Source organism: Paenibacillus sp. Leaf72 (genome assembly GCF_001422685.1).
Lineage (GTDB): Bacteria > Bacillota > Bacilli > Paenibacillales > Paenibacillaceae > Pristimantibacillus.
In genome coordinates this window covers 1-98,722 of the sequence record NZ_LMLV01000009.1, presented here as the reverse complement: position 1 = coordinate 98,722, position 98,722 = coordinate 1, and the positions used below count along the sequence as shown (strand labels likewise).

Sequence of the window (98,722 nt, the reverse complement as noted above, 5' to 3'; positions counted from 1 at the left end):
TGTATCGTTGCCGTTGTTCTCCCACTCGCGGACACCTCTTCTTTTTCGTTACGTCTATTATTAGGCGTTCCTTAACGCTGTGTCCACTTTTTATTCTAGCTACATCCTGTCCGCCTGCGGCCTGAAAATGGATCAAAAGCTAAAATTGCGGAACCTCAGTCCGCCAAAAAAGGAGCGAGCGTCTCAGGCTGCTCCGCCTCTTATGGAAGATCGCTGGGATGTCTGCGTTTCAGGCTCCTTTATATGCTCGCCTCTCCTCTGTCCGGATCCTCAATCCGCTGAATATACCCCTTTTAAATATCTTTTTGTGTGGAAGGCACCACCTTCTTCAGCCCGTAAGGCAGCATGTGCTTCTCGAGCTAATATTCTAACCGTATGACCTGATCAGTGCACTTTTATAATGATGAACGCCGCCTAGCGGCACAGCAAAAAGGACGACATTTCCCCGTCATCCACTCGCAGCGGGTTATCGCCCTTTTTCGATAAAATCCAACATAAGGCTGACCTCACGGATGTGAGGCCAACCTTCCAGTTGTTTTTCCAATTACTTACTTATTTATGACTACGCATTTCCTATTCGTTGTTTTCCATCCATTGGAAATGGAAGCTGCCTTGTTGATCGAGACGCTCAAACGTATGCGCTCCGAAATAATCACGCTGTGCTTGCAGCAGGTTAGCCGGCAGTCTTTCTGTACGGTAGCTGTCATAATAAGCTAGTGCCGATGCGAAAGCAGGAACTGGAATCCCTCTTGTTACGGCAATGGCAATCACTTTTCTCCAAGCCTCTTGGTAGTTATCTACGATGCCGCCGAAATAATCATCAAGGAACAAGTTTTTCAGTTCCGGATCACGGTCATACGCATCTTTAATGTTTTGCAGGAAGCCGGCACGAATAATGCAGCCGCCACGGAAAATCATTGCAATACTGCCGTAGTTCAGGTTCCAGTTGTACTGGTCAGAAGCAGCGCGCATTTGCGCGAAGCCTTGGGCGTACGAAGCGATTTTGCTCGCGAATAGCGCTTTGCGGACCGCTTCAATAAACTCTTGCGAATCGCCGTCATAGCTCGATACCGCAGGGCCGTTCAGCTTCTTGCTTGCCGCTATGCGCTCCTCTTTCATCGCAGAAATAAAGCGCGAGAATACGGACTCGGTAATGATCGACAATGGAACGCCGAGATCAAGAGCGCTTTGGCTCGTCCATTTGCCAGTTCCTTTTTGGCCTGCGGAATCGAGAATTACATCGACCATCGGCTTGCCTGTAGCCGGGTCTGTTTTCGAGAAAATGTCAGCTGTAATTTCGATCAAATAGCTGTCCAGCTCGCCATTATTCCACTCGGTGAAAATGTTATGCAGCTCGGACGTGTTTACACCGAGTACATCTTTCAACAAATGGTATGCTTCGCCAATCAGCTGCATGTCGCCATACTCGATGCCGTTGTGCACCATTTTCACATAGTGTCCAGCGCCGCCTTCACCAATGTAAGTAGAGCAAGCATCGCCATTCACTTTCGCCGAAATAGCTGTCAAGATCGGCTCAACGAGCTCATAAGCGTCTTTTTGACCGCCTGGCATAATTGCCGGACCTTTAAGCGCGCCCTCTTCGCCGCCGGAAACGCCCGCACCGATAAAGCGGAAGCCTTTAGCTGAAAGCTCTTCATTTCTTCTTTGCGTATCAGGGAAATAAGCGTTGCCGCCGTCAATCAAAATGTCCCCTTGGTCTAGAAAAGGTACAAGCTGATTAATCGTATCGTCAGTTGGCGCGCCTGCTTTGACCATTATTAAAATTCTGCGCGGCGTTTCAAGCGAGTTTACAAATTCTTCGACGCTGTATGCACCTACAAAATTTTTGCCTTTTGCTTCTTCCAGAAGCTCATTTGTTTTTTCTGGGGAACGGTTGTATAGCGCAACCGAGAACCCTCTGCTTTCAATGTTTAAAGCGAGGTTTTTGCCCATAACGGCAAGACCAACGACACCAATTTGCTGTTTGCTCACGGAAATCTGCCTCCCAATCCTATTCAAGCTCTTTTTATATAAGCGTAAATGGCTGTCGCCATTTTCAAAATAAATGCCATATTACATATTACTTATCGCTTCAAACTCCCCTTCTTACAGGGAAGTTTTTTTCCAGTCAGCAGCAAATTTCTCCATGCCTTGATCGGTAAGCGGGTGCTTCGAAATTTGCTCGATAACCGCGAATGGCACAGTTGCAATATGCGCGCCAGCCATCGCTACGCGAGTAACGTGATCCGGGTGGCGAACCGAAGCTGCAATAATTTGCGCATCCAGCTGGTGCGTGCGGAACAATTCAGCAATTTTAGAAACCAATAGAACGCCATCTTCGGAAATATCGTCCAGACGACCAAGGAACGGGGAAACATAGGTTGCGCCAGCACGAGCAGCCAACAGCGCTTGGTTCACTGTGAAAATAAGCGTTACGTTCGTTTTTACGCCTTTTTTCGTCAGGTAACGGCAAGTTTCTAGTCCAGCAAGGTTCATCGGAAGCTTGATTGTAATGTTTTTATCGTTGTTGTTGATTTTGATTAGCTCGTCCGCTTCAGCGATCATTTCTTCAGCTGTAATCGCGTTAGGCGTTACTTCTGCAGAAACGGATTCAACCTCAGGCACGATTTGCAAAATTTCAGCAATACGGTCTTCAAATTTCACGCCTTCTTTAGCAACTAAAGACGGGTTAGTGGTAACACCGGACAAAACGCCAATTTTATAAGCTTTCTTAATATCTTCCACATTAGCCGTATCGATAAAAAATTTCATAGTCAATTACCTCCGTTTTTTGGGTTCATTTTTGATTTACATTTTAATTTTAAATTTGATTGCCCTGCATTTCAATTATTTCAATAATTCTTTTGCCAGGCTAACGACATTTTCCGTTGAGAAGCCAAAGTATTCCATCACCTGGTTGCCCGGGCCTGACGCCCCAAACGTATCAATGGACAACACTTTGCCGCTTGGCCCTGCATAACGCTCCCAGCCGAGCGAAATACCCGCTTCAATGGCGATACGGTTCGATACGGCATCAGGGAGAACGCTTTGCTTGTAAGCTGCTGGCTGACGCTCAAACAGCTCTCTGCTCGGCATAGCCACGACGCGAACGGATACGTTATCGTTCTCCAGCTCGGTTTTAGCACTTACGGCAAGCGATACCTCAGAACCTGTAGCGATCAAAATGACGTCTGGCTTCTCATTCGTTTCTGTCAGCACATAAGCGCCTTTAGCTACTTCTGCAACGTTAGCTTTCGTCGCTTCATAGATCGGCAGATTTTGTCTGCTCAGCACGAGCGCAACCGGGCCATCATTTTGCTGCAAAGCATAAGCCCAAGCACTTGCCGTTTCATTGGCATCCGTTGGACGAATGACAGTGAGCCCTGGAATGGTGCGAAGCGCAGCCAAATGCTCAACTGGCTCATGCGTAGGACCATCTTCGCCGACTGCGATGGAATCATGCGTGAATACATACGTAACAGGCAGCTTCTGCAAGGCAGCCAGACGAATCGACGGGCGCAAATAATCGCTGAATACGAAGAAGGTACTCACGAATGGTTTTACGCCGCCATGCAGCGCCATGCCATTGCCCGCCGCGCCCATTGCATGCTCGCGAACGCCGAAATAAATATTGCGTCCTGCATACGATTTAACCGCGAATGTCTCTTCTCCTTTAATGTCCGTCATCGTGGAATGCGATAGATCTGCACTGCCTCCGAAGATGGAAGGAACGGTCTTCACATAATGATTGATGGCTTCACCGCTCGCTACGCGAGTTGAAAGTGTTTTGGAGGCATCGAAGGTCAAAATGTCAGCCGCATCAATCGTTACAGAACCATCGATGACTTGAGCCAGTTCCTTGCCTTGCGCCGGATATTGTGCAGTGTAGGAAGCAAGCTGTTTGTTCCATTCCGCCTCTTTAGCTGCACCCGCAAGCTTCAACTGCTCGTAATGCGCTTTGACCTCAGCCGGAACGGTGAACTCTTCTTCATACTTCCAGCCATAAGCGGCTTTCGTTGCGATTGCTTCTTCCTTGCCAAGCGGATTGCCATGCGCTTTATTCGTGCCCGCTACTTTGCTTCCGTAACCGATAATCGTCCGGATTTCAATAAGCGTTGGCTGTGAATCGTTGTGCTTGGCAGCTGCAATTGCCTCAGCGATGGCCGAAGTGTCATTGCCATCTTCCACGCGGAGATATTGCCAATTCGCAGATTCCGCTCTTTTTTGAATATTCTCCCCAAAAGAAAGGTTTAATTCTCCGTCGAGGGAAATATCGTTTGAATCATAGAGCACGATCAATTTGTCCAGCTTCATATGGCCAGCCATCGACATAGCCTCGTAGGAAATCCCTTCCATCAAGCAGCCGTCGCCAACGAGCGCATACGTATAATGGTCGATGATTGGGAAACCATCCTGATTGAATTTTGCAGCCAGATGCGCCTCTGCCATTGCCATGCCGACAGCCATTGCAACCCCTTGGCCTAGAGGGCCAGTCGTCGCATCTACGCCATCCGTATGTCCAAACTCAGGATGGCCTGGCGTCTTGCTGTTCAGCTTGCGGAATTGCTTCAAATCGTCAAGCGACACTTCATAGCCGGATAAGTGCAGCAGGCTGTAAAGCAGCGCTGAACCATGGCCCGCCGAAAGCACGAAACGGTCGCGGTTGAACCATTTGGCATGACCGGGATTGTGGCTTAAAAATTTGGACCATAACGTGTACGCCATTGGCGCTGCCCCCATAGGAAGGCCCGGATGACCGGAATTGGCGCTGTTAATGGCGTCAATCGATAAAGTACGAATCGTGTCAATCGCTAACTGATCAATGGTTTGTGTGATAGGCATATTGTTGTCCTTTCTCTGTTTCAGATTGTTGTTCCAGCTTGGAATCGAACCACCAGTGGTAGCCATCCTGCGCTAGCAAAGCATCGGATTCCGCTGGCCCATAAGTACCAGCCGCATAATGATGAAGAGGAACCTGATTTTCTGCGAAAGCTTCCAAAATAGGCTGAACCCAGGCCCACGACATTTCAACTTCATCCCAATGCGCAAAAAACGTAGGGTTGCCGTTCAAAGCATCGTGAATCAAATTTTCATAAGCTTCTGGAAGCTCTTCCTTGTTCGGGTGAAAATCGATTTGAATCGGCTTGAATTCACCATTTTGCTGCGAATCCTTGGAATTGAGCTGAAGCGTAATGCTTTCATTAGGGCTCATTTCAATGACGAGCAGATTCGGAGCCACCCCTTCTTCGTTTACGGAAGGAGCTTGTTTTAACGGCTCTTTAAATTCAATGACGATTCGCGTCGATTTTTCCTTCATTCTTTTGCCGGTACGAATGTAGAAAGGAACGCCCCGCCAAAAGAAATCATCAATCTGCAATTTTGCTGCGATAAAGGTGTCATTCATCGAAGTTTCGGCAATCCCCGGCTCAGACTTATAGCCGACAACCGGCTTGCCCTGAATGCTGCCAGCGCTGTATTGTCCGCGAACGATGCTGAGGGCAACATCTTTCTTTTGCAGCGGTTCAAGAGCTTCCATCACCTGTTTCTTCTTAGAACGAACCTTTTCAGGGTCGCTCTTCTGAGGAAGCTGGATCGCCGTCATCATAAGCAATTGCAGCAAATGGTTTTGGAACATGTCTCTTAGTGCGCCGACATGATCGTAATAACCGGCTCTTTCCTCTACGCCGACCGTTTCATTCGCTGTAATTTGCACATTGGCAATGTAATGATTGTTCCACAGCGCCTGAATGACCGGGTTCGTCTGCTGCAAAGCCTCAAGACGCTGCACCATCGGCTTGCCGAGATAATGATCGATCCGAAAAACTTCTTTTTCCTCAAAAGACCGGCTAAGGCTTTCATTCAAATCGCGTGCAGATTGCAAATCATGGCCGAAAGGCTTCTCAATGACGAGACGCTTCCAGCCCTGCGCAGAGCCAAGCCCGCTAGCCTGAATGTTGGAGGCAATCGTTTCGAAAAATTCAGGCCCAACCGATAAATAAAACAGGCGATTCGGGGCAAGATTTAAAGCTTCCTCCCGCTGTTCAATCATGTGAAGCAGCTTCTGGTAATCTTCCTTATGGTCTATGTTCAGAACTTGGTAACGGAAAGCTTTTAAAAAAGCTTTTACGCTCGCCTCGTCCTTTATTTCCCGTCTGGAAAAATCACGGAGAGATTGCTCGACATTTGCCTGAAAGGTTTCATGCGTCAGCTCTCTTCGTCCAAGGCCAATCAAGGAGAATGCTTGCGGCAGTTTCTGCTCGATGAACAAATTATACAAAGCGGGGTAGATTTTTCTTTTCGCTAAATCCCCTGTCGCTCCAAACAACACAAAAGTGGTTGGCTCCATCTTCCGTTCTCCTTCCAATTCGTTAGCTATGGTTTCTTTTTCTTAGTTACACTATAATACGTTTAAGAGCCATACAAGTAATTAATATATTTAAGAGGAGGTATAGACCACATCTATGATCAATAATTACGAATTATATAAGGTTTTTTATTGGGCCGCTAAAACAGGCAGCTTAACGAAAGCTGCTAATGCGCTGTACCTCACGCAACCGAGTGTCAGCCACGCCATTAAGCAGCTGGAAAACAGCTTCGGCATCACTTTGTTTTATCGAAATTCCAAAGGAGTTGCGCTAACGCAGGAAGGTACGATCTTGTACTCCTACATCGAGCAGTCGCAAATATTGATAACCCTTGCAGAGGAAAAAATGGCTGCACTGAAAAATCTAGAGAGCGGCGAGCTGCGTATTGGCGGCAGCGATTCGCTGTTCAAGCATTATTTGCTGCCGTATTTGGAAAACTTTCATTATATGTATCCCGAAATTAGGCTTCATCTTAATCACGGCACGACGCCGGAAGTGATTTCTTTCCTGAAGGAAGGCAAGATAGACCTTGGTGTCGTTCGCATGCCGATTGTCGATTCCCAGCTGGAAGTGCGTGAAAGCATTCAACTGAAGGATTGTTTTGTTGCAGGGGAGCGCTACGCGAAGCTGAAAAATGAAGTTTTGACGCTGGACCAATTGTTACAGCATCCCGTCATTCTTTTCTCCCGCAATAGCCGGGCGCGAATGGCCATTACAGAGCTTTTTCAAAGCTTCGGTTATATGCTGAAGCCTGAAATCGAGGTCGGCAGCGTCGATTTGCTGATCGAATTTGCCCGGAGAGGACTCGGCATTTCGTATGTAACGCGGGAATTTGTATCGAAGGAGCTAGAGGAAGGCTCGCTCTTCGAAATTCAATTGGATGTGCAGCTGCCTCCCTCCCATGTTGGCATAATGAAAATGCGGAATTTGCCGCTGTCGAGTACAGCTAGCCGATTTATTGAGCTTGTGCATTAAAGCTTTGTATATAAAATAAAAAGAGAAGAATTGAAAGTTAACTTTCGCTCCTTCTCTTTTTGAGTCCTCTTGCAAATTTAATTTGTTCCTTTTTTGCCTGATCATTTAAAAGCCCGATGGATTTATAAGATAACTCCCGCAGCGACTCTTCGTCCATTTTGGCAAGTACTCGCATAGCCGTGTCCATAATGTCGCTTTCCTCATGAGCAAGTTCGTTTTCTTTCATGAATTTTTCTAAATCATTGCGATTAATTGGATTTTCAAATTTCAGTCCAAAATGTTGGGCGGCGTATACAAAATCTTTATCGTTATTACTATAAAGCTGTGCATCTAAATCAATGCTTGTGGCTGCAATAATAGCGTCAGGCGATGGAAGCTTTTTGCCTTCTGACTCGAACCACAATATACGAATATCAGCTGCATTTTTAGCAACATTATCATTAATATGAACCATCAAACCCTCAGACTTTGGGTATTCAATATATTCTTCAATAACATCCTTATACGATAAATCTTTTTGTGTTCTGGGAATGGACAATAGTTCTACTTGGACGATTGTAGGCATTAAAAGCTCTATATCAAAGCGAAGTTCGTTAATAAGTTGAACAGCAGGTTGATATCCCCATGAAGCATAGATATAAATATTCGTGTCACAAATAACCTTCTGCTTATTTGACATCAAGTTCCTCCATGTCCGCATCTTCATCACTGATAGGATAAAGATCCTCGTCTTTCTCGGCCGGTTTTACTTTACTAAGCGCTTCTTTGGTTCGACGTACTGCTTCAATTTGTTTTTGATATTTGGGCACATCAAATTGAGAGCGCACAATTAAATTTTTGCTGCTCCCAGGTGTCTCAAGCTTCTCAGTATCTATCTTCCCAAGCTTGATCCATTTGTAAACACCTTGGACGCTAATTCCGAACATCTCGGCGACTTCATCGGCACTGACATATTTGCTATTCTTCTCTTGATGCTCTAACGGGACGGCTAGTACATTTCGAGCTTGAATATAATCTTGTGCCTTCCTGATTCGAATAATCGCAGCGGCTCTTCGTAACGTTTCAAGTTCTCCTTCAACTAAAGTAACACTCGTTGTGAATACTTCAATCTCTTGAGCCAGCTCTTCACTTGTTTTTGCCATGCTGTTCACCTCCCATTCATTTTACTATACTTTTCAATCAATATAAATATTAAACCAAACAAACGAATTAAACTTATTAAACCAGCACTTTAAAGATCAAATATACCGAATTTGGCTTTGTTTCTAATCTTCCCCTCGATTAATCGCCCAAATATCCTCCACCATTACTTTGTATTTCAAGCAATCCCGCCCTCTTAAGCTCCTCAGCGTGAATTTCTGACAATGCTTCCAATAAACCCATGCCACGCTCGGTCACCTTTATAAAGATGCTTCTTTTATCCTCAGAATTCGGGAACCGGCTTACGAGCTCTAAATCTTCACAGCGCTTAATGAGCTCCAGGCAGGCATGCGGCGTAATTTGCAAACGCTCGGCCAGCTCTTTCGGAGTCGCATAGTCCCTCTCTGGAAATCCCATGATAGCTAACATAAGTTGATGGTATTGGGGAGTTAAACCTTTGCTTCTCGCTGCCTCTTCACTAAACCGAATAAACTTGCGAATACGATATCGAAATAAAGCCAATTCTTCATAAACCTGCTTGGACAAACGGTTATTGGTCATATAAGGGCTCCTGCTTTTCTTCTAGTCTATCCCATAGCTGTCATTCATTCAATCACAACGATGAAGTAAAAATCATACCCTGATAAAGTTAAGTTTCCTCACCCAATGTAGAGTCAAACAAACAAAATTAAAATAAAAACGTTTTCATGTTATATAACATAACACAAACTCATTGACTTAGATCGTAGTGCGATATATATTGAGCATATCTAGTTATAATCCGTTAAGTTTGAAATCAAAAACTCACTTCTTTATCACACTCCTATTAACTTCTAACGCTGGTGGTGAACCTGCTTGCCTACTGAAAAAATAAAAAGCGTCTGCCCTTATTGCGGTGTTGGATGCGGCATCATACTTGAGGTATCGGAAAATCGTGTCATTAAAGTAACGGGAGACAAAGAGCATCCTACCAATTTCGGGCGATTGTGCACGAAAGGCAACACGTGCGCCGAAGCGATTTCGGAGTCAGGACGAATGGAATACGCTTATGAACGCCTCTCGCGCAAGGGCGAGCTGCAAAAATTAGCAATTGACGAAGCGATAAGCAAAACAGCAGCGCAGCTGCGTTCCATACTTGACGAGCATGGGCCAAATGCCCTTTCCTTTTATGTATCCGGCCAGATGTCACTGGAGTCGCAGTATTTAATTAATAAGCTCGCCAAAGGCTTCGTGGGCACGAACAATATTGAATCCAATTCCAGGCTCTGTATGGCAAGCGCCGGCAGCGGTTATAAGCTGTCTCTTGGAGCGGATGGTCCGCCAGGCTCCTATCAGGATTTTGACCAAAGCGATCTTTTTTTCGTCATTGGCGCAAATATGGCTGACTGCCACCCTATTTTGTTTCTGCGAATGATGGATCGAATAAAAGCGGGTGCGAGGCTCATTGTCGTTGACCCGCGCCGCAATGCTACGGCCGATAAAGCATCCCTATATATGCAAATAAAACCGGGAACCGACCTGGCTCTGCTAAACGGACTTTTGCATCTACTGGTGAAAAATAATGATATTGACGAAGCATTTATTGCTGACTTTACTTCCGGCTGGGAACCGATGATTGCGTTTTTAGACGATTACCCTCCGGATAAAGTAGCTGAAATAACGGGCATCCCGGAGGAACATATTCGCAAGGCCGCGGCTTGGATCGGCGAATCGCCGAATTGGATGAGCTGCTGGACGATGGGCCTCAATCAAAGCACACACGGTACTTGGCACACGAATGCAATTTGTAATTTGCATTTGGCTACCGGCAAAATATGCCGTCCAGGCAGCGGCCCCTTCTCCCTCACCGGTCAACCCAACGCAATGGGCGGCCGCGAGATGGGCTATATGGGACCCGGCTTGCCCGGCCAGCGTTCCGTCCTCGTAGAAAAGGAACGTGATTTTATCGAGAGCCTGTGGAGGCTGCCATCAGGAACCCTTACAACCGAGGTAGGTACAGGAACCGTCTCGATGTTTGAGCAAATGCAAGCTGGTCAAATTAAGGCATGCTGGATTATTTGCACGAATCCCGTAGTGACGGTTCCCAATCGAAGAAACGTCATTGCCGGTTTAGAGAAAGCCGAGCTTGTCATTACACAGGATGCTTTCCTTGAAACGGAAACGAATGCCTATGCGGATATTATGCTGCCCGGCGCGTTATGGTCTGAGGCTGAAGGCGTGATGATCAACTCCGAGCGTAATTTGACGTTGATGCAGAAGGCGGTAAAGCCGCCCGGCGAGGTGCTGCCCGATTGGCAGATCATCGCTCGTGTAGCATGTGAAATGGGCTTTGCCGACGCTTTTTCATATAGCAGCTCCGAGGAGGTTTATCAGGAAATTCAACAGGCTTGGAATCCCAAGACCGGCTACGATATTCGCGGCGCATCCTATGAGCGGCTACGCAGTACACCGCTGCAATGGCCGTGCGCTCCTGAAAGCGAAGCGGATCGCAACCCTATCCGCTATATCAACAATGGAATCAGCCAAACGTTGAAGCTCAAGGAAGATGGCAGTTTGCCGAGACTTGTATTTCCGACCGAAAGCGGCAAAGGCATCTTTCTCGCCCGCCCCTTTTTGCCTCCGGCTGAGCTTCCCGATATGGAATTCCCCTTTATCTTGAACACGGGACGCGTACAGCATCAATGGCACACAATGACGAAAACCGGTAAAATAGCCAAGCTGAATAAACTGAACCCAGGTCCCTTCGTGGAAATTCATCCCGAGGATGCGGCCACTCTTGGCATTACAGCTGATAATCAAGTCGAGATTCGCTCTAAGCGGGGGGTTGCTATTTTACCAGCTGTCATAACCGATCGGGTTCGTCCCGGCAATTGCTTTGCCCCGTTTCATTGGAATGATATTTTCGGCAAAAATCTGGCTATTAATGATGTGACCAACGATGCTATTGATCCGATCTCCTTTCAACCTGAATTTAAATTTTGCGCAGTGTCTCTTATTCGCGTCGCCGCTTCCGCAGAGGCTGCGCCGATTATTCATTCTGATGAGGAAATAACAGCCTCCCACTCGGCATTCCGCAGTGCGAGCAACGTTTATGAGGAGGAGATTTACATGTCTAAAGTCGATACGCTCGCCAGTATGCTTGGCATTGAATCAACATCTGTTATGACGCTGGAAAACCATGAAAAAACGTATGTGACCGGTTTTATTGCCAGCCTAAAAACGAGCGAGCTCCAGAGCGCGCCTGGCATCCCTGTTCTTCCTCCATCCGCGCCGCTGGAAGCCTCCAAAAAGCTATTTCTCGATGGGCTGCTCGCAGGCATGTTCTCCCGCACTTACTTGTCGGAATCCGGCGCAGCCTTGAGCGCTGCGGCAAGTACCGGGCAAGCGACGCTAGAACCGCCTGTACCTTTTGTCCACATAAAAGATGCAGAAGCTTTGCGGATTACGATTGTATGGGCGTCTCAAACCGGAAATGCCGAGGAAGCCGCTCAAGCTTGCGCCAAGCAATTATTGGCAGCGGGTCATCATGTCCAGCTGTTAAACATGGATGACTACGATATAAAGAATCTTGCTAATGAACAGTATGTGCTATGCATCGCGAGTACATTTGGGGCAGGCGACCCGCCTGACAATGGCACCGGCTTCTGGCACTCCCTTCAAGCTGACGATGCACCTAAGCTGCCGGGAGTGACATTCGCTGTACTCGGCTTTGGCGATTCCAGCTATGATTTATTTTGCGGGTTTGGACAACAACTGGATGCCCGATTCGAGCATTTAGGAGCCAAGCGCCTAATGCCGCGAACAGATTGCGATACGAATTTTCAAGAGCAGGTATCCGCATGGATCCTATCGCTCGAAACAGCTTTGCAAAAAGCTCAGAAGGGCACCAGAACAAATGGCGCTGCGTCTTCTTCTGCACATGAGACTGCTATACAGGTTCACTATGATCGGAACCAGCCGCTTACAACCATCTTGCTCGCCAACAAGCCGTTAAGCAAGGAAGGCTCTGAGAAAGATACCCGCCATTATATTTTTGATTTAAAAAATACCGGGCTGCACTATGAGTCCGGTGACGCTTTAGGCGTTTGGCCAACAAATGCTCCGGCACTTGTGGAAGAAGTATTGGAAGCTGTAAAGCTGAGCCCTACCGAGTTCGTGTCCGTTAAAGATTTTGGAGAGCTACCATTAAGCCTTGCTCTTGCCAAGCATTACGATATTACCCGAATCACTCCGAGCATTTTGCAAGCTGTACATGAACGTACAAATAACGATGTTTTATCCCGGCTTTTAAGGAAGGAAAATCAGGAAGAATTAAAGCAATGGCTGTGGGGACGTCAGCTCGCCGATCTACTGCAGGAATTCCCTTTCCCGATTCAAGCAGCTGAGCTTGTTCAACTGCTGAAGCCGTTGCAGCCGCGGCTCTATTCCATTTCTTCCAGTTCAAAAATGAATCCGGATGAAGTTCATATTACCGTATCCACCGTTCGTTATCCGTTCAATGGCAAGCAGCGAAATGGCTTATGCTCCACCTTTCTGGCTGACCATGCGGAGAAAGCAGCTGGCGTACCCATCTTTGTTCAGAAAACCTCCCATTTCCGCCTGCCAAGCGATACTGATAAACCCGTCATCATGGTTGGCCCCGGAACAGGCATCGGCCCCTTCCGCGGTTTTTTGCAGGAGCGTCAAGCGACAGGCGCCAAAGGGAAAAACTGGCTGATCTTCGGAGAACAGCGCGCGGAATGCGACTTTTATTATAAGAAGGAGCTGGAAGCGATGCAGCAACGCGGCATTCTCCATCGTTTGGATACCGCCTTCTCACGAGATCAAGCAGAAAAAATATATGTACAGCATCGCATGATTGAGCACGGCGCTGAATTATGGTCCTGGCTGCAGGCAGGTGCCTATTTCTATGTATGTGGGGATGCCAGCAAAATGGCAAAGGACGTAGACACCGCACTGAAACAAGTCATTGAGCAGCACGGCGGAAAATCGGCGGCTGAAGCGGAGCAATATGTGAAGGCAATGGCCAAAGAGCAACGATATGCCCGCGATGTTTATTAAGCTAGTGCATACAGGGAGAGACGACCGCAACTATTGGCGGTCGTCTTTATTTTTCACACCTCCTATACTCTATCAAAATTACAAAAACTAGAATACTTGAATTAGAGTATAAATTTCTGGTATATTTGTAAATAACAATGGTAATTTGAATTGACCTGATGACTCTCTATTCCAGCAGCCTTACTATTGCGATGAATCAAAATCGTACGACAGGCTTCACCGCAGCGACTAAAGGAGGAATATGCAATGAATAACCATGTCATTTCTTTAGCTGATATTACGAGCTTTCAGTCTAAAGAAGAAGAGTTCAGCCCTTATAGTTGGTATCGCCGCATGTTGAATCAAGACCCAGTCATTTTTAATGAAGGATCAAATGCCTACCATGTGTTCAAGTACGATTATGTGAAAACGGTGCTTAGTGATTTCAAAAACTTTTCCAGCGTTAGAACACGCAGCATCGTCCAGGTCGGTTATCAGAGCAATGACGACAAAGATAAAGAAATGGTCAAAACGTTTCCCGATCAGCTTGATATTCACAATGTTGATCCGCCAGAGCATCGTAAACGGAGATCCCTGCTCGCCGCTGCTTTCACACCAAGAAGCCTGCGGTTATGGGAACCGCGCATTCAGGCTGCTGTCGATGAATTAGTGGCCCAATTTGCCGATCAATCACAGGTGGATATCGTTGAAGCCTACACAAGCGTATTGCCAGTTGTCGTCATGTCCGACCTGCTTGGCGTCCCTTCCAAGGACCGCCTCTTATTCAAAGCATGGGTAGACAAGCTGTTTTTGCCGGCAACTCATGAAAACTTCGATGAGATTAATGAATTGAAAAAGAAGGCCGGCGACGAATATTATCAATACCTTTACCCGCTCGTTGTAGCGAAGAGATCCCATTTAGAAGACGATATTATATCCGACTTAATTAGAGTAGAAGTAGATGGCGGGCATTTTACAGATGATGAGATTGTACGCACGACGATGTTTTTACTTGGGGCGGGGATTGAAACAACGAGCAATCTGCTGGCTAATTCCTTTTATGCTTTTTTATACGACCAGCCCGAGCTGTATCAGGAACTCAGAAATAATCCCGAGCTTGTTTCTGACGCGGTTGAAGAGCTGCTCCGGTTTCGGTTTCACATTAGCAAAATGGACCGGACTGTGAAGGAGGATAATGATGTGCTAGGGGTTCCGCTCAAAAAAGGGGATACCATCGTGGCTTGGATGAGCGCAGCGAATATGGATGAAAGCATGTTTGAAGATCCTTTTACATTGAACATTCACCGGGAAAATAACAATAAGCAGCTCGCATTTGGCTATGGCGCCCACTTTTGTCTAGGAGCACCTCTAGCAAGGCTGGAAGCCACTCTCGTTCTTACTACCTTTTTAAAAACATTTTCCAAAATTGAGCCCGATACAACCTTTATTTTGGAAGACAGCCTTGTTCCTAGTGCTGCCGGACAAAGCTTGACTCGATTGCCTATCCAGCTTTTTAAATAAAAAATACCGTTTGATGCTGCTTCATTCGTTTCATGCAAAAAAACTGCCTAAGCAAGCTGCCTTCGATATGGAATCGGAGTCAGCTTGTCCCCGCAAACCTATACATAAACCTCATCTTCGAGTGAAGATAAAATGCCTTCATTAAATAATTCAATTAAAACATTAGCAATTTGTGGATCAAAATGCATGCCGCTTTGCTTTTTCACTTCTTCAATCGTCTCCTGAATCGTCCAGGCTCTCTTATAGGGACGTTCATGTGTGAGCGCATCATAAAAATCGGCAAGCGCTACAATTCGTGCTTCCAGAGGTATTTCTTCCCCTTTCAGACCAAACGGATAGCCGGAACCATCCCATTTTTCGTGATGGGATTTCGCTATAATCCCCGCCAGCTTCAGGATGGAAAATGTGCTTCCTTCCAAAATGCTGGACCCAATAATCGTATGAGCCTTCATTTGCTCAAATTCATGAGGCTCAAAACGCCCGGGCTTCAGCAAAATCTCATCAGGAATACCGATTTTTCCAATATCATGCAGCGGTGCCGCTTTGCGAATACGATCAGCGTCCTCTTCCGAAAGCCCCAAACGGCTGGCAATAAGCTCCGCAAGCCGTCCGACCCGCAGCGTATGCCTGCCCGTCATATCATCGCGATATTCTCCCGCGCGCCCAAGCAGCAGCAACATTTCCAGCTTTGCCTTTTGCAGCTCCTCCGTCCGCTCCAACACTCTCATTTCCAACGTATTTTTATGCTGTTGAATCTGATTGTGCAGCTGACGGGTTTTGAGCAAATTATTAATTCGCAAAATGACCTCGGTCCGGTCATACGGTTTAGTCAAAAAGTCATTCACTCCCGCCTCCAGGCAGCGCCTCTTCACTTCAGGAGTGACATCAGCGGTAAGCATCAAAACGGGCAAATAACTGTCGGCCGAAAGCTGCTCACGAATGAGTGTCAATACCTGCAGTCCATCCATGCCCGGCATATGCATGTCCAACAGGATAATGTCCGGCTCAATTTCCAATAGCTTTTGCTGAATCTGGAGAGGATCCATTATACTATATATATGAGTAAACCCTGAGCGGACCAGAATCCGTTCTAAAAGCGTAATGTTGAGCTCCTGGTCGTCCACGATTAATATTTTTGCGCGTGAAATGTCCTCCATCGTTCTTCTCCATTCTGTATTCGTGAAATGCCTGCTTACGCTTTTTCTTTCTCCAAAGCAGCCTTCATCTTCTCTAGCAGCCGCTCAAGCACAACCGGTTTCGTATCAAAATCGTCACAGCCCGCCTGATAGGCCTTATCCTCATCGTTCGTCATCGCATGAGCGGTCAAGGCGATAACGGGAATATGCTTCGTAAGAGCTGAGCTTTTGAGCATGCGGGTTGCCTCCCATCCATCAAGCACCGGCAAGCTCAAATCCATCAATATTAAATCCGGAAGCACCTCTTCAGCGAGATCTACCCCTTGCCTGCCGTCTTCAGCCGTTATGATGCGATACCCTTTGCGCTCCAGCCGCCGGGATAACATATCGCGATTCATCTCATTATCTTCAATCAGCAGAACGGTGTTCATCGTTTAGCAGCCTCCCCATTACACCATTTGATTAAGCACTTTAGCCTGCTCTCCCAGCTTGCCTGCGGCCTCACTAATTCCTGTAAAGTCCCCTACAGCCTGCTCGATTTCATGCTTGCTGCTTATAATCGCTTCTCTGGAGCTTTTTGAGCTACCGCTAACCTTGTCCACCTGCTTTGAAATTCCTTCCAGCGAATTTTGAATTTCGCTAGCAGCCCCTTGAACATGCTGGGCAAGCTTTTTGACTTCCATCGCTACAATATTAAACCCGCGGCCATGCTCCCCTGCGTGCGCAGCTTCAATCGCTGCATTCAAGGCAAGCAAATTCGTCTGTGACGCAAAATCCCGAATCGTCTGGACAATCCCTCGCACAGCTTGCGTTTGCTGCTCCAGCGTTTGCAGAAAATCGATTTGAATCGCATTATCGCTCACGACATGCTCAATAACCGAGGTGACTTGCTCGCTGCGATTGATGCCTCTTTGGGTCCGCTCCAGCAAATCCGCTGCCATCTGCTGCAATTCGTCGGTCATTTTGACTACAGCCTGCTCGCGCGCAGAAATATCTGTTGCAACCTTTACGACGGCAAATGGAACGCCCTCTTCATCACAAACAGGCATATAGGTCGCTTCAAGCCAAATACTCGCTCCGTCCTTTGCCAACCGAACAATTTTCTCTTGAAAGGCTGTGCCTTTTCGCAAATTTTCCCAGAACTGCTTGTATTCAGCACTATTGGCAAACTCGGGCCTGCAAAACTGCCGATGATTTTTCCCTGGCAATTCATGAGCTGCATAACCCATCGCCTTGGCAAACTGCTCATTTGCCCACAGCACCTCTCCTTGCAAATTAAATTCGATCATCGCCAGCGACTGCTCTAATGCGGATAGAACCGCCTTCCCATCAAGCACCTGCGTACTTTGGGAAACTAATTTCACAACGTCATTCACTTGCTATTCCTCCTATTAAAATTATCTATCAGGTTGATTCATGATTCGCTTGCGGTGCAGCCTCTGTTTTATTCTCCTTGGCAAGAGCCATCAATCGGCGAATTTCCGAAAGCAGCGAATGGTATTCGAGTTTTTCTTTTTGGATAATATTTTTGGCATAGCTGTTTAATTTTTGCCGTTCTTCCTGTGTAATCGACTTAGCTGTCACAACGACAACCGGAATCTCGTTCCATTCCCCGTGCTTGCGCAGCTCCGAAATAAATTGAAAACCATCCATTTCCGGCATCATAAGATCTAGTAAAATAAGGGAAGGCATTTCTCTTGCCATATGCTCTAGTGCGAGCCTCCCATTACGGGCTTGCGCAACGACATATCCTTCTCTCTGTAAAAGCTTGGTCATCAGCTCGCTTGTCGTCGCATCATCCTCAATGACGAGAATTTGGTGATCGTCGCTTTGCTTAATATATTTGTCCATCACCCGGATCATCCGTTCCCGTTCAACCGGCTTGGTTAAATACTCGGAAACGCCCAGCGTGTAGCCCTGCTGTCTGTCGCTAGTCATCGACCAGATAACGACGGGTATATCGGCAAGTTCGGCATCATTTTTAAGGGCATTAAGCACACTCCAGCCATCCATATTGGGCATAAGAATATCTAAGCAAATGACTTTTGGCCGCAGTTTTTTGGCCAGCCGCAGCCCCTCTGAACCATTATTCGCAAATGCTAGCGTCCACCCTGTTTTGGCTAGGTAACGCTCCATCAGCTCCCGATTAAACACCTCGTCATCAATTAGCAAAATGCTCGTTTGTCCATGCTCATCTACCGTATGTACAGGTAGTTCAGCTATAGGATAAGACAAATGAACGAGGGTATCCTCCATCGTATTCGGCAGCCAGCAAATAAACGTTGTCCCTACGCCAAAGCTGCTTTCTACCTGAATATCGCCGCCCATAATTTGGCTAAACCGCTGGCTTATAGCTAGTCCAAGCCCTGTGCCGCCATATTTGCGGGTAGTAGAAGCATCGGCTTGGGTGAAGGGTTGAAACAGCTTTTTCAGTTGATCTGGGGTCATGCCTATTCCCGTATCCTGAACGATAAAGCTGTAGCCTTCTCGCTGATTGCGCGTTTCCTTCCGCACCTCAAAGGTAATAAACCCCGATTCCGTAAACTTGTTGGCATTGCTCAGCAAATTAAAGAGAATTTGCCGCAGCTTTGTAATGTCGGCGGTAATGTTGCCATTTTCTCCGCAATTCATTTGCAGCTTATTTCCCTTCCCAATCGCAAGCGGACGTATCGTAGTCAGTATATCCTGCATTAAGCTCGGTAGGCTGCAGGTCTCCGGGTGCAGTTCCATTTTGCCGGCTTCAATTTTAGAAATATCTAAAATATCGTTAATGAGCGCCAGCAGATGGTTGCCAGCCTTGCTGATTTTAGAGAGGTCCTCGACGAAAACAGACTCGCCAAGCTCCTCCGCTTCTTCCTGAAGCATCTCGCTGTAGCCAATGATCGCGTTCAGTGGAGTACGAAGCTCGTGACTCATATTGGCCAAAAACTGGCTTTTAATCAAGCTCGCTTCAATCGCCTCGTCATGCGCTTTGGCAAGCTGTTCCGTTCGTTCGGCAAGCGCAGTTTCTGCCTTGACCCGATCGGTAATATCGGTACGAATGGAGATGAACTGATGAGGAATGCCATCTTCACCGAGAAAAGGCACAATCGTCGTATTCATCCAATATTCACTGCCGTCCTTAGCGCGGTTTTTGACCTCGCCTTTCCATACATGGCCTTGTTTAATCGTTTCCCACATCACTTTGAAAAAAGCTTTCGGATGAAAACCCGAATTAATGACCCGATGCGTTTTCCCGATTAATTCTTCTCGTTCATACTTGGAAATGACACAAAACTTCTCATTTACGTAAGTAATAACTCCCTTATTGTCCGTAATGGCAACAATTGAGGATTCGTCCAATGCATTTTCTATATCGCGCAAGCTTTCCATGTTTTGCATTAATTTCAGTTCATTGTGTTTGCGTGTCGTGATATCGCTGCCAATCGCCATATATTTATAAACAATGCCGTCATCATCAGTGAACGGCAGAATCGTCATATTCACCCAATATACGCTGCCATCCTTGGCCCGATTTTTCACTTCTCCCTTCCACACTTGCCCGTCGCTGATCGTTGCCCACAGCTCTTTAAAAAACGCTTGTGTATGAAAGCCGGCATTTAAGACCTTATGGCTGGAGCCGATCATTTCATCTCTCGTATATTTTGAAATCTCACAAAAATAATCATTGACAAAATGGATGATACCTTGTGCATCCGTTATCGAAACGATCGAGGATTGTTCTAGAGCAGATAAAGCGTAGTTTATATCTTTTATGTCTTTGAGTTCTTTTAACATCTGTGTTTCTCCCATCCTACGCAAGTAAGTCTACTCATTACTATACGACAATATTTTGAAACATTTTTGAAAGATGAGAATCGCCCTGCTTTTTTTATAGGAGAGGCCTGATTATTAGAGCTTTTCCTGTCTCAGCCCATCTGTTCATACGCTTCTCCAACGATCAAACCACAACCGGATGGAGTCGTGCGGCTCCATATCCAGCTCCTGTAGCAGCATTTTTCGCAATAGCTCATACTGGGCTTCGACCGAACGCCGATCCTCAAGAGAATCATAAATGCGCATCAGCTCAAAATAAAGACTTTCTTCCGTTGGAAGCACACTTTGCATTTCTAAATAATGTTCGGCAGCCGCTGGGAGATTATTGCTTTCAATAAAATAATTCGCAATTTGTTTGGCATGCGACAGCCATTTCATCCGGAGCCGCTGCTTCTCGGTCTCTGCCCACAAGTAAGCATATTCTGCGAGATAATCGCCTTTATACTGGGCGGACAATTGCTTATGCTGCTCCAGCGATTCGCTCGTCAAAGGCGGAGCAGCATCCATTTGCCGCTCCCATTCCTCAATATCAAGCGGGAAGCCGTTTAAATCCAGCCGGTAGCCTTCATCGACGTTTTCAATGCGAATGTTCAACTGCTCATCCTGCAGCAATTTGCGAATTTGATAAATCGCCGTATATAATTGCGTAATTCCTTTTTTCCAATCAATATCCGACCATAATTGGTCGACCAGCGTCTGTTTGCGGATAGGCTTTCCGCGCAAATGCAGCAGCAAGCTGAATAGTTCCTGAGCCTTTAACGTCTTCCAGCGCAGCGTTGCCGAGCCGCCCGTCGCCCGCTCAAACTGCAAAGAACGAAAGCATTGAACCCGGACCCAGTCCTGACGGGGCGCAGCGGGCAGCTGACTGCCTGCTCTTTGCAGCAGCCGTTCGGTTGTTTGAGCTAGGCGCTTCAGCTGAATGGGCTTCAATAGATAGTCTACAGCGTTAAGATCAAATGCCTTAACCGCATATTCTTCATATACGGTTACAAATACAATTTGCGTATGCGGGCGCTGCTGCAAAATTTTCTCCGCCAGCGCTATGCCGCTCATCTCCGGCATTTCAATATCCAGAAAGACAGCATCCGGTGCCAGTCTGCTGATATCGGCAAGCGCGAGCCTTGGATTGCGATAGGAGCCGATCATTTCAAGCTCTGCAAAGCACGCAAGCTCCTCGGCCAAATGACTTAATGCTAGCGGTTCATCATCAACCAGTATAACTTTCATGTATACCTACCTTCTCCATGGGCAATCGGATGCGTATTTCCGTACCTTCTCCCGGACGGCTGGAAATCGTTAATCCGTATCCAAATAATTGTTTCATCCTGCGGTCAATATTGGCCAGGCCAATTCCACCAGTTAGGGGCGCTGCTTCCGCATGGGGCGGCAACTCAGCTGGCATGCCAACCCCATTATCCTTCACCGTAATCAGGATGTCTCCGCCTTCCTGCCAGACACAAATTTCAAGATGCCCGCCATCCGCTCTGCGCATAATGCCATGCCGAACCGCATTTTCCACCAAAGGCTGAATCGTCAAGGGCGGAATCCAGAAAGACAGCTCTGTCATCACTTGAATATCAAACGTCAGCCAATCCTCGAAACGAACCTTCTCAATATGCAGGTATGATTTCACCAGCTTCAGCTCACGCTCAAAAGGCACCAGCGGCTCGGAGCTGTCAAAACGAAAGCTTTCCCGCAAATAATGCCCGAATTCCGTCAATAAATCCGTCATTTTCTCCGGCTGTTTTTTACTTAAAGCGGCAATCGAGTTTAACGTATTAAATAAAAAATGAGGCTTGATTTGCGCCTGTAAAAAGGCCAGCTCCATCTGAATACGCGCGCCGACCGAGCGCTTCAATTGCACCAGCGTCAAAATCCGCACACGAAGCTCTGACCACTCGACAGGCTTCACCAGAAAATCATTCGCTCCCGCTTGGCTCGCCGCTATCGCGTGATCGGAATAGCCAGCGGACGTCATGAGAAGAATGGGAAGCTCAAAGCTGGTAAAATGCTCACGGATATTCCGGCATACGTCAAGCCCCGACATATCCTGCAAGATGCGTTCTACAATTACGAGATCCGTATCCCGCATATGGTGAAGCCGCTTAAGCGCTTCTCTGCCTTTTTTAACAACGGTTACTCGGTATTGATCCATGGCAAGCAGCTTCACCAAAACATTGATGTTTAATGAATCGTCGCTTACGATCAGAATTTCAGCTCTTTCTGTTTCCTGACTCTCATATAGCTTGCGACTTCTTAATCGCTGATCCACTAGCCCCTGTGCCTGCAAGGACAGATCCACACTGTTTCCATGAAATTCAGGAAAGCTGCCGGCACTGGACCCTGCCAATAGCTCTATAGCAATCGGAAGCGATAGACCGATGACAACCTCCTGGGCCAAGCCAGAGGCGACGCTGATTCTCCCTTGATGCAGCTTAACCAGCGCATGGACAAGGAATAGTCCCAGATGCTCATCATAGGGCAGCGGTCTGCTCGCTTCGTCCTCCAGATGCAGCATTTTCACAAGAGTCGCGGCTGTATCGTCCGTTATCCCCGTTCCCTGCATGATGATTTCAAGTTCCATCCGATTGCTAAGCACGCTTGCCTTCGTTGTAATTGTACCTTCAATGGTCAACTTCAGAGCGGACTGTATAAGTCCGGTCAATATTTGCTGCAAACGCTGCTCATCCGCTACAATTGGCGGCAAGCCCTGTGGAATCGTATTCATTAATGTAATCGAATCGCTAAATACCAAGTAGCGGGTACGTTCAATGACCTCACCTACAACAGATGGCAAATGAATCGGACGAACCGTAAGCGCAATGCCCGCTTCAAGCAAACGGGCAAAATCCATCATATCGTCTACCAGCCTTCTCATCGTCCAGCCTACTGAAGTAATCAGCCGCAAATCATGAATTTGCTCCATGGACAAGCTCTCATCCGCATGCAGACGCGCTTCTGCAACACCAATCATGGCATTTAAAGGCGTAATCATCTGTTCGGAAATACCCGTCATAAATTCAGACTTAAACCGATTCACCCGATGGAGTTCCAAAGTAAGCGCCTCATTTTTTTGATAAGCCCGAAAAAACTGGTGCAAAAACAAATACGAAATTGCGATGCTAAACCCGATCATTTGCACAAAATACCATAGGGTTAACTCACCAAAGCCAAACAGCACTAGCGAATTAAGCAAGGCTTGTGCCGAAAAGAGGCAAAACGACCAAAACTCATAGCGATTTTGCTCGTCCCCGCTGCGTAAGTTTCGTAAAACTACGAGAAGGATATATATATGTACAATAAAAGAGACCATTAGCCACAGAGGCAGCAAGCGGGTAGAAATAGCCGTCGGCATGACGAGTATACAGGCAGCCATTGCGGAGGAGATGACGAGCAGACCTCTCTTGAACAGGCGGTTGACGCGCTGCTCATGTCGTACAGCTAAGTACATGAACATGCCTACCAATATGGAGATTGAACATAGCCAATATACGGTGACCGTCATTCGGTAAGGCATTTCCGGCCAAATGGCCAGCAGCCACCTCGTCCCTTGAACAGAGTTTAATAGCGCCGTACATAAGAAAAAGAAGGATAAATAGATCCAGCCGCTGCCCCGGTCCTGTAGATGCAGCACACCAAAATAAAGGCCAAACACGATAAAAAAAGCAATGGTGCCAAATTCGAAAGCGGCAAATTGCTGCTGCTCCTGAACGATTAAATCCGGCGGCCCCATCCGAATCGCTTGAATGATACCCCCACTTGTTGCATGATCGAAATTAGCTACCTGTACGAAAATATCTATGCTATCCGTTCTAATTTGCGTATAGGCAATATACGGCTTGATTTTCCCCTTATACTGCTTTAAACCATCATCAAGGGCGCCGCTCGCTCCAATTTCTTCTCCATTGATCAACAACCGATGCGCGCTGCGGATAAGCGGTACCTGAAAGGCTTGAAGCTCTGGCTGATGCTCGCCAAATTGTATGCGAAGATGATAGGTGCCATATCCGAAAGCTTGACTATCGTACATATTCAAGAGCATATTGCTCCAATTTCCAGGAACATGCGCCTGTTTGGATAACGGGCCTGTCTTCGCTTCTGCCATGTCCCCCCACAGCTGCTTCGGATAAAAGTCCCACTCCCCCTTCAGCTTAATGACCTTCTGACCGACCCCGTCCCATTTACTTAAGTCGAGCACGCCATTTCTAGCTTCCGGCTGATCATCCCACTTCAATTGAGAGGCAACATTAGCCCCAATAAGCAATAGCAGAATAAATCCTAACATGCCAAATAATGCTTTGTTTTTCATATTTCAATTTCTCCATATATAAAGTTCCTTGTTTATGTTTCATCATAACATGATTAATGTGATAACACACCGCCATACTATAGCATTAAAAAAGCATCTGATCCGCAGATCAAATGCTTGGATTCAACCATCGTTAAGGAAAGCTTCCATGCTTCATTGCAGCTTAAAAGCACTTCTCCAGCACAGCCCGATTTTTCCCGGCTTGCTTCGCTTTGTACAGCACAAACGTCCCGCCTTCCAGCCTTCCCGCAACGACTTCTCCCTGCCTTCCCATGACCGATAGCAAATCGGCTATATACTGAAGACAGGAGTCGCCAACGTTAAAGCCCTGCAGGGCATTATAAATACGCAGATCATCCATATCAACCATTAAAAGGGCCACCGAATAGCCGCGCTCTGCGCCTTCTCTCACATCGTCAGCCAGCTCCTTATAAAAGGCTTGGCGATTAGGCAGTTCGGTTAAAGGATCCGTTGTCGTGAGCGATTGCAGCTGCGTTAACATGTCGGAATACACATTTTCCATATTGGCATCTGTTTGATATTCCCGGGCAATGGCCATGATGGAGATCTCGCCTCCATACACGACTGATACGAGCATGAACTCAAGAACGATCATTTGACCATCCGACTTGTTTATCCGGCCGATAACGGTTGTTATGTTTAAAGGGTCCTGTACCAATTCTTGAAACTGCGCCTCAAACTCGGCCTGGGAGCTGTCATGCACGAAGGACATAAACGGGCGTCCCATAAGCGTTTTGGCAGCGACTTCTCCGAGCAGTCTCGCCGCCTGGCTGTTCGCGTAAACAAATGCACGATTGGTTAAGGTGAAAAAGGGTACAGACGAGGCTTCCATGAGCTGAATATAGCGTTGTTCGTTTTTGCGGACAATGGCGGAATTGTGCATAGCTAAATATTGGGCTTGACGAAGCTGCTCCTCCGTATGCCTCATGACGATGCTCTTAAGCTCAGGCAGCATTCGCAGCTCTTGATCCGACCAGGATAGCGCCGTTGACTCAACGACCTGTCTCCATTTCTCGAAAGATTTACGCGGTGACAGACGAATGCCGTCATCGCCTTGAATAACCGCTTTTGCCGGATCGCCAGCCCAGTGAACGACTTGTACTTGCTCGGGCCGGAACCACATAATAAAGTTTTCATGTCCTGGAGACAACGCCAAATATAGTACGCCCGAAGCAAGCTCTTTGTAGCTTTTCGCCAAATCAAGCACCACACTAAGACTTGAAGTCTGATACACATGATCTAACGATTGCTCGGCCAGCCATTGTGCCAGTTGCTCCACCTGCGCTTCCGTCGGCGTCTCCCCAAGCAGCAGCAGCTTTTCCTGGTAACAGACCGCCGCTCCTGTTGCGCTCATCAAATTCAGCAGGTTCGATTCCTCTTGCTTCAACTGGTCCATAAGGCGAATGGGATTATTATCCCCCACAAAAATACTGGCAAGATGGGAAGCCCATTTCCGCAATCTCGCTTCACGCTCATATTCGTCAAGCTGCTGCCGCTGAAACCATTCACTGGAGAAAAAAGAACCGAGAAAATTACACAAATTGCGGACCCAATGAGAAATATATTTACGCGAATAATGATGGCAAGTAATTAATCCCCACAGCTGATTATCATGAATCAACGATATGGTCATCGTTGCCCCCACACCCATGTTTTGCAAATATTCAATATGCATGGGCGATACGCTGCTAAGCACCGACAGGCTAAGGTTAAGTGATTTGCCCGTGAGCGGTTGAACGGCAGGCACAATTTCTACCGGATCATAAGCTACATCTACGATGACGCGAAGCCAGTTGCGCAAATACAGCTCCCTCGCCTGCTTGGGAATATCCGATGCGGGATAATGGTGGCCGAAAAAAGATTCAAGTCCCTCATCCTTGGACTCGGCGATCACCTTGCCGTTCCATTCCTTATCGAACTCATAGACCATGACCCGGTTATAATCCATTATTTTGCGGATTTCCTCAGCAGCTACCTGGCTCGCTTCAGCCCGATTCTCTGCATGCTTTAGTTTTCCGAAAAAATGGCGAATCCAGCCAAAATCATCATGATCCGGCCCCTGATCTTCCGATACCGGCTCTGTTCCACGATAATGAGCCCTTCGCTTTCGTGGACAACACAGAAAAAGTCGGACGGTTTCCCGCCGACTTCAATTGTAACATTCAAATAATTTAAGTCAGATGTGTTAGATGCTGCCAGTTCGCGATCCGAAATCTCCTTAACCGACTGCTTTGCACAATCTCGTTAGGAGCATCCATTCTAGCTGCCAGCAGCACGCCATGCGGTTGAATATAGCCTGGAATATGTATCGGTTCCTTATCGCAATTCGTCAGGTCAATGCTGTCTTGGGTGACACAATCTTCTCCTGTCAATAACGTGCGGTTCAAGGCAGGATTGTCTAGCTTTCGGTTAAACATTAAACCAAACCTCCAGAGTCAGAAACGTTTGCTTCGCCGTCTCAACGACCTGAGTAGCCTCTTCTTCCGTTAATACAGACTCGCTTACAAATTGGCTGAATTCCGCCCATTTCGCTCTCGTTTCGGTACCATAAGCGTTAAAATACGCCGTGCCTTCGCTTGCGTTGTCCGTAAGCGGCAGAAATTTGCGAACCTGCTTCGTAATAATTTGCCCACCCATTGTGGAGCCTTCAATGACATACATATAACCAAGCATCTGGGCCACTGCAGCTAGTTTAGGAAGCTGCTGGCATTCCGGTAGCTGCTGCAGCTGCTCTTCGCTTAAACCAAGTGCCAGCAAATCGCGTTCCAACAGCGGGGATTTGGCCCGGTTTTGAATAAACTCGCCAAGCTCGTGCACGTTTTGCGCTTCTGATAGAGCGGCAATATGGCGTTCTACCGGCTTAATAAAACCGTAAAACTTCTGTAAGTAAAGGGAATAGTCCGTTACGTTTAAAGTTTGATTCATAATGGCTTTGGCAAAGCGGTTGTCCTCGATCTGCTTGTGATTCACAGCAGTCTCTTCCTTCAATCGAGCCATGACGTTCATATGGGCGTTCACTCCTATCCATTTATAGGCTTTTCGCCTTAAAGAAGAAACACTTGTCTGCATAAACATCGCTGTGCTTCACGCTGAAAATATGATTTTTCACCTTATAATCAATACATAATTATAACTGAGAAAATTAATATAATCAAAGTGTTTCTCCATGGATTTTTGTAACAAGGCCTACTCGCTAGCCGTTATAACATCCTTTTTCGAACGGGTTAAATAGACAATCATGCCTAAGAGGCAAACCAGGAAAATCGCGCTTGTTCCTACCGTTCCAAAGTCTAATCCGCCGTCATCCGTTGATTGGGACAAATAATCGCCAAGCGATGCTCCTAATGGCCGCGTAACAATATAGGCGATCCAAAATGCCAACACCGCATTGCATTGATAACGGTAATAGGCAGACGTTACAGCGCCAATAATGGCTGCGAATATAAGTGCCGAAGTCAAATAGCCAAGCTGCATCCAAGCATTTTTTTCTTAGCATACGCAAAGCTAATTAATTATTAGTTAACCGGTTATTAAATTTCTATATATTAAAAAATAAAAAAAGCCTGGAAAACCAGACTTTTTCGTCAAACATTTTTATACATTGGGGTGTGTATGCATACGTGAGTCGGCCAGTTGTTCCTGGCTTAGCGCTTATTCGCGGCCAATCTCTTCTGACGATTCAAGGCTTAAGGAACCACAGCATCCGGTTGTGGCTGGGACCACTGATGCTGAGGCTACTGTTGCTGAGACTGCTGATGAATCCACTGTTGCTGAAATCACACAGCTCCGGGCTTTCCCTCCTCCTTTGGAGGACTGAGGTTCCGCTATTTTGGCTTTTCCTTCGATTTCAGGCCGCACGCGGACAGGAAAGCCGCTATTGCCCTCATCATCCCCTCAAAATGGCGATGGGCAGTGTAATAGCGGCTCCTGTGTCCGCCGCCGGTGCCATAATCCACGATTCGGTGAAAATAGCGGCTGCTGTGTCCACCAAATCTGCCTTGGTGTCTTGGTGTCTTGGTGTCTTGGTAGGATTTGCTCACGGAGCAAACCCCTGAAACGAGGAGCACAACGTAACTTTTCGGGTAAGCAGGTTCACATTCTTGAGGAGAGATATTCCTTTTCACTCAGAATTTGGATCTGGATTTGGATCTGGAACTGGATTGTTTACTTTTGCACACACGCTCAAGTGGAATCCTATTACTTGAACACCGTTACACCTTATAAATATCTATCGTATGCAAAATGATACTGGCCAGAGCCCAGCTCCAGCGTAACGCTTCCCGCTTCTTCATGAATCGCGGTGATGCCCGCCGCTTGCGATAGTGCAATGCCATTTTCCAGCACATCGGCTGCCGCATGCGCTTCTGGAAGCTTTAGCGTCGCACGGGCATTGCCCGGCACCGTCACTTGAATTTCCATTCGCCCTGCTTCCATACGGCGCCAAGAGGAAACGACTACCCCATACATCGTTGTAAGCCTTGCTTCCGCCCATGTTAAACCTGGTCCCGGCTGCGGGCTGATTTTCACATGCTTGAATCCCGGCTCCTCCTCGTCTGGCTGAATGCCAGCCACGTAGCTGTACAGCCATTCTCCGATTGCACCGTAGGCATAATGATTGAAGGAATTCATATCCTCGCTCCAGAAGCTGCCGTCTTCCTTGATGCCATCCCAATGCTCCCAAATCGTCGTCGCGCCTTTCGTAATTTGATAGAGCCAGGAAGGATAATCCTCCTGCAGCAGCAAACGGTAAGCTAGATCATTGCGCCCAGCTTCGCTAAGCACTGGATTCAAATAAGGCGTACCGACAAATCCTGTCGTCAAATGGTCATCTTGTTCCTTTAGCAGCTCGGCAAGCTTCTGCTCGGCCCTCTCTTTCGCCGCCCCTGACACGAGGCCGAAGCGCAGCGCCAGCACCTGCGCCGTTTGTGTCGGTACAGACAGCCGCCCGGACGGGGTCAGAAACTCATGCTGGAATGCGGCAATAATTTGTTTATGCCAAGCAGCAAGATGCTCCACTTCCGTTTCTTTCCCTAATGCTTTCGCCGCTTTAGCGACAAGCGATACCGAATAAGCGTAATAGGCCGTTGCAATAAAATCTCTGTCCGTGGCCCCGACGTAGCTGTTCGGCTTGGAATCAAGCCCGAGCCAATCGCCAAAGTGGAATCCCGTGTTCCACAAATAAGGGTTGCTCCCCTGCTCATAAATGTACTGAATCCATTGGTTCATGCTGTCATATTGCGCCTCCAGCAGCCTAGCATCGCCATACGCTTCATACATCGTCCATGGACAAATAACCGCCGCATCGCCCCAAGCCGCAGAGGAATGGCTTGTGTCTCCCCAGCCTTCGGAAAACTCAGGCTTCAGATTAGGGATGTAGAACGGAATGCCCCCTTCCGGCGTCTGATCCGCTTTCAAATCTTGCAGCCATTTAGTGAAAAATGGGGCAACATTCATCACATAGGAAGCCGTTCGAATGAACATTTGCGCGTCGCCCGTCCAGCCTAGCCGCTCATCGCGCTGCGGGCAGTCGGTCGGCACATCGACAAAATTGCCCTTTTGCCCCCAGACGATATTATGATGCAGCTGGTTCACCTTGGCATCCGAGCATTCGAAAAACCCTGTACGCTCCATATCCGAATGCAGCACAATTCCACGGAAAGCTTCGAGCTCAATCGGCGCTTTAAACCCCGTCAGCTTCACATAACGGAAGCCTTGAAAGGTGAAATGCGGCTCAAACGATTCCTTCCCATTCCCTTTCAACGTATATTGGATACGCTGCTCGGCCCGGCGAATATTGCCCATATAGAAGTTTCCATTCTGATCTAGCACCTCCGCATGCTGCAATTCAACCCTATGTCCAGCGGCGCCTTCGACTTCGAATTTTACCCAGCCGACCATGATTTGGCCAAAATCAATCACCGTATCGCCCTCTGGCGTTTGGATTACAGCAATCGGCTTCAGTGTTTCGGCGGGGCGAACAGGCTCATTTACCTGCTGGGTTATGATCGACTTAGGATGTATAATCGTTTCAACTGGCTGCCATACGTCTGAATCCGCCGTTTGGCTGCTATGCCAGTCCAATTCCAGACGGGCGTCATAACGCTCGCCATGATACATTTCGGACATTAGAATCGCGCTTCCAGCCGCTTGCCAATCATTATTCGAAACGACAACTTCCTCCGTACCATCCTCATAGCTAATGTGAAGCTGGAAGAGCAGCGCAGCGCGTGAACCATAAGTCTCTTTCTCCTGCTTCCAGCCGAGTTCCCCTTTGTACCAGCCATTGCCCAGCAGCGCGCCAATCGCATGCGTGCCAACGGCCAACTGGTTCGTTACATCATACACCTGATATTGCAGCCGTTTGCCGTAGCTGGTCCAGCCCGGTGTAAAATAGTCGTTGCCAATGCGATTGCCATTCCATTGCAGCTCATACATGCCTAGTGCCGTAGCGTAAATCCGGGCGCTTTTGACCGTTTTTTCAACGGTGACAAAAGTTCGGAGCAGCGGAATGCGCTCCGCATCCTCTTCCGTCGCAGCGAAATCGGAAGGCGCGCTAATCCACTCCGCTGTCCACGCGCTGTAATCCAAGAGACCGGTTTCAAAATAGGCCGTTTCCGACCAAACGCTGCCTTCCAAAGACAACCCGGTAGTCCACATCTTGACCCGATAATAATATCGCGTGCGCGCTTGCAGCTCGATTTGATCCAGCACAACATGAACGGATTGACCAGAAGCGTTCCGGCCAGAATCCCATAAAATTTGTCCAAACTCTGGCTCCAATGAAACTTGCAGCTGGTAGGCCTGCTGCTGAATGCCTCTTTCCTCTGATTGGATTTGCCAGCTGATTCTAGGATGCGGCACATCAATGCCAAGCGGATTTTTCAAATATTCACATCTGACTTTTGCGATCTGGACCATGGGACGACCTCCTCTAATCAGGAAAAGCTGCTGTTCATCACTTACCCTGTTATCGTATAATTATAGCGTCCATTTTCAGTGACAATCCTTGTAAAAAGGCCAACATATCCCGGTCATTCAGCCATCTAATTAAGGAGGTGCTTATCGATGAAAAAACCTGTGCAATGGTATAAAGGCGATCATTTTTTTGGCAATCAGCTTCCGATTTTCGTCAATCGCTATCAGGAGGATTTCAAGGTTCCCCTCCATGCCCATGATTTTATAGAGTTCAACTTTGTGGCTGAAGGGAAAGGCTTTCATCATATTGGAGACGATATTGTTGCCGTGAGCAAAGGGTTGTTTTTCACGATACCAGTCGGCGTTCCACATGTGTTCAGGCCTTCCTCCCCTGACCCATCCCAGCATCCGCTCATCGTATATAATTGCTTATTTGCGCCGCAGCTGCTGCTTGCGATGTCCACCTTGTTTACCGATCCGCTGCTGGAGCAGTATTTAGATGAGCTGCAAAATGGTCAAGCCACCTATCATTCGATTCAGGATCACGATGGTTCAATTGAAAAATTGCTCGTGGCGATGTATCAGGAGTTTTCCTTCTCGGCAGCAGGAGCGGACACTTATCTATACACGTTATTCCTGCAACTGGTCATAACCATTCACCGACTGCGAAGCGACAACCGCCCGTTGAAAATAAAGGATGTGTCGCACTTCAACCTGCTCATTCAGTTTATGGAGCAGCACGTTCATGAAGAGCTGACACTCGCGAAGCTGGCCACAAGATCCGGCTGGAGCATTCGGCATTTACAGCGTCTATTTCTCCAGCACACCGGACAAACGTTTGGCAACTATTTGAACCAACTGCGCATACAAAAAAGCTGTGAGCATTTACGCTTAACACAGCTTAAAATTAGTACAATTGCCGAAATGGTCGGCTATAGCCACATTGATTCGTTTAATGCGCTTTTCAAGAAAAGAGTCGGCCAGACGCCTGGCCAATATCGCAAGCAGTTTAGATGAAACTGACAGCTTAAAGCAGGCTTTTAATAATTTGCATCGGATTTCCCGTATCACCATACGTGTCACTCATCATCGTATTGACGGTTTCTTCAGAGGGTACAACGCAAATATACGGCTATGGTATCGGCAGTTTATTGTCCCCTCTCTTGCTTCATTCCTTCGAAAGCGCCCGTTATTAATTGCTTAATCACGCTTTCCTCCAGCCCGTCTCCTGTAACTAACAAGCGATAAAAAATCGGCCCATAAAGCAAATCAATACTCAATTCAATATCTAGCTCCCGTTTCAGTTCCCCCCGCTCTACCCCTCGCATGAGCAGCTGCCTTGCTTCCAATCGGCGAGGACGGACATACTCCTCCCGCAATGCAGCAGCAAGCTTCGCATCAAATTGCCCCTCTCCGATAATTTCCGTAATCACCTCTCCTTCACGGCTCGTTAAAAATCGGGATAAATTAGTCGCATGAAGCAAAATATCTTCATATACAGCGCCCGTATCCGGTATTGGCAGCCTTGCAGTGATGGCATACATAAAACCAGCCATTACAACGGCACCTTTATTAGGCCACCATTTGTAGATCGTCGCTTTGCTCACCTGTGCCTGCTCGGCAATTTTCTCAACGGTAACGCCGCCAAATCCGATTTCAAGCAGCAAGTTGTAGGAGGCCGTTAAAATAGCACGCTCCGCTTCAACGTTGCGAGGTCGCCCTCTTTTTATATTCAATGGTCATAGCTCCTTTTGTGGACTTTCTTTATATTATATAAAATTTTGGGCGCGTTGAAAAAAAACATTTTAAATACTGTACGTTTAGTATATAATATAGCCATAATTAAAAAAAGGATTCGCACCACCCATTTGAGCAGAAAGAAGGCATGATGTTATGAACAACTTACAGTCCAAGGAGAAATCCATTCCGAACTGGCTTATGTTTCTTTTAGCCGCTGCTTGCGGTCTTATTGTAGCTAATCTTTATTATGCCCAGACGTTAATCGGGCCGATCAGTTCCTCCATCGGAATACCCTTAGGAGCAGCAGGACTAATTGTAACGCTAACTCAAGTAGGCTATGTGGTCGGTTTATTATTTATCGTCCCACTCAGTGATTTGATCGAAAACCGCCGATTGGTTACCGCCTCACTAGTTGTCGTCATTATCGCGCTAATCGGAACGATATTCGCCCCTAATACAGCCACCTTCCTCATCTCCGCTTTATTTATAGGAATAGGCTCGGTTGCTGCGCAAATTCTTGTCCCCTATGCCACTTTCCTTGCAGCGGATGAACAGCGCGGTCGTGTTGTAGGCAATGTAATGAGCGGTCTGCTGCTAGGCATTATGTTTGCTCGGCCATTAGCCAGCCTCATAACGGAATATTGGGGATGGCGGGCGGTATTTATTTTATCTGCTATCGTGATCATATTGCTCGCAATTGTTCTATCCCGTGCGCTTCCACAGCGGAAACCAACACCGTCCCTCCAATATGGGGCATTGATCCGTTCTTTAGGCTCGCTTTTGAAAGCAACGCCTATTTTGCGCCGCCGCGCCTTTTATCAAGCTTGTTTATTTGGCTCCTTTAGTTTGTTTTGGACCGTCATTCCACTGCGTTTAACCGAATATTTTCATTTGACGCAGCAAGGCATCGCTTTATTCGCTCTCGCTGGTGTAGCAGGAGCCGTAGCGGCGCCTATTGCCGGCAGATTGGCTGATCGTGGTTTGACTAAATTGCTGAGCGGCATCGCGATTGCCGTTTCTGCCCTTGCTTTTTTGACAGCCTATCTCGTCCGAGGGGATTCTTTCGCCGCTTTGACGTTACTGCTGGTTGCTGCTATCGTTTTGGATATGGGGGTGTCAGGAAATCTTGTGTTGGGCCAGCGCGTTATCTATTCGCTAGGCAGTGAGATGCGCGGACGCCTTAATGGCCTATTCATGGCTATTTTCTTCATCGGCGGAGCCGTGGGGTCTTTTTTGGGAGGATGGGCCTATGCTTATGGGGGATGGGCTTTAGCTTCCCTGATCGGTATCGCTCTGCCGGTACTTGCCTTTCTATATTACTTAACCGAGGCAAAGCAGCCATCAGGGAATGCATAAAACCTTCGTGCTTGGTAAAAAGAAATTTCTTACAGCGGAATTAAAAAATAAGGGGAAGCGCTGCTTGAACCAGTCTTGTATTGGCAAGTCCAGCGCTTCCTTTTTGTGAACCTATAACAACTCACCCTCCGGTGGATGCTATAGCAGTTCCCCTTCATAGGCGGTTACAGCTTTTTCTCATATAAATTTGCGCTCCAGCCCTCTGCATCGTATCTGCCGCATAAGCTCAAGCCTTGGCTAACATAAAAAGCGTTAAGCGACGGATTTTCCGCCATGCAATCAAGGCGCATCCAGGTTTTTCCACGCCCGCGAATATATGCTTCCGACCACGCAAGCACTTGACCGCCAAGACCTTGCCCTTTGAAACTGCGAGATACAGCCAGCCGATGCACATAACCGGCATCCGTATGAAAATGCTCTCCCCAGATCGGCTCGTAGCCCCACTCGACCGAAAAACAGCCCGCAAGCTCGCCCCGCAAGTAAGCGACGAACACTTCTTTTTCCCTAATGAATTTCTCTAAATATTCCATTGTAAAAGAATCCTCGCTCCACTGGCGCAAGCCTTTCGCCTCATATATCCAGCGGGCTGCTTCCTTGTATAAACGAAGCATCGCTTCCAGATCATCAGATGCGGCGCGTTTAATTTCAAGCTCGGCTTTCGATGCAGACACTGCCAAGTGGAGGCTGTTTTGTACTTTCTCTTCATGCCAATCATATTCAATAGTAGCTGCTGTTTGCTCAGCCCGCTCCTGACCGTGCAGCCTTGCCACGACATAAAGTGCAGCATCCATGCCAGCCGTCACTCCTGCGGACATGACGATTTTTCCGTTATCCACATAGCGCACGTTCTCAACAATCGTCACACTGGAAGGCGCAAGCTCACGCAGCAGATCAAGTGCCCGGCGATTCGTTGTAATCTGGAGTCCATCCAGCAAATTCGCTTTGGCCAGCAGCAGCGCACCTGTACATACAGATAAAATAAGTTCAGCATGCTGTGCCGTTTGGCGAATCCAGCTCGTAAGCTTCTCATTATGAATCTCCGTACGCGATCCCATGCCACCAGGAACGATTAATATATCAGGCATAGGACAATCGTCGAAGCTATGCGCTGGTGTAATCGCAATTCCGCTAAGCGTATGCAAAGCTTCCTTCGTCTCTCCAACCGTGTATACGTTAAAATCCCTATCCTTGCCGCTCGAGATGGCGAATATATCAAACGGACCAGCAAAATCAAGTGTATCCACTCTCTCATAAACTAACACCGCTACATTTCTCGTCTGCTTCAATTCGACCTCTCCTTAAAATAGAAAAGTATTTGGTCAGATGACCAAATACTTTGCCCAGGCGAACGGCTGCTATGACATATGCGCTCCCCCGCAGTGCTCTGCGTTTTCGCCAGTTACGCATACCAAATAATTAATGCTAGTATAGCGGAAAGCCGTTATTTGTCAACAACTAATTCCGACTTTTTAAATCGGCATTGCATTACCTTCATGATCAACGAACATAAAGCGGCTGTCCGGCGTGCGGCGCTGCTCCAATAGCCCAATAATGCCGCGAGCGCTGTGGCTCGCATCCAGCGGCGCTTCTCCACCGCCCATATCCGTCCGCATCCAGCCAGGATGAATACTGAGCACCTGAATGCCCCGCTTTTGCAAATATACATGAAGCTGCTGCGTGAACATATTGAGCGCTGTTTTGGATATCGCATAAGGATAATCGCCTGGATAAGCATGCGTGATGCTGCCCGCTTCAGAAGAAATATTAAAAATGGCAGCGTCCTTCTCCGTTAATAAAGGCAGCAAATGCTTCACGACACGCATAGGCCCATATACATTAATATCCATCGTCAGCGCAACTTCCTTAAAATCCAGCTGTTCGATGTGTGTATTTCGAGAATTGAGAATCGCTGCATTATTAATGATTGCTCCAAGGCTCACGTTCTGCTCCTTCAATTGTGAAGCGAGCGCTGCAATGCCTTCCTCATTCGTGACATCCAGCTCCACAATCGACAGCCGCTCACCATACTTCTCAGTAAGTGCCGATAGCTTTTCATTAGTCTCATTAGGTGATCGAACTCCCGCCACAACCGCATGTCCGCGCTCCAGCGCCTCACTCGTCAACTCGTAGCCAAGTCCTCGCCCTGCACCTGTAATTAAAATGTTCATGCTCCCAGCTCCCTCTATTTAATTTCTTTCCCGAAGGAAGCTTCCGCTTCCTTAAGCGACTGCTCCAATCTGCTACGCAGCTGCACCATCCACTCCGACTCATTGTCCCACGTTTCCGCTATCGCCCTCCTTACACGAGCGTAGCTGTACACGCTGTTTAAAGCCTTGGCAGCCAGGCAACATCTCCTCATCGGAATCATAATGTATGAGACCAAAATGCTTATCAGAAACCGACCACGTCTGAAAATAGCTCCTTAGCTGCTGCACTTCAAAAAGCATTGCTGCTTTAACCAGCTCAGTCTCTTGCTTTAATGCAATCGCTTCCAGAACAATGAAGCCATTGTCCTTCAAATAGGCGCTAAATGCAAGCTCCGCTCACATATTTCCCTTATTTTTCTGACGAAAGAAAATATACGGGGATCACGATTTAAGCTTGACACGTTTCGTTTACACTTGTAAACTTTAAATATCGTTTACAAGTGTAAACGAATAAAATCAAGAAGGGTGAATACGATGCACGAGTCCCCACACATTACCGAGGCCGAAAGCGAAGTGATGAAGCTACTCTGGCAAAAGGAGCCTTTGTCCGCCAGTGAGATTATTTTCAAACTAACCCAACAAATGCATTGGTCGGATCAGACGATTAAGACCTTCCTGAATAGGCTTCACAAGAAAAAAGCGATTCGATTCGAAAAGTCCGGCCGGAACTACCTCTACTATCCGCTGGTTTCGCATGATGAATACTTAAAGGCCGAGAATCGTTCATTTCTGAATAGAGTTTATAAAGGAGCAGTAGGGATAATGTGCGCGAAATTTCTCGAAGAAGAGACACTATCGGATAAAGATATTGAGGAACTTCAACAAATTTTGGAGAACAAGAAGAAGCTATGAAGTATCTGGAAACGGTCTTTTCTCTTCTGTTCACTGCGTCAGCCGCATCGACGGTAATTCTATTAATATTACTCTTGATTCGGAAGCTGTTCCAAAAGCACCTTAAACCTAGAGTTATCCATATATTGTGGTTTCTTGTGTTAATTAAGCTGCTGGTTCCCATTGCTCCACAGAGTCAGTTAAGCTTGTTTAATGTGCTGCCGCAAACGTTCCCGCTGGAATGGAATTCAGATCAGAAGAGTAAGCAGCTCACTCCCTTTACTAAGATCGGTTCCAACTTGGAAATTCAATCCAATTATATGGATATAAAAAAGCAGCCTCCCGAGTTCATCACGAACCAAGCAGACGAAACAGGAACTTCAGTCGCCACACGTTCTTCTCAAGACCATATTCCAGAAAGCACAGATGGAATGACCTGGCTATCGATTGGCTCGCTGGTATGGCTTATAGGGCTTCTATGCTTGGGTGGATATTATCTGTTTAGCGCGCTGATTTTCAGAAAAACAGTCGGAAACTCAGTGAAAATTGAGGATGCTGAAGTACTCATGGCTCTTGAGGCATGCAAACAGAAGCTGAACATTAAAAAAAGAGTATACGTCTATGAAACTAGCCATCTTCGCAGCCCTTGTCTTTATGGTTTATGGAAGCCGCGGATTTATTTGCCCGAGGATATCAGCACGATCGCCGATTCAAACCAGCTAACGCATATCCTGATGCATGAACTCATTCACTACAAACGCAAGGACTTATGGTTCAACTCCCTGTGGGCTCTTTCCGTAGGGATGCATTGGTACAACCCTTTGGTGTGGCTTTCCGTAAGAAAGATGAAAGCCGATCAGGAGGTGGCCTGCGACGCTCGTGTTCTTGAAGCGCTGGGCGAGCGTGAAGCTTTGTCCTATGGCAGAACCTTACTTATGCTGTCGCGTTTATTTGCCCATCCCCCCTCTTCTCAGGTCAACCTATCGTATTTTGGGGACAACAAAAATGAAGCAAAACGGAGAATGATAATGATTACCAAGTTTAAAAAAGGTTCGTACAAGCTCTCGGCCGCCGCTATTCTCTTGGTTATTGCCTTGAGCGCCATCTTGCTCACCAATGCGTCGGATTCAGAGAATGGTACCGAGCTCGATATGGTTGCCCAAGCAGCAAACCCTAGTTTGGATCTATATCCTATATACAACGATTCATTCAGATGGTTTCATAGTCTCGATCGGGCACTCGATTTTCCGAAATATAACTTTAAAATACCGGATTATCTTCCTGAAGGTTATCAGTTCGAGAATGTATTATATTATAAAAATTTCACCAGCGCCAACGATGACGATCTTATTGATGTAGCATCCATTACTTTTGTATCTAACTTTGGCAAAAAAAACAAACAAATTATAGAAGTCAAAGCTTCTATGGGAAATGGCAATTTGTTGGAGCACAATCAATTACGGGGGGCGGCTCACTATCCCCAAAGTGCAAACGAGACTCCTCAGTACCGACAGGAAACTATGACGATCGGCGATGTCAAAGGCACTTTATTCACGGATAAGAGACGCGACAAACAAAGGCCAGAAACGGGCACAAGCTTCTACTGGCAGGATGACAATATATGGTACGCAATCGATTATTATAGCGAGTATTTTTCGCAAGAAGAGCTCGCAAAAATGGTGAAATCCTTTGTTTTACCGCAGAAAGTTCAGCATGTCCGCTACGACGGAGCTGGAAATTCGTTTCCCCTTTATGATGGAAAGGATTTGCTTGCGGCGGAAAACATTCTTGACTTTACGGTGAAAATTCCTTTGGAATTGCCGGGGCTTAAGCTGAGCGGTTCAATATTACTTAGGGCCGGCGATCAGAATACTGAGTATGCGTTTAAACAAGCGACCGACGCTCTATGGACGACCTATCGAGCATCGTACGATTCCTCAACCTATAATATAGAGGATACTTTCTCGCTTTATCAGAGCAAGGAGCCGCTTTTCGACACATCTAAGCTCACGCTCACTCGGAAACTGGAGATTAATGGCGTCGAAATTTCGGCTTATAATGACCAGAACCAAATCTACGTATCACCCACCATGCCTTATTACTTGTGGAAGCAGGACAATATTTATTATACTGCCGTTTTCTCTGGTATGGACAAGTACCAAGAAGACAACCTGAAAGCTATGATTTCGGCTCCCAAGAAATAGACCCGAGGGCGAGAGGAGATGCTTCTGGATATCTGCTTTATTTTCAGGAAAGAATCGCTTCTCCTTCTAGCTTTACCGGCCTGTCTGGGCGGGGCTCCAACTGCTTGCGCCTTGCCGTAAAACCGGCCAACGCAATAAAGCATAAGCTGAACATAAGCAAATACAGCTTATTGACACCCCAATGTGAAATGACCACGCCGCCCAAGGCACTGCCGATAATTCCTCCAATGCCGGAAGTGAGCGCCACAAACAAGGTCTGATACGTCGCTTTCGCGTAGCTGTTAATCACCTCAACCGAGGCGCTTGCCATGAACGCAAAGGCTATGCCATCAAACAGCTACACAGCAAGCACCAACCCCACTTGAGTGGAGAAAGCCATAACGAGACATTTCACGCTATAGCATAAGGCTGCCAGCATCATCATCGGAATTAAGCCAAAGCGTCTATGCAGCTTAACCGCAAACCAGAACATCGGCACTTCAATAATGGCGGCAATGCTGTAAGCTGTTCCTATCCAGCCTTTATTAAAGCCTGCTTCCTTGAAGTAAATCGGGAGAAAGTTAAAATTAATTGCAATCGAAGAGGCGATGAGAAAGCTAAACAGCACGAAGGTTAAAAAGCTTTGATGCCGTAAGATTTGCGCAGTATGTCTTCAACGACACTTTAGCTCTCGTCACAGCCTTATTAAATCGCAAATGAACTCGCCATAAAACAGGAAAAGAGCCGGCCCCGGAGGCCAGCTCTTATATCCCGCGCAATATTAGATTCGTTCATACAAATGAATTAGGACGTGTAGTTTTTGCCTAAACCCAGCTCTGTCAACAGCTGGCGATAAGCGATAGAGGTACGGTCAGCCGGAATATGGGCCTCAGCTTGAAGATCAAGCGGCAAATCCTCCGGCGTCTGCGCTTCGACCATTTCAGCATCCTCTTGGAACACCTTTAAGTTAAAATCTATCGTATCTTGAATCGGAGCGTTCTTATCGAAATTACGCGATATTGGGCAGAAAAGTCTTGTATATCGGGCCGATACTGGAGATGCGCAGTTTAAAATATTCAATCTCCCCTCATCAGGAAAATAAACGGTGAGCGATGCAGCGAATGGCGGAAACACGCGGAATTCGCGCAGCCACATAAAGTCATCAGGAGCCGGATTCTCCTGTCCCTTGCCATAGTTGCTGACCGTGCTCCAATATTCCGCAAGCAGCTCCTGTCCTTCCCGCTTCACCTTATATTGCGGCACCTCGGTGTTGTTGCGGTCGCCGAACGTTTCCGTATGCACATATGCAAAATGCGATACGTCCAAGAAACCTTCCATTTGGCGGCCAGCAGAGCCGGCAATATCAAAGCTCGGCGGCAAAACGTTCAAGTAATCGGGATCTTCCCAGCCGGGGAACGGCGGAATATTTTCCTCCAAGGACATCAGTGACGTCCAGATCAAGCCGTAACGTTCTACGGCCGGATACGTGATGAGCTTTAGTTTAGGCGAGATGCGCGAATCGGGATGCGCAGGCACCGCCGTGCATTTGCCTTCGCAATTGTAGCGGAAACCGTGATACGGGCATACGATTTCGCCATTTTCAATCCAGCCCTTGCTGAGCGGGGCTCCGCGGTGAAAGCAAAGGTCACGGGCGACGACGACCCGGTCGCTGCTGCGGTAGCAGACAAGCTTCATATCCAGCAGGGTTACCGCCACCGGCTTATCTGCAATCTCGCTTGCAATCGCGATCGGATACCAATATTGCGCCAATACATGCCAATCCTCAGCAGAAAAGGTACAGTTCCGCGGCAGCTCGCTCTCTTCTCTTTTTTTAGCTGCCGTCCTTGTGTTTTGCTCCATAATCGTCATATTGTCCACCTCTTTATCGTAGTTAACCGCTTTGACTTAAGCGTATATGGGCTATGTTTGTCGTTTTTTGCATTTAAACCTGGCTAAGAATGCGCACCGGAACGTTCAAGTCTTCCTCCAGCTTGCGGTAATGCTCGCCTTTGGCAATGATCGCCTGCACGCCGACAAGCTTTACCCCCATCTCTTCCATCTGCACAGCAATCGAGCGGATCGTTGCACCGGAGCTGATTACATCATCAACGAGCAGAACACGATCACCTTTCTGAAAGCCGTCAAAGCAAATGCGATTTTCGTTGTATGCCGTTTCGCGCTTGGCCTCCAGATGAATATCTTTATACAAATCCGTGCTCAGCCTTAAAATGTTAATCGGCTTCAGCAGCTTATACGCCGCAAGCATCCCCCATGTGTGGCCACCAGGCTCTGGCGATACGATATAATCGTAATTGTGAAAATGGTCCTCGATGCTCACCGCCAAATTATCGGTAATTTCATTGATAAGCTCTGGAGCGATATAGGTTCCCCGCTCGCCGAACGGATATAGTTTAAAGTCATAAAAGGTATCATTTGGTTTCTGAATTTTGACTGTTCTGGCATTAGCAATGGAATCGGAAAGTCTGGTGTTTGTGAGGCTCATATGCTTCTCTCCCTTAAATTTCTCTATTGTCGCCCTAAGTGTGAAACTTATAAGCTCTTATATTTCAAAAAACCCAGACTTAAGAGACTTCAGCTTCATTTCCCTGCTGCGATCAGCCCTAGGGCATCGCTAAACAGGAAAAATGCGTCGCTTTCAGTCTCTTGTAGCCTGGGGCAATTCACGGTTGCCTGTAGAAACGCCCATCCCTTATTAATGGGCTTATACAAGAATAACGCTTTTATAATTTAATGTTAACTTATCTAACATTAAAGGTTTTAATTATAATAGCACCACCCTTTTTCACTGTCAACAACGAATTTAGTGTCACTTTATCTATCATTAAAATACTAGAACTATTTTAGCAATAAAAAATAGCGGCAGCCTTGGACAAGTCAATACCGTCCTAGACTACCGCTATTTAAACATCTATCGCGCCTTGCGAGCTTTCGCGTTTGTATTTTTCATCTTACATCTCAAAGCATATATGGCTGAAGGTTCCCATTTCATATCCTCTGTAGATGATTTTGGGCTGTTCCACCCCAGACGAGCTTCCTAAAGCATGAAGGATCGGAACGAAATGCTCCGCTCTCGGGACAGCCCGCTTGGCATGTGGCGCTAATGTTTCATATTGCAAAAATGCGGCTATGTCGCGTTGAACGATCTTATCCGCTATCCAATCATCAAATTCAACCGCCCACGCTTCAGGATACGCTTGATTCATTTTGATTTCATTAAAATTGTGGACGGTCGTTCCGCTGCCAATAACCAAAATATTTTCCTCGCCCAAGCCTTTAAGCGCTTCGCCTATTTGGAGCTGTTCATTCGCAGATAGAAAAGGGTTTACCGATATCGTCACAATTGGAATATTTGCCTCTGGATACATGTATCTTAGGAAAATCCAAGAGCCGTGATCTAATCCCCGTTCATCATCCCTATCAACCGTTATGCCATTTCGTCTAAAACGATCTTCTAATTTTGCAGCCAGCTCAGGCGAACCTGGGGCAGGATAAGTCAATTGATACAATTCATCCGGAAAGCCATAAAAATCATAGATCGTGTTTAATGTCCCCTCAGCGAACGAAATCGTCGTATTCCGCTCCTCCCAGTGGGCACTGAACAGCACGATCGCTTGCGGTTTATACTTTTTCCCAATATCGGATAAAAACCGGGTGTAATCCGATTCAGCCATCGCGGACAACGGTGAGCCGTGGCAAATAAAAAGGGATGGCAGCATGCTTTTTCGCCTCCTTATTGTCTGTTATTGGCAAGCAGCTTTATTTGGCCAAAAAGCACGATCAAAGCTAAAACCAGCAAAATCAATGGCATGCCTGCTACTTCAAAGCCTTGGCCTGCCTTTAAATGTGTAAATACAGCTCCAGCCATTACAACCGCTAATACTCCGCTAAAAATAGGAATCAGCTTATTTCTCCAATAACCAATCAATAACCCGACAGCCCCCAAAATCTCAACAATCCCCACAACGTACATGAACGCTGTGCCATATCCATAAATGTCATTAAAGGCTTCCACTTGGGTAGGATCTCCACTAACCTTCATAAACCCAAACATTAAAAATCCAAGCACTAGCAGTCCTTGCAATATTCGCACAAGCCATTTCACTGTAACGATTCCTCCTTGAGTATGTTTAAATCATAGATGTATAATAAGCTCTAGAGTTATTTATTAGAAGTAGGAACTTTAATTAAACCTAGTATACAAAAAGATACCATAGGAAACGAAAGGGGAAAACGATCAAATGCCTGAGGAATGCAAAGTGGAAACGGCTTTAGAAATTTTAGTTGGCAAATGGAAGCCTATTATTTTATATCAGCTTTTTTCGCAAGGTACGATGAGATTCAGCGAATTGCAAAAATCATTGCCGGACATCACCAAAAAAATGCTTACCTCCCAATTGCGGGAATTAGAATATCATGACATCGTTCATCGTGAAATTTATTTGCAAATCCCCCCTAAGGTCGAATACTCCATTACGGAATACGGCATGAGAATGGCGCCTTTATTGCAGGCCATGAATGAATGGGGAATGTCTCATATTGAGCATCTCAATGAGCTATATGGAGAGGAAAGCAAGTCAAACGATCTGTAAGTGTAAACAAACAACCGACCTTTGAGGTCGGTTGTTTGTTTCGTCCGGTTAATTCAGATACGTACCGCCATTTAAATTGATCGCTTCGCCGGTAATAAAATCAGACATGGACGAAGCGAGGAATAATACGGCAATGCAGCCCGGCAAAAGTATAATGTGCTGTTTAAATTGACATCCATTACCTCCTGCCAGTCATCAATCCCCATCTCAATCATAGAGCTGCGGTTATTGATGCCAGCATTATTGACGAGATTGTCAATTTTGCCGAAATGACTTACGGCTGCCTCAATAACACAGCTTGCTACCCTCTGTCTTATGCCATATTTCATAGCAGCTCTGATTCGTTTGCCTTTATTCCGCAATATAAGGCTCAGTTAGAACAACGTATTTAATCGCTTGCCGGAAATAAGTGTAAGCGATATGAAGCTTGCCATCCTTCGATTGCTTTATCGTCGGATACGAATATTCACGATTTAGACGCTCCTTGGAATTGTTCGTCATCGCATACCCATCGCCCACTTCAATATTGCGTTTAATCGGCCAAGTCAAGCCATTATCCTTGGAAATTGCCAGCGTCATTGGCGCACGAGGTGCGCCCCAAAATGCTTGCCGTTCCTCGCCGGAAGGAATCTCTGTCAGGATAGGCGCTGCAGCCTCCAGTTCATCCGCTTCCTCGTCTTCTATTTCATCGTACAGCGAAGCACGGCGCTCCATTGAATCACTTGCGCTTTTATGATTGTATACTAGCGCCAAATCGCCATTCGCAAGCTTCGTGAATTGAATGGAGGAATTGTTGTTAGGCAGCGATGTCGGCACAGGCTCGCTCCACGTTCTGCCGTGATCTGCCGAAGCGCTTCTATAAATATAATCCGCCCAGCGGCTGCGATAGAGCGCAAGAAGCGTGCCATCATCCAGCTTCTCGATATTCATATGCACGCAGCCAACACTGCCCGGCACCGTTACTTCCTCCCATGTTTTCCCTTGATCGGACGAAATTTTCACGGCGCTCCCATCTTTGTTCCCTGTCCATTTCTCGCCCGGATTCGTGCAGCAGTACCAGATCGGCAGCAGCCAATCGCCATTGTCCAACACCGTAATTGGCTGTCTGATAAAGATGCCTGGCGTATCGAACAGCGTATCAATGTCGCTCCACGTATAGCCATTATCGTCCGATATGCGGCGTCTAATGATCGCCGTATCCTGATTGCCAGATTTTTGCGCGGTATAGAGCAGCCACAGCTTGCCGTCTGGGAGGGAAAACAATACCGGGTTTTGCTCTGAGCGTGTCGGATCATCCGATAGCTTGACCGGCTCCGTCCAAGCCGTTGCTCCTTTATTTAGTCGGGACAAATAAATGGAGATGTCCGGAATGCCTTCCTGTGTTCCTGCAAACCAGACGCAGAGCACATCGCCATTATCTAAAATATGAAGAAAGGAAGCATGATTTTGCACCTGATGGGATGGAATATAAGCATCGGAGCGATACGGTTCTCCCGGTGTTGCTGTCATTTCATGGTGGAAAGCAGAATGTTGTTCACTCATTGGCAATAACCCTCCTAAAAGCAATATAAGTTTGAATTCATGTAAGCTTATTTATTCGACCCAGCTGCAGCTTTGCTGATCCAGCGGTCAATAACCACAACAATGTAAGGCGCGACGACTGCAATATACATATTATCAATGCCGAATGGACCATCCAGTAAATACCATACCGTTGTGCCTAGTGTTGTAGATAAAGCTACAGTGGAAACCCCGACAAAAATTGAAGCGACCAGCGATGTAGCGACAATGGCACTGAGAATCGGGTGCATATGCTGCATAAACACCGGGAACGCATAAAGCGGATCTATATCCGGGTACAAATAGCGCGCGCAAACGCCGATGATCGCTACAGCAACAGCAAGCAGCAGAAACAGCAGTCCAGCATAAATCGTAGCGCGTTTAGCCGCCTTCGCATCTTTTGTGGAAGTAATGGCCTGGATAATGAACGGTGTGGAGAAAAGCGCAATAAAGGCTGTCAGCAAAATTCAGCTTCGGATACCATCATTATGCAGGATGACGCTTACATTTCAACTCGAAGGGGACCGAACGAAGCCGATCATCCCTTCTCTCAAGCTCATTGGCAAGGGCCGCGCTTATTTCGGCGACAGCTCGACAGCAGATGCAAGGGCGGCAAGCATGCTTCTCTCATCGGCTATATTTTTCCCTGCGATATCAAAGGCCGTGCCGTGATCCACAGAAGTGCGGATAAATCCGCCTTTTAAGCCAACCGTAATGTTGACGCCTTCCTCCAGCCCCAGCACTTTGATCGGCACATGGCCTTGATCATGGTAGCAGGCAATGACGATATCAAAGTCTCCGCGCACCGCCCGGTAAAACAGCGTATCGGCCGGATAAGGACCGCTTGCGTTAATGCCCTCTTCAATCGCTTGACGAATGCCGGGAATAAGCTTTTCTTCCTCTTCCCCTTCACCAAACAAGCCATTCTCCCCCGCATGCGGATTTATGCCGCATACCGCAATCCGCGGACGGTCATAGCCCGCTCTAGTCAACGTAGCATGAGCGAGGCGAAGAACGGTGAGCGTTCTCTCTGGCGTTATATTGTCAATCGCTTTTCTCAGCCCGACATGCGTCGTGAGATGAATCACCTTCAGCTTCGGCGACGACAGCATCATCGAATAATTTTGCGTATCGGTCAGCTCGGCGAAAATTTCCGTATGCCCCGGGTACAAATGTCCGCCCTTGTGCAGCGCTTCTTTATTCAATGGAGCGGTACATACGCCTTGCAGCTCGCCGGCCTGCGCCAGCTCAACCGCTTTTTGAATAAACTGGAATGCAGCATCACCCGCAACCGCCGATACTTCGCCCTGCTTTAAATCCGCTGGCAGCAAATTTAGATCAAAGCAGTCAATGACGCCTGGCTTAAATTCGCATTCCGCTGTGCTGCTTACCGTGTGAACCGTAAATGCTGCACCGGTTTGTTCGATAGCCCTCTGCATGCTCTTCGCATCACCGATTACGACTGGGCGGCATTTATTCAGCACTTCCTCATGCTGCAGCGCCTTCACAATAATTTCCGGACCGACGCCAGCGGCATCCCCCATTGTAATACCGATAATCGGCTTGCTCATGTCCATTCGCCTCCATGCAATTTTTTGATGACATGCTCCATCGTTCGATCTGAACCAAAATTTCCAGCCTTCGTCACCATATAAAGGCCGCGAGCTTCATATTTGCCTAGCAGCACGCCCGGCTCCAGCTCCTCCATAAGCTCGACCGCCGTTATGCCAAGCTGCTCCAACACCTGATAAGCGGTATCGCCGCCTGTCAAAAACAGCTTATGGATTGCTAGCTTGTCGAAAAGCTTAACGGTTATGCTGCCAAGAGCGGCAGAAATGGCATCGCTAATTTGGATCGGTGTCATGCCTAGCCATTGGCCTGCCGCTTGTGTGTCGGCGATATTGTCTGAGGCGACGATAACGGTATCGCGACCGTCTGCCAAAGCACGATTCGCCTCGTCGATGACGCGATCCAATTCCCCCTGCTTACCAGCCTCGTCAGCGAGCAGCTTCTCGGAACGGGCAATGATTTGCACTGCCAGATTCTGATTCATTAAATTGCGCAGCTGCTCGCGCCCCATCTTGCTCACGCTGCCTACGACGAGCAGAACGGGATCATAACTAACTGGCAGCGGCATATGCAGCGGCTTGTCATTTTCAGCCACAGCATATGCTTTCGGAAGATGGTTCATCAGGCCAGCTGAGCCAACCCAGACAAATTTATAGGACAGCTGCGCCAATGCATTCGCCAGCCTCTCCAAATCCCCCTCTGTAACTGAATCTGCGACAATATAGGTCATATTTTGTATTTTGCATGCTTTAAGCCTGTCAGCTAGATGCGCCTTTCCTTGGTCAATATCTGATACGGAAAGATGGGCAACTGCCCGTCCCGTCTGGCTAGCTACCAGCTCTACCACATCGGACTGGAGCACCGACGTCTTCGGATCACGGCTTACCTCGGTCTCATGCAGCAGCTTGCCATTCAAATGATGAATACGTTCAATAATTTGCCGACCGTTCTGCGGATAACCTGGGGCGATAATCGTAAAGTCCGGCTGAATGACATCGGACATCGCATTTAGCTCAGCACCGATATTTCCACGAAGCGTGCTATCTATTTTTTTATAAATCAGGTCAAAGGGCTGCTCATTAATATATTGGCTAATCTGTTTGACGATTGACGAAGCTTCATTCGCAGGCAAGGAGCGGCTTACCGTGTTGAATACAACAGCATCATAATGCGGCTCCTCCGCCATAACCGGATTAATTCGAACCGATACGCGCATGCCATAACGCACCAGCTGCCCTCCGCAATCGCATGCGCCCGTCAAATCGTCGGCGACAATCGCAATTTTCACGGTAATCCTCCCTTATTTCACAATCAGGCTGCGATAAATCATTTTCATATCGTCCAGGCTTAGCACCTTCGGGTTGTTGTTTAACAGTCTCGTAACCTGCGAAGCAGCTTGCGCTAAGGCCTCGACATTTTCCTCCTGTACGCCATAGGCGGTTAAATCCTGCGGTATTTCCAGCTTCTCTGTCCACTCGCGAATTTTCTCGATGACACGGTATGCTGCTGCCTCTGGCGAAAGCCCTTCTGTCTCAATGCTCATTGGCCCAGCAACGAGATGGAGCCGATCTACACAATGATCCATATTAAACGCCATCACACCAGGCAGCAGCATCGAATTGGCGACGCCATGAGGAATGCCATATTTGCCGCCAAGCGGATAAGCGAGCGCATGAACCGCCGCCGTTCCCGCTGCCGTAAGCGCCATTCCGCCATACGTTGAACCAAGCAGCATTTTCTCACGCGCCTCTAGTGACGAACCATTCTCGTAAGCTTCAATAATGCTTGAAGATATGAGACGGATGGACTCCAAAGCGAACATGTCACTGAAATAATTAGCTTTGTTCGAAATAAAAGATTCCAGCGCATGCGTGAACGCATCCATGCCTGTTGCAGCCGTTATCGGCTTCGGCAGCTCCAGCGTCAGAACCGGATCAAGAATAACAAGCTTCGGCAGCAGATAAGGGCTGACAATTCCGATTTTCAGCTCCTGATCAGGGAAAGTAACGATCGCATTCGGCGTCACTTCTGAGCCCGTGCCAGATGTCGTCGGGATCAATACGGTGGCCACTCCTGACTTAGCCACTACATTTGTGCCAAGCATGTCAGCGATTTTTTGCTCATTCGTCATCAGCACCGATAAAATTTTAGCCGCGTCCAGCACGCTGCCGCCGCCAAGGCCGATGATGATTTCATAGTGATTACCGTGATATGCCGCGAACGTTTCTTCTATGTTTTGCACCGTCGGCTCTGGTAAAATCGCTGTGCATACGTCAAAGGCGATGCCTTGCTCCGTTAACTGCTGCTCGATGACGCCAGAGTAGCCCTTGCGCTGAACCGTTGGCTGCGTAACAATCAAGGCGCGCTGAATGCGAGGATGAACAGCAGGCAAATGCTCCTTCAGCTGCGACAAGGTGTTCGCACCGGCAATGATACGGTCTGCTGTCTGAAAGTGATAAACATTCAGCATTCGTTATCCCTCCTGATTCGTTTTATAAAATTGAACGGCTGTTTCAATCTGCTTGAACGCTTCGCCTGTCGGCTCTTGAATCGGCGCTCTGGCAGGGCCGACCGGAACACCAGCTTTCCAGTTGTTATAAATCGCAACAACCGTTTCCGGGAGCAAATTCGCCGTTGCAGCGACAGCACCACTACCGCCAGCTTGAAGCGTTTTCAAAATAAGCGAGTCAGTACCCGCAATAACGGAAAAATGCTCGCCGCGTGTATGCGCTATATATTGCTCAATGTTGCTAAAATCCCCACTACTATCCTTAATGCCGGCGATATTCGGCAGTTTAGCCAAACGCCCCACCGTCTCAAGCGCAAGGGAAAATCCTGTTTGCGACGGGATATTGTACAGCACGACCAGAATCGATACAGCCTCCGCTACTTTACGGTAATGCTCTTCAGCTTCCTCCTGCGTTGGCGGAATAAAATATGGCGTTATAACCGACAGCGCATCGACACCAAGCTTCTCCATCGCTTGCGAAAGCTCAATGACCTCGCGTGTGCTGTTTCCACCGCTGCCCACCATGACTGGTACACGGCCTGCGTTTCCTCGACAACGATTTTGGTTATGTTTAATTTTTCCTCGCGGGACAGAACATGAAATTCCCCATTCGTTCCTAATGCGAAGATACCGTTCACTTTTGCAACAATCAATCGATTGACAAGCTGTTTTAATGCAGCCTCATTTACCTCTTCATCTTTTGTAAAAGGAGTCAATAATGCGGGATAAATTCCCTCAATTGCTAGTGGCATCTCGTGGCATCTCGTATCCTCCCAAACTTTTCATCCGTATAATGCGAAGCGTTTACATTAGTGAGTGTAAATCAATATGACCTTTTTAGCAACAGTTATTTTAATAAACTCAGAAAATTCGACTAATTAGTTGCATTTTAAAACACTTTTATGATAGGAAAATAGTTTGAACGTATTTTTTCGCATCACTTAGTTTTAGGCAGCGTAAAAAAGAGCATTCTCATTTGCGAGAATGCTCTTTAATGACGCAGCTTATATTTTAATAAACATACATTCAGCTGCTCAGGTTAGTTACATCCGTTAAAAGTCTTATCTTACTATTTCTCCGATACCATTTGGCGAATGCGTTCGCCAGCCTCTTCGATCGTGATGAGCTCTTTCTGATTGCCCTTGCGCTGAACAAATTCAACTTTCCCCTGCTCCGCGTCTTTGCCAATAACCACTCGCAGTGGAATGCCGATCAGATCCGAATCCTTGAATTTTATGCCTGGCCGCTCTTCCCGGTCATCAAGCAATACTTCCACCCCGCTGCTTTGCAGCTCATTGTAAAGCTGCTGGGCTACCTTCATATGCGTTTCATCCTTCACGGATATCGGAATCAGATGTACGTGGTACGGAGCAAGTGCCAGCGGCCATACTATTCCTGCCGCATCATGATGCTGTTCTATCGCAGCGGATAACATGCGCGATACGCCAATCCCGTAGCAGCCCATAATCATCGGCATGCTTTTGCCTGCTTGATCGAGAAAAACAGCGCCAAGCTTTTCGCTGTATTTGGTGCCCAGCTTGAACACATGCCCCACTTCAATGCCGCGGAAAAATTGCAGCTTCCCTTCGTCACAGCGCGGACAGCCGTCTCCTTCGGCCGCGCTCCGGAAGTCGCCAATATGCTGGGGAGCGAAATCCCGCGCAGGAACGATGTGACGATGGTGGTAGTCCCGTTCATTCGCCCCGGCGATGGCAGCCGTCATTTTCATAACCGCATCATCAATGAGCAATGGAAGATCGAGACCGATCGGGCCAATAAAACCTACAGGCGCTCCTGTCAGCCGCTGAATGGTATCGGCATCGGCAATAGCTGCGTTTTCGGCGTCAAGCGCATTTTTCACTTTAATATCGTTCATTTCATGATCGCCTCGAATGAGAACTGCAACTAAGCGATCATCGACGAGACAAATTAGGGTCTTGATGATATCAGCTGCTTTAACGTCCAATTGTTGAACCAATTCATCAATCGTCTTCATATTAGGGGTATGAAATTTTTCCACTGGCTGCTCGCTATTCGTAGTCTCGGCTTCTCGCTTCGCCTCAAACGACGCTGCCGCCGACTCCGCCTTTTCTAAATTGGCAGCATAAGCGCAGCTGTCGCACACCGCAATCGTATCTTCGCCAATATCCGCAAGCGCCATAAACTCATGCGTGCCGCCTTCTCCTCCGATGGCTCCAGCATCCGCCTCCACTGCACGGAAATTAACGCCGCAACGATTGAAAATTCGTTCATAAGCACGGTACATTTTCCAATAGGAAGCGTCCAGTCCCTCCCAATCGGTATCAAAGGAATAAGCATCCTTCATTAGAAATTCCCGGCTGCGCAGCAGGCCGAAGCGCGGACGCCGCTCATCCCGGAACTTCGTCTGAATTTGATACAAGGTGACGGGCAGCCTCCGGTAAGAGCTGATTTCGTTGCTTACTAAGGAAGTAATAACCTCCTCATGTGTTGGTCCTAATACAAATTCACGCTCGTGGCGGTCCTTCAATCGAGTCAGCTCTGGGCCGTAGGCGGTGTAGCGCCCGGATTTCTGCCATAAATCAGCCGGCTGCATCGCAGGCATAAGCAGCTCCTGAGCTTCTTCCCTGTCCATTTCCTCCCGCACAATCGTCTCTACTTTGCGCAGCACACGCCTTCCAAGCGGCAAATACGTATAAATTCCCGCAGCAAGCTGGCGAATGTATCCGGCGCGCAGCATCAGCTGATGGCTCATCACCTCGGCGTCCGCAGGTGAATCTCGTAAAGTATGAAGCAATAATTGACTTTGGCGCATGAGCCGCACTCCCCTTTTTTCGACCATCATTTAGTATGAAAAAACAAAAAAGACACATCGTCAGGGACGAATGTGTCGTGATACCACCCTAGTTTGACCACAAAGCCAACAGCAAGCCTGGCGATCCTCAAACATGATAACGGCATGTACCGGCAACGGTTGAATTCCCGTCACAGCTCGCAAGGCAGGAGAAGGCTCGTTCGCAGCGAGAAACCTTGCAGCCGGTGGGTTTCTTCTCTGGACAGCGAAGCTGGAGCGCTTCTTTCTTGGTCAACGCTATTGCATGATGTTTATGATAAAAGCTTTATAATTTACATTACAATAACTGAAATGATTACACGAGTCAAGAGGTTGGCTTTTTTAAAAAAACTTTATTAAGACAAGCGTTTAAGAAAAAAGGAGTGGCCCTCAGGCCCTCACCAGGACCGCTCCTTTTGCTTTAGACATTTAAATTGCCCAGTTGCCACCCCGGAAAATAGGCTCTGCCGATCCATCCTGCGTGATGCCGTCAATGTTCATCTCAGCTGAACCGATCATAAAATCTTCATGCACCAAGCTGCGATTCGCTCCATGTGCAAGCAATTCTTCCGGTGACATGGTCGTGCCGCCGCTAAGATTAACCGGATAAGCCTGCCCCAGCGCCAAATGGCAGGAAGCATTTTCATCATAGAGGGTATTAAAGAAAATAACATTAGAATTGGAAATGGGCGAGTTATGTGGCACAAGCGCCACTTCACCGAGCTTCGCCGCCCCTTCATCCGTTCCGACCAAATGCGATAACGCCTCATAGCCCTTCTCAGCCGAATATTCCGTCACCTTGCCATCCTTGAACGTCAAGGAGAAGCCGTCAATAACCTGGCCGTTGTAATTGAGCGGTTTTGTGCTGCGAACCGTGCCATTCACGCCATCCTTATGCGGCATCGTAAATACTTCCTCAGTAGGCATATTCGGATTGAACAGCACGCCTTTGGCATTCGCCTTTGCTCCGCCTAGCCAAATGTGGCCTTCCGGCAAATCTATCGTTAAGTCCGTACCCGGCGCCTGATAGCGCAGCTGACGATAACGCTTGCCATTAAGCAGCTCCACCACTTGCAGCAGCTTGGCATTATGCTCGCTCCAAGCCTGAATCGGGTTTTCCAGGCCAATGCGTGTCGCCTCAATAATTCTTTCCCACAGCTTCTGCACCGCCTCCTCCGGCGATACATCCGGGAACACTTTAGCTGCCCACTCTGGTGTCGCGTAGGAAATAAGCGTCCATGCGTTCGAATGATTCATCAGTGCACCGCGATAGCCGCTGAGCGCAGTCGATGCGGCTTTCGTTGCTGTCGCCACCCGATTGGCATCCACTCCCGTGAGCAGATCAGGATTCGGCGAATAAATAGTAATAAACGCCGCCCCTTGCTCCACATACCCTTCCCACGCCTTGGCGCGCCACATTGGGTATTCGCCAAAAGCCTCTTCTGGCGCCAGCTTATACTTAATGCGAGCTAGCTCCTCATCGTTATACTCCACTTGTACATGCTTCGCTCCTGCTTCATAAGCCTTCATGGCAATCAGCCGAGCCAGCGGAGCTGCGCTTATTGGCGTCATCAGGACAACCGTCTGTCCTTGTTGGACATTGACGCCCGTTCTAACGGCCAGTGCCGCATAATTTTCTAATTGCTGCTGTGTAGGATACATATGTAAATTCCCCTTTTCATTTGGATAATTGTGTAAAGCACATTTGTAAAACAATCGCGAACTTACTTTCATTATAATCATCTTTACGGATGATCTCAAATGCGGCCAGCCTACGGCCGTTCCGCAAGCATTAGAAGCTTATGCGCAAGCTGGGACGTCGAACAGTCGGCAAATACCTCAACTGAAAAGGAGCGATTATTAATCGTGATGCTGCGAATGTCTTTCTTGACAATTCCCATCCATAAAGGCGAGTGCCACGTTTTACGGCAAACTAAATAACTGTTCCCATTAGCGACAACCTTCCACTTCATACGCGAACCCCCAGCCCCTTCCCTTATCACAAGCGTAAACGGCTGTCGCCGTCCTCTGGCGGCAAAGCCACCGTTTCGCGTAGAAATATAGAGAAAAGATGGGAACATCATATCCTTTCTCTATATTTTAAAAAAAGAGATCGAGGTACAAGTCTCATCCCCCAATCTCCTGCTGATTTATGCTTTTATTCGTTGCTTGTACCAAAACGTTTGGCCGATTTGGCGCGGGCGCGCTCCATCTCGATTTCACGATTGCGCGGCTCGGCATTCGTCACAAGCGAACTCATCAGCTTCTCTGCCGCAGCCGCCACTTCTGCAACAGCGATGCGGAAGGCTTCTTCATTCGCTTTCGAGGGTGCGTTATAGCCGGATATTTTGCGGACAAATTGCAGCGAGGCTGCCATAATTTCATATTCCGTTGCTGGAGGGTCAAAATTAAACAAAGGCTTAATGTTTCGGCACATTTTCATTCTCCTCCTGTCATTGATTGCATACTAGCTTTGGCAATAAGCAACAACCTGCTCGTAAGGCAAGGCACCACCATAAATATCCAATGCGCTGCCGATTGTAATATCCAGCTTGCCGCCAGATAGGCTCTCGAACAGCTCTAGGTCAGCCAGCGAACGAGCGCCCCCCGCATAAGTACAAGGGATTGTCACCCATTGCGCCAATGCCTTCACCAAGCTTTGCTGGATGCCGCTCTGCTTGCCTTCCACATCAACGGCATGAATGAGAAACTCATCGCAAAATTGCTCCAGCATGCGAATGTTAGCTTCATTCACTTCAAAATCACTGAACTGCGTCCATTGGTTCGTCACCACATACCACTTGCCGTCACGCTCTTTGCAGCTCAAATCAATGACTAATCTGTCTTTGCCAACTTCAGCGACGATCGTCTCCAGATTGTCTTTATTAAGCTGCCCATTGCTGAAAATGTAAGAGGTCACAATGACATGCGAAGCGCCTTGCGCAAGGTAGTGCTGGGCATTGCCTGCATTAATGCCTCCGCCAATTTGCAAGCCGCCCGGATACGCCTGAAGGGCGCGAACCGCTTCCTCTTCGTTGCCGCCTCCCAGCATAATGACATGCCCACCAACGAGCTCGTCCTTCTTGAACATTTCGGCATAATAAACGGAATGATGGCTGGAAACGAAATTTTCCACGACCGCATGATTGTCCGTACTGAGCGTCTCGCCCACAATTTGCTTCACTTTTCCATCATGCATATCTATACAAGGTCTGAATTTCAATGTGATTCCCCCAAAGTTGAGACGAATTATAAATTCGTATTATTTTTCATTGCACATGCCTTAAAGCTGTTATTCCTTCCAGTAACCATCGTTTTTGATCGTATCGATGCTGATTTGCGCGCGATTGTTAAGCGACCTCTTGTCTCTCAGCTGAAAAAGGGACAGCTCATGCCCCGGATCAACGACCAGCGGCTTTTTCATAATATCCTCTAGCAAATGAAGCACTGCTTCATAAGCCTCAAAGCGGACGGAATCGGAAATCGTTTGGCGCATCGCCTTAATCATTTCAATGATATGCTCGGCGTACATCAGCTTGACGATGCTGTCCGCACTCATTAATTGCTTCGTAACGAAGGCGACCACATTTTTTATGATTTGCTCATTATTGTGTACCTTCACAATGACCAGCAGCGATGCAGCCGCATCCCAGTCTCGAATCGACAATTGATTCGTGCAGCTGTCTATACATTCGTTATACCACTCGATTTCTACTTCCCTATCAATCTCGAACTGCTTGTACGCTTCATAAACGCCTGCCTGGCGCATGCTCATAAAGCTGCCGAAATGCAGAAGGAACAGCTCCTTCGCTCTTTCCATCATTCATTTCCTCCTACATGTATAGAGGCGCTTGCCTTGTCCCTTCCATTATAAATTTTATTGGACGGGATTCCAACCGACTAATCCGAATTATTCCGCTTTTATGGCCAATTATTTGAATAAAACGGTAACCTTTTGGCCTAAATTACGTCTAGTAATTATTGGAATTATTTAAACTGAAAGTGAGGATAACTTATGAAACGACGTTTCTTGCACGTAACCAAGCTTGCTGGTCTGACGTTAGTCGCCACTGTAACCGCATTCACCGCTGTGTCTGACGTTTCTGCCAGCATGTCCAGCCCATGGACGGACGATACCGCTTCTGAAAATAATACGGCGCGCTCGCAAGTTTCCGTCTCTTTTCAAAATACGACTGTCAGCCTTCCTTTTCCTCCGCGAATGATAGAAGGAACAATAATGGTTCCCGGAAAAGCCGTTCTGGAAGGATACGGCTACAAGCTCACCTGGCATGCTGGTGAGAAGCGGTTAACCGCCGAACATCCGAGCAAGCTGGGGCTCGTATTTTGGGCGGATCGCAAGGAAATGGAGATCGGTGGCAAACGGATAAACCATTTGAAAACAGCCCCTTATTTGGACAAAAAAATGATTTGGCTGCCGCTGAGGCTCGTTGCAGAAGCATCTGGCCTCAGCGTCACCTGGGACGCCTTCCATCGAACGGCATTTGTGAGCGATCCGCATGCTCTCCCGCAATTTAGCGTGATGACAAAGCCAAATGACGGCACGGTAGCCTCACCTATGCCGCTGCTTAAATATATGCAGGAAAATATGAATGTCGATGTGCGGCTGCAATTGGCTGATCCGGAATTTTATAAGGAAAAAACAACCGTCCTGTTCGCTGCGGGTGATCCCGCTTCTATCATGCTGCTTGAAGATCCGTACCAGTACAACGATGAGCTGCTGGAGAGCCTTGCGGTTGATTTGACGAAGCAGCTGGATGCTTATCCGCGGTTAAAGGCGCTTGCGGGCAATAACGCCTTGGGCGGCCGAGTCATTAATGGCAAGCTTTATGGCATTGCCCGCCCTGGCGATCAGCATGACGCGCCCTTCCCAGCCATTAGGCAGGATTGGCTGGATAAGCTGAATTTAGCCCAGCCCAAAACGATGGATGAACTATATGAGGTATTAAAGCAATTTACGTTTAACGATCCGGATGGCAATGGCAAACAGGATACAATCGGATTATCGGGCTATACCTTTGCCGCCGGACTAGGTACGCTAACTTGGGTCGAGCAAGCTTTTACAGGAAGCCCTGACCGTTTCTCCATGAAAGACGGCAAGCTGATTGATCATGCCGCTGCGCCTGAACAAGCACAGGCGCTGAAATGGCTCGCTCACGCTTACCGCGATGGGCTGGTGGACAAAGAATTCGCCGTTAGAACTGGGGAACAGACGCAAGACCGCTTGAGTGAAAATCTCACTGGCCTTGCTGCCATGAGCGTCACCGAAGCAGCCCAGCTTTCTGCTGGACAAGCGGTGTGGGTGCCGCTTTCCGGCATTCAAGCTACTTCAGCAAGCCCAGCGATTGCCCCATGGAAGCTGGAGGGAAATGGGATGTATATCATTAGCGCCATGACGAGAACCGAACCTGGGCTGATGCTGAACTGGCTGAATCGCGGCTATGAAATGACGGAGAAAAACGAATGGGGAGCGATTGCCGAGCTTGGTGCCGCGGACTATTCTGCCATCAATCATCTGTTCGGACAAACCGATATGCTGAAAGGCAATCAAAGTGTAGCAGCGTTGCCTGCCAATGTAAGGAGCACTTATGAAGCTGCCGTTGCCGAGTGGCGTAAAACCTCTTATGCCGACACGACGCTGCCTCAGCTTAACAGCTTCTGGAGCCAAGGCAAATATGCCGATCTAAACAATAAGCTGGTGATGTTTAAAATTAAAGTGATTATGGGGGCAGCAACGATTGAGGAATGGGAGCGTTATATCGCCACTCTTGTAGCGAGCGAAGAATATAAGCTAATGATCGCCGATATCCATACCCATCTTGCAGTCCCAGCCAAGTGAGCGGCTGGCTAGCCGCATTTTCACAGGCAGCTAGTCTTGCCGAGCATTAACCTATTTACACGTCTGGGCATATAGTGGAGCATCTTAGTCTGAGAGGGATATGAAGATGAATGCTACTTATGCAAGCTATAATCGCGATCCTTATCGCACGTATCCGATGAATGGCTGGCAAGCCCAGCCTCATCATGCCGCGATGCATATGAAAGTACAAACAGCCGAACCACAGCAGCCGCTTACCTTTGTGCTTATTCACGGCTCTTGGGCGGATGCCAGTTTTTGGGACGAATCAGCTGCTGAGCTGCGCAAAATGGGCCACACCGTGTATACGCCAGAGTATCCCGGACACGGCAAGGATCCGAACAAAGCCGTGACCCACGGGATGTTATCGCGCTCGATTGCAGATTTCATTATCGCCCATCATTTGCAGCAAATTGTCCTAGTGGGACATAGCTTTGGCGGCTCTTTAGTTCAAAAAGTGGCAGAGCTTGTTCCGGACCGCCTGAAACGGCTCGTATTTTTCAATGCCTTCGTGCTGAATGACGGGGAAATGGTCGCGGACGAGTTTCAGCCGGCTGCCCAGGTCTTTTTTCAACAGCTGAGAGAAAGCTCCAAGGATAATACAATTATGCTGCCATTTCCCTTTTTTCGAGAAACCTTCGTCAATCTTGCAGGCCTCGGTTTTGCCAAACATGTGTACAGCCAAATTACACCGGAGCCCGCTGGCCCATTTTATGAAAAGCTGGATCTCAAAAAATTTTACAGCCTGACTACCCCCAGAAGCTATCTGTACTTCACGGTAGACAACGTTATGCCGCAATATAATCAAATGTATGGCTGGCATCCTCACATGTCGAGCAGACTGGGCTTATTCCGACTAATTTATGGGCATGGCGATCATTTTTCTACCGCAAAAACCGAGCCGCGCATGCTGGCGCAAAAGCTATATGAGGCGGGAAGAGACTAACCTGTACCAAAGAAAAAAAGGCAGCCATCCGGCTGCCCTTCCCTCCATACTTTATTAATAATTTTCCTGCTTTAAATGAATGGAGAACAAGCGTCTCCCGCTTTCATCAGCTTCCCTATACTGAACGATCTGCCACTGCCGATAGATAAGAGCTTGCAGCTCATTTGCTGCGTGCTCATCCAGTACAAAACCCCGCACTCCATCGTCCACGCTTCTGTAATCCCGCTCTGCTTGAAGGCCGAAGCGGAAACGAAGCAGCTTCTTCAAACCATTTAAATGCAAAAAACCGAATTCATAGCCGCTGCGGAAAGCTTCCTCCAAATCAATATGCAGCTCCTCTGCAAGCTGGACCCGCTCTACGAATGCCATTGAAGGCTCTGCCGTTCGATCGATAATGGAGGAGAAATCCTTGCTTCGTATACAAGCCGCAATATGCGCATCCGATTCGCCGCTAGTCCGGCAGTTTTCAATGAGCAACGCAATCGGCAGCGGCAATTGCATTTTATGCTTCATCTGGCGCGCCCCCTGTTTGAGCAGTTGCGGCAAGATGCTTGCCCAGCCAAGCGTTTACTTCACGGAGTGCCTCCACGCGATAAGAGGGCTTGCCGTTTTTGAGAAAGGCGTGATTAGAGCCTGGATAGCGAATGAGCTTCGTTTGCTTGCCTAACCGCTTAAGAGCGGTGTACCACTCGTCAGATTGGCCGACTGGACAGCGAAAATCCTGCTCACCATGCATAATAAGCACCGGAGCCTTCACTTGACTCACATAGGTCAGTGGCGATTTTTCCAACAGCAAGCCCTGCTGCTCCCATGGGTTCCCGCCTACGATGCCTTCTGTGTAGGAAATGCCAATATCGCTTGTCCCGTAGAAGGAAAGCCAATTTGAGATGCAGCGCTGTGACACAGCCGCTTGGAAACGGTTATTTTGGGAAATGATCCAGTTGGTCATTAGCCCTCCATAGCTTCCACCCATGACACCCAAGTGCTCAGGATCGATAAAATCAAAGCGTTCAAGCGCCGCATCGACGGCGTCCATTAAATTGCGGTAGTCTCCGCCACCGAAATCTCCTCGGCAGCTCTGCGCGAAGCGCTGGCCATAACCGAAGCTTCCGCGTGGATTTACATAGAGAACTGCGTATCCTGCGGAAGCTAGCGTTTGAAGTTCATGGCTATAGGTTGGCGCATACATCGCATGCGGGCCGCCATGAATGACGAGCACCAGCGGCGCCTTTCCGCCTTGAGGGAGTGCTGGCGGGCGCATCATCCAGCCTTGGATACGGTCGCCATCCGTGGAATCGAACCATAACGTCTCAGGAATGCTAATGTCCAGTTCCTCCATTGCCGCCTTATTCCATGACGTCAACCGCAGCTCCTCTCCGCTCAGTCGATCCAAACGGTAAAGCTCGCCTGATCCATGAGCATCCATAGACAGCATAATAAAGTAACGGCCATCCCTGGTTTCCTCTAGCTGGTAAATGTCGCGTTCCCCCGATGAGACCGGCTCCGGTGCTCCAGCTTCTCTGAACCAATAAAGCTGGGCTTGTCCATGATGCGTACCTAATGCGAATACACTCGTTCCATCCTTAGCAAACAACGGGCCGGGCATAACCGCAGCCGTGCGCATGTCGTTCAAAATATAATTGCCGACCTGAACATCCGTCTCCTGCCATGCGACAGGAGCTCCACCGCTACTTGGCACTGTATAAATGTTGCTTTGAGTGCCACTGCCATACTTGCGGTCTTCGGCAATTAACGCAATCATGCTGCCGTCCGGCGAATAGCTGAACTGGCTGATGCTCAGTGAACGATCCGTAATCCGGCAAAGCTCTCCGCCAACTGCCCTGACTGTAAACAAATCCTGATAGGCGATTAAATCCGGGTCAAGCTCGGGATCATCTATTTTTTTGCTTAAAAAAGCAAGCTTGCTCCCATCCTCCGTCCACACGGGCTGTGATACATTAAACCTGCCTGACGTAAGCTGCGTCACTTCTCCGCTCGTTACCTCAACCCGAAACAGCTGGCTGTATCTGCCATCCCACCAGCCTGCTCCTTCCGCTTTCGGAATCGTCCGCTCGTAGCTTCGGCCGCGGCGGCTTTCCTGCTTGACGATTTCTTCCTTTGTGAGCTTTCCCTGCGCCTCTTCCTCGCTTATTCGGCTCGTATAGGCGATTGCGCTCCCATCTGGCGACCAGACGAAAGCAGCAACGCCATGCTTTGCCGAAGTAAGCTGGGCAGCAGTACCTGCGCTCACATCTGCCAGCCACAGCTGCTTGCCGTTTTCGTTCACCCGCAGAAAGCCCAGCTTCAGCCCATCCGGCGACCAGCTCGGTGCGAAATCCTTGGAACCATCCGTTAATGAAGCATCCTCTTGGCCATCTATCGTTACGACGCGGATATGCGTCTTATAATCATTTTTATCTTGATCGATTTCTTTGTACACATAAGCGACTGAAGATGTCACCGGATGAATGGACGGATCGCTGATCCAGCTGTAATGGTATAAATCCTCAGGCTCGATTAAGCGTTTAGGCTCAGGCATATAAGCGCCTCCTCTTGATCTTAGCTTTAGTCTAGTTAAGCGGAAAATGGCAGGCCGCCATATGTCTGGAGCCGGAAGGTTCCAAGGCAGGCGCTTCAATTTTACATATAGGCTGCACATAAGGGCAGCGAGGATGAAAGGCACAGCCAGTCGGCGGATTAACAGCGCTCGGAAGTTCGCCAGACAACACAATCCGCTCCTTGCGGATCGTCGGATCAGGTACAGGAACGGCCGACAGCAAAGCCTGCGTGTACGGATGCTTTGGCCGCGCAAACAAGTCGTCACGGTCAGCAAGCTCCACAATCCGCCCTAAATACATGACCGCAATGCGATCGCTAATATGCTTCACGGAAGGCAAGCCGTGGGCGATGAAAATATAAGTGAGTGAAAACTGCTGCTGCAGCGATTTCAGCAAATTTAAAATTTGCGCTTGAATCGATACATCCAGCGCCGATACGGGCTCATCGCAGACGATCAGCTTCGGCTTAAGCGCGAGCGCTCTTGCAATACCGATTCGCTGGCGCTGTCCGCCGCTGAACTCATGGGGATAACGGTCCAACTGATGGGCACCAAGGCCCACAGTCTCCAGCAGCTGGACTACCTCGCTTTGCAGCTCGCGCCCTTTCGCCAGACCATGAATTTTGAGCGGCTCACCAACGATATCTTTAACGGTCATTCTTGGATTCAGCGAGGCGTATGGATCTTGGAAAACAATTTGCAGCTCTCGCCTTACCTGTCGGATGTCCTGCTCATTCATTCCCGTAAGACGCCTGCCCTCAAACCAAATCTCGCCAGACGACGGCTCAAGCAGCTGCGCTACCATCTCGCCCGTTGTTGATTTGCCGCAGCCGGATTCGCCGACGATGCCCAGTGTTTCCCCTTGATTAATCGTGAAATTGAGGCCATCTACTGCTCGGACATACTCATTGCCTCGGGCAAACAAGCCCCGCTTCAAGGGGTAATGCTTTCGCAAATCTTTCACTTCCAGCAGGGGCGCCGCATTAAAGCCACTCTGGTTCATCATGACACCTCCTCGCTTTTCAGGCATCTCGCATAATGACCATTGCCAACTCGCTCAAGCTCCGGTTTTATGACCATGCATTCGCTGCCTGCATAGGAGCAGCGAGGGTGGAAAGGACAACCGCTTGGCATGTCCAGCAAATTAGGTACCATGCCGGGTATTGACGCTAGCTGCTCCCTCTGCTCATCCATTCTTGGCAAAGAACCGAGCAGACCGACTGTATAGGGATGCTTCGGAGCAGCAAAGAGATCGATGACCGATGCTTCTTCGACAACTTCCCCTGCATACATAACGACGACCCGATCCGCCATTTCCGCAACAATGCCTAAATCATGCGTAATTAAAATAACGCCCGTCTGCTGTTCCTTGCTGAGCTTTGAAATTAAATCTAAAATTTGCGCCTGAATCGTCACATCCAGCGCCGTTGTCGGCTCATCAGCAATAAGCAGCTTCGGCTCACAGGCGAGCGCCATCGCAATCATAACCCGCTGCCGCATCCCTCCCGATAGCTGATGGGGAAATTGGCGAACCAGCTTGGAAGCATTAGCTATGCCTACACGCTGCAGCATATCTATACTTTTCTGCTTGGCCTCCGCTTTGCTTGTGCCTTGGTGGACGCGGAATACTTCCGCCAGCTGATTGCCAATTGTAAATACAGGATTAAGCGATGTCATCGGCTCTTGAAAAATCATCGACATTTCGTTGCCGCGCAACTTTCTCAGCTCCTTGCGAGAGAGCTTTACCAGATCGCGCCCTTGGAATGTAATTTCCCCGCCCGTTATAGTACCTGGAGATGCGATAAGACCCATAATGGAAAGCGACGTAACGCTTTTTCCACAGCCTGATTCCCCTACTATAGCTAGCGTTTCCCCCGCTTCGACGGAGAAGGAAACGCCGTTCACTGAAGGGATAACGCCCTTGTCCGTTTTAAAACTCGTTTGCAAATGTTTAACTTCCAGCAAAGGTGTCGGCATATTGCTCCCTCATTTCCCTTCTTATTCCTTCGATTTCATGCGAGGGTCCAGCATATCGCGAAGCCAATCTCCGAAAAAGATAACGCCTAGAACCGTAATCGTAATGGCAAGCCCCGGAAAAGTAGCAACCCACCAGCTAGTAGCCAAATATTGGCGACCATCGCTCAGCATCCCGCCCCAGGAAACGGCAGGCGGCTTAATGCCAAGCCCTAGAAAGCTAAGTGACGCTTCCATAATAATCGTTGTAGCCACGCTCATCGTGGAAATAATGATGAAGGATGACAATACATTCGGCAAAATATGGGTGAAAATAATCCGCCCATTCCGTGCGCCTAGCGCTCTCGCAGCTTTTACAAAATCCCGTTCCTTCACGCTGAGCACTTCCCCGCGGACAACCCGCGCATAGGAGACCCAGTTAGTTACGCCAATAACGAAGATTAGCGTTCCAAGTCCCGGTCCAAGTACGGCGAGTACAACGAGCATAAACAAAATCGCCGGAATAGCAATAAAGGCATCGGCGACCCTCATAATAATGGCATTTACCCATTTGCCATAAAAGCCTGCAAGCAAGCCCAGAAGCGCTCCGATTGCACCTGACAGCATAACGGCACCAATGCCGACGATTAAAGATACTTGCGAGCCATAAACAATTCGGCTCCAAATATCTCTGCCCAAATTATCCGTCCCCAGAAAATGCTCATGCGTGCCGCCCTCCAGCCACATCGGCGGAAGCAGCCGCTGCGCCGGGCTGATCTTCGCTGGCTCATGGGTGGCAAACAATGGCGCGCCAATAGCAATGATGCACACGGCGAGTACAATCAGAATACCGAGCGTACCGGTCTTGCTTTTCAAAAGCGACTTTATGCCTTGCCGCCACCGGCTTTCCGTTTCCTCGGACCGCTTGCCCAGCAAGCCATCCGCTTGCGATTTGGATAATAACGACATCTGCCTCACCTCTGGCTTTAACTGTATTTAATGCGTGGGTCCAGATACCGGTATACAATATCCGTTAATAAATTCACAACCAATACGATGATGGCAATGACGAATACGGCTGCCTGTACAATCGACATATCATGCGTATTGACGGCCGACACGAGCAGTTGTCCAAGCCCCGGCCATGAGAACACGGTCTCGGTTACGAGCGTCCCGCCGATCAGGCTTGTAAATTGCAGGCCCATGATTGTAACGACGGGAATAAGTCCATTGCGCAGCGCATGCTTGAAAATAACGATCGTCTCCAGCAGCCCCTTGCTTCTCGCCGTACGAATATACTCCTGATTCAAAATCTCCAGCATGCTTGCTCGAATGAGCCTCGTCATTTGCGCCGCAATGCCGGCTCCAAGCGTTATGGCCGGAAGGACAAGATGCTCCGGCCCGCCCTTACCGGAAACGGGGAAAATGCCTAATATGACCGAAAATAATAAAATCAGCATAATGCCCGTCCAGAAATTCGGCATCCCTTTGCCAAGCGCAGACAAGCCTGAAATGAATAGATCCAAATAAGTGTTGCGCTTCAGCGCCGAAATAATGCCCAGTGGAATCGCAATCAGCGTTGCAATCAGCATTCCCGCTCCAGCAAGCTGGAAACTTGCAGGCAACCTTTCCAGCACAAGCGGCAAAGCTGATTGTCCGTAATGGAAGGAATGTCCGAAATCTCCCTGGATTGCATTAAAGAGAAATAGGCCGAATTGAACATATAGAGGCCGGTCCAGCCCCAGCGCCTCAGACAGAACGGCCCGATCCTCCGCTGTTGCCGTTTCCGGCAGCATCAGATTGACCGGGTCACCCGTCACATGCACAAGCACAAAAACGATGGCGGATATGAGAAATAGAACCGGCACCATTTGCAGCAAAGATTTGATCAAGTATTTGCCCACTGAACGGCCCCTCTCCCTGTAATAGATTAAAGCAAAAGGAAGGGAATAGAACGCTATTCCCCCCTTTATAGTTGATGCTATTTTAGCGTAATGTCTTCCGCATAATACATTTCATCGAGCCTTGGCTTATAGCTGATGCCTGCTCCGACGCCGTAAATGCCTTTCATTTGATACAAATAAATAGTAGGACGGTCAACTGTAAATTGCTGTTGAACCTTCTGGTATTGCTTCTCACGGTCAGCTAAATCCATGTTTTGCAGCGCCGATTGCAGCAGCTCTTCTACTTCTGGATTGTTATAATCCGTCTCACCAGCGGCATTTTCTTTCTTGAAGCGATTGTAATTGTTCGAGGCATCAAACAAGGAGTTTCCTACGCCCAGCAGGAACAGCTCGTTAAACTTCTTCGAGTTCAGCTTCTCGCTGAAGCTGCTGGCTTCCAAAATTTCCAAATTAACTTCAAAGCCTACATCCGTAAGCATCGCTGCTACGACCTCGGCCACCTCTTTGTATTGTACGGAAGCTGAGAACGATACTTTCGCGCCATTTTCATAACCAGCTTCTTTCAATAAAGCTCTCGCACGCTCTTGGTCGTACTCAAACGTATCATACAAGCTCGGATCTGAACCGAAGTTGCCAGGGGTAACCGACGTTCTAGTCGGAATGCCTGCGCCGCCAGCGATGCTGTCGATAATAACCTGATTGTCGATCGCAAGATCAATCGCCTCGCGAACCTTCGGATCAGCAGTAATCGAACCTTCCGTCATGCGCATAATGATATGAAGCACACGCTGAATTTTCGCTTGTTCTACACTCAGGCCATCGACGCCGTCAATACGGGCAATGTCCGTTGCCGGAACGCCAGCAGCAATATCAACGCCGCCTGTCAGCAGCTCGGATACACGAGTGGACGCTTCAGGAATGGAGCGGAAAACAACATTTTCCCATTTCGGCGTTCCACCGAAATAATCGGCATTTTTCACCAGCTCAATGCGGTCATCTTTCGTCCATTTGGAAAATTTATAAGGGCCTGTGCCTACCGGAGCTTTCAAGAAAGCTTCCATGCCGTTCTCCTCAATATATTTGGAAGGCAAGATGCCTGCACCCATACGGGACAAACGATTAAGCATAATCGGGTCTGGCGTTTCAGTGATAATATCAACCGTAAAATCGTCAATAACATTGACTTCTTTAATATGCTTGTAATAGGTGTTTTGCTTCAAAGTGGTATCCTTTGCGACACGCTCAAGCGAGAACTTTACATCCGCCGCTGTGAATGGATCGCCGTTGTGGAACTTGACGCCTTCGCGCAGCTTCAATCTCCATGTTGTATCATTGACCTGCTCCCACGAAGTGGCAAGCACGGGCACTTTGTTTTGCTCGTCGTCATTTTTCAGCAAATAATCAAACACATTGACGAGTACCGCTTCGCTCATCGTGTTGTTGTTGTTGTGGGTATCGAAGCTTTCGATATCCGTCGAGTTAGCGATCGTTAAAGTCGTTTTGTCTGCGCCAGTTGGAGCGCTAGCCGTCCCGCCATTCGTTTGCGTCTCATTTTTCGTCTCTGCGGCATTGCCGCATCCTGTAACAACCAGCATAACCGCTATTATTGCTGCAAAGCCCTGTACATACCATCTTTTCAAATCGCACAGCCTCCTGAAATTCGTTTTAGTTTGTTTGTTCTAATATAAGAATTTATAAGTTTCACCTTGCCATTCACAATTGCGGATCAGCCAAATAGTTAAGTGCAAGGGCCGACAGCATTGCAGCTCCATAAGGGAGAGCAGCTTCATCCAAATCAAATTGGGGATGATGCAGCGGGTAGGATGTATATGCCTCTCCGCTTCCAACCCCCAAGCGGAAAAACACGCTTGGCACAGCCTCTGAATAAAAAGCAAAGTCCTCGCCGCCCATCGACGGCTTTACATAAATCCATTTTTTCCCGCCGAGTACCTGCTCGCTTGTCGAGGTAAGAAAATCAACCATCGCTTCATCGTTTTGCACAACCGGATAGCCCATCTGGTAGTTCAATTCGTAATCCGCGCCAAAGGATGAGGTCACGCCGCGAATGATGTCCTCAAGCAGCTGCGGCATCCGATCGCGTACTGCCGGTGTCAGTGTCCTAACTGTGCCGACCATCTCCACTTCTGGCGCAATCGCTGCTCCCATGTAGCCTCCGTTGATTTTGCCAATGGTCACGACCACCGGCTCAAGCGGATCAACCAGACGGCTCGCTACATGCTGCAAGGCTGATATCACCTGTGCCGCTACCGTAATCGCATCTACTCCCTCATGAGGACGGGCAGCGTGACCGCCTTTGCCGATCACCTTGATCTTAATGCTGTCCGCTGAAGCGAAGGCAACTCCCTTCGTTACTGAAATGGAGCCTGTCGGCAGCGCAGGAAAGACATGAAGCCCTGCCATTACGTCCACAGCGGGATTTTGCAGCACACCGTCGTCCATCATCGCTTTCGCTCCAGCAAGCCCTTCTTCGGCAGGCTGAAATACAAATTTGATATTTCCGCTTACCGGCTTCCCTAAACCTGCTAGCAGCTGGGCTGCGCCCATAAGCATGCTCGTATGAGCATCATGGCCGCATAAATGTGCTTTTCCCGGTATTTTCGATTTATAAGGAACGCTCTTCAAATCCTCGATCGGCAAGGCATCCATATCTGCCCGAAGCGCGATGGTGGGACCAGGCTTTTCGCCGCGAAGCAGTGCGACAACGCCTGTTTTCCCAATATTCGTCTGAACCTCCAAGCCTAGCTGCCGCAAATGCTCGGCGACGATTCCCGAAGTTCTTACTTCCTCAAATCCAGTTTCAGGGTATTGATGGAGATCTCTGCGCCATGCTACTAGTTGTTCCTTCTGCTGATTTGCAAGAGCAAGAAGCTCATTTAATTTCAATTTGTTCACCCTCCTACAGTGCCGGTTGACCAGTTAACTGTCTCCTTCGACAACGACACGCGCATAAATCGCATGTACGGTTTCGTCGATATGCTGATTCATCGCTTCTTTCGCGCCGTTTCCATTGCCGGCTTGAAGCGCTTCGAGCAGCAGCATATGCTTGTCATAACTTGTCCGTCTGACGTTCTCGTTATAGGGCATCAGATCCAGTGCAGGATTAATTTTGGTGCGAATTTTCCTGACTGCCTTCTCGAAATAATCGTTGCCGGAAGCTTTCGCAATCGACAAGTGAAATTTGACGTCCAAGGAACGGAACATTTCACGCGTGCAATCCTCCTCCATGCTCGTTTCAATAAAACCCCGCAGCAGTTCGAGCTCTGCCGTGCTTATCCGCTTAGCAGCAAGGTAAGCCGCTTCCGGCTCTATAATGGAGCGATATTCGAATACTTTCAGCATATCGTCCCAGCCGCCGCGCACCTCCTCGCGTGTTCTCTGGTGCGAGTTTATCGTTAAAGGAAGAACGAATGTGCCGCCCTTGGCTCCAATCCGCTTCTCGATTAGCCCTTTGCCTTCAAGGTCGGATAATGCTTCCCTGACCGCAAGTCTGCTAGCCTTGAATACTGCTGCAAGCTCACGTTCCGTTGGCAGTTGCTCCTCCGCCAGAAAATCTTTAAGGATAATCGCTTCCTCTAGCTGCTCCAAAATAAAATCGCTAACTTTTTTAGCGGATACTTTTTCGAACTGCATTTGACCCCTCCAAATCAACAGAAAAACATTAAGGTTCAAACCTTAGACCAAAACTACCATATCAATCCCTATCTGTCAACTTGGTATTTGAATTTTCTTCGACAACGGCTCCCTTTATCCGACAAAATCCACCTAGCGCAAGCGTAAACGGCTGTTGCCGTCCTCTGGCGGCAAAGCTACCGTTTCGCGTAGAAATATAGAGAATGGATGGAATAATCATATCCTTTCCTATATTTCAAGCGTAAACGGCTGTAGCCGTCCTCTGGCGGTAACAGCCGTTTCGCGATGAAATATAAGCCGATTATAAGTGTGAACCTGATAAATTCTTAAATTTCAAAGAAGACCGCCGAGTGGCATTTGGACGTATGATCCAAACCCTTTGGCGGTCTTCTATACTGCTTCCTATTATTTTGGGGTGCTTTTTGGTCGCTTTAAGCAGCTTTTACACGAGTGAAATATCGCGAGCACTGAATGACGACAATGAGCCAAACCAGGCTAATCAAATAAGCACCTACAACATCACTCGGATAATGCACGCCTAAATAAATTCGGCTGATCCCTATGCTGGCAATCATAATCGAGCTGAAGGCAAGCAGCCATATCCTCGCCTGCTCTAACGGAATATGACGCCAGCATAAGTATGTAACGATTCCATAAAAGGTAAACGCACTCATGGAATGACCGCTCGGAAAGCTGTAGCCTGCTTCAACAATAATCGCATTTAAACTCGGCCTTGCACGTTGAAACAATAGCTTTAGCCCAAGATTCAGCAGCGCGGAGCCAATTACAGCTGTTAAAAACACGATCGTCTCCCTGCGGCTCTTCCAAACAAGCAACAAAAAAAGCGTAATGGGAACCGCTAACAGAGACACGATGTACACAGACCCAATAAAAGATAGAAACTTCATGATGCTTGTCCAGATCGGAGCATGGAACAATTGAATGTAATGGATTACCTCTTGATCCAGCATCCTCACCAGTTCAGTTTGAACGGATAGCCCAATTGAAATAAATAGAACGAAGCTCGCAAGCGCAAGCACATTCAACTTTGAAAGAGAGAACACAACCACTTCCTTACTATCGTGACCTCTTGCCCTTTGTAAACATATTGCAAAATTAAGGACGATAACAGTATACTACTTTTTTCTTTATGAATGGAAACGCAGGGCATTCACCACCTATTGACAGAACAAATAAATCATCAAATTACAACCAAAAGCCTGCTTAAACAGGCTTTTTTCCTGTATGCATTCGCTTATTGTTCCCTCTCTTCAATTATAAATTCAGGGGCGTTTTCGGATTAGGCGATTAATTGCTGTGGAAATCGCTTTCTGGTTATTGCTTTCCTCTTCCGCTTTTTTTAGAGCAAGCAAGGCCAAACCATCACCAATCAACGACAACGAAGCAGAAATTTTAAACAGATCGTCAGAGGTTATTTTTTGTTCATTAGCCATTATTTACTCCTCCTCAATAGATGATTATATTCATCAGCCCTATATAAAGCGGGATTGTTCAAAACCTCGTCAGGAGTTATCATCTTTCTCCGCTCTGGCTTTTAAAACGGCAAATAGCCCAAAAAGATCGCCAACCACTAATATTACAGCAGACCATAAGGCGAGATCATCAGCTGAAGGTTCATTCGATTCCGGTTTTGTAGTGGTTTTTGACATCCGGATTAAGCTCCTTCGTTACTTTGTAATGATAACAGCCTATGCAGAAGGTCACTATGTGGTATAGGCATATGTAATGCATTCGGAAATTTTCGCCCTCACTTGAACGTAAAAAGAACGTCAAAGCGCACTTTGACGGTCTCGTATACGTCTCAACCTAATATTGCGGTTCTGCCGCCAGCACATCAAAATTCTGTATGTTCACAAGCGCCTTCTTGCCGCGATTTCCTCTCTCAACCACCTGCTTACCAGCCTCTTCATCCCATGTTTTTTTCACGAAATCACCTGTCAGCAAATTATAATCATCCTCATCGGCATTATCTATAAGCTCATTGCCCGTAAAATACGAGCCCGTTGTGGCCCCAATCAAATACCAGGCCTCATCCTGATAACGAAAACGATACGTATTGTACCATCTCCAGTTGCTCCCGCCGACATGACGAAGAACAAGAACGCCCTTCTCAATCGTCAAGCCTTCAAACGGGTCGCCGTAAATGCCGCCTTCATTAGCGCTCATTACCGCATGCTCTGCAATAACAGACCGCTTGTATGTATGATCCTCTTGTCCAAAAGCAACCATAATGGCGCGATCCGGCGCTTCTTGCGAGATGTCTTCCTTCTCCAGCACAGCGGCGATGTCGACAAGCCCATCGTTGTTCAAATCTCCTTCTGCTTGCTCAGGCTCTCCCTCAAAAATCTCCAGCACCTTCCATCCAGTTGGAACGAGTGACTCGAAATCTGCTGCTTCAGCCCCGTCATCCGTGGCGCTTGCTATTGGCGATTCCGAATCACCCTGACTCATATCCAATGCATGATCCTGACTGAACAGACTAGGCGCTGCGCTTGCCAAAATAGGATCAGCTTCAGGCTCAATGCTCCCAGTATTCGTATTCGTGCCGCCGCTGCATGCGCTCATGAACAGCAAGCAGATAATAACCAGCGTGTAACAAATTCTCAAACATTTTCCCCTTCTCTATCTCCATCCAACCGCTTTAGTTCCTCATCGGTAAAATGCTTGATCGCTTTCTCTTTGGCAAATTTTCCGGCATTGTATTGCTTCGAGCCGTTTCTTGGCACGGACAGGCTGTTCCACTCGTTTTCCTTCAACCCTTTTGCAGCGTAAACGATTTGCCCAATATGATAGGGGTAATGCGCCAGCTGACGGTTGATCGCCTCCAAAACGGTATGCCCTTCGTTGCGAATATAAATAATTTGGCCAAGCTGCTCTGGCTGGAGCGAATCTATCGCCTGAAAAAAACAAGCCCATGCTTCGTCCCAGCTTGCGAGCAGCTCTTCCTTATTCGCCCAGTCATTTTCAAACTCGGCGTCGCGATCCCGCCAATCCTTCTCGCCGTCTGCTGTCAGAAAATCCGTCCATCTGGACAAAATATTGCCGCACATATGCTTGACGATCGTGCCAATGCTGTTTACATCCTCTTTAGGCTGCACAAACAGCTGCTCCGGCTCGACCTGATTCATTGCTTTTTCAGCAAGCTTCTTGTAGTAGTGGAACTGTGATTGAATGCTATCCAAATAAACACGTTGTAAATCCATTCCAACGCCCCCTTTTTTACGAGTAAAAAATAATTCTTCCGCCGCTTTATGCTAGTTTCCAACCTCCTGCAAGCATCATGATGCTATCTTCCTCATTCTTATTAAAATTATAATAGCATTTCCACTTGTTTGGAAAGGCATTTATATTCGTGCGGGATGTTTTCCGTCAGTTGAATGGCCTTTCAGACAAATGGGATAGGAGCGATTTGGTCATTATAAAATCTATTTGTTCTTCATCACCCATATAGAAAGAGTGGGCCCCTGTTTGAACAAAGCCGATTTTTTTATAGAAGGCAATTGCGCCCTCATTTTTTTCCCAAACCCCTAGCCAGATCTTCTCTTTGTTCCGCTCTATCGCTACATGCACAGCTTTATTTATTAGATGTTTGCCTAGCCCCTGCTTATGAAATTTGTTCCTTATATAAATTCTCTCGATTTCAAGCGAATCGCTGCCCATTATTTCAGTTTGAGCATCGTCGGTGTTTTGCTTTAAATACCCGGCAATTTCCTCATTAGAATAAATAAAAAAGAATTCCGAAGAGCTATTACATAATTCTTTTTCTAATTGGTTAAAGTTAAATGCTTTTTCCAGGTAGGCTTTCATATTTTCCGGCGAATTTTGATGGCTAAATGTCTCAATAAATGTTTCAACACTAACTTCTTGAAGCAATCTTACATCTTCAATTGTGCACTTTTTTATATTTATACTCATTTTATTTTTCCTCCTGTTACTAGATCAATCATTTCTCGCGCTTCCCTTATTGTAAAGGGCAAACCGTCTTTTCTTGCTCTGCAGAAAATAGTTTTTTTATTTTTTGGTTATATTATTTTTCAAATGAGTTAAAAAAATAGTACACTATTTTTGTTGCATTTACAACAAAAATAAACATAGCATTTTCCACAGCTACAACTTTTTTTCTTTCCGTATCAGAAATACGATAGATATAAGCGAGCTGGCAAATGAATAAGCTTTATAAGATGTCAGCAGCTTCTTGACACTCGGCAGCACCAGCGAACCAGTCGAATCACCACGGCAATAATGTTATGTTTAATAACGCAAAAACCTAGATGACGAACACTAAAGTTATATATATTGACATGAAAAGTAGTGTTGCGTTACTCTAAGTAGCAGTGATTACTGATCAGAACGGTGGTAAAGCGATGCGTTTTAAAAATGTATTTTCTATAATCGGGCCTGCCATGGTCGGCCCCTCCAGCTCGCATACAGCAGGCGCCGTCCGGATTGGCCGCGTAGCAAGGCAATTGCTCGGTACGGTTCCGAACAAAGCTGCTATTAAGCTGTACGGTTCTTTTGCCGAAACCTACCAAGGACATGGCACTGATCTCGCACTCGCGGCAGGCTTGCTTGATTATGATACAGATGATGCCCGAATTCGCCATTCGCTTAAAGATGCTTGGTCATCTGGCGTGGAAATCAACTTCAGCCTGGGAGTCGGACATGTTCCGCATCCGAATACGGCCAGAGTCGAGCTGTGGGCAGGAGATCGATACGCTGAAATTGTCGGCGCATCTATCGGCGGGGGCAATATTATGATTCATCAGATGAATGGATTTGATGTTCAGTGTACGGGGGAGTTTCCAACCCTTGTGCTTCTTCATGGCGATTTCCCCGGCGTACTCTCCGGCATCACACATGTGCTCTGCGAGGATGGCGTCAATATAGGTTACATGGATGTGGATCGGAAAGCGAGGAATGGCGAAGCGATGACCGTTATTGAAGCCGATACGAAAATAACAGCAGCGACGCAGCTCAAAATCCAGCAGCTGCCCCATATGATCAAAAGCTCTGTCATTGATCTCACCTTAAGGAGCTGAGCCGCATGAAATATCGGTTTTTGCATGAGCTGGCCGCAGCGGGACAGCAGCAAGCCAAGCCTATATCGCAAATTATGCTTGAGGAAGAAATCGCAGAGTCCGGCCAAACCGAGGAGCATATTTTTAGGCAAATGGCCGACTATTACCAAGTTATGAAGGAGGCCGTGCATAAAGGGCTAACTGCTAATACGCAATCCAAGAGCGGGCTTACCGGGGGCGATGCTAAGCGCGTGCAATCCTTCACCGCTAATAACGCTCCCTCCTCTGGGGAGCCGGCAAGCAGAGCAATGGCCTATGCCCTCGCCGTTTCCGAGGTCAACGCTTCCATGGGCCGGATTATTGCAACGCCGACCGCAGGCTCATGCGGCATTATTCCTGGCGTATTCGTGAGCGCGCAGGAGCGCTTTGGGTGGAGCGATGAGCATATGGTTAGAGGTTTATTTTGCGCAGGCGCGATTGGCTATGTCATTGCGAATAATTCCTTTATTTCCGGTGCGGAAGGCGGCTGTCAAGCCGAGGTCGGTTCAGCGATCGGCATGGCGGCCGGAGCTATGGTTGAGCTGCGAGGCGGCACGACAGACCAAGCGGTTCACGCGGTTGGGCTTGCCCTTAAAAACTCGCTTGGGCTCATTTGCGATCCCGTTGGCGGTTTAGTAGAAATTCCTTGCATTGTACGCAACGGCTTTGGTGCTGTCACCGCTTTAGCGGCAGCAGATATGGCAATGGCTGGCGTCCGCAGCATCATTCCCTCCGATGAAGTCATTAACGTCATGCTGGAGGTCGGCAGCGCCATGCCGAGCAAGCATAGAGAAACGGCGCAGGGCGGTCTCGCCCAAACGCCGACAGGCCGCAAAATTATGGAAAATTTAAAGAAACGAAAATAAATAGAGAAGCCCTAAAGTGGATTAATTGGATTTATGGGAGCCCGGCGCACAAAGGATAATTCCTTCCGACTCCAGCAGCTTGCGAATCTGCTGGACGAACAAGAACGCCTTCTCGCCATCACCGTGGACACATATCGTATCCGCTGCAATCGGAACCTTTACGCCCTGCGTCGACCATACAGCTCCTTCTCTTATCATCTGAAGGAGCTGCTTCAGCGCTTCATTCGGCTCCTCTATTAGCGCGCCTTCGTGACTGCGCGGTGTTAGCGAGCCGTCTTGCTGGTAGGTACGATCTGCGAATACCTCGCTTGCGGTGCGCAGACCCCGCTTTTTCCCCGCATGAATCAATTTGCTGCCAGACAAGCCATATAATATAAGCTCCGGATTCACCCTGTACACCGCCTCAGCAATCGCTTCAGCCAGTTCCACTCGCCTAGCCGCCATATTATATAAGGCGCCATGAGGCTTCACATGCTGCATGACGCCGCCTTCGGACACAACGAAGCCATTCAGCGCGCTAATTTGATACACGGTCAGGTCATACGCTTCCTCAGGTGAAATCGCCATTTCACGCCGTCCGAAGCCGATTAAGTCCGGCAGCCCAGGATGGGCGCCGATGGCAACGCCATTTTTCAGCGCCAGCTTTACTGTCCGTCTCATCGTTCCCGGATCGCCAGCATGAAAGCCGCAAGCTATATTGGCCGATGTAATGAGCGGCAGCAATTCAGCATCCTGCCCCAGCTCATACACGCCATATTGCTCGCCCAAATCACAATTCAAATCGATAGCCAGCGTCATTCTTCTACCTCTCCTCTCTATAGCGTATTTCAATAAACATGGAAAGCCGCTGCATTTGAAGCTCGTGCTTGATATAAAGCTCTTCCGATTTTTGCCTAGTAATCTGCTTGAATCTAATCGTCTCTCCCGGCTTCGCTTGCGCCAGCAGCGGCAAATCTACCGTCGCCACTTGGGCGATTTTCGGATAGCCGCCAATCGTCTGATGGTCCGCCATCAAAATAATCGGGCTGCCGCCAGCAGGCACCTGAATCGTACCCGTGGATACCGCCTCAGAAATAGGCTCAAGCGCTGCAACTGTACTAAGACGCGGCCCTTCCAGCCGATAGCCCATTCGATCCGATTGCGACGAAATACGAAAATCGCTCTGCAAAAAATGCTTCCTGCTCCCTTCGGTAAACGCATCAAAATGCCGTCCCGGCACAAAACGAATGACTGGGTTTTTCCGATAAAAGGGACGTCCCTCTGAGCCAATCGACCAGCTGGTTGCAAAAAATGGCGCGGCATCCTGCCTGTCTTCAGCTTCCTGCTCCCAATAATATAGCGTTTCCGAGGCTCCTTCACCAATCGCCAGCACATCGCCCGCTTTTAAAGCCCGGCCTCCAAAGCCGCCTATAGCCGCACGTGTGTACGTGCTTCTGCTGCCCATAACAAGCGGCACATCAATGCCTCCAGCCGCTGCTATATAAGCGCGAGCGCCCGCGACGCAATTTCCGAACGAAAGCTCATTCCCTGCTTTTATGTACACCGGCCGCCACAGCGGAACGGCTGTTCCTTGCACAGCAGGCGACAAATTGCCCCCGCATATAGCAATTAACGCATCCTGCTCAAAAATCAGCTTTGGGCCGATAAGCGTAGCTTCCAGCACCGCTGCTCCCGCATCGTTACCAACGAGCAAATTAGCCGCGCGAAGCGCAAAATCATCCATCGCCCCTCCGGCAATAATGCCCTGCTGCCTATATCCATGACGTCCCCGATCCTGCACGGTCGTGAGGAGTCCGGCATGTTTTATTCGAATGCCCATTATGCCTGCTCCTCCCATGCGATAAACGCCTCATAGCTAATCGGCTCAAAATAAACCTGATCTCCCGCCCGCAATAAACTCGGCTGCTCATGCGCTGGGCGGAACAGCGCCACTGGCGTTCGCCCGATAATTTGCCAGCCGCCAGGGGAGACAATCGGATAGACCCCAGTCTGCTTGCCGCCGATGCCTACGCTGCCTGGCTCAATCCGCAAGCGGGGCGTGCTCCGCCGAGGCGTAGCGATTTGCTCAGGCAAGCCTCCCAAATATGGAAAACCAGGGGCAAAGCCGACCATATGGACGAGATAAGGCTGCGCCGCATGCATGGCGATGATTTCGCTTTCCGAAAGTCCGCTATGCTCCGCAACCGCTGCAAGATCCGGCCCCAGCTCTCCGCCGTAGCAGACGGGAAGGGTTATGATTCGCGGAGCAGCAGCCTGCTCGTCCTCCAGCTTGCTGACCATGTCCAAGAGCAGCTGGCAGACCCATTCATAAGGGGAAGCAGCCGCTTCAGCCCGCGGATTCCAGTTGTTTTCAGCTAGCGGCGCCAGCAGCTTCATTGGATCATAAAAAATCGTCAGCGTTACATACGCTGGTACAAGCTCAATAAAACCGGGAAAAGGCTCGCGCCGCAAATAAGAGCTGAGTGCTTGCACGCGCTCATGCGTCTTGCGGTCAATCGCGCAGCCGAGCTCGACAATAATTGCCGTATCTCCAAGAGGCGAAAGCTTTACTTCAAAGACTGGATTGACTGGAGCAATAGACATGCCCTCACCTCTTTTTTTCAAAAATAATATTTAAACTCTTATTTCTTATATCGGTCGCTAGCCGGCATAATCATATGCCAGCCTAGTATATATTTGCTTCGCCGCTTTCCTCATCATCTCTCCTAAGCCCAGCAGGCGCCCTTGCTATACATTCGGCAAAACACAACGCTCCTCCTTCCTTCACCCCGCAGCCAAAAATCAGGCCTCAGCATGCTGAGGCCACAAAAAAACTGCAAATCGCCCTATGGCGATTTACAGTTTCGTTAACCTTTTATGTTTCGTGCTTAGGGCGTCCTATAGACCCTCCGCCAGCTCGCATGCTTATTTGCCTGCGGTCCAGTTGAAAGGCGATGACACTTAAAACAATCAAGCCCGCGGAAAAGGCTGCCAGCAGCCATACTGACTGGTTCACCTCCAAATGATCAAGCCCCCAGCCCATCGTTAGCGGAAGCACGGCGCCGCCGACACCGCCTGCTGCAATCATAAAGCTAGGGGTAGATTCCTCTGCCCCTGGAAGCAGCTTGCTCGAAAAGACGAGCGCAATAGAGAACACGCCGGACATGGCGAGTCCCAGCAGCAAAATGACCGCGAACGCCGACCATACCTGGTTCATAAACGGAAATAAGATGAACAGCAGCACCGTCGCCCCGCAGCTCGCCATAATGTACACCCGGTATTTGATTTTCTCGGCAATGACGCCAGCGAACATACGACCGAAAGCCATTGCAATCCAGAAGCAGGTTACACTGAGCGTTGCTCCTGCCTCCTTCATGCCTAGCTTCTCAATGAGAATGGCTGGCATAAAGTTTGCAAGGCTCATCTCCGTCCCTACATAGAGGAAGAAAAACACAATAAATAAGGAAAAAATAACCCATTCCTTGCCTTGATAAAGCGGCTTGCCTGCGCGCTTCGCTTGCTGCCGTTCCGCTGCGGCGGCTGCGACTGACTTCTTCAGCACCGCATCCAGCTCGCCGAAGGAGCCTTTTGCCCATAAGAACAAAGTCAAAATTGCAAAAAAAGAAACGACCAAAAAGGACAGCTTCCAATAATTGGCCCAAATCAGGCCGCTTGCTATAAGTGGCATGACCATGGCGCCAACGCCGAAAAATACCTCAAGCCGGCTCATCGCGACGGCCGTTTGATTTTTGACTGCTGCGATTATAATCGTTCCGATTACCGCTTCAATCATGCCAAACCCAAAACCGGCTACGATGGCAATTGCATACAGCCAGCCCCAAGGCGGCAGCAGCATAAACATAAATTCAGCGGCAAACAGCATGCCAAATGCCAGCAGCAGTCCGCCTCTTTTGCCCAAATGCCGATTCAGCCACGGCGAGAGCAGCACTCCGACTAGAAATCCGCCGAACTGTGTGAAAATGAGTGTGCCGCCCTCGCTGTAGGCTTTACCATAATGCTCGAGCGCAACGGGCAATACAGAGCCCAGCACAACATGGGCAAGCCCGATAATGAAATAAGATAAACAGCCTAGCCAAATCAATCGTTTCATCATATACTCCTTCTGGAAAATAAGATTACCAGAAACAATTGTATGATAAATGGGAGCTAAGAGCTAGCAGATTCAGTAATTTACTTTAGCGTAGATTTTCGTTGCAGCACGTTTAAAGTCTTCACTAGAAAATGAGATAGACTTACCCCTCCTTGTTTGATTTGATATTGGAAAGCTGTAAGTTTATGCAAAGCTATGGCATTCCATGCTGTAGCCCCGATCAGTACGCCCCCTCCAAAATAAAGCTCCGCTCGACTATCGCTGAATTTGCCCGCGATCATCAACGCGGACGAAACGAATGCCAGAGCAACCGGGCCATATCCATTGCGTTCACGCGCACGATACGCCATCGCAGCAACTGTTGCCATCATCATTAGAGCCATAAGAGGCAATAGCCAAGGACGTTCCAACCCTCTCCCAACACCTAAACCAATGATTTCGAACAGTCCCATATAGGCGGAACCGCAAATGGCACATTTTGGCAGAACAATGAGCGCTATTCCTGGTACTACAGATGTAAAAAAACGATAAGACAACCTTCGTCTGCCCTTAGGCTCAGGGATTGCTGATAATTCAGCAATCCTCCGGGACAGGAATGCAGCATCATAAACGTCAGCACCAGCCTTCAGGCTTAATACCCGAATTCCATTAATATACAGCCCATGCTCTTTTTTTCGTTTGATATACGAAGGTATTCTCGGATCTCCCGCCAACCATTCCGACCACGTGGATAGTTTGTTTTGGTTATCTAAAGCTTGTTTCAGACACTCCCGCAGCCTCCCCAGCACAGCATTATCCTCTGATCGAACGATATCGATTCGCAACCCTATCCCTCCATGCCCAAATGCCGGATTTTAAAGGGGCGAGTCGCCATATGGGGATTGGTGATGAGTGTATCTGCAATACCCGCCATTGGACGGTCTAAAGGATAGCCCAACGCTCTGCTGTCTGGATACGGCTGATTTTGATTCGTTACACCACAGAAGCTAATTGAACCGCAGGTGCTCTCACTCACCTTGTCTTCATTCCAATCTGTCAGCATAACCATCATCACATACGGCATTCCCTCCTCGTTGCCGCGGGGCAGCAGCAGCGTATAAGGCCAACCACACTGACAGCCTCTATCTCCTTGTGTTCTTTCAGGATTAGGCTCTAATACCGCTGGTTTTTGAATAACAGAAGACTCTTTAGCATTCTGATAAATGACATTTTTACCAGGGGAAAGCTTGGCGACAAACTTATCCATTTCAATCCATGAGCGGTAGTCCTCTTGCGTTTGCTCAGGTGCAATAAAAATACGTACGGTCGATTCGATATCACGCGAGGATAAGTTTTCTACACGTAAAAAATAAGCAAACCCTTTATGGGTCAAATATTTAATTTGTTCATACATTTTGTAAACCGTTTGAAGCTCATCCGTCGTTGTAATGGTGGCTCCTCCACCTTCAAACGGTCCGTCCTGGAAAGCTGCTTCCCAATCGGCGAAAGCCTCTTTTCCAATCTGCTGCAAGTCTCCTACTGTTGGCAGACCATCTTCCCTGCACAAAATAATTTTATTTATTCTTACTTCGGGCCCGCCTCCGAAAGCATTAACCGGCATTCGCTGGAGAAATTCGTCGTAAAGATTATCCACTTCCTTGTGCCAACGCCAAAAGAACGCGTGACGGCAAGCTGTTGCCGGATCTCCCATAAGCTCATCCTCTACAGTTGAGGTTGCAACAGACAAATTCACAACAGCCCCATGCCCGGATCCGTGAAAATTATTTTCTCGTTGGGAATCATTCAAATTTTCCGGCTCATTTGACGCTCTCCATTCCGTATCATTGCCAAGCAGATCTACCGCTTTTTTCGGATTGTTGAGATAAAGCTCGAATTTGCCTTTTATGCCTGTGCGGCCATTTTTCAGCTTGGTAACATCTTCTACTGCAAGTTTTCTGTTCCCGCTCGAAGGAAGGCCCGGATCATACGGATCAACTGGCCCCTCATATTGACTAAAGGCTTCTACACGTAAAAGATTGACTGACAATCTTTCCGCATCATATCGGGCTAGCATTTGCCGATGCATATATAAGAACATTTCTCCGCCGCGATCCACAATCTTACGGCGATCATAGACAACATGCCAATGAATATGATGCTCATTGAGTAATATATCCTCGCGAAATTGCTTAATATCAGGCTCGCCTGTACTCACAGCAGCTTCAAATGAAATGGCCCCTCCGGCACCCCGCATTTCGAGTAGAATTTGATTTTCCACATTTAGCTTAATAAAGTCAGGATATTGTTTTTCTAATGCTGGAAGCTCGAGTCCGCGCACATCAGGATGGTGAACTAAAAACAATCTCATGCCATACTGCGCAGCCAAAACATCTTTACTTGCTGTATCCTGCGCAAACGCTGCTACGATTTGTGCAAGCCCACTTTCATGATCACTCGCAACTGCCAAAATATGCTCATATTTTCGGGCAAAATCGCCCGCCACTTCCAACTGTTCATTATCAAATGGCGAAAATGGATGGATGGCCCCTAATTCTCTTCGAGCTATGTTTGACGGGGCAATCCTTTCAACTCCTAAAGAAAAAGGTTCCGATTCCAAATTTTCAATTTCAGCATGAAGGGGATTTACAAACAACTCCTCAAGCTTGCGATTTAATTCCTTTACGTTGATGTCTGACACAGGCACACTCTCCTTACAATACTTATTGCATTTTTATTTAATCCTATTTTTTCGAAGAGTTTTAAAATTTATATATTTTTATATTTATGGGAAAATAAAGAAAATAATTAATTCCTCCTCATGCTTACTGCGTTCATAGAATCAGTAAAATGAAAACAAAAAAAGCCGCTGTCCAGATCATGGACAGCGGCTTCATCCTTTGACTAAAAGACACAAAACTATTTAATTAGATAACGCCAGTAAGCTATGAATGCGCGCTCCGCTATGATTGCCATCCAATTGCAGAGCGGCGCCAAACTGCTCCGCCGCCTGTTTACGCTCCCCAAGCCCAAGAAGGGCTAATCCCATCATATAACGGCAATGAATTTCGTTGCGTTTGCTCAGATCATCCTCGAAAACGAGGAAATCTGGCAGCGAAACGGCAAAATAATCAAATTCGACCCGGTCGAAAATATGCTTTTCCGCATAATCGAGCAGCTTATGGAAGCGTCGATTTGCCTCCGGCTCGTTGCCCAGCTTTAACCACGACAACCCTTGATAAAAAATCATATCTGGCGGCTGGTCATTGTAATACAGCGCGCTAGCAGGCTCCTCCAGCCCTTGGGAAGCCTGCTTAAAGCAATCTTCCGCTCTAAGCGGATCATTCAGCGCTTCATACGCACAGCCTAAATAATAATAAATATTGTTTTCCTGTGCGCCATGCAGCTTGCCTTCGCCATAATGCTCTGGATAGACGAGCGCCATGTTCAGCAATTGTATCGCATGGGACGCATTCCCCTGCTGGAGCGCCTGTTTGGCGAGTTCAACATGCGTGAACACATGCTGTCCCGTCACTTTGCCTTCCCCGCCCTCCCAAGGATGGAACTGGCGTGAAGCGAGCGCAGCTACTGCTTGACCATGCTGCCCTGTCGCATTGAGCAGCGTGATATATTCGATGTACAGGTCGTCGCGGAGCTCGACAAGCGTCCGCTGCTGTTCTAGCTTGGCGAGCCGCTGCTGAGCAGGATGCCCTAGCTTTTTATATAGCTGATCCAGCTCATAGCAGACGCGGGCGTCGGTCTGATCGAGTGCGAAAGCCAGCTCGAGTGCTTCAAGCGCAGCTGCCTCGTCGCCACGTTTATTGTAGTAGGCGAGTGCTAAGTTGCGATGGACGGTAGCAAAATTCGGTTCTGCTGCGCGCGATGCTTCCCAATGGGCAATCGCATCGCAATGCCGTTTCTTGTCATACAATAAATTGCCCAAATAATAATGCGCCTTCGCATCGTGCGGATTGGCCGCAATCGCTTGCTCCAGCACGATCAGCTCAAACAAGCTGTTCGGGAAGCAATAATGGGGAGCAGCAGCTTCCGCAGCTTGGCGCGAGGCAGCCGCGGCTTCCGTGTGGCCTGACTGCTCATACGCATAAGCAAGCGTATAATGCAGCATCGGGTAGACCGCTGCCGCGCCATCTGCTGCTGCAACCTCTAGTGAAGACACGATGCACGCAAGCACCGCAATCGCTTCCTCATGCAGCCCGCTGCCGATATAGTCGGCAGCTAAATTCAAATAATTGTGCGCATCGCCGCGCATAAGCCGCTGCAGCTCGGCGCGCGCCTGATCCGCCAGCTGCTGCTGCCCCCCAGCAGCCAGCGCCAAGCAGCGCTCGTTGGCCGATCCGAAATCGGCCACATCGAGCCCGAGCGTTTCCGCCGCGAAGGCTATCGCCTCATCGCTGCGTCCAAGCTTGCGCAGCAGCGCCGCCTTCAAATGGCGCGCTTTATAATTGCGAGCGTTCCGCACGATGGAACGCTCCACCAGCTCCAGCGCATCCGCAAGCGCGCCTTCCGCGCAAGCGATCTGCGCCAGCGAGAAGTAGCTGGCATCCTGCCAAGCCGCTGACCAAGTTGCCTTGTAGAAAGCAGCGAACGCTTCTTCGCGCTTCCCCTGATGCTTCAAGGCAACACCAAGCTGATAAAGCGCCTCGCTGTCATACGGATTCGGGTTGCGCGACGTCAGCGACTTAATGGCGGTGCGGAAATACCCTTCCGCCTGCTGAATTTTCCCCTGCCGCAGCAGCAGCGTGCCATATGCGACATTAATCCGGCTATCGCTGGCATCGCGCTTTAGCCCTTCCAGATAATACGCCTCCGGCTCAAAGGTCGCGTGGCGATATTGCTCCAAATGAAGCCCCGCCAAATACAGCTGCTCATTGGTTTTGAGCGCAGCAGGCGCTTCAAGCGGCTTAGCCGCATCGGGTATTTGCTCAAGCGAAGGCTTGGCAGGCTGGTAAGAAATGAGCAGCTTCCCTGCCGAATCACGGACCGACAGCAACAAATCAAAAGCCTGATCCGCTTCATCCCATGTGACGATCGACTTGAATATGTCGTTCGGTGACAGCTTCACCTTCTCTTGAATATAGCTGCGTCCCCGTCCACGCAGCTCGATCTGGGCATCCTCGAACACAGCTGTTGCATAAACGTAAACGACAGCTTCCCGCGCCTCTTCATCGACCTCCAAATTAACAGCGGCATCGATGGACGCATTTTTGACGACCCCAATATTTTTGTAGGGCATAAAATATTGCTTGAACGCCTTCTCCTCATACGGCTGAAGCCAGCTGAAATCCGGCTGATTGTCCGTATATACGCCCGTCATCAGCTCAATATAAGGCCCGTCCTCATCGGTCAGATTGCGATCCCAGGCGATGCCGAACTCGCCATTTCCCCATGTCCACTGCTTTTTGCCGGGGGAAATATGATGGTTCGCCACATGCAGCAGCCCCGCCTGCACCCCATGGTCATAGCCTCCAACAAAATTATAGTCGGATTTGTAAGCCATATAAGAGGTTGGCACAGGAATGTTGCGATAGCGGGAAATATCAACGCCGGCGGAATAATCCATTTTATAATATGTGCCTGTCGCTATTGGAAACCGGCTTACGTCCCGCTTGCCGTGGTCGAACACCGCTGTGACGTCAGGAGGAAATACCGACTGCGTATGCTCATTAACCGCTACGGCCGGATTGGCCCACCATAAAAAAGTTTGCGGCTGAGGCGTACGGTTGTAAAGCTGGGCGGAAATTTCCAAATACGCCTTGCCTGGATAGAGCGTAAAGCCAGCCGTTACCTTCGTTCCATACATGCGGTCAATTTCGCTGACCCACACCGTAGCGCTGCCGTCTTTATTTTCAGCCAGACGATATTCTACAGGCCCATAGGTGTTTGGACGATGATGCTGCGGCCAGTTGAATTCAATGCCACCGGAAATCCACGGTCCCGCGAGCCCCACCAGCGCAGGCTTGATCACCTTGTTGTAATAAACGAAATCATAGTCATTCGTCTTATCCAGCGCCCGATAAATGCGGCCGCCCAGCTCTGGCATCATTTCGATACGCACATATTCATTTTCGAGAACGACGAGCTTGTAGGGCTGAAGCTGCTTTTCATTTTCGATTTTATCAATTACGGGATGCGGGTACACCCGTCCCGAGCTGCCCTGATATACTCTTTTTTCTATAAACATCGGATTTCGCTCTGGTTTGCCTACGCCATATGTCGGTATGGAAACCGTCTCTTCCCAAATCTTCACTTGCTGCTCCAACGTGATTCCTCCCTAGCTTTAATGCTTTAACTTTAGCGCCTGGGAGCAGGAGATCCAATTCACGATACACTTGTTCTAATGGACTATATTCTGATTTCAATAGACACCGATAGAACTGACTTTCGCGCCAGCTCTTCACCTCCATCTAGGCAGCTGCATACACTGCTGGAAAAACTAAGATTCTGAAAGGCAGGCCGATCATGAGTACAGAATATGTAGACCTCACATCACCCGCATTAAATTTGTTTTACGATGTCAATTGCGCCCCCTTGTTCCATAAGGACTCCTGCAATTACTTAAACCAATTAACTGCACATGAATTGCCTGTGCTAAGAAGCACGTCGTTTTTCGATGCGCATATGACCAAAAATCATATTGTTGAGCCCCATTGGCATCCCAATACGACGGAGCTTGTATTCGTCACGCATGGTGAAATTGTCGTTTCGATTTTGAATCCTTTCACAAAGCAGCTGCTTACTTACCGGGTGTGCGATCACCAGGCCGTATACATTCCAATGGGCTGGTGGCACTGGATTATTGCGTGCAGCGAGCATACGCATTTTATTACGATTTTTGATGACCGCTGTCCACAAACGGTATTTGGCTCTGACGTGCTGCGCATTACCCCGAAGGAAGTGTTCCAACTCGCCTATTGCGTCGATGCAAGACAGCTCGCCCATGTGCTGTCGCCGATTCAAAATACGACTATTATCGGACCAGCCTGCGTTAATGCCCAAGCTGGCGCGAGTGGATACGGAGGCTACGGCCACGGATCGGCGCAAGGCGTACAATGGCGAATTGGCAACCCGCCGCCGCAAGCTTTGGATGAAGAGGAAGAACAGGAGCAGGAGCTGCAAAGGTAACAGCAGCTTCCTGTCCCCGCAAACCTAGCAAAACACCAAAAAGGCACACAAGCTTCACCTTATTAGGTGCAAGCATGCGTGCCATTTGTATTGTCACAAAGCCCCAAAACAATTAAAGCTTGTAATTAGGAAGGATTTTTGTATAATTCGAGGGATAAGCTGCCCCTATATCCAATCTTTTTTTTAAAATCATTTTTTTTAAAATCATTCATTGTGAAATGGAGTTCATTACATGTTAATTGCAACAGAGCGGTTGTGGATTCGCCCTTTTAAATCCGACGATAACCCGAGAACATTCCCTCCTACCGTGTGATGGAGAAAATAGGCATGCGCAGAGAAGGCTTTTTCAAAAAATGCATTCCTAATGGCGCCCATGCTTGGTGGGATGAGTATTACTACGCTATTTTGCATGAAGAATGGCTCAGCCTCACTTGCTAATCAACAGCGACAGCAGCCCAGCCGCAATAAGCGGACCGACTGGAACACCTTTAAAAAAAGCAACGCCAATGATCGTCCCGATAATAAGCCCGGTCACGATCGTCGGCTGGCTGGACATGAGATGAAAGCCGCGCCCGCCCAAATAAGCAACCAGCACGCCGACGACGATGGCCGCTATCGATTTCCAATGGAGAAACGATTCATAGACCGATTTCATACTGATCGTCCCGCTTGCCAGCGGCGCAAGAATGCCAATCGTCAATATGATGATGCCCAAAGTCAGGCCGTGTTTCTCGATCCACGGGAAAGCCTGATGCACATTCGTTACCCGGAGAAGCAGCAGAAATACGGCAGCGATGGTGATGGAGTTGTTTTTGCTCAATATGCCCAGAAGGGCGAAAAAAAGCAGCAGGACAGACGGCGTGTCGATTTGCGGCATTTGCTGAATCCCCTTTCTCTTAATAAGCAATAGTTTGTCATTCTCCAGGCTCTATTACTCCTTGCAAGGATTAGCGTCTTCGATTGCGACGTTTGTTCCATTCCAACAGCTCCATACAGCCGATAAACAACGCGAATAAAATGAACAATGGAATCGTCTTGCCGAACTCCATTAATTTGAACAGAGGAGCGACAATAGCGGTTGTCCCCACAATAATTAGTCCCAGCACCGAAAGGCGCCATCCCGTAAACATAAACGAACTTCCTCCCAATCCTTTAGCAAAATGACCAAAGAGCCTGCCCGCGGCAAGCTCTCTCGTCCTGTACGGCTATGCAGCTAGCCTTGAATAATCGCAACGGCAAGAATGGCCCAGCCGATCAAAAAACAAAGTCCGCCTAGCGGAGTAATCGCACCCAGCTTCTTCACACCGCTGAGGCTAAGGGAGTAAAGGCTGCCGCTGAACAAAATAATGCCGGCAAAGAGAAACCAGCCTGCGGTTACGACGAGCCCACTCGTCAATACCCCGCCCGCTAAAATGCCGGCAAGCAGCAAGCCAAGCGCGTGGGCAATCTGGTATTGCACCCCCGTCTGAAAAATAGCCAGCATGTCGGCGGAAAGCTTCTTCTTCAAAGCATGCGCGCCGAATGCGCCGAGCATTACCGATAAAAACATATTGATGCTGCCAAGCAGCAATAAAGTCGTCATTTTGCCCTCCCGCATCTTCCTATTATTCACTATAGCTTTGACTATTGTATCATTATTACTAGTAACAACCTAGATTAAATATTATGCGCAGGCGACTGGCATGGCCACGTATAAGCGAGCAGCTCAAAGCCTCGCTTCGCCAAAATCGGACGGCTCATTGGACTTGCATCCACCGTCATCAAACGAAAGCCCGCCTGCCAGGCAGTCTGTGCCCGAACAGCCAACAGCGCTGAATAATGCCCTTTGCCGCGGTATTCCGCAAGCGTAGATCCGCCCCAAATGCTTGCGAAGGACGTTCCTTCGTGCAAATACATCCAGGCGGTACTGACCATTTGGTCTCCGTCATAAGCTGCGTAGATGTGCAGTCCGATTTGCTTATCCTGTAAATCCTGCTTTAATCGCTCGCCATGCTCGGCATGCGGCACGCCCCACACCGCTTCTTCCAGCGCGACCAATGCATCAATGCCCGCTGCATCCGTGACAGGGCGAATCGAAGGCGGAATTTCATACTGAAGCAGTTCATGTCCATCAGCAAGCTGAATGACCATCATGGCCTCTTCTTCGCCGATGTCGAAGCCATGCGCCAGCAACCGTTCTTTGAGATTACTAGGCTTGTCATCGCTATACACCTTCCACTCAAACGATTGCCCCAGCTCGCGGAAATACGCCAATTGCTCTGCAATGGCTTCATCAACGTTATTTTCGTTCAAATCTGTATACAGGACGAAGCCGCCTTCGCTCTCATTTTCCAGCGCGATTTGCCGGATGACTTCGCCTTTCTGCTCACGACGATAGCCCGGAAACGTAATATCAATTCGCTGCTCCTTCGTGAATAAAGTTATTAGCTGCTCTTGGTTCATCGTCCGCTCCTTCTTCTTGCCTTGTCTTCAAGCCATCATTGTTCAAAATCAATGACATCATGCTTTATATATATCGTCTTGCGTTGTTTTCCTTCTTGGCCCAGCCGAATGTTGAATGAATCTGTTTTGGCAAGCGCCGCATATTGCGGCTCGCTAATGGCCCTTGGAATGGCGCTGCGGATTAGCCCGACCGCAAACTGATGAAATAAAACCAGCTCTCCCCGCATCATATCCTCAATATCGCCGCCCAATATTTCCCCCCCATAAGCTTTGCGCTGCTCGTTCAAATTCGTCATCAGCTCCGGAACGAACTGATACAGCCAGGCGGTATTATAGTTCTCGAAATAAGGCTCCGAATCATCGTATCCTTGCTCGCCATAGGCCTCTACCCGATAGGCAAATAATTCGTCCGCGTTGGAAGATGCCTGCAAGCTATATTCAATAATGCTAATGGCTCCAATCAGCCGCTCCTGCTGCCTGGCATAAAGCCGATGGCATAACTGGCGAAAAGAAGACAAAAACAGCTCAATCAGCTGTTCTTGATGGATGTGGTAATAACGATTTTCCTGAAACACCGTTTGCTCAAGAGCAGGTATAAAACAGTTTTTATAAAAATGACGGAGCATCCGCGCTTTCCGGGTATCCTTCCGCTCTCGCCGCCTGCACGACTCTTCTCGTCCAAACCCTGTTAGCCTGATCCACTTGAAAGCTGCCCCCTCGGCATCTTTGCTGCTGTGGCCTGTACCGCTCAAAGCCTTCCCTCCTCCAACCATTATCCCATGCGCGCATGTATATCGCTTTTATATATGTACACGGCGCAGCCCGTCTTAAATGACATCGTATTTATCTTTTAATTATATCGGTGGGAAATGTTGGATTGTTAAGAGGATATTTCAACAGATGCCAAGAAACCTTGTGTGGCGCAAAAATATAGCAGCTGGCGAAATGGTTAATTTTTCTCGATTGAAGCTTGCAAATGATGATTAATCCGCAGCAGCAGCGAAATCATCAGCTCGTACTCCTCTGCGGAAATAACCTTCTTCACTTCATCGTTTACCGACTCATTAATAGCGGTTGTTTCATTAATAAGCTGCCGTCCCTTGTCCGTAATATAAACAGCAAAGCTGCGGCGATCCTGAACGCCAGGCCGCTTATGAATCAGCTGCTCCTTCTCCAAATGGTCGATAATCCGGGTAACGGTTGGATTTTCCTTGCTTGTCCGCAAAGCAATTTCCTTCTGAATCAAGCCATCCGACTTGCTAATTTGAATGAGTACCGACCACTGCTCTGGCGTAATCGCATATTCTCTCAACCGTTGCTGAAATAAATTAGTCAGCTTGCGATAGGTCATTCCCATTGTAAAACCTATCGATTGCTCAAGTCCCTGATAGGGCATAATCCTGTCCTCCCACTCTAAAATAACTCCAGCTGCTCTACCGCTGGCGGCTCTGGCTCATTTCGAACAAAATAAGGCCCCTCCCCATCGGGGCAGTTCATTCCAAGCAGGTCCATCAGTTCTTTGGCATTATCAGCCGCGTCCCCGCCGGAGTTATTGTTAAAAATAATGCAAATATGCTTGCTCTGCTGCTGCAGCTCCTTGATGTTGTCTGCCCATTCTCGCAGCTCTACGCTGTTATAGCGATACAAATAACGAACCTCGCGCCAATTCGGCGCTCCGCTCTGATTCCAGCCAGCTGCATTTCGGCCATGCAGCCTAACCAGCGTCAGCTCCTGATCGGTCGCTTGCAGCACGGTCGGCACCGAGCCGACACCCGCCTGCGGCTCATCGCACACGCTGTGGATCCAGCCCTCGCGCTCCATAAACGCCAGCGTCTTCGCCCGAAACTCCGGCATAAACCAGCTCTGATGGCGGAACTCCAAAGCGCAGCGAATGCTGCCCATTCTGAGCTTCGTCTCGCGAAGCAGCCGGACATTGTCCTGCGTGCAATCAAACCATGGCGGATATTGAAAAAGCACAGCAGTCAGCCGCCCAGCCTCCATAACCGGCTCAATGGATTCGCGAAAAGCGGCGAACATCTGGCCCGTGTCATTTAATGCCGCAGCTGCTGCTGCCTCACCGCGCTGATGCCCCGTCATGCCCTGATACGCTTTTATCATAAAATGGAGCGAGTCCGGCGTTTCCGCTACCCATTTGGCGAACCGTTCCCGAGATTGAATCGCATAGAAGGAGCTGTCTACTTCGACGACGGGAAAATATTTGGCATATTGGCCCAGCCTGTCCTTCGCCTTTGAACCGGGAATATAAAGCGAATCATGGTCACCCCAGCCTGTAAGTCCGATTTGAACAGCCATCATTCGGCTCCTTTCTTATGCCCTTGGCATGTTATAGGTCTGATGAAGATGTCTTTTTTATGATAAAGCAACTGTAGTTGCTTTGACAACTTTTGCACGTATTCACAAGATAATGGGCTGCGCAATGCCCTTCCTTTATCTTCATTCAGGTCCCCATAACAAAGAGAAACCACAAACGTCTTGAGACAAGACGCTCGGGTTTCTCGTCAATCTGAAAGCCTGATTATTCATGCTTCCCGTTAAGCAGACAGGTTTAATGAATAAACCGACTGCTTAACAAGGAGCATCTCATGAATAGGGTTGACCTTTTTTACGGGTCACCTTTAAACAGTGAAATTTTCAAGTATAGTTTTTATAAGTAAGGCGTTGGTTGAAGCATAATCTCTTTCCAGCATCTGCTCATGTTTGCCGTTTCCTAAATAAATGTGCAGTTGCCCCGTTGTTAAAGCGCTCCAGGATTTCCTTCTCCATTCCTCTTCTCCTATGGGATCTGCTGATTGGATCAGATGAATTTCAGCCTGAACTTCTCCATTTGTTTGCATCCCATCAATCCATGCTGTGTAAGCTAGGATGTTTTGTTTAACTTTTTCTGCCGTCTCCCCGGGAACATGGCGAATGAACATCGAAATCTCTTCTTTGAGCGTCTCCAGATACGCTTCTTGCTGCATATTAGATGAAGACATTTCTCTCGGATAGGCGTCAAACATAAGGATAGCTGCTACTATTCGACCCTGTTCCTCCAGTCGCTTGGCTACTTCAAATGCAAGGTTGCCTCCGGCAGAGTAGCCCAGCAAATAAATGGGGTCCTGAGGCTGCAATTTTTGAACATGTTGTGCAAAGTATTCCGTTGTATCGTCGCAAACGATGAAATCATAGGCATATATAGATGCCGTATCCTGCAACGATTGCGCCATCATCGTGAACACTTGCCCATAGCCTACGATAGGCGGGAAGCAATGCAAAGTTAAGCCGTTGCCTTTGCTGCTGTTCCATACAGATACCCCTGTACCTTGCTGCTCTGTAGAATCATCAAAGTGGTTTCGGCTTCCCAGCTGCTCGGCAAGCTCCATGACCGTCGGGTAAGTGAAGGCGGTGCTAAACGATATTTCCAAATCCAGCCTGCTGCGAGCTTCTCCGATCATATGAATCAGCTTCAAAGAATGTCCGCCTGCATCGAAGAAATTATCGTGAATGCCAACCCGTTCTATACCCAGAACCTCCTGCCAGATGTCAGCAAGCGCTTGTTCCAACGGATTCCTTGGCGCAGTGTAATTGGCTTGAAGCGGCTCATTTTGCTGCAAAAGAGATAATCGTCTGCGATCGACTTTGCCATTAGCTGTAAGCGGCAATTTATCCAGTTGCACGAAGCGGTTGGGAATCATATAGGCTGGGAGCTTCTGCAATAATGCTCTCCGCAGTTCCCCGGCCGTAAGCTCGCTATCCGCTACGTAATAGGCATATAGCTGCTTCTCTTTCGCGTCGTTTTCGCGAGCGATGGCCGCGGCTTCCTTCACCGCCTCTACTTTCATCAGTTGCGCCTCTACTTCGCCGAGCTCAATACGGAAGCCGCGTATTTTTACTTGGTCATCTGCGCGGCCTAAATATTCCAAGTTTCCGTTTGACAGCATTTTGGCCAAGTCCCCTGTACGGTACATCCGCTTCCCAGGAACGAATGGGTGGTCAACGAACTTCTCCGCGGTCAAGTCGGGACGACGGAAGTACCCACGCGCAACTCCATCTCCAACGATGTATATTTCTCCTGGTACTCCAATCGGCACTTGCTTACGCTCAGCATCAAGCAAATAAATGCTGACATTCGCCGCCGGAACCCCAATGGGAACGGAACCGCTCGTATCCGTTTCCGGATCGTAACGATAAATCATGCAGCCGACAACGGTTTCTGTTGGTCCATATTCATTGAATATCGTAATATCTCCGCCAAACTTGTCATGGATGCTTCTCGCTATATCCGTGCCAAGATTGTCACCTCCGACAATTAGCTTACGGATATTTGAGCCGGTCCTTATATTCATTTCTTTGATTATACTTAAATGGGCCGGTGTCAGTTTGATAATGTTCACTTGGTTATCTGTTACGATCCGCTCGATTATTAGCGCCTTGTCTTCTCCACTGTAAATGCGAATAAGATTGCCTGTAAGCAGCGGCGTGAATATGGATGTTACCGTCAGGTCGAAGGAAATGGATGAGTACAGCGGAAAATCAAGCTTTTCCCCAGCCACATATACCTCTTGTGCCCACCACAAGTAATTCGTCAGCCCTTGGTGGGTAATCATCGCGCCCTTCGGATTTCCCGTCGTTCCCGATGTATAGATCACATAAGCAAGATCATGCGCGCCAGATATCGGCTCTATATTCGACTCTTCCTCGCTAAAGACCTCCGGATCATTCAGATTGATAAGCTTTCCTTCAAAATGTACGTGATTCAGCAAATGCTGCTGCACTAGCAGCACCTCCGAGCCAGCGTCCTCCAGCATGTAACGGATGCGTTCCTCAGGATACTCCGGATCTATTGGCACGTAAGCCCCACCAGCTTTTAGCACGGCCAGTATGCCTATAATCATTTCCACGGATCGATCCGCCAGTATGCCAATCAAATGATCCGGTCGCACGCCGGATGCTCGCAGCGTCCTTGCCAAGCGATTGGAACGGGCGTTTAGCTCGCCATACGTCACTTGCTCTTCATCATGAACGATGGCTACCGCTTCCGGTGTTTTTTCCGCCTGCTGCTCAAACAAATGGTAGACTGTTTTTTCGCTTGGGTATTCCGATGCTGTCGCATTGAATGCTGCAAGCTGTGTGTGCTCCTCCGCTGTTAGAATCTCTAACGACGCTAGCCTTGCATGCGGATTTGCCGTAACGGATACAACTAGCTGCTCGAATTGCTTCGCCATCCGGAGCACCGTCTCTCGCTTGAATAAACCAGAAGCATATTCGATGCTGCACGAGATACCATTTTCCATTTCCTCTAACTGGAAGGTTAAGTCAAACTTCGCCGCGGTATGTTCATTTGCATATGGCTGAATCTGCAAGCCGTGCATTTGCAAATCTCTTTGTTCCATATTTTGCAAAACAAACATCGTATCAAAAATCGGGTTGCGGCTCATGTCCCTGCTGACCTGCACCTTCTCCACCAGTTCCTCAAATGGGTAGCCTTGATGCTCGTAAGCGCCTAGCATCACTTCCTTGATTTCTTTCAGGTACGATATAAATGTTTTCTCGCGCGCCGGATAGCTGCGAATCGCCAATGTGCCTACAAACATGCCCACCAGCGACTGGAAGTCGCCATGTGTTCTGCCCGCAATTGGCGTACCGACTACAATATCCTCCTGCCCCGAATATTTATGCAGTAAGGTTTTGTATATCGCCAGCAATATCATATACAGCGTTGATCCGCTTTCGGCCGCTATGCGCCGCAAACTTTCACACTGCTCAGCGCCAAGCATAAATGACAGCTCTTCACCCTGGAAGCTTTGCACCGCAGGCCGCACATAATCCGTTGGCATTTCCAGAACCGGTAAATCCCCGCTAAACACATCCAGCCAGTACGCTTCCTCCTGAAGCTGACGCTTCTTCTGCTCCTGAGACTGCTCCCATGCCGCATAGTCTTTGTATTGATTACGCAATGGAGGCAGTTCTTCCCCGGCATACATGCGTGCAAACTCTTCCACCAAAATGCCCATCGAAATACCATCGGAGATAATATGGTGCATATCGAGTATGAACAGATGGCGCTCAGATGCAAGCTCGATGAGTCCGGCGCGCAAGAGCGGCGGCTGCTCCAGATCAAAGGTGCGAACGAATCGCCGCATCACTTCTGCTGTTTCCTCTTCACTTGCCTGGATATATTCCACAGCAAGGCGCACTTCATTGTGCACGCGCTGCACCGATACACCTTCCGCCATATGGAAGCTCGTCCGCAGCGTCTCGTGCCTTGCAATTAGCTTGTTCAGCGCGGCCTCGAACAGCTTTCGGTCCAGCGTTCCTTCCAGCAGCATGGCTCTCGGCAAATTGTAGCTCAGTCCCGTCCCTTCAAGCTGGTGCAATATATACAGCCTCTTCTGAGCTGAGGAAACGGCATAATACGCTTTTTCTTCGATAGGTTGGATAGCCTGGAACGCCTGTTGTTCCATGTCTGCAATTGCTTTGGAAAGCTGCTCGATGGTCGGGAACCTGAAAATGTGTCTAAGCGGCACATTAATTTGCATTTCTTTATGCAGACGGCTCACCATTGCCGTTGCCCGCAAAGAGTGACCGCCAATCTCAAAGAAGTTGTCGTACACGCCTACACGTTCAAGACCGAGAACGTCTTGCCAAATACGGGCAAGATGCGCTTCGATGTGCGTGCGCGGCGCTGCATATTCGACCGCAGCAGGAATGATTCCTTCTGGCGCTGGCAGCGCCTTGCGGTCGATTTTGCCATTTGGCGTCAGCGGCATGCGTTCGAGTTGCACAAAGTACGTTGGAATCATATACCCCGGCAATTGCTCTGCTAAGTGCCTTCTTAGTTCACCAGCAGCCAGCTCCCGATTGGCTACAACATACGCACAAAGCTGCTGTATTGCGCTGTTATCGGCCTTTGCGACCACAACCGCTTCGCGCACCGAAGCAATTCGGCCAAGCTGTGCTTCTATCTCCCCAAGCTCGATCCGGTACCCGCGAATTTTCACCTGACTGTCCATACGCCCTACGTATTCGAGCGTACCATCCGGCAACCAGCGTGCAAGATCACCAGTCCGGTACATTTTTTGCCCTGGTACAAAAGGATTATCAACAAATCTCTCCGCCGTCAATTCCGGTTGATTCAAATAACCGCGTGCCACACCGTCTCCAGCCGCATACAACTCTCCAATTGCGCCTTGCGGCAGCAGCATGCCTAATGGATCGAGCACATATACTTGCGTATTTCCGATAGGACGGCCAATTGGAATCAAGGCACGATCCATATCCTCCAAACGGATTGTATGGCAAGTTGTAAATGTCGTGTTTTCCGTCGGACCGTACCCATTAATCAAACGCAAGTGCGGATAATGCTCCATCGCTTTCTTCACATGCGCTCTGGATACCACATCGCCTCCGACGAGCAATTGTCTGATTCCTGCCAATCCTTCAAGCTTGTGTTCTACCATAACCGTGAACCATCCTGACGTGAACCAAGCAATCGTAACCTGATGCTTTCGGATCGCTTGCGACCAATCCTCAAGCGATAAAGTGACAGGAGGCAGAAGCGCCAATACTGCTCCATTCAGCAAGCTGCCCCAAATCTCAAACGTCGCGGCATCGAAGGAAATAGTTGATCCCTGCAAGAAAACGTCATTCTCGCAAATATCCATATAATTTGCATGTGTCACAAGTCGAACAACCCCGCGATGCGTGACGCACACTCCTTTGGGTGTTCCTGTCGAGCCGGAAGTATAGTTTACGTACGCCATCTGAGTTGATTCTGTGGCTGATGCCAGATTTGAACCATCCTTGTCATAAGCCTGCTCAGCATCAAGCAGCACAACCATCGCATCCGTAAACACAGGTCTTTGTAAATGGCTCTGGATCAGTACAGTTCTCACATTTGCATCCTGCATCATATAGCGAATGCGCTCTTCCGGATACTCCGGATCAATAGGCACGTAGGCCCCTCCAGCTTTAAGAATCGCCAATATGCCGACAATCATCTCAAAGGAACGCTCTGCTACAATGGCTACCAGTTGTTCCGCTTCAAGTCCCGCCTTCTGCAGTGTCCGTGCCAACCGATTGGCCTTATCGTTTAGCTCGCCGTAAGACCATTGCGACTCTCCAAATAAAATGGCTGGTGCATTCGGCCTTTGTTCCGCTTGGTCCTCAAACAGTTGATGAATGGCCAGCTCTCGCGGATACGCTGCCCTTGTATCATTGAACACGTCTATCAGCCGCGTTCGTTCCTCAACCGTCACCATTTGCAGCATCGCAAGGCTTGCCTGAGGGCGGGCGATCATCTCATCAATCAACCGGACAAAGTGCCCCGCAATCCGCTGTATAGTTTCCGGCTTATACAATGAAGTTGCGTACTCCAAGCTGAAAGCGACCCCAGCCTCACTCTCTATTGCCTGCAAGGTCAAGTCAAATTTCGCTGTCCTTTGTGCGCTGGCATACGGCTTCATTTGGAGCCCATCCAGTTCAAACTGCTTGCTTTCCGTATTTTGCAGGACAAACATCGTGTCAAACACTGCATTACGGCTTAAATCACGATTAACTTGCACATTCTCAAGCAGTTCTTCAAACGGATATTGCTGGTGCTCATAGGCGTTAAGCATCGTTTCCTTGACCTCATTTAAGTAAGCCGATAACACCTTTTCACCCGCTGGATAGCTACGAATGGCCAACGTGCCAACGAACATACCAATCTGCTCTTGCAAGTCGCTGTGCGTTCTGCCCGCAACAGGCGTACCGACGATAATGTCTTCTTGCCCGGAGTATTTATGCAGCAAAATCGTATACGCCGCTAACAGCACCATATACAGCGTAGATCCATGCTGAGCANCTATTCGACAAAGTTTCCCTTACCAATCTGCTCTTGCAAGTCGCTGTGCGTTCTGCCCGCAACAGGCGTACCGACGATAATGTCTTCTTGCCCGGAGTATTTATGCAGCAAAATCGTATACGCCGCTAACAGCACCATATACAGCGTAGATCCATGCTGAGCAGCAAGCTCATGCAGCGCATCCCTCTGATGCGAATCGAGCTCAAAGTCAAACGCGGCTCCATCGGACTGTCTTATCGCAGGACGTGCTGCGTCCGTCGGCAGCTCCAGCACGGGCAATTCTCCATCCAATGCCTTCAGCCAGTAAGCTTCATGCTGCTTCATTTGCTCTTTATAGGCTTCAGACTGCTGCCAAACCGCATAATCCTTGTACTGAATCCGCAGCTCAGGCAGCTTCTCCTCCCGATATAGACGGGCGAATTCCTCCACCAAAATATCCATCGACGCCCCATCAGAAATGATGTGATGCATATCCAGCAGCAGCACATAGCGCTCTTCCGCCCATTCGATTAATTCCACCCGCAGCAGCGGCGCTTCGCTGAGGTCGAACGGCTGCACGAAATCGCGCACTCGGGCTTCGACCTCCTCCATGCTTGCCTCTACATAGGCAACCTCAAAGTCAACCGCTTCCTTTACCCGCTGCATCGGTTCGCCCTGCACCAGCTCAAAATCGGTACGCAGCGTTTCATGTCGGGCAATCAGGAGCCGGAACGCTGCTTCAAAACGCGCTCGGTTCAGCGCCCCTTCCAGCATCAGCATCCCGGGCATATTGTAGCTTTTC

General features: G+C 48.4%; 81 protein-coding genes, 5 pseudogenes and 2 riboswitches. Of the genes and pseudogenes, 14 read left to right on the top strand and 72 right to left on the bottom strand.

What is annotated here, in order from left to right:
- Positions 1 to 573 precede the first annotated feature (573 nt).
- The 4 genes from gndA to zwf all read right to left on the bottom strand — a co-directional run bounded on the left by gndA (position 574) and on the right by zwf (position 6,346).
- A complete protein-coding gene (gene gndA, locus ASF12_RS14075; RefSeq protein WP_056035689.1) occupies positions 574 to 1,992 on the bottom strand; it encodes an NADP-dependent phosphogluconate dehydrogenase in 1,419 nt (472 codons plus the stop codon).
- Positions 1,993 to 2,106: 114 nt separating this feature from the next.
- The gene (fsa, locus tag ASF12_RS14070) at positions 2,107 to 2,772 is read right to left on the bottom strand and encodes a fructose-6-phosphate aldolase (RefSeq protein WP_046230868.1); all 666 of its coding nucleotides are present in this window, start codon (positions 2,770 to 2,772) and stop codon (positions 2,107 to 2,109) included.
- 75 nt (positions 2,773 to 2,847) lie between these two features.
- Entirely contained in the window at positions 2,848 to 4,836 is a 1,989-nt protein-coding gene (gene tkt, locus ASF12_RS14065) for a transketolase (protein ID WP_056035705.1), read from the bottom strand.
- Positions 4,820 to 6,346 carry a glucose-6-phosphate dehydrogenase gene (gene zwf, locus ASF12_RS14060; RefSeq protein WP_056035685.1) on the bottom strand — a complete coding sequence of 509 codons (1,527 nt, stop codon included), beginning with the start codon at positions 6,344 to 6,346 and terminating at the stop codon, positions 4,820 to 4,822. Before zwf ends, tkt begins: the two co-directional genes overlap by 17 nt.
- Positions 6,347 to 6,461: 115 nt before the next feature.
- On the opposite strand from zwf, the gene ASF12_RS14055 reads away from it, so the two are divergent.
- Entirely contained in the window at positions 6,462 to 7,340 is an 879-nt protein-coding gene (locus ASF12_RS14055) for a LysR family transcriptional regulator (RefSeq protein ID WP_056035684.1), read from the top strand.
- Positions 7,341 to 7,377: 37 nt separating this feature from the next.
- Here ASF12_RS14055 and ASF12_RS14050 read toward each other — a convergent pair whose 3' ends face one another.
- The 3 genes from ASF12_RS14050 to ASF12_RS14040 form a co-directional block, all read right to left on the bottom strand.
- Positions 7,378 to 8,019 carry a type II toxin-antitoxin system VapC family toxin gene (locus ASF12_RS14050; RefSeq protein WP_056035681.1) on the bottom strand — a complete coding sequence of 214 codons (642 nt, stop codon included), beginning with the start codon at positions 8,017 to 8,019 and terminating at the stop codon, positions 7,378 to 7,380.
- Positions 8,009 to 8,482, bottom strand: a complete 474-nt coding sequence (locus tag ASF12_RS14045) for a helix-turn-helix domain-containing protein (protein ID WP_056035677.1) — start codon at positions 8,480 to 8,482, stop codon at positions 8,009 to 8,011. Before ASF12_RS14045 ends, ASF12_RS14050 begins: the two co-directional genes overlap by 11 nt.
- A 139-nt stretch (positions 8,483 to 8,621) precedes the next feature.
- Positions 8,622 to 9,041, bottom strand: a complete 420-nt coding sequence (locus tag ASF12_RS14040; protein WP_056035674.1) for a MarR family winged helix-turn-helix transcriptional regulator — start codon at positions 9,039 to 9,041, stop codon at positions 8,622 to 8,624.
- 294 nt (positions 9,042 to 9,335) lie between these two features.
- Here ASF12_RS14040 and ASF12_RS14035 point away from each other — a divergent pair, with 294 nt between their 5' ends.
- Both ASF12_RS14035 and ASF12_RS14030 read left to right on the top strand, forming a co-directional pair.
- Positions 9,336 to 13,541, top strand: coding sequence for a sulfite reductase subunit alpha (locus ASF12_RS14035; protein ID WP_056035673.1), 4,206 nt, complete (start codon positions 9,336 to 9,338; stop codon positions 13,539 to 13,541).
- Positions 13,542 to 13,787: 246 nt separating this feature from the next.
- Positions 13,788 to 15,041: a cytochrome P450 gene (locus ASF12_RS14030; RefSeq protein ID WP_056035669.1), complete on the top strand. Its 1,254-nt coding sequence runs from the start codon at positions 13,788 to 13,790 to the stop codon at positions 15,039 to 15,041.
- Between the two features lie 98 nt (positions 15,042 to 15,139).
- On the opposite strand, the gene ASF12_RS14025 is transcribed toward ASF12_RS14030, so the two are convergent.
- The 11 genes and pseudogenes from ASF12_RS14025 to ASF12_RS13970 form a co-directional block, all read right to left on the bottom strand.
- Positions 15,140 to 16,198: an HD domain-containing phosphohydrolase gene (locus tag ASF12_RS14025; RefSeq protein ID WP_056035667.1), complete on the bottom strand. Its 1,059-nt coding sequence runs from the start codon at positions 16,196 to 16,198 to the stop codon at positions 15,140 to 15,142.
- A 35-nt stretch (positions 16,199 to 16,233) separates the two neighbouring features.
- On the bottom strand, positions 16,234 to 16,608 hold the full coding sequence (locus ASF12_RS14020) for a response regulator (protein WP_056035662.1): 375 nt from the start codon (positions 16,606 to 16,608) through the stop codon (positions 16,234 to 16,236).
- 18 nt (positions 16,609 to 16,626) lie between these two features.
- Positions 16,627 to 17,553, bottom strand: coding sequence for a methyl-accepting chemotaxis protein (locus ASF12_RS14015; protein ID WP_056035659.1), 927 nt, complete (start codon positions 17,551 to 17,553; stop codon positions 16,627 to 16,629).
- Between the two features lie 28 nt (positions 17,554 to 17,581).
- A complete protein-coding gene (locus ASF12_RS14010) occupies positions 17,582 to 19,954 on the bottom strand; it encodes a hybrid sensor histidine kinase/response regulator (protein ID WP_056035656.1) in 2,373 nt (790 codons plus the stop codon).
- Positions 19,955 to 20,098: 144 nt separating this feature from the next.
- Positions 20,099 to 21,220: a response regulator gene (locus tag ASF12_RS14005; RefSeq protein WP_056035653.1), complete on the bottom strand. Its 1,122-nt coding sequence runs from the start codon at positions 21,218 to 21,220 to the stop codon at positions 20,099 to 20,101.
- Complete coding sequence (locus tag ASF12_RS14000; RefSeq protein WP_056035649.1) at positions 21,201 to 24,302, bottom strand: hybrid sensor histidine kinase/response regulator; 3,102 nt, start codon at positions 24,300 to 24,302, stop codon at positions 21,201 to 21,203. Before ASF12_RS14000 ends, ASF12_RS14005 begins: the two co-directional genes overlap by 20 nt.
- Before the next feature lie 163 nt (positions 24,303 to 24,465).
- Positions 24,466 to 26,271 carry a diguanylate cyclase domain-containing protein gene (locus ASF12_RS13995; protein WP_056035646.1) on the bottom strand — a complete coding sequence of 602 codons (1,806 nt, stop codon included), beginning with the start codon at positions 26,269 to 26,271 and terminating at the stop codon, positions 24,466 to 24,468.
- 223 nt (positions 26,272 to 26,494) lie between these two features.
- Entirely contained in the window at positions 26,495 to 26,740 is a 246-nt protein-coding gene (locus tag ASF12_RS13990) for a hypothetical protein (protein WP_056035644.1), read from the bottom strand.
- A complete protein-coding gene (locus ASF12_RS13985) occupies positions 26,733 to 27,329 on the bottom strand; it encodes a biliverdin-producing heme oxygenase (RefSeq protein WP_056035641.1) in 597 nt (198 codons plus the stop codon). The genes ASF12_RS13990 and ASF12_RS13985 overlap by 8 nt, the downstream gene beginning before the upstream one ends.
- A 180-nt stretch (positions 27,330 to 27,509) precedes the next feature.
- Positions 27,510 to 27,797, bottom strand: a pseudogene (locus ASF12_RS13980) (hypothetical protein); the annotation flags it as partial.
- A gap of 744 nt (positions 27,798 to 28,541) precedes the next feature.
- On the bottom strand, positions 28,542 to 31,241 hold the full coding sequence (locus tag ASF12_RS13970) for a glycoside hydrolase family 78 protein (protein WP_056035631.1): 2,700 nt from the start codon (positions 31,239 to 31,241) through the stop codon (positions 28,542 to 28,544).
- 147 nt (positions 31,242 to 31,388) lie between these two features.
- Between ASF12_RS13970 and ASF12_RS13965 the strand changes: the two genes are divergently transcribed.
- Complete coding sequence (locus ASF12_RS13965) at positions 31,389 to 32,255, top strand: AraC family transcriptional regulator (RefSeq protein WP_056035628.1); 867 nt, start codon at positions 31,389 to 31,391, stop codon at positions 32,253 to 32,255.
- 131 nt (positions 32,256 to 32,386) lie between these two features.
- Here ASF12_RS13965 and ASF12_RS13960 read toward each other — a convergent pair whose 3' ends face one another.
- Positions 32,387 to 32,974, bottom strand: a complete 588-nt coding sequence (locus ASF12_RS13960; protein WP_056035627.1) for a TetR/AcrR family transcriptional regulator — start codon at positions 32,972 to 32,974, stop codon at positions 32,387 to 32,389.
- 157 nt (positions 32,975 to 33,131) lie between these two features.
- Between ASF12_RS13960 and ASF12_RS13955 the strand changes: the two genes are divergently transcribed.
- Complete coding sequence (locus tag ASF12_RS13955) at positions 33,132 to 34,334, top strand: MFS transporter (RefSeq protein ID WP_056035622.1); 1,203 nt, start codon at positions 33,132 to 33,134, stop codon at positions 34,332 to 34,334.
- Between the two features lie 164 nt (positions 34,335 to 34,498).
- On the opposite strand, the gene ASF12_RS35065 is transcribed toward ASF12_RS13955, so the two are convergent.
- The 3 genes from ASF12_RS35065 to ASF12_RS34510 form a co-directional block, all read right to left on the bottom strand.
- Entirely contained in the window at positions 34,499 to 35,620 is a 1,122-nt protein-coding gene (locus ASF12_RS35065; protein ID WP_063892563.1) for a GNAT family N-acetyltransferase, read from the bottom strand.
- Positions 35,621 to 35,665: 45 nt separating this feature from the next.
- A riboswitch (ZMP/ZTP riboswitch) is annotated at positions 35,666 to 35,747 on the bottom strand.
- A 56-nt stretch (positions 35,748 to 35,803) separates the two neighbouring features.
- Entirely contained in the window at positions 35,804 to 36,502 is a 699-nt protein-coding gene (locus ASF12_RS13945; protein ID WP_056035619.1) for an SDR family oxidoreductase, read from the bottom strand.
- A gap of 14 nt (positions 36,503 to 36,516) precedes the next feature.
- Positions 36,517 to 36,654, bottom strand: coding sequence for a hypothetical protein (locus ASF12_RS34510; protein ID WP_155973157.1), 138 nt, complete (start codon positions 36,652 to 36,654; stop codon positions 36,517 to 36,519).
- A 361-nt stretch (positions 36,655 to 37,015) separates the two neighbouring features.
- On the opposite strand from ASF12_RS34510, the gene ASF12_RS13935 reads away from it, so the two are divergent.
- Positions 37,016 to 37,393 carry a BlaI/MecI/CopY family transcriptional regulator gene (locus tag ASF12_RS13935; protein ID WP_056035614.1) on the top strand — a complete coding sequence of 126 codons (378 nt, stop codon included), beginning with the start codon at positions 37,016 to 37,018 and terminating at the stop codon, positions 37,391 to 37,393.
- On the top strand, positions 37,390 to 39,576 hold the full coding sequence (locus tag ASF12_RS33705) for a M56 family metallopeptidase (RefSeq protein WP_056035610.1): 2,187 nt from the start codon (positions 37,390 to 37,392) through the stop codon (positions 39,574 to 39,576). Before ASF12_RS13935 ends, ASF12_RS33705 begins: the two co-directional genes overlap by 4 nt.
- A gap of 43 nt (positions 39,577 to 39,619) precedes the next feature.
- Here the strand turns inward: ASF12_RS33705 and ASF12_RS13925 are convergent, their stop codons facing one another.
- From ASF12_RS13925 to ASF12_RS13900, 6 genes are all read right to left on the bottom strand, one after another.
- The gene (locus ASF12_RS13925; protein ID WP_155973155.1) at positions 39,620 to 39,865 is read right to left on the bottom strand and encodes a hypothetical protein; all 246 of its coding nucleotides are present in this window, start codon (positions 39,863 to 39,865) and stop codon (positions 39,620 to 39,622) included.
- Positions 39,866 to 39,913: 48 nt separating this feature from the next.
- Positions 39,914 to 40,213, bottom strand: a complete 300-nt coding sequence (locus tag ASF12_RS13920) for an MFS transporter (protein WP_081418812.1) — start codon at positions 40,211 to 40,213, stop codon at positions 39,914 to 39,916.
- Positions 40,214 to 40,359: 146 nt separating this feature from the next.
- Complete coding sequence (locus ASF12_RS13915) at positions 40,360 to 41,415, bottom strand: aromatic ring-hydroxylating oxygenase subunit alpha (protein ID WP_056035703.1); 1,056 nt, start codon at positions 41,413 to 41,415, stop codon at positions 40,360 to 40,362.
- Between the two features lie 82 nt (positions 41,416 to 41,497).
- The gene (locus tag ASF12_RS13910) at positions 41,498 to 42,058 is read right to left on the bottom strand and encodes a phosphoribosyltransferase (RefSeq protein WP_056035602.1); all 561 of its coding nucleotides are present in this window, start codon (positions 42,056 to 42,058) and stop codon (positions 41,498 to 41,500) included.
- Positions 42,059 to 42,202: 144 nt separating this feature from the next.
- Positions 42,203 to 42,305: riboswitch (purine riboswitch) on the bottom strand.
- Between the two features lie 219 nt (positions 42,306 to 42,524).
- On the bottom strand, positions 42,525 to 43,292 hold the full coding sequence (locus ASF12_RS13905) for a DODA-type extradiol aromatic ring-opening family dioxygenase (RefSeq protein WP_056035598.1): 768 nt from the start codon (positions 43,290 to 43,292) through the stop codon (positions 42,525 to 42,527).
- Positions 43,293 to 43,306: 14 nt separating this feature from the next.
- Positions 43,307 to 43,678 carry a DoxX family protein gene (locus ASF12_RS13900; protein WP_056035594.1) on the bottom strand — a complete coding sequence of 124 codons (372 nt, stop codon included), beginning with the start codon at positions 43,676 to 43,678 and terminating at the stop codon, positions 43,307 to 43,309.
- Between the two features lie 136 nt (positions 43,679 to 43,814).
- Here ASF12_RS13900 and ASF12_RS13895 point away from each other — a divergent pair, with 136 nt between their 5' ends.
- Positions 43,815 to 44,165, top strand: a complete 351-nt coding sequence (locus tag ASF12_RS13895; protein WP_056035591.1) for a winged helix-turn-helix transcriptional regulator — start codon at positions 43,815 to 43,817, stop codon at positions 44,163 to 44,165.
- Positions 44,166 to 44,236: 71 nt separating this feature from the next.
- On the opposite strand, the gene ASF12_RS13890 is transcribed toward ASF12_RS13895, so the two are convergent.
- The 13 genes and pseudogenes from ASF12_RS13890 to ASF12_RS13830 form a co-directional block, all read right to left on the bottom strand.
- Positions 44,237 to 44,494, bottom strand: coding sequence for an SDR family NAD(P)-dependent oxidoreductase (locus ASF12_RS13890; RefSeq protein ID WP_235533161.1), 258 nt, complete (start codon positions 44,492 to 44,494; stop codon positions 44,237 to 44,239).
- A gap of 22 nt (positions 44,495 to 44,516) precedes the next feature.
- Positions 44,517 to 45,707: a sialidase family protein gene (locus tag ASF12_RS13885; protein ID WP_056035584.1), complete on the bottom strand. Its 1,191-nt coding sequence runs from the start codon at positions 45,705 to 45,707 to the stop codon at positions 44,517 to 44,519.
- 47 nt (positions 45,708 to 45,754) lie between these two features.
- Positions 45,755 to 46,171: pseudogene (locus tag ASF12_RS13880) on the bottom strand (sodium:solute symporter family protein); the annotation flags it as partial.
- Positions 46,172 to 46,300: 129 nt separating this feature from the next.
- The gene (pdxA, locus tag ASF12_RS13875; protein WP_056035579.1) at positions 46,301 to 47,296 is read right to left on the bottom strand and encodes a 4-hydroxythreonine-4-phosphate dehydrogenase PdxA; all 996 of its coding nucleotides are present in this window, start codon (positions 47,294 to 47,296) and stop codon (positions 46,301 to 46,303) included.
- Positions 47,293 to 48,582 (bottom strand): four-carbon acid sugar kinase family protein, encoded by a 1,290-nt coding sequence (locus tag ASF12_RS13870; protein ID WP_056035576.1) that lies wholly within the window; start codon positions 48,580 to 48,582, stop codon positions 47,293 to 47,295. The genes pdxA and ASF12_RS13870 overlap by 4 nt, the downstream gene beginning before the upstream one ends.
- 12 nt (positions 48,583 to 48,594) lie before the next feature.
- Positions 48,595 to 49,764, bottom strand: coding sequence for an iron-containing alcohol dehydrogenase (locus ASF12_RS13865; protein WP_056035573.1), 1,170 nt, complete (start codon positions 49,762 to 49,764; stop codon positions 48,595 to 48,597).
- Positions 49,765 to 49,767: 3 nt separating this feature from the next.
- A pseudogene (gene dapA, locus ASF12_RS13860) lies at positions 49,768 to 50,555 on the bottom strand (4-hydroxy-tetrahydrodipicolinate synthase).
- Between the two features lie 317 nt (positions 50,556 to 50,872).
- A complete protein-coding gene (locus tag ASF12_RS13855) occupies positions 50,873 to 52,597 on the bottom strand; it encodes a proline--tRNA ligase (protein WP_056035570.1) in 1,725 nt (574 codons plus the stop codon).
- A gap of 447 nt (positions 52,598 to 53,044) precedes the next feature.
- Complete coding sequence (locus ASF12_RS13850; protein WP_056035566.1) at positions 53,045 to 54,277, bottom strand: aminopeptidase; 1,233 nt, start codon at positions 54,275 to 54,277, stop codon at positions 53,045 to 53,047.
- 110 nt (positions 54,278 to 54,387) lie between these two features.
- The gene (locus ASF12_RS13845; RefSeq protein WP_056035559.1) at positions 54,388 to 54,588 is read right to left on the bottom strand and encodes a hypothetical protein; all 201 of its coding nucleotides are present in this window, start codon (positions 54,586 to 54,588) and stop codon (positions 54,388 to 54,390) included.
- A gap of 185 nt (positions 54,589 to 54,773) precedes the next feature.
- Positions 54,774 to 55,052 carry a DUF2277 domain-containing protein gene (locus ASF12_RS13840; protein WP_056035556.1) on the bottom strand — a complete coding sequence of 93 codons (279 nt, stop codon included), beginning with the start codon at positions 55,050 to 55,052 and terminating at the stop codon, positions 54,774 to 54,776.
- Between the two features lie 30 nt (positions 55,053 to 55,082).
- Positions 55,083 to 55,838, bottom strand: coding sequence for a phosphoribosylformimino-5-aminoimidazole carboxamide ribotide isomerase (gene hisA, locus ASF12_RS13835; RefSeq protein WP_056035553.1), 756 nt, complete (start codon positions 55,836 to 55,838; stop codon positions 55,083 to 55,085).
- 69 nt (positions 55,839 to 55,907) lie between these two features.
- Positions 55,908 to 56,438 carry a hypothetical protein gene (locus ASF12_RS13830; protein ID WP_155973152.1) on the bottom strand — a complete coding sequence of 177 codons (531 nt, stop codon included), beginning with the start codon at positions 56,436 to 56,438 and terminating at the stop codon, positions 55,908 to 55,910.
- 192 nt (positions 56,439 to 56,630) lie between these two features.
- Here ASF12_RS13830 and ASF12_RS13825 point away from each other — a divergent pair, with 192 nt between their 5' ends.
- Positions 56,631 to 58,472 carry an extracellular solute-binding protein gene (locus ASF12_RS13825; protein WP_081418811.1) on the top strand — a complete coding sequence of 614 codons (1,842 nt, stop codon included), beginning with the start codon at positions 56,631 to 56,633 and terminating at the stop codon, positions 58,470 to 58,472.
- 106 nt (positions 58,473 to 58,578) lie between these two features.
- The gene (locus ASF12_RS13820; RefSeq protein ID WP_235533160.1) at positions 58,579 to 59,436 is read left to right on the top strand and encodes an alpha/beta hydrolase; all 858 of its coding nucleotides are present in this window, start codon (positions 58,579 to 58,581) and stop codon (positions 59,434 to 59,436) included.
- A gap of 54 nt (positions 59,437 to 59,490) precedes the next feature.
- On the opposite strand, the gene ASF12_RS13815 is transcribed toward ASF12_RS13820, so the two are convergent.
- From ASF12_RS13815 to ASF12_RS13755, 15 genes are all read right to left on the bottom strand, one after another.
- The gene (locus ASF12_RS13815) at positions 59,491 to 59,949 is read right to left on the bottom strand and encodes a hypothetical protein (RefSeq protein WP_056035543.1); all 459 of its coding nucleotides are present in this window, start codon (positions 59,947 to 59,949) and stop codon (positions 59,491 to 59,493) included.
- Positions 59,939 to 61,975 (bottom strand): S9 family peptidase, encoded by a 2,037-nt coding sequence (locus ASF12_RS13810; RefSeq protein WP_056035540.1) that lies wholly within the window; start codon positions 61,973 to 61,975, stop codon positions 59,939 to 59,941. Before ASF12_RS13810 ends, ASF12_RS13815 begins: the two co-directional genes overlap by 11 nt.
- A gap of 31 nt (positions 61,976 to 62,006) precedes the next feature.
- The gene (locus ASF12_RS13805; RefSeq protein WP_056035535.1) at positions 62,007 to 62,996 is read right to left on the bottom strand and encodes an ABC transporter ATP-binding protein; all 990 of its coding nucleotides are present in this window, start codon (positions 62,994 to 62,996) and stop codon (positions 62,007 to 62,009) included.
- The gene (locus ASF12_RS13800; RefSeq protein ID WP_056035532.1) at positions 62,996 to 63,970 is read right to left on the bottom strand and encodes an ABC transporter ATP-binding protein; all 975 of its coding nucleotides are present in this window, start codon (positions 63,968 to 63,970) and stop codon (positions 62,996 to 62,998) included. The genes ASF12_RS13805 and ASF12_RS13800 overlap by 1 nt, the downstream gene beginning before the upstream one ends.
- Before the next feature lie 21 nt (positions 63,971 to 63,991).
- Complete coding sequence (locus tag ASF12_RS13795) at positions 63,992 to 64,915, bottom strand: ABC transporter permease (RefSeq protein ID WP_056035529.1); 924 nt, start codon at positions 64,913 to 64,915, stop codon at positions 63,992 to 63,994.
- A 17-nt stretch (positions 64,916 to 64,932) separates the two neighbouring features.
- Positions 64,933 to 65,850, bottom strand: coding sequence for an ABC transporter permease (locus tag ASF12_RS13790; protein ID WP_099520528.1), 918 nt, complete (start codon positions 65,848 to 65,850; stop codon positions 64,933 to 64,935).
- Between the two features lie 77 nt (positions 65,851 to 65,927).
- Positions 65,928 to 67,445, bottom strand: a complete 1,518-nt coding sequence (locus ASF12_RS13785) for an ABC transporter substrate-binding protein (protein WP_056035696.1) — start codon at positions 67,443 to 67,445, stop codon at positions 65,928 to 65,930.
- A gap of 118 nt (positions 67,446 to 67,563) precedes the next feature.
- Positions 67,564 to 68,754 carry a M20 metallopeptidase family protein gene (locus tag ASF12_RS13780; RefSeq protein ID WP_056035526.1) on the bottom strand — a complete coding sequence of 397 codons (1,191 nt, stop codon included), beginning with the start codon at positions 68,752 to 68,754 and terminating at the stop codon, positions 67,564 to 67,566.
- A 33-nt stretch (positions 68,755 to 68,787) separates the two neighbouring features.
- Positions 68,788 to 69,501, bottom strand: a complete 714-nt coding sequence (locus tag ASF12_RS13775; RefSeq protein WP_056035523.1) for a FadR/GntR family transcriptional regulator — start codon at positions 69,499 to 69,501, stop codon at positions 68,788 to 68,790.
- Positions 69,502 to 69,932: 431 nt separating this feature from the next.
- Positions 69,933 to 70,565: a phosphatase PAP2 family protein gene (locus ASF12_RS13770; protein WP_056035692.1), complete on the bottom strand. Its 633-nt coding sequence runs from the start codon at positions 70,563 to 70,565 to the stop codon at positions 69,933 to 69,935.
- A 219-nt stretch (positions 70,566 to 70,784) separates the two neighbouring features.
- Positions 70,785 to 70,955 carry a hypothetical protein gene (locus ASF12_RS34505; RefSeq protein ID WP_155973149.1) on the bottom strand — a complete coding sequence of 57 codons (171 nt, stop codon included), beginning with the start codon at positions 70,953 to 70,955 and terminating at the stop codon, positions 70,785 to 70,787.
- A gap of 69 nt (positions 70,956 to 71,024) precedes the next feature.
- Positions 71,025 to 71,171 carry a hypothetical protein gene (locus tag ASF12_RS34500; protein WP_155973146.1) on the bottom strand — a complete coding sequence of 49 codons (147 nt, stop codon included), beginning with the start codon at positions 71,169 to 71,171 and terminating at the stop codon, positions 71,025 to 71,027.
- Positions 71,172 to 71,328: 157 nt separating this feature from the next.
- The gene (locus tag ASF12_RS13765; RefSeq protein ID WP_056035521.1) at positions 71,329 to 72,129 is read right to left on the bottom strand and encodes a hypothetical protein; all 801 of its coding nucleotides are present in this window, start codon (positions 72,127 to 72,129) and stop codon (positions 71,329 to 71,331) included.
- Positions 72,126 to 72,725, bottom strand: a complete 600-nt coding sequence (locus ASF12_RS13760; protein ID WP_056035518.1) for a DUF1572 family protein — start codon at positions 72,723 to 72,725, stop codon at positions 72,126 to 72,128. The genes ASF12_RS13765 and ASF12_RS13760 overlap by 4 nt, the downstream gene beginning before the upstream one ends.
- A gap of 166 nt (positions 72,726 to 72,891) precedes the next feature.
- On the bottom strand, positions 72,892 to 73,437 hold the full coding sequence (locus tag ASF12_RS13755; RefSeq protein ID WP_056035515.1) for a GNAT family N-acetyltransferase: 546 nt from the start codon (positions 73,435 to 73,437) through the stop codon (positions 72,892 to 72,894).
- Between the two features lie 449 nt (positions 73,438 to 73,886).
- Here ASF12_RS13755 and sdaAB point away from each other — a divergent pair, with 449 nt between their 5' ends.
- Both sdaAB and sdaAA read left to right on the top strand, forming a co-directional pair.
- On the top strand, positions 73,887 to 74,561 hold the full coding sequence (gene sdaAB, locus ASF12_RS13750; RefSeq protein WP_056035512.1) for an L-serine ammonia-lyase, iron-sulfur-dependent subunit beta: 675 nt from the start codon (positions 73,887 to 73,889) through the stop codon (positions 74,559 to 74,561).
- Positions 74,562 to 74,566: 5 nt separating this feature from the next.
- The gene (sdaAA, locus tag ASF12_RS13745) at positions 74,567 to 75,445 is read left to right on the top strand and encodes an L-serine ammonia-lyase, iron-sulfur-dependent, subunit alpha (RefSeq protein ID WP_056035510.1); all 879 of its coding nucleotides are present in this window, start codon (positions 74,567 to 74,569) and stop codon (positions 75,443 to 75,445) included.
- A 21-nt stretch (positions 75,446 to 75,466) separates the two neighbouring features.
- On the opposite strand, the gene ASF12_RS13740 is transcribed toward sdaAA, so the two are convergent.
- From ASF12_RS13740 to ASF12_RS13710, 7 genes are all read right to left on the bottom strand, one after another.
- Positions 75,467 to 76,243, bottom strand: coding sequence for a 5-oxoprolinase subunit PxpA (locus tag ASF12_RS13740; protein WP_056035505.1), 777 nt, complete (start codon positions 76,241 to 76,243; stop codon positions 75,467 to 75,469).
- 4 nt (positions 76,244 to 76,247) lie between these two features.
- A complete protein-coding gene (locus ASF12_RS13735) occupies positions 76,248 to 77,264 on the bottom strand; it encodes a biotin-dependent carboxyltransferase family protein (RefSeq protein ID WP_056035503.1) in 1,017 nt (338 codons plus the stop codon).
- The gene (pxpB, locus tag ASF12_RS13730; RefSeq protein WP_056035500.1) at positions 77,264 to 78,028 is read right to left on the bottom strand and encodes a 5-oxoprolinase subunit PxpB; all 765 of its coding nucleotides are present in this window, start codon (positions 78,026 to 78,028) and stop codon (positions 77,264 to 77,266) included. The genes ASF12_RS13735 and pxpB overlap by 1 nt, the downstream gene beginning before the upstream one ends.
- Positions 78,029 to 78,299: 271 nt before the next feature.
- Positions 78,300 to 79,535 carry an MFS transporter gene (locus ASF12_RS13725; protein ID WP_056035497.1) on the bottom strand — a complete coding sequence of 412 codons (1,236 nt, stop codon included), beginning with the start codon at positions 79,533 to 79,535 and terminating at the stop codon, positions 78,300 to 78,302.
- Between the two features lie 80 nt (positions 79,536 to 79,615).
- Complete coding sequence (locus tag ASF12_RS13720) at positions 79,616 to 80,359, bottom strand: hypothetical protein (RefSeq protein ID WP_056035494.1); 744 nt, start codon at positions 80,357 to 80,359, stop codon at positions 79,616 to 79,618.
- Positions 80,360 to 80,361: 2 nt separating this feature from the next.
- On the bottom strand, positions 80,362 to 82,212 hold the full coding sequence (locus ASF12_RS13715) for a hypothetical protein (RefSeq protein WP_056035491.1): 1,851 nt from the start codon (positions 82,210 to 82,212) through the stop codon (positions 80,362 to 80,364).
- 222 nt (positions 82,213 to 82,434) lie between these two features.
- Positions 82,435 to 85,791 carry a DUF5107 domain-containing protein gene (locus tag ASF12_RS13710; RefSeq protein ID WP_056035488.1) on the bottom strand — a complete coding sequence of 1,119 codons (3,357 nt, stop codon included), beginning with the start codon at positions 85,789 to 85,791 and terminating at the stop codon, positions 82,435 to 82,437.
- A 200-nt stretch (positions 85,792 to 85,991) separates the two neighbouring features.
- On the opposite strand from ASF12_RS13710, the gene ASF12_RS13705 reads away from it, so the two are divergent.
- Both ASF12_RS13705 and ASF12_RS34495 read left to right on the top strand, forming a co-directional pair.
- Positions 85,992 to 86,654 carry a cupin domain-containing protein gene (locus ASF12_RS13705; RefSeq protein ID WP_081418809.1) on the top strand — a complete coding sequence of 221 codons (663 nt, stop codon included), beginning with the start codon at positions 85,992 to 85,994 and terminating at the stop codon, positions 86,652 to 86,654.
- A gap of 285 nt (positions 86,655 to 86,939) precedes the next feature.
- Positions 86,940 to 87,092 (top strand): annotated as a pseudogene (locus ASF12_RS34495) (GNAT family N-acetyltransferase); the annotation flags it as partial.
- Here ASF12_RS34495 and ASF12_RS13700 read toward each other — a convergent pair.
- The 9 genes and pseudogenes from ASF12_RS13700 to ASF12_RS13660 all read right to left on the bottom strand — a co-directional run.
- Complete coding sequence (locus tag ASF12_RS13700; protein ID WP_056035483.1) at positions 87,082 to 87,531, bottom strand: DUF441 domain-containing protein; 450 nt, start codon at positions 87,529 to 87,531, stop codon at positions 87,082 to 87,084. The pseudogene ASF12_RS34495 and the gene ASF12_RS13700 sit on opposite strands and share 11 nt — an antisense overlap.
- A gap of 70 nt (positions 87,532 to 87,601) precedes the next feature.
- Positions 87,602 to 87,784 carry a hypothetical protein gene (locus ASF12_RS13695; RefSeq protein WP_056035480.1) on the bottom strand — a complete coding sequence of 61 codons (183 nt, stop codon included), beginning with the start codon at positions 87,782 to 87,784 and terminating at the stop codon, positions 87,602 to 87,604.
- An 83-nt stretch (positions 87,785 to 87,867) separates the two neighbouring features.
- On the bottom strand, positions 87,868 to 88,236 hold the full coding sequence (locus tag ASF12_RS13690) for a DUF423 domain-containing protein (RefSeq protein ID WP_056035479.1): 369 nt from the start codon (positions 88,234 to 88,236) through the stop codon (positions 87,868 to 87,870).
- A 74-nt stretch (positions 88,237 to 88,310) separates the two neighbouring features.
- Positions 88,311 to 89,096, bottom strand: coding sequence for a GNAT family N-acetyltransferase (locus tag ASF12_RS13685; protein ID WP_056035476.1), 786 nt, complete (start codon positions 89,094 to 89,096; stop codon positions 88,311 to 88,313).
- 35 nt (positions 89,097 to 89,131) lie between these two features.
- Positions 89,132 to 89,848 (bottom strand): hypothetical protein, encoded by a 717-nt coding sequence (locus ASF12_RS13680; protein WP_056035474.1) that lies wholly within the window; start codon positions 89,846 to 89,848, stop codon positions 89,132 to 89,134.
- A gap of 197 nt (positions 89,849 to 90,045) precedes the next feature.
- Positions 90,046 to 90,492 carry a MarR family winged helix-turn-helix transcriptional regulator gene (locus ASF12_RS13675; protein ID WP_056035471.1) on the bottom strand — a complete coding sequence of 149 codons (447 nt, stop codon included), beginning with the start codon at positions 90,490 to 90,492 and terminating at the stop codon, positions 90,046 to 90,048.
- A gap of 17 nt (positions 90,493 to 90,509) precedes the next feature.
- The gene (locus ASF12_RS13670) at positions 90,510 to 91,409 is read right to left on the bottom strand and encodes a DUF72 domain-containing protein (RefSeq protein WP_056035468.1); all 900 of its coding nucleotides are present in this window, start codon (positions 91,407 to 91,409) and stop codon (positions 90,510 to 90,512) included.
- A 323-nt stretch (positions 91,410 to 91,732) separates the two neighbouring features.
- The gene (locus tag ASF12_RS13665; protein WP_056035467.1) at positions 91,733 to 97,915 is read right to left on the bottom strand and encodes a non-ribosomal peptide synthetase; all 6,183 of its coding nucleotides are present in this window, start codon (positions 97,913 to 97,915) and stop codon (positions 91,733 to 91,735) included.
- A gap of 47 nt (positions 97,916 to 97,962) precedes the next feature.
- Positions 97,963 to 98,722, bottom strand: a pseudogene (locus ASF12_RS13660) (condensation domain-containing protein); the annotation flags it as partial.

What these genes read in the sequence shown, in the direction of transcription:
- ASF12_RS13855 (WP_056035570.1), bottom strand. Translation starts at nt 52,597, where the DNA reads ATGCGCCAAAGTCAATTATTGCTTCATACTTTACGAGATTCACCTGCG.
- ASF12_RS14040 (WP_056035674.1), bottom strand. Translation starts at nt 9,041, where the DNA reads ATGACCAATAACCGTTTGTCCAAGCAGGTTTATGAAGAATTGGCTTTA.
- ASF12_RS13995 (WP_056035646.1), bottom strand. Translation starts at nt 26,271, where the DNA reads ATGGATTATAACCGGGTCATGGTCTATGAGTTCGATAAGGAATGGAAC.
- ASF12_RS13970 (WP_056035631.1), bottom strand. Translation starts at nt 31,241, where the DNA reads ATGGTCCAGATCGCAAAAGTCAGATGTGAATATTTGAAAAATCCGCTT.
- ASF12_RS14020 (WP_056035662.1), bottom strand. Translation starts at nt 16,608, where the DNA reads ATGAACACCGTTCTGCTGATTGAAGATAATGAGATGAATCGCGATATG.
- ASF12_RS13865 (WP_056035573.1), bottom strand. Translation starts at nt 49,764, where the DNA reads ATGCTGAATGTTTATCACTTTCAGACAGCAGACCGTATCATTGCCGGT.
- fsa (WP_046230868.1), bottom strand. Translation starts at nt 2,772, where the DNA reads ATGAAATTTTTTATCGATACGGCTAATGTGGAAGATATTAAGAAAGCT.
- ASF12_RS14025 (WP_056035667.1), bottom strand. Translation starts at nt 16,198, where the DNA reads ATGGAGGACATTTCACGCGCAAAAATATTAATCGTGGACGACCAGGAG.
- ASF12_RS13985 (WP_056035641.1), bottom strand. Translation starts at nt 27,329, where the DNA reads ATGAACGTCATGGCTCGATTGAAGGAAGAGACTGCTGTGAATCACAAG.
- ASF12_RS34505 (WP_155973149.1), bottom strand. Translation starts at nt 70,955, where the DNA reads ATGGCTAATGAACAAAAAATAACCTCTGACGATCTGTTTAAAATTTCT.
- ASF12_RS13670 (WP_056035468.1), bottom strand. Translation starts at nt 91,409, where the DNA reads ATGGCTGTTCAAATCGGACTTACAGGCTGGGGTGACCATGATTCGCTT.
- ASF12_RS13785 (WP_056035696.1), bottom strand. Translation starts at nt 67,445, where the DNA reads ATGCTGGTTGTTACAGGATGCGGCAATGCCGCAGAGACGAAAAATGAG.
- ASF12_RS13665 (WP_056035467.1), bottom strand. Translation starts at nt 97,915, where the DNA reads ATGGTGCTGTTAGCGGCGTATACGATTTTGCTGCATAAATACTCCGGG.
- ASF12_RS13955 (WP_056035622.1), top strand. Translation starts at nt 33,132, where the DNA reads ATGAACAACTTACAGTCCAAGGAGAAATCCATTCCGAACTGGCTTATG.
- ASF12_RS14010 (WP_056035656.1), bottom strand. Translation starts at nt 19,954, where the DNA reads ATGTTAAAAGAACTCAAAGACATAAAAGATATAAACTACGCTTTATCT.
- ASF12_RS14030 (WP_056035669.1), top strand. Translation starts at nt 13,788, where the DNA reads ATGAATAACCATGTCATTTCTTTAGCTGATATTACGAGCTTTCAGTCT.
- ASF12_RS13935 (WP_056035614.1), top strand. Translation starts at nt 37,016, where the DNA reads ATGCACGAGTCCCCACACATTACCGAGGCCGAAAGCGAAGTGATGAAG.
- ASF12_RS13825 (WP_081418811.1), top strand. Translation starts at nt 56,631, where the DNA reads ATGAAACGACGTTTCTTGCACGTAACCAAGCTTGCTGGTCTGACGTTA.
- ASF12_RS13845 (WP_056035559.1), bottom strand. Translation starts at nt 54,588, where the DNA reads ATGAAGTGGAAGGTTGTCGCTAATGGGAACAGTTATTTAGTTTGCCGT.
- ASF12_RS13890 (WP_235533161.1), bottom strand. Translation starts at nt 44,494, where the DNA reads ATGAAATATGGCATAAGACAGAGGGTAGCAAGCTGTGTTATTGAGGCA.
- ASF12_RS13675 (WP_056035471.1), bottom strand. Translation starts at nt 90,492, where the DNA reads ATGCCCTATCAGGGACTTGAGCAATCGATAGGTTTTACAATGGGAATG.
- ASF12_RS13965 (WP_056035628.1), top strand. Translation starts at nt 31,389, where the DNA reads ATGAAAAAACCTGTGCAATGGTATAAAGGCGATCATTTTTTTGGCAAT.
- ASF12_RS14005 (WP_056035653.1), bottom strand. Translation starts at nt 21,220, where the DNA reads ATGAAAGTTATACTGGTTGATGATGAACCGCTAGCATTAAGTCATTTG.
- ASF12_RS13945 (WP_056035619.1), bottom strand. Translation starts at nt 36,502, where the DNA reads ATGAACATTTTAATTACAGGTGCAGGGCGAGGACTTGGCTACGAGTTG.
- ASF12_RS13915 (WP_056035703.1), bottom strand. Translation starts at nt 41,415, where the DNA reads ATGGAGCAAAACACAAGGACGGCAGCTAAAAAAAGAGAAGAGAGCGAG.
- ASF12_RS13990 (WP_056035644.1), bottom strand. Translation starts at nt 26,740, where the DNA reads ATGTTTAACCGAAAGCTAGACAATCCTGCCTTGAACCGCACGTTATTG.
- ASF12_RS13700 (WP_056035483.1), bottom strand. Translation starts at nt 87,531, where the DNA reads ATGCCGCAAATCGACACGCCGTCTGTCCTGCTGCTTTTTTTCGCCCTT.
- pxpB (WP_056035500.1), bottom strand. Translation starts at nt 78,028, where the DNA reads ATGTCTATTGCTCCAGTCAATCCAGTCTTTGAAGTAAAGCTTTCGCCT.
- ASF12_RS13805 (WP_056035535.1), bottom strand. Translation starts at nt 62,996, where the DNA reads ATGAACCAGAGTGGCTTTAATGCGGCGCCCCTGCTGGAAGTGAAAGAT.
- ASF12_RS13800 (WP_056035532.1), bottom strand. Translation starts at nt 63,970, where the DNA reads ATGCCGACACCTTTGCTGGAAGTTAAACATTTGCAAACGAGTTTTAAA.
- ASF12_RS13755 (WP_056035515.1), bottom strand. Translation starts at nt 73,437, where the DNA reads ATGAGTATAAATATAAAAAAGTGCACAATTGAAGATGTAAGATTGCTT.
- ASF12_RS13725 (WP_056035497.1), bottom strand. Translation starts at nt 79,535, where the DNA reads ATGAAACGATTGATTTGGCTAGGCTGTTTATCTTATTTCATTATCGGG.
- ASF12_RS13740 (WP_056035505.1), bottom strand. Translation starts at nt 76,243, where the DNA reads ATGACGCTGGCTATCGATTTGAATTGTGATTTGGGCGAGCAATATGGC.
- ASF12_RS13795 (WP_056035529.1), bottom strand. Translation starts at nt 64,915, where the DNA reads ATGTCGTTATTATCCAAATCGCAAGCGGATGGCTTGCTGGGCAAGCGG.
- ASF12_RS13905 (WP_056035598.1), bottom strand. Translation starts at nt 43,292, where the DNA reads ATGCTGCCATCCCTTTTTATTTGCCACGGCTCACCGTTGTCCGCGATG.
- ASF12_RS33705 (WP_056035610.1), top strand. Translation starts at nt 37,390, where the DNA reads ATGAAGTATCTGGAAACGGTCTTTTCTCTTCTGTTCACTGCGTCAGCC.
- ASF12_RS14050 (WP_056035681.1), bottom strand. Translation starts at nt 8,019, where the DNA reads ATGTCAAATAAGCAGAAGGTTATTTGTGACACGAATATTTATATCTAT.
- ASF12_RS13760 (WP_056035518.1), bottom strand. Translation starts at nt 72,725, where the DNA reads ATGGATTTACAACGTGTTTATTTGGATAGCATTCAATCACAGTTCCAC.
- ASF12_RS13815 (WP_056035543.1), bottom strand. Translation starts at nt 59,949, where the DNA reads ATGAAGCATAAAATGCAATTGCCGCTGCCGATTGCGTTGCTCATTGAA.
- ASF12_RS13895 (WP_056035591.1), top strand. Translation starts at nt 43,815, where the DNA reads ATGCCTGAGGAATGCAAAGTGGAAACGGCTTTAGAAATTTTAGTTGGC.
- ASF12_RS13850 (WP_056035566.1), bottom strand. Translation starts at nt 54,277, where the DNA reads ATGTATCCTACACAGCAGCAATTAGAAAATTATGCGGCACTGGCCGTT.
- ASF12_RS13775 (WP_056035523.1), bottom strand. Translation starts at nt 69,501, where the DNA reads ATGCAGTTCGAAAAAGTATCCGCTAAAAAAGTTAGCGATTTTATTTTG.
- ASF12_RS13840 (WP_056035556.1), bottom strand. Translation starts at nt 55,052, where the DNA reads ATGTGCCGAAACATTAAGCCTTTGTTTAATTTTGACCCTCCAGCAACG.
- ASF12_RS13705 (WP_081418809.1), top strand. Translation starts at nt 85,992, where the DNA reads ATGAGTACAGAATATGTAGACCTCACATCACCCGCATTAAATTTGTTT.
- pdxA (WP_056035579.1), bottom strand. Translation starts at nt 47,296, where the DNA reads ATGAGCAAGCCGATTATCGGTATTACAATGGGGGATGCCGCTGGCGTC.
- ASF12_RS14045 (WP_056035677.1), bottom strand. Translation starts at nt 8,482, where the DNA reads ATGGCAAAAACAAGTGAAGAGCTGGCTCAAGAGATTGAAGTATTCACA.
- ASF12_RS13820 (WP_235533160.1), top strand. Translation starts at nt 58,579, where the DNA reads ATGAATGCTACTTATGCAAGCTATAATCGCGATCCTTATCGCACGTAT.
- ASF12_RS13695 (WP_056035480.1), bottom strand. Translation starts at nt 87,784, where the DNA reads ATGTTTACGGGATGGCGCCTTTCGGTGCTGGGACTAATTATTGTGGGG.
- ASF12_RS13830 (WP_155973152.1), bottom strand. Translation starts at nt 56,438, where the DNA reads ATGATGGAAAGAGCGAAGGAGCTGTTCCTTCTGCATTTCGGCAGCTTT.
- sdaAA (WP_056035510.1), top strand. Translation starts at nt 74,567, where the DNA reads ATGAAATATCGGTTTTTGCATGAGCTGGCCGCAGCGGGACAGCAGCAA.
- ASF12_RS34500 (WP_155973146.1), bottom strand. Translation starts at nt 71,171, where the DNA reads ATGTCAAAAACCACTACAAAACCGGAATCGAATGAACCTTCAGCTGAT.
- ASF12_RS13685 (WP_056035476.1), bottom strand. Translation starts at nt 89,096, where the DNA reads ATGAACCAAGAGCAGCTAATAACTTTATTCACGAAGGAGCAGCGAATT.
- ASF12_RS13735 (WP_056035503.1), bottom strand. Translation starts at nt 77,264, where the DNA reads ATGGGCATTCGAATAAAACATGCCGGACTCCTCACGACCGTGCAGGAT.
- ASF12_RS14000 (WP_056035649.1), bottom strand. Translation starts at nt 24,302, where the DNA reads ATGAAAAACAAAGCATTATTTGGCATGTTAGGATTTATTCTGCTATTG.
- ASF12_RS13885 (WP_056035584.1), bottom strand. Translation starts at nt 45,707, where the DNA reads ATGAGTGAACAACATTCTGCTTTCCACCATGAAATGACAGCAACACCG.
- ASF12_RS14055 (WP_056035684.1), top strand. Translation starts at nt 6,462, where the DNA reads ATGATCAATAATTACGAATTATATAAGGTTTTTTATTGGGCCGCTAAA.
- sdaAB (WP_056035512.1), top strand. Translation starts at nt 73,887, where the DNA reads ATGCGTTTTAAAAATGTATTTTCTATAATCGGGCCTGCCATGGTCGGC.
- ASF12_RS13910 (WP_056035602.1), bottom strand. Translation starts at nt 42,058, where the DNA reads ATGAGCCTCACAAACACCAGACTTTCCGATTCCATTGCTAATGCCAGA.
- ASF12_RS13810 (WP_056035540.1), bottom strand. Translation starts at nt 61,975, where the DNA reads ATGCCTGAGCCTAAACGCTTAATCGAGCCTGAGGATTTATACCATTAC.
- ASF12_RS13690 (WP_056035479.1), bottom strand. Translation starts at nt 88,236, where the DNA reads ATGACGACTTTATTGCTGCTTGGCAGCATCAATATGTTTTTATCGGTA.
- zwf (WP_056035685.1), bottom strand. Translation starts at nt 6,346, where the DNA reads ATGGAGCCAACCACTTTTGTGTTGTTTGGAGCGACAGGGGATTTAGCG.